The sequence below is a fragment of the Gemmata sp. SH-PL17 genome, assembly GCF_001610855.1.
GTDB lineage: Bacteria > Planctomycetota > Planctomycetia > Gemmatales > Gemmataceae > Gemmata > Gemmata massiliana.
In genome coordinates this window covers 7598015-7713357 of the sequence record NZ_CP011271.1, presented here as the reverse complement: position 1 = coordinate 7713357, position 115343 = coordinate 7598015, and the positions used below count along the sequence as shown (strand labels likewise).

101 protein-coding genes and 1 tRNA gene (1 of these 102 cut by a window edge) are annotated in these 115343 nt (G+C 64.8%); 41 read left to right on the top strand and 61 right to left on the bottom strand.

From position 1 onward, the window contains the following. Positions 1-55: 55 nt before the first annotated feature. Positions 56-1426 carry a sigma 54-interacting transcriptional regulator gene (locus VT84_RS31965; protein ID WP_162271910.1) on the top strand — a complete coding sequence of 457 codons (1371 nt, stop codon included), beginning with the start codon at positions 56-58 and terminating at the stop codon, positions 1424-1426. 222 nt (positions 1427-1648) lie between these two features. Here the strand turns inward: VT84_RS31965 and VT84_RS31960 are convergent, their stop codons facing one another. From VT84_RS31960 to VT84_RS31950, 3 genes are all read right to left on the bottom strand, one after another. After that, positions 1649-1990: a hypothetical protein gene (locus VT84_RS31960; RefSeq protein ID WP_052551668.1), complete on the bottom strand. Its 342-nt coding sequence runs from the start codon at positions 1988-1990 to the stop codon at positions 1649-1651. 15 nt (positions 1991-2005) lie between these two features. Further along, the gene (locus VT84_RS31955) at positions 2006-3037 is read right to left on the bottom strand and encodes a DUF1559 domain-containing protein (RefSeq protein ID WP_082842368.1); all 1032 of its coding nucleotides are present in this window, start codon (positions 3035-3037) and stop codon (positions 2006-2008) included. Positions 3038-3376: 339 nt separating this feature from the next. Next, the gene (locus tag VT84_RS31950; RefSeq protein WP_082842367.1) at positions 3377-5455 is read right to left on the bottom strand and encodes a thioredoxin domain-containing protein; all 2079 of its coding nucleotides are present in this window, start codon (positions 5453-5455) and stop codon (positions 3377-3379) included. A 68-nt stretch (positions 5456-5523) separates the two neighbouring features. Between VT84_RS31950 and VT84_RS31945 the strand changes: the two genes are divergently transcribed. Together VT84_RS31945 and VT84_RS31940 are read left to right on the top strand one after the other, a co-directional pair. Beyond that, complete coding sequence (locus tag VT84_RS31945; protein ID WP_082842366.1) at positions 5524-6342, top strand: phosphatidylinositol-specific phospholipase C/glycerophosphodiester phosphodiesterase family protein; 819 nt, start codon at positions 5524-5526, stop codon at positions 6340-6342. 226 nt (positions 6343-6568) lie between these two features. Further along, the gene (locus VT84_RS31940) at positions 6569-8140 is read left to right on the top strand and encodes an RNA polymerase sigma factor (RefSeq protein ID WP_162271909.1); all 1572 of its coding nucleotides are present in this window, start codon (positions 6569-6571) and stop codon (positions 8138-8140) included. 313 nt (positions 8141-8453) lie between these two features. On the opposite strand, the gene VT84_RS31935 is transcribed toward VT84_RS31940, so the two are convergent. Then, complete coding sequence (locus VT84_RS31935; RefSeq protein WP_239465521.1) at positions 8454-10241, bottom strand: DEAD/DEAH box helicase; 1788 nt, start codon at positions 10239-10241, stop codon at positions 8454-8456. Positions 10242-10509: 268 nt separating this feature from the next. Beyond that, positions 10510-11058, bottom strand: a complete 549-nt coding sequence (locus VT84_RS31930; RefSeq protein ID WP_052551677.1) for a hypothetical protein — start codon at positions 11056-11058, stop codon at positions 10510-10512. 415 nt (positions 11059-11473) lie between these two features. On the opposite strand from VT84_RS31930, the gene kbl reads away from it, so the two are divergent. The 6 genes from kbl (at position 11474) to VT84_RS41410 (ending at position 16470) form a co-directional block, all read left to right on the top strand. Beyond that, positions 11474-12664 carry a glycine C-acetyltransferase gene (kbl, locus tag VT84_RS31925; protein ID WP_082842364.1) on the top strand — a complete coding sequence of 397 codons (1191 nt, stop codon included), beginning with the start codon at positions 11474-11476 and terminating at the stop codon, positions 12662-12664. A gap of 296 nt (positions 12665-12960) precedes the next feature. After that, entirely contained in the window at positions 12961-13389 is a 429-nt protein-coding gene (gene tnpA / locus VT84_RS31920) for an IS66 family insertion sequence element accessory protein TnpA (protein WP_082842363.1), read from the top strand. Continuing rightward, on the top strand, positions 13383-13742 hold the full coding sequence (gene tnpB / locus VT84_RS40340) for an IS66 family insertion sequence element accessory protein TnpB (RefSeq protein ID WP_204249672.1): 360 nt from the start codon (positions 13383-13385) through the stop codon (positions 13740-13742). The genes tnpA and tnpB overlap by 7 nt, the downstream gene beginning before the upstream one ends. A 47-nt stretch (positions 13743-13789) precedes the next feature. Then, positions 13790-14935, top strand: a complete 1146-nt coding sequence (tnpC, locus tag VT84_RS31910; RefSeq protein ID WP_082842362.1) for an IS66 family transposase — start codon at positions 13790-13792, stop codon at positions 14933-14935. 24 nt (positions 14936-14959) lie between these two features. After that, a complete protein-coding gene (locus VT84_RS31905) occupies positions 14960-15748 on the top strand; it encodes a TIGR02996 domain-containing protein (RefSeq protein ID WP_082842361.1) in 789 nt (262 codons plus the stop codon). A 14-nt stretch (positions 15749-15762) separates the two neighbouring features. After that, the gene (locus tag VT84_RS41410) at positions 15763-16470 is read left to right on the top strand and encodes a hypothetical protein (protein ID WP_239465520.1); all 708 of its coding nucleotides are present in this window, start codon (positions 15763-15765) and stop codon (positions 16468-16470) included. A gap of 19 nt (positions 16471-16489) precedes the next feature. Here VT84_RS41410 and VT84_RS31895 read toward each other — a convergent pair whose 3' ends face one another. The 6 genes from VT84_RS31895 to VT84_RS31870 form a co-directional block, all read right to left on the bottom strand. Continuing rightward, on the bottom strand, positions 16490-18106 hold the full coding sequence (locus tag VT84_RS31895; RefSeq protein ID WP_082842360.1) for a PPC domain-containing protein: 1617 nt from the start codon (positions 18104-18106) through the stop codon (positions 16490-16492). 59 nt (positions 18107-18165) lie between these two features. Next, positions 18166-19494 carry a DUF1501 domain-containing protein gene (locus VT84_RS31890; RefSeq protein ID WP_082842359.1) on the bottom strand — a complete coding sequence of 443 codons (1329 nt, stop codon included), beginning with the start codon at positions 19492-19494 and terminating at the stop codon, positions 18166-18168. A gap of 15 nt (positions 19495-19509) precedes the next feature. Then, positions 19510-19974 (bottom strand): hypothetical protein, encoded by a 465-nt coding sequence (locus tag VT84_RS31885; protein ID WP_082842358.1) that lies wholly within the window; start codon positions 19972-19974, stop codon positions 19510-19512. Between the two features lie 6 nt (positions 19975-19980). Then, positions 19981-22440: a DUF1549 and DUF1553 domain-containing protein gene (locus VT84_RS31880; RefSeq protein WP_082842357.1), complete on the bottom strand. Its 2460-nt coding sequence runs from the start codon at positions 22438-22440 to the stop codon at positions 19981-19983. Positions 22441-23263: 823 nt separating this feature from the next. Then, the gene (locus tag VT84_RS31875) at positions 23264-25180 is read right to left on the bottom strand and encodes a primary-amine oxidase (RefSeq protein WP_082842356.1); all 1917 of its coding nucleotides are present in this window, start codon (positions 25178-25180) and stop codon (positions 23264-23266) included. A 151-nt stretch (positions 25181-25331) separates the two neighbouring features. Continuing rightward, on the bottom strand, positions 25332-30065 hold the full coding sequence (locus VT84_RS31870) for a hypothetical protein (RefSeq protein WP_082842355.1): 4734 nt from the start codon (positions 30063-30065) through the stop codon (positions 25332-25334). A gap of 137 nt (positions 30066-30202) precedes the next feature. On the opposite strand from VT84_RS31870, the gene VT84_RS31865 reads away from it, so the two are divergent. From VT84_RS31865 to VT84_RS31850, 4 genes are all read left to right on the top strand, one after another. Then, positions 30203-30862, top strand: a complete 660-nt coding sequence (locus VT84_RS31865; RefSeq protein WP_052557371.1) for a hypothetical protein — start codon at positions 30203-30205, stop codon at positions 30860-30862. A gap of 238 nt (positions 30863-31100) precedes the next feature. Then, positions 31101-33728: an ATP-dependent chaperone ClpB gene (gene clpB, locus VT84_RS31860; protein ID WP_082842354.1), complete on the top strand. Its 2628-nt coding sequence runs from the start codon at positions 31101-31103 to the stop codon at positions 33726-33728. Positions 33729-33843: 115 nt separating this feature from the next. After that, positions 33844-34059 (top strand): hypothetical protein, encoded by a 216-nt coding sequence (locus VT84_RS31855; RefSeq protein ID WP_052557367.1) that lies wholly within the window; start codon positions 33844-33846, stop codon positions 34057-34059. Further along, entirely contained in the window at positions 34056-34502 is a 447-nt protein-coding gene (locus tag VT84_RS31850; RefSeq protein ID WP_082842353.1) for a type II toxin-antitoxin system VapC family toxin, read from the top strand. The genes VT84_RS31855 and VT84_RS31850 overlap by 4 nt, the downstream gene beginning before the upstream one ends. A 10-nt stretch (positions 34503-34512) precedes the next feature. Here VT84_RS31850 and VT84_RS31845 read toward each other — a convergent pair whose 3' ends face one another. Continuing rightward, positions 34513-35001, bottom strand: a complete 489-nt coding sequence (locus VT84_RS31845; protein ID WP_162271907.1) for a DinB family protein — start codon at positions 34999-35001, stop codon at positions 34513-34515. Between the two features lie 137 nt (positions 35002-35138). Between VT84_RS31845 and VT84_RS31840 the strand changes: the two genes are divergently transcribed. Genes VT84_RS31840 through VT84_RS31830 form a run of 3 tightly spaced genes read left to right on the top strand, consistent with a single transcriptional unit; the run spans position 35139 to position 38003 of the window. Continuing rightward, on the top strand, positions 35139-36011 hold the full coding sequence (locus VT84_RS31840) for an NAD(P)H-hydrate dehydratase (RefSeq protein WP_082842351.1): 873 nt from the start codon (positions 35139-35141) through the stop codon (positions 36009-36011). Between the two features lie 8 nt (positions 36012-36019). Next, positions 36020-37027, top strand: a complete 1008-nt coding sequence (locus VT84_RS39780; protein ID WP_082842350.1) for a hypothetical protein — start codon at positions 36020-36022, stop codon at positions 37025-37027. A gap of 10 nt (positions 37028-37037) precedes the next feature. Then, a complete protein-coding gene (locus tag VT84_RS31830; protein WP_082842349.1) occupies positions 37038-38003 on the top strand; it encodes a hypothetical protein in 966 nt (321 codons plus the stop codon). Here the strand turns inward: VT84_RS31830 and VT84_RS31825 are convergent. The 5 genes from VT84_RS31825 to VT84_RS31805 form a co-directional block, all read right to left on the bottom strand. Then, on the bottom strand, positions 38000-38842 hold the full coding sequence (locus VT84_RS31825) for a dimethylarginine dimethylaminohydrolase family protein (RefSeq protein WP_082842348.1): 843 nt from the start codon (positions 38840-38842) through the stop codon (positions 38000-38002). The two genes, VT84_RS31830 and VT84_RS31825, sit on opposite strands and share 4 nt — an antisense overlap. 179 nt (positions 38843-39021) lie before the next feature. Next, entirely contained in the window at positions 39022-39300 is a 279-nt protein-coding gene (locus VT84_RS31820; protein ID WP_082842347.1) for an indolepyruvate ferredoxin oxidoreductase subunit alpha, read from the bottom strand. Between the two features lie 132 nt (positions 39301-39432). Then, a complete protein-coding gene (locus tag VT84_RS31815) occupies positions 39433-40359 on the bottom strand; it encodes a sigma-54 interaction domain-containing protein (RefSeq protein WP_082842346.1) in 927 nt (308 codons plus the stop codon). Continuing rightward, entirely contained in the window at positions 40356-40586 is a 231-nt protein-coding gene (locus tag VT84_RS31810) for a DUF1653 domain-containing protein (RefSeq protein ID WP_082842345.1), read from the bottom strand. The genes VT84_RS31815 and VT84_RS31810 overlap by 4 nt, the downstream gene beginning before the upstream one ends. 65 nt (positions 40587-40651) lie before the next feature. Continuing rightward, positions 40652-41194 (bottom strand): hypothetical protein, encoded by a 543-nt coding sequence (locus VT84_RS31805; protein ID WP_082842344.1) that lies wholly within the window; start codon positions 41192-41194, stop codon positions 40652-40654. Between the two features lie 137 nt (positions 41195-41331). On the opposite strand from VT84_RS31805, the gene VT84_RS31800 reads away from it, so the two are divergent. Then, positions 41332-42159 (top strand): hypothetical protein, encoded by an 828-nt coding sequence (locus VT84_RS31800; RefSeq protein ID WP_082842343.1) that lies wholly within the window; start codon positions 41332-41334, stop codon positions 42157-42159. 72 nt (positions 42160-42231) lie between these two features. Beyond that, complete coding sequence (locus VT84_RS31795) at positions 42232-44868, top strand: hypothetical protein (RefSeq protein ID WP_082842342.1); 2637 nt, start codon at positions 42232-42234, stop codon at positions 44866-44868. A gap of 28 nt (positions 44869-44896) precedes the next feature. Here the strand turns inward: VT84_RS31795 and VT84_RS31790 are convergent, their stop codons facing one another. Beyond that, complete coding sequence (locus VT84_RS31790; protein WP_082842341.1) at positions 44897-45730, bottom strand: helix-turn-helix transcriptional regulator; 834 nt, start codon at positions 45728-45730, stop codon at positions 44897-44899. A 242-nt stretch (positions 45731-45972) separates the two neighbouring features. On the opposite strand from VT84_RS31790, the gene VT84_RS31785 reads away from it, so the two are divergent. From VT84_RS31785 to VT84_RS31760, 6 genes are all read left to right on the top strand, one after another. Then, positions 45973-46410 carry a hypothetical protein gene (locus VT84_RS31785; RefSeq protein ID WP_052557339.1) on the top strand — a complete coding sequence of 146 codons (438 nt, stop codon included), beginning with the start codon at positions 45973-45975 and terminating at the stop codon, positions 46408-46410. A gap of 153 nt (positions 46411-46563) precedes the next feature. Next, positions 46564-47820 (top strand): bifunctional folylpolyglutamate synthase/dihydrofolate synthase, encoded by a 1257-nt coding sequence (locus tag VT84_RS31780; RefSeq protein WP_082842340.1) that lies wholly within the window; start codon positions 46564-46566, stop codon positions 47818-47820. A gap of 195 nt (positions 47821-48015) precedes the next feature. After that, positions 48016-49452 (top strand): nitrous oxide reductase family maturation protein NosD, encoded by a 1437-nt coding sequence (locus VT84_RS31775; protein ID WP_162271906.1) that lies wholly within the window; start codon positions 48016-48018, stop codon positions 49450-49452. Further along, positions 49362-50270: an FG-GAP repeat domain-containing protein gene (locus VT84_RS31770; protein ID WP_082842338.1), complete on the top strand. Its 909-nt coding sequence runs from the start codon at positions 49362-49364 to the stop codon at positions 50268-50270. The genes VT84_RS31775 and VT84_RS31770 overlap by 91 nt, the downstream gene beginning before the upstream one ends. 293 nt (positions 50271-50563) lie before the next feature. Next, positions 50564-52360: a hypothetical protein gene (locus VT84_RS31765; RefSeq protein WP_157470064.1), complete on the top strand. Its 1797-nt coding sequence runs from the start codon at positions 50564-50566 to the stop codon at positions 52358-52360. A gap of 123 nt (positions 52361-52483) precedes the next feature. Beyond that, positions 52484-53803, top strand: a complete 1320-nt coding sequence (locus VT84_RS31760) for an ATP-binding protein (RefSeq protein WP_052557332.1) — start codon at positions 52484-52486, stop codon at positions 53801-53803. 60 nt (positions 53804-53863) lie between these two features. On the opposite strand, the gene VT84_RS31755 is transcribed toward VT84_RS31760, so the two are convergent. Continuing rightward, positions 53864-55099, bottom strand: a complete 1236-nt coding sequence (locus tag VT84_RS31755) for a DNA polymerase (RefSeq protein WP_157470062.1) — start codon at positions 55097-55099, stop codon at positions 53864-53866. Between the two features lie 277 nt (positions 55100-55376). Here VT84_RS31755 and VT84_RS31750 point away from each other — a divergent pair, with 277 nt between their 5' ends. Then, positions 55377-57716, top strand: a complete 2340-nt coding sequence (locus VT84_RS31750) for a nicotinate-nucleotide--dimethylbenzimidazole phosphoribosyltransferase (RefSeq protein WP_162271905.1) — start codon at positions 55377-55379, stop codon at positions 57714-57716. An 88-nt stretch (positions 57717-57804) separates the two neighbouring features. Here the strand turns inward: VT84_RS31750 and VT84_RS31745 are convergent, their stop codons facing one another. Further along, positions 57805-58599 (bottom strand): hypothetical protein, encoded by a 795-nt coding sequence (locus tag VT84_RS31745; protein WP_082842334.1) that lies wholly within the window; start codon positions 58597-58599, stop codon positions 57805-57807. Next, positions 58583-58672 carry a TIGR02996 domain-containing protein gene (locus VT84_RS39130; RefSeq protein ID WP_157470060.1) on the bottom strand — a complete coding sequence of 30 codons (90 nt, stop codon included), beginning with the start codon at positions 58670-58672 and terminating at the stop codon, positions 58583-58585. Before VT84_RS39130 ends, VT84_RS31745 begins: the two co-directional genes overlap by 17 nt. Positions 58673-58951: 279 nt before the next feature. Between VT84_RS39130 and VT84_RS31740 the strand changes: the two genes are divergently transcribed. From VT84_RS31740 to VT84_RS31730, 3 genes are all read left to right on the top strand, one after another. Beyond that, a complete protein-coding gene (locus VT84_RS31740; RefSeq protein ID WP_052557318.1) occupies positions 58952-63541 on the top strand; it encodes a PAS domain S-box protein in 4590 nt (1529 codons plus the stop codon). A 95-nt stretch (positions 63542-63636) separates the two neighbouring features. After that, positions 63637-64479: a hypothetical protein gene (locus VT84_RS31735; protein ID WP_157470058.1), complete on the top strand. Its 843-nt coding sequence runs from the start codon at positions 63637-63639 to the stop codon at positions 64477-64479. Between the two features lie 120 nt (positions 64480-64599). Then, a complete protein-coding gene (locus VT84_RS31730) occupies positions 64600-65514 on the top strand; it encodes a prenyltransferase/squalene oxidase repeat-containing protein (RefSeq protein WP_157470056.1) in 915 nt (304 codons plus the stop codon). 53 nt (positions 65515-65567) lie between these two features. Here the strand turns inward: VT84_RS31730 and VT84_RS31725 are convergent, their stop codons facing one another. From VT84_RS31725 to VT84_RS31680, 10 genes are all read right to left on the bottom strand, one after another. Next, entirely contained in the window at positions 65568-65849 is a 282-nt protein-coding gene (locus tag VT84_RS31725; RefSeq protein WP_082842332.1) for a hypothetical protein, read from the bottom strand. 164 nt (positions 65850-66013) lie between these two features. Beyond that, positions 66014-66256: a hypothetical protein gene (locus VT84_RS31720; RefSeq protein ID WP_157470054.1), complete on the bottom strand. Its 243-nt coding sequence runs from the start codon at positions 66254-66256 to the stop codon at positions 66014-66016. Positions 66257-66293: 37 nt separating this feature from the next. Further along, positions 66294-67754, bottom strand: coding sequence for a caspase domain-containing protein (locus VT84_RS31715; RefSeq protein ID WP_082842330.1), 1461 nt, complete (start codon positions 67752-67754; stop codon positions 66294-66296). A gap of 79 nt (positions 67755-67833) precedes the next feature. Then, positions 67834-68349 carry a hypothetical protein gene (locus VT84_RS31710; protein WP_052557305.1) on the bottom strand — a complete coding sequence of 172 codons (516 nt, stop codon included), beginning with the start codon at positions 68347-68349 and terminating at the stop codon, positions 67834-67836. A gap of 14 nt (positions 68350-68363) precedes the next feature. Then, positions 68364-69533, bottom strand: a complete 1170-nt coding sequence (locus VT84_RS31705) for a homogentisate 1,2-dioxygenase (protein WP_082842329.1) — start codon at positions 69531-69533, stop codon at positions 68364-68366. 302 nt (positions 69534-69835) lie between these two features. Further along, positions 69836-70051: a hypothetical protein gene (locus VT84_RS31700; protein WP_052557301.1), complete on the bottom strand. Its 216-nt coding sequence runs from the start codon at positions 70049-70051 to the stop codon at positions 69836-69838. After that, entirely contained in the window at positions 70048-70761 is a 714-nt protein-coding gene (locus VT84_RS31695; RefSeq protein ID WP_082842328.1) for a fumarylacetoacetate hydrolase family protein, read from the bottom strand. Before VT84_RS31695 ends, VT84_RS31700 begins: the two co-directional genes overlap by 4 nt. A gap of 5 nt (positions 70762-70766) precedes the next feature. Beyond that, positions 70767-71339, bottom strand: a complete 573-nt coding sequence (locus tag VT84_RS31690) for a Uma2 family endonuclease (protein WP_082842327.1) — start codon at positions 71337-71339, stop codon at positions 70767-70769. A 16-nt stretch (positions 71340-71355) separates the two neighbouring features. Then, positions 71356-72456 (bottom strand): 4-hydroxyphenylpyruvate dioxygenase, encoded by a 1101-nt coding sequence (hppD, locus tag VT84_RS31685; RefSeq protein WP_052557297.1) that lies wholly within the window; start codon positions 72454-72456, stop codon positions 71356-71358. A 405-nt stretch (positions 72457-72861) separates the two neighbouring features. Further along, positions 72862-73761 carry a hypothetical protein gene (locus VT84_RS31680; RefSeq protein ID WP_052557295.1) on the bottom strand — a complete coding sequence of 300 codons (900 nt, stop codon included), beginning with the start codon at positions 73759-73761 and terminating at the stop codon, positions 72862-72864. A gap of 157 nt (positions 73762-73918) precedes the next feature. On the opposite strand from VT84_RS31680, the gene VT84_RS31675 reads away from it, so the two are divergent. The 7 genes from VT84_RS31675 to VT84_RS31645 all read left to right on the top strand — a co-directional run bounded on the left by VT84_RS31675 (position 73919) and on the right by VT84_RS31645 (position 81256). Next, positions 73919-74917 carry an NADPH:quinone reductase gene (locus tag VT84_RS31675; RefSeq protein WP_052557293.1) on the top strand — a complete coding sequence of 333 codons (999 nt, stop codon included), beginning with the start codon at positions 73919-73921 and terminating at the stop codon, positions 74915-74917. A 142-nt stretch (positions 74918-75059) separates the two neighbouring features. Further along, positions 75060-76172 carry a hypothetical protein gene (locus VT84_RS31670; protein ID WP_052557291.1) on the top strand — a complete coding sequence of 371 codons (1113 nt, stop codon included), beginning with the start codon at positions 75060-75062 and terminating at the stop codon, positions 76170-76172. A gap of 391 nt (positions 76173-76563) precedes the next feature. Next, the gene (gene gmd, locus VT84_RS31665; RefSeq protein ID WP_052557289.1) at positions 76564-77559 is read left to right on the top strand and encodes a GDP-mannose 4,6-dehydratase; all 996 of its coding nucleotides are present in this window, start codon (positions 76564-76566) and stop codon (positions 77557-77559) included. A gap of 76 nt (positions 77560-77635) precedes the next feature. Continuing rightward, positions 77636-78586, top strand: a complete 951-nt coding sequence (locus tag VT84_RS31660) for a GDP-mannose 4,6-dehydratase (RefSeq protein WP_082842326.1) — start codon at positions 77636-77638, stop codon at positions 78584-78586. 235 nt (positions 78587-78821) lie between these two features. Beyond that, complete coding sequence (locus VT84_RS41405; RefSeq protein ID WP_239465517.1) at positions 78822-79388, top strand: hypothetical protein; 567 nt, start codon at positions 78822-78824, stop codon at positions 79386-79388. A gap of 107 nt (positions 79389-79495) precedes the next feature. Next, positions 79496-80605, top strand: a complete 1110-nt coding sequence (locus VT84_RS31650; RefSeq protein WP_082842325.1) for an HD domain-containing protein — start codon at positions 79496-79498, stop codon at positions 80603-80605. A 207-nt stretch (positions 80606-80812) separates the two neighbouring features. Next, on the top strand, positions 80813-81256 hold the full coding sequence (locus VT84_RS31645) for an acyl-CoA thioesterase (RefSeq protein ID WP_052557285.1): 444 nt from the start codon (positions 80813-80815) through the stop codon (positions 81254-81256). 51 nt (positions 81257-81307) lie between these two features. On the opposite strand, the gene VT84_RS31640 is transcribed toward VT84_RS31645, so the two are convergent. Then, positions 81308-81712 carry a hypothetical protein gene (locus VT84_RS31640; RefSeq protein WP_052557283.1) on the bottom strand — a complete coding sequence of 135 codons (405 nt, stop codon included), beginning with the start codon at positions 81710-81712 and terminating at the stop codon, positions 81308-81310. A gap of 97 nt (positions 81713-81809) precedes the next feature. Then, a complete protein-coding gene (locus VT84_RS31635) occupies positions 81810-82508 on the bottom strand; it encodes a hypothetical protein (RefSeq protein WP_052557281.1) in 699 nt (232 codons plus the stop codon). Positions 82509-82682: 174 nt separating this feature from the next. Between VT84_RS31635 and VT84_RS31630 the strand changes: the two genes are divergently transcribed. Both VT84_RS31630 and VT84_RS31625 read left to right on the top strand, forming a co-directional pair. After that, a tRNA-Met gene (locus tag VT84_RS31630) sits at positions 82683-82757 on the top strand. 180 nt (positions 82758-82937) lie between these two features. After that, positions 82938-83651 (top strand): class I SAM-dependent methyltransferase, encoded by a 714-nt coding sequence (locus VT84_RS31625; RefSeq protein WP_082842323.1) that lies wholly within the window; start codon positions 82938-82940, stop codon positions 83649-83651. On the opposite strand, the gene VT84_RS31620 is transcribed toward VT84_RS31625, so the two are convergent. The 4 genes from VT84_RS31620 to VT84_RS31605 form a co-directional block, all read right to left on the bottom strand. Next, entirely contained in the window at positions 83648-84043 is a 396-nt protein-coding gene (locus VT84_RS31620) for a VOC family protein (RefSeq protein WP_082842322.1), read from the bottom strand. The two genes, VT84_RS31625 and VT84_RS31620, sit on opposite strands and share 4 nt — an antisense overlap. An 83-nt stretch (positions 84044-84126) precedes the next feature. Next, on the bottom strand, positions 84127-84486 hold the full coding sequence (locus VT84_RS31615; protein ID WP_082842321.1) for a cupin domain-containing protein: 360 nt from the start codon (positions 84484-84486) through the stop codon (positions 84127-84129). A 159-nt stretch (positions 84487-84645) separates the two neighbouring features. Beyond that, positions 84646-85200 carry a transposase gene (locus VT84_RS31610; protein WP_082839376.1) on the bottom strand — a complete coding sequence of 185 codons (555 nt, stop codon included), beginning with the start codon at positions 85198-85200 and terminating at the stop codon, positions 84646-84648. A 29-nt stretch (positions 85201-85229) separates the two neighbouring features. Next, a complete protein-coding gene (locus VT84_RS31605) occupies positions 85230-85751 on the bottom strand; it encodes a helix-turn-helix domain-containing protein (RefSeq protein WP_052554143.1) in 522 nt (173 codons plus the stop codon). A 271-nt stretch (positions 85752-86022) separates the two neighbouring features. Between VT84_RS31605 and VT84_RS31600 the strand changes: the two genes are divergently transcribed. Continuing rightward, positions 86023-88272: a S9 family peptidase gene (locus VT84_RS31600; RefSeq protein WP_082842320.1), complete on the top strand. Its 2250-nt coding sequence runs from the start codon at positions 86023-86025 to the stop codon at positions 88270-88272. A gap of 79 nt (positions 88273-88351) precedes the next feature. Here VT84_RS31600 and VT84_RS31595 read toward each other — a convergent pair whose 3' ends face one another. The 16 genes from VT84_RS31595 to VT84_RS31520 all read right to left on the bottom strand — a co-directional run bounded on the left by VT84_RS31595 (position 88352) and on the right by VT84_RS31520 (position 106503). After that, entirely contained in the window at positions 88352-89224 is an 873-nt protein-coding gene (locus VT84_RS31595) for a tetratricopeptide repeat protein (protein ID WP_052557269.1), read from the bottom strand. Between the two features lie 36 nt (positions 89225-89260). Continuing rightward, positions 89261-90607, bottom strand: coding sequence for an ATPase (locus tag VT84_RS31590; RefSeq protein WP_052557267.1), 1347 nt, complete (start codon positions 90605-90607; stop codon positions 89261-89263). 139 nt (positions 90608-90746) lie between these two features. Next, positions 90747-90971 (bottom strand): hypothetical protein, encoded by a 225-nt coding sequence (locus tag VT84_RS31585; protein ID WP_052557266.1) that lies wholly within the window; start codon positions 90969-90971, stop codon positions 90747-90749. A 114-nt stretch (positions 90972-91085) separates the two neighbouring features. Beyond that, entirely contained in the window at positions 91086-91766 is a 681-nt protein-coding gene (locus VT84_RS31580; RefSeq protein ID WP_052557264.1) for a hypothetical protein, read from the bottom strand. A gap of 53 nt (positions 91767-91819) precedes the next feature. Next, positions 91820-92782, bottom strand: coding sequence for a type II secretion system F family protein (locus tag VT84_RS31575; RefSeq protein WP_052557262.1), 963 nt, complete (start codon positions 92780-92782; stop codon positions 91820-91822). Between the two features lie 96 nt (positions 92783-92878). Further along, positions 92879-93838 carry a type II secretion system F family protein gene (locus VT84_RS31570; protein WP_082842319.1) on the bottom strand — a complete coding sequence of 320 codons (960 nt, stop codon included), beginning with the start codon at positions 93836-93838 and terminating at the stop codon, positions 92879-92881. Between the two features lie 228 nt (positions 93839-94066). Continuing rightward, entirely contained in the window at positions 94067-95365 is a 1299-nt protein-coding gene (locus VT84_RS31565; RefSeq protein WP_052557471.1) for a CpaF family protein, read from the bottom strand. 198 nt (positions 95366-95563) lie between these two features. After that, entirely contained in the window at positions 95564-96787 is a 1224-nt protein-coding gene (locus VT84_RS31560) for a response regulator (protein ID WP_052557260.1), read from the bottom strand. 111 nt (positions 96788-96898) lie between these two features. Further along, positions 96899-98629: a type II and III secretion system protein family protein gene (locus VT84_RS31555; protein WP_082842318.1), complete on the bottom strand. Its 1731-nt coding sequence runs from the start codon at positions 98627-98629 to the stop codon at positions 96899-96901. A 217-nt stretch (positions 98630-98846) separates the two neighbouring features. Beyond that, positions 98847-100196 carry a Flp pilus assembly protein CpaB gene (gene cpaB, locus VT84_RS31550; protein WP_052557256.1) on the bottom strand — a complete coding sequence of 450 codons (1350 nt, stop codon included), beginning with the start codon at positions 100194-100196 and terminating at the stop codon, positions 98847-98849. A 575-nt stretch (positions 100197-100771) separates the two neighbouring features. Continuing rightward, entirely contained in the window at positions 100772-101572 is an 801-nt protein-coding gene (locus VT84_RS31545) for a prepilin peptidase (protein ID WP_052557254.1), read from the bottom strand. Positions 101573-101720: 148 nt separating this feature from the next. After that, positions 101721-101909, bottom strand: coding sequence for a Flp family type IVb pilin (locus VT84_RS31540; protein WP_052557252.1), 189 nt, complete (start codon positions 101907-101909; stop codon positions 101721-101723). A gap of 83 nt (positions 101910-101992) precedes the next feature. Beyond that, positions 101993-102193, bottom strand: coding sequence for a Flp family type IVb pilin (locus VT84_RS31535; RefSeq protein WP_052557250.1), 201 nt, complete (start codon positions 102191-102193; stop codon positions 101993-101995). Between the two features lie 300 nt (positions 102194-102493). Beyond that, the gene (locus VT84_RS31530; protein ID WP_162271904.1) at positions 102494-103474 is read right to left on the bottom strand and encodes a phosphotransferase; all 981 of its coding nucleotides are present in this window, start codon (positions 103472-103474) and stop codon (positions 102494-102496) included. A 19-nt stretch (positions 103475-103493) separates the two neighbouring features. Further along, positions 103494-105284, bottom strand: coding sequence for a CRTAC1 family protein (locus VT84_RS31525; RefSeq protein ID WP_082842316.1), 1791 nt, complete (start codon positions 105282-105284; stop codon positions 103494-103496). 40 nt (positions 105285-105324) lie between these two features. Further along, positions 105325-106503, bottom strand: coding sequence for a tetratricopeptide repeat protein (locus VT84_RS31520; RefSeq protein WP_082842315.1), 1179 nt, complete (start codon positions 106501-106503; stop codon positions 105325-105327). A gap of 137 nt (positions 106504-106640) precedes the next feature. Here VT84_RS31520 and VT84_RS31515 point away from each other — a divergent pair, with 137 nt between their 5' ends. The 3 genes from VT84_RS31515 (at position 106641) to VT84_RS31505 (ending at position 109525) form a co-directional block, all read left to right on the top strand. After that, on the top strand, positions 106641-107789 hold the full coding sequence (locus VT84_RS31515; RefSeq protein ID WP_052557243.1) for a transglutaminase domain-containing protein: 1149 nt from the start codon (positions 106641-106643) through the stop codon (positions 107787-107789). Between the two features lie 126 nt (positions 107790-107915). Next, positions 107916-109163 carry a hypothetical protein gene (locus tag VT84_RS31510; RefSeq protein WP_082842314.1) on the top strand — a complete coding sequence of 416 codons (1248 nt, stop codon included), beginning with the start codon at positions 107916-107918 and terminating at the stop codon, positions 109161-109163. Positions 109164-109177: 14 nt separating this feature from the next. After that, positions 109178-109525: a hypothetical protein gene (locus tag VT84_RS31505; protein ID WP_157470052.1), complete on the top strand. Its 348-nt coding sequence runs from the start codon at positions 109178-109180 to the stop codon at positions 109523-109525. Between the two features lie 40 nt (positions 109526-109565). Here VT84_RS31505 and VT84_RS31500 read toward each other — a convergent pair whose 3' ends face one another. The 8 genes from VT84_RS31500 to aroF form a co-directional block, all read right to left on the bottom strand. After that, on the bottom strand, positions 109566-111332 hold the full coding sequence (locus VT84_RS31500) for a redoxin family protein (RefSeq protein WP_082842312.1): 1767 nt from the start codon (positions 111330-111332) through the stop codon (positions 109566-109568). 138 nt (positions 111333-111470) lie between these two features. Next, positions 111471-111782, bottom strand: a complete 312-nt coding sequence (locus VT84_RS31495) for a DNA-directed RNA polymerase subunit omega (RefSeq protein ID WP_197909466.1) — start codon at positions 111780-111782, stop codon at positions 111471-111473. Between the two features lie 10 nt (positions 111783-111792). Beyond that, positions 111793-112449 carry a guanylate kinase gene (gene gmk / locus VT84_RS31490; protein ID WP_082842311.1) on the bottom strand — a complete coding sequence of 219 codons (657 nt, stop codon included), beginning with the start codon at positions 112447-112449 and terminating at the stop codon, positions 111793-111795. Between the two features lie 19 nt (positions 112450-112468). Beyond that, on the bottom strand, positions 112469-113422 hold the full coding sequence (locus tag VT84_RS31485; protein ID WP_239465516.1) for a YicC/YloC family endoribonuclease: 954 nt from the start codon (positions 113420-113422) through the stop codon (positions 112469-112471). Positions 113423-113473: 51 nt separating this feature from the next. Continuing rightward, a complete protein-coding gene (gene secG, locus VT84_RS31480) occupies positions 113474-113770 on the bottom strand; it encodes a preprotein translocase subunit SecG (protein ID WP_052557467.1) in 297 nt (98 codons plus the stop codon). 90 nt (positions 113771-113860) lie between these two features. Further along, positions 113861-114625: a triose-phosphate isomerase gene (gene tpiA, locus VT84_RS31475; RefSeq protein ID WP_052557228.1), complete on the bottom strand. Its 765-nt coding sequence runs from the start codon at positions 114623-114625 to the stop codon at positions 113861-113863. Positions 114626-114661: 36 nt separating this feature from the next. Further along, on the bottom strand, positions 114662-115099 hold the full coding sequence (locus VT84_RS31470) for a hypothetical protein (RefSeq protein WP_082842310.1): 438 nt from the start codon (positions 115097-115099) through the stop codon (positions 114662-114664). Positions 115100-115123: 24 nt separating this feature from the next. Further along, positions 115124-115343: the 3' portion of a 3-deoxy-7-phosphoheptulonate synthase gene (gene aroF, locus VT84_RS31465; RefSeq protein WP_052557224.1), read on the bottom strand. The gene runs 812 nt beyond the window's last position; 220 of the gene's 1032 nt are visible here — the last part of the coding sequence; its start codon lies off the right edge, out of view — the gene reads right to left on this strand; its stop codon occupies positions 115124-115126.

The following is a 115343-nucleotide window of genomic DNA, read 5'->3' as shown; positions in this document are numbered from 1 at the left end:
TAAGAGCCAAATCCCTTCGCACTCCGAAATCAATTCACCCGCGCGTTCTTGCTCTATGTCCACCCCTCCGCCACCGTCCGGTAAGGGCCGCCCGGCCAATTCGAGCGGGTTCGCGTGGCGGGCCTTCTTCCACCAGTCCGCGACCCCCGTGTTCGTGCTCGGGAAGAGCCGGCGGTTGCGGTACGCGAACCCCGCCTGGGAGAAGCTCGCGGGCGTGAAGCTCGCGGAGGCGCTCGGAATGGTGTGCTCCCAGCGCCGGCACAGTACCCCGCTCGCCGCCGCGCTCGCGCCGACCCCGGAAGCCCTCGCGGGGCGCCCGGACCGCGCGCGCCGACCGGCCCCGCCCGGGCGTAACGGTCCGCCGTGGTGGGACGTGACCTTTGCCCCCCTTGCTGGCGACGGCAGCCCGCGTGAAGCGCCGGCCAAAGCGGGCGAAGCCCTGTTCGGGTTCGTGGGATTCATCGCGGTGGTCGGGGAACCGGTGCCCGCCGCCGCACGAAAGGTGCCGCCGAGCGTCGCCGCGCTTCGCGACCGGCGTGCGACGCACTTCAGCCCGGAACTGCTCGCGGGGGAATCGCTCGCGTCCGCGCGACTGGTAGCCCAAACGCGACTCGCGGCTCAAATTACCGCGCCGGTGTGGATCGTGGGGGAACCCGGGAGCGGAAAAGAAACGGTCGCGCGCGTCATTCACCACACGAGTGCGGTCCGGGACCGCGCGTTCGTCGCGATCGATTGCGCCGGGCTTCAGCCGTACCTGATCGAAAGTCTGTTGTTCGGTCACGGCGGGTTGAGTGCGTCGGACCGTATCGGGACGGTGTATTTGAAGGAACCCGGGGCACTTCCGCGCGACATGCAGCAGCGGCTCGCCGATCACTTCACCGAACCCACGTCCGCACGACTCATCTGCGGGTCCGATCGCACTGCCCAGGATGCGGTCGCAGGCGGTCGGCTCGTTCCCGTGTTTCAGACCGTCTTTTCCGCTTTTGAAACGCGAGTTCCGCCGCTCCGCGAGCGCCTCGACGACATTCCGCGACTCGCCACGCGGCTCGTGAACCGCGCGATCGATTCGGCCGCCCTCACCGTGTTGCGTGGGTACTCTTGGCCCTCGAATTTGCGCGAGTTCGTGGAAGTGCTACACGAATCCACCGGGGAGGGGAGAATCGGGCCGATTCTGCGCGAGCACCTGCCGCACGAGCTTCGCGTGAAGGCCGGACTCATGCGCTCGGGGCCACCGAAATCGCTGAACCTGGACGCGATCCTCGAAGCGGTCGAGAAGCGAATCATTCAGCTCGCGCTGCGAAAAGCGAACAACCACCAGACCGAGGCCGCGGAGCTGCTCGGCGTGTTCCGCGCCAAGTTGGGGCGCCGGCTCGACGCGCTCGGCATCCCGGTCCCGCCGCAACCGCCGAAACCGCGGAAGGAGTGAGGGCACCACCGGTAAGGGCACACGTGGTTTCCGCTCCGTGCTACGTCCGCGGTCCCTCCGGGGCGGAAAGGCATTGATTCGACATCGTACCAAGAACTAGATGGGCAGAATTGGTGCGGGAATTCTTGGCTCTCGGTCTTCGCCCGGGAGTGGTCAGACAAAAAACAGCGGGCGCGGCACCTGGTCGTGCCGCGCCCACAGAGATTATTAGCGCTCGTGCCGTTAACCGGCCGTTTGCTTCGGCTCCAATTGTTTGAGCATCTCCTTCGCCTTGGCCGCCGTTTTCGCCTTCGGCTTCTGCAACTCGGCGAACCCCTGCTCCAGGATCTTGGCCCGCGCCGGGTCGGTCTTGCGGACCTCTTCGACGATGTAGGTGAACGAGGTCACCTCGCTGCCCAGCGCCTGTCCCTTGGAGTAGTTGTTGAGGTACTGCTTGGCCTGCTCCAGGGCACTATTTTCCTTGACCTCAATGGTTTGCTCTTGCACCCGGCCGGACGGCCCGCACCCGATCGGGGCACAGGCCGCCACGAGGAGAGCGGCCACAGCGTAGCGGTAACGCACCATGTGTTTCCCTCCGGGTTAGAAGTTGCCCATCACCTTGCCATCGGACCGGTTGCCGAGGAGCTGGAACGTGACGAGGTCGATGCTGTTGTTGAGGAACCGGACGGACCCGTCGCCGAGGAGCCCGTTCACCCCGCCGGTGTGCATGCTGCGGGGCGGGACGATGCCGTACCCCCAGTCGTGCGCGCCGCCCGGGCAGCAGTCGCCGCCCGCGGTCGGGTACTGCCAGTTCGGGGGAGCTGCCGTGGTGAGGGTGGACTGACCGGCCGAGTACCACGCCCACATGGTGCCGTTGTTGGAGCGCATGCCGCTCGGGGACGACTGGGCCACGGTCCCGATCGAGGCCAGTTCCGCGGCCGTGGGGAAGTTCTTGTCCACGACGGAGTTGAACACGCCGTTGTTGGTGTAGAAGAAGTCGTAGGGGTACTTACCGGCGGACCCGCTCGCGTTCGAGCCGGACAGCAGCTCCGAAGCGAGCAGCGTGTTCGACAGCCCGTCGGTCACGTCCCCGAACTTCCGGTCGCTCTGGTAGGAGACGATACCGTTGAACCGGTCCCCGGCCCACACGGTCTCGACCGAGCTGCCGGTGGACCAGCCGTAGTTGGACCCGGGGCCGTCCCACCCCGCGGGGTTGGTGCCCCGCGCCGGCGCCTGCGGCGACGACGGGCACAGGAACACCGACAACTTGGTGTTCATGAGCGTGTTGTAAGTGGTGCCCCAGTCCGCCCGGGCCGCCTCGAACAGTTTGTACAGGTTGTCCTGCTCCACGTAGGGCAGGATCTCGACGTGGGCACTGGTCGCCTCCCACGCATTGCCCCCGACCTGGCGGTAGTTCCGCGGGAACTTGCCGTTGGCGTCGTGGTACGTGTGGATCGCCAGCCCGAGCTGCTTCAGGTTGTTCTGGCACTTCATCCGGGCCGCGGCCTCGCGGACCTTCTGCACCGCGGGGAGCAGGAGCCCGATCAGGATCGCGATGATCGCGATCACCACCAACAACTCAATGAGCGTGAACCCGCGCCGCGCGCGGGTGAGACGGAGGGAGAGGTACATGACCGATCCTTAACAGGAGGGAACCGACGAATGAATCCTCGGCTGAACGGAGTGTGGCAATTGAAACAGGAGATACACACTCGGTCCACATCGTATTTACACGATTGAATGTGTCAGTTCTACCTTAAATTCACCAGAAAAAATCAGGCACGAGTATTAATGGAATCTAATAAATATTGAGTTCCATTTGGTATTGACAGAATATTATGAGAATACCAATGGCGTGGCGCCCGCGCCGCGGACCGGGCGCTTGTGTGCCTTGGTCCGCGGCGCGGGCGCCGCAAGTGGTGAAACCGGGACAACTTACCGGCGGAGTTCAGCACTCGACCGGGACGAGAATCAGCCCAGTCGGGCGACCGCGTCGGCCCCCACGAGCGGGGACCGGCAGGCGAAGTTCTCACACACGAACACCGTGACCGTGCCGTTCACGGCCCCCCTACCCTCGAACAACGGGGCCAGTTCCGCGGGCGGCGCGCCGGTCGCCGGATCGTGGAACGCGACCACGCGGTTCGGCCCGAACCGCCCGCGAACCGCGACGATCGCGCGCTGCGTTTCCGCGTCCTGCGCCGGGCCGACGATCGCGATCTGCTGGACCGGCCCCAAGTAGAAGTTGAGCGCGGCGAGCATCTGCCCGGACGCGGCCGGGTGCTCGGCCATTGTCTCGCGGTAGCCGCGCAGCGCGCGCTCGGCCGGGTCCGCGAGGTCGCGCCGGCCGGTGAGCGCGGCGAGCCGCAGGAGCACCGTCACGGCCATCGCGTTGCCGCTCGGCGTCGAGCCGTCGTGCAGGTCTTTGGTGCGGGCAATGAGTTCCTCGTGGTCGTCCGCGGTGAAGAAGAACCCCGGCCCGCTGGGGTCGGCGAAGTGCTTCAGCATCGCCTCCGCGAGTTCGAGCGCCGACCGGAGGTACTTCGGGTCGAACGTCGCTTCGTAAACCGCAACGAGCGCGTCCGCGAAGAGTGCGTAATCTTCGAGGTAGCCGGTCAATTTCGGCGATTGTCCCACGCCGGTCGTGCGGTAGAGCCGGCCGTCGGGGGTACGCATGGTGCCCAGGACGAAGTCCGCAGCGCGCGCCGCCGAGCGCGTGTACTCAGAGGCGTTGAGCGCGGCCCCGGCCCGCGCGAGCGCCGCGATTATCAATCCGTTCCACGCGGTCAGGATCTTCTCGTCGCGCCCGGGCCACACGCGCTTCGCTCGCGCGTCGTAGAGCGCCCGCTTCACGCGCGCGAGTTTCGCCTGAAAATCCGCGAGCGCCAGACCGTGCGACTTCGCCTCGTCCTCGTCAGACAGCGTGCGGGACAGGATGTTGTGGCCCTCGAAGTTCCCCTGTCGGGTCGCGCCCCACACCTTGCACGCGAACTCTGCGTCTTCAACGCCGAGCGCCTCGCGCAGTTCGTCCGTGCTCCAGACGTAGAACTTGCCCTCTTCGCCCTCGCTGTCGGCGTCCTGCGTGCTGAAGAACGCGCCCGGCGCGCTGGTCATTTCGCGGTACACGTAGTCGAGCGTTTCGCGCGCGATCTGCTCGAAGAACGGGTCGCGGGTCTTCTGGAACGCTTCGGTGTACGCGGACGTGAGTAGCGCGTTGTCGTAGAGCATTTTCTCGAAGTGCGGTACGAGCCACTTCGCGTCCACGCTGTAGCGCGCGAACCCGCCCCCAATCTGATCGTACATCCCACCGCGGGCCATCATCGTGAGCGTGTGCGTCACCATCTCCAACGCGACGGGATCGTTGAAGCGCTCGGAGAGCCGCAGGAGTAATTTCAGCTCCAAAGCGTGCGGGAATTTGGGCTGCGCGCCGAACCCGCCGTATCGCGGGTCGTAGTTCCGGCGCAGCCCGGTCAGCGCGCCGGAGAGCAGGTCCGGCGACACGGCCGTGTCGCTCACTTCGAGGGCACCCATCTGTTGCAGGTCCGCGACGACGCTGGTTCCAATCTCGTGAACGCGGTCGCGCTGGGTGAGCCAGGCGTTGTGAATTCCCGCGAGCAGTTGCTTGAAACTCGGCCGTCCCTGCGCCGCGTACCGGTTATCGGGCGGGTAGTACGTGCCCGCGAAGAACGGTTTGAGGTCCGGGGACAGGAACACCGACAGCGGCCAGCCGCCGCCCTCGCGCGTGAGCACGTGGAGCGCGTTCATATAGATCGTGTCGAGGTCCGGGCGCTCCTCGCGGTCCACTTTGATGCACACGAAGTGCTCGTTCATGACGGCCGCGGTGGACTCGTCCTCGAAGCTCTCGTGCTCCATGACGTGGCACCAGTGGCACGCCGAGTAGCCGACCGACAGGAAGATGGGGCGGTCCAGCTCCTTCGCGCGGGCCAGCGCCTCCGGCCCCCAGGGGTACCAGTCCACCGGGTTATTGGCGTGCTGCTTCAGGTAGAGGCTCGTCTCGGCGGCGAGGCGGTTCGGCGTGCGCGCGGCTGACATGGCGTGTCTCGTGGTACATCGGGCGATAGGATTGTACGAAACCGCACTTCCCCAACCGTGAGTTCCGCATGACCTCGTTCTACGTTGCGCTCGGCGCGTGCCTGCTCGCCGCACCGGGCGCCGGCGCCGAGCCGCCGAAGAAAATGGCCGCTCCCCTACCCCGGGCACACGCGCACAACGACTACGAGCACGCGCGCCCGCTGTTCGACGCGCTCGATTGCGGCTTTTGCAGCGTGGAAGCCGACATCTGGCTCGTGAAGGGGGAACTGCTCGTCGGGCACACGCCGCTCCAACTCAAGGCGGGGCGCACGCTGGAGAAGCTGTACCTCGACCCGCTCCGGGAACTCGTGAAGGCCAACGGCGGCACGGTGTACCCCAAAGGCCCCGCGTTCCACCTCATGATCGACGTCAAAACGGACGCGAAAGAAACCTTCGCCGCGCTCACGAAGGTACTGGAAAGTTACGCGGACCTGCTCACCGTCACGCGCGACGGCAAAACCGAGGTGAAGGCTGTGACGGTTGTCATCAGCGGGAACCGCGACGCGAAGGCGGTCGCCGAACAGAAGACGCGGTTCGCGGCGCTCGACGGGCGCCCGGCCGACCTGGACGGCACCACACCGGCCGCGCTCGTTCCGTGGGTGAGCGAATCGTGGCGCACGCTGTTCAAGTGGGACGGCACCGGTCCGATCCCGGACGCCGAGCGCAAGAAGCTCCGCGAACTCGTCGCGAAGGCCCACAAACAGGGGCGCAAGGTCCGGTTCTGGGCCACACCCGATAAGGTCGAGGTGTGGAAAGAACTGCTCGACGCGGGGGTGGACTTTCTGAACACCGACAAGCTCGCGGACCTGGAGAAGTTCTTGAGGGAAGAGGAAAAACAGAAGAATTAGCCACGGATGAACACAGAAAGCACGGATCAAAGCAGAAGACAGAAGAGTTTTGGACAGGATTAACAGGATCGACCGGATTCAAAACGCGCCCGTGTACACAGGCTTCCGTCTCTGTGTACACGGGTATGCGCACTTCTGAAACCGCTCGTTATTTTCCACTCTGCTGAATAAATTCCCCCCGCTGCGGGAGAGTCATGGTGTTCGGGCAACCTGCCAGGAGAAGACCGTGGTGGACTCGGTGAACCGCGGGGGGGCCGGCTGGCTCTGGGGCGCGTTCACGGCCGCTCGCGAGCGGGCGGAATCCGACGCCGACCTGCTCGGCCGGTTCGTCCGCACGCGGGACGAGGCCGCGTTCCGTGAACTCGTCCGCCGGCTCGGGCCGACGGTGTTCGGGGTCTGTTGTCGCTACCTGGGCAACAGCGCCGACGCCGCCGACGCCTTCCAGAGCACCTTTCTCGTACTCGCGCGTAAAGCCGGAACGGTCCGCCCGCCCGGTCGGGTGGCCGCATGGGTATACGGGGTCGCTTGCCTCGCCGCCCGCAAGCTGCGCCAGACCCGGCAGCGGCGACGGCTCCGCGAGGTGGCCGTGCCTCACCCGCCCGACCGCCCCGCACCGGAGGGAGAGATGGACACCGAACTGCGGCCCGCGGTGGACGAGGAACTCGGCCGGCTGCCGGACAACTTCCGCCTGCCGATCGTGCTGTGCGGGCTGCGGGGGCTGACCATTGCCCAGGCCGCGGCCGAACTCGGTTGGCCGGTGGGGACGGTAGCCACAAGGCTGAGCCGCGGTCGGGCGGAGTTAGCGAAGCGACTGGCGAGGCGAGGAATCACCCTCGCTGCAATAGCCGCCGTGGGTGGGTGGTCCGAACTCGTGGCGGGTGTTCCGCCGCGATTGATCGAACAGACCGTGGCGACGGCCACCGGGGGCAGCGTTCCCCCGGCGGTAACCGCCCTCACTTCGGAAGTGGTGAACGCCATGACGTGGACTCCCTTGCGGCAGTTGGGCCTCGGCCTGCTGGTCGCGTCGGCGGTGGCACTGGCTGGTGGCGCGATTATCTCGAACGGGATTGCGGCCCCAGCGCCCACCGCCCCAATCTTCAGCGACACCCAACCGCCCCCGGGCGACACCAAGCCGGCCCTCGACCGCGTGGAATGGAACATGGTGGCCGGTCTGTTGCGTCAAGCGTCGGTGCGAAAGGAGATCGGGCTGAGTCCCGACGACTACAAAACCCTCGCGGAGTTCCGCAAAGAGCGCCGGGGCGCCTTAAAGAAGCGGTTGGAGGCCGGCTTCCAGGCCGGGGGCCAGCAGAACGGCGGGGGCGTCCAAAAGACTCGGGGCCAGCAAAATGGCGGACCGGGCGACCTGGCCGCGGCAGAAGCCCTCGATCAGTACCTAAAGGGCCAGCGCGAACTGGAAGTAGAAGTGGCGAAAAAAGCGGCCGAAGTTCTCACTCCGGCTGGGGTGAAGCGACTGAAACAAGCGGTCCTTCAGGCGGCCGGCCCGCGCGGGCTTTTGGACCGGGTCGCCATCCGCGAACTGCAACTAACCGCCGAACAGGAAGACCGGATCGCCGCAGCCCTCGGCCCCGTCCGATCGCCGCTGAACGTGATCCAGAACGCGCGATTAGAGCGGACGGCACAGGAGCAGGATGCTGTTATGGAGACCGCACTGAAGGGGCTCACAGCCGACCAACGAAAGCGGTGGGACGCACTGGTCGGCAAGGCGCTACCAACCGCGGATCTACTCAGAGCCAACCCGACGTCCGAGGAGTCGATGGCCGACTTGAACGGCGAGTAACCGGAACCGCTGCTACGCACGGCTGGAACATTGCAAGCGACGCGGCCCCGTTGGTGAACGGGGCCGTGTCGTTTCGATCCAGTTTAAATCCCGTCCAAAGCTCTTCTTCTGTTCTGATCCGTGTTCTCTGTGTTGATCCGTGGCTAATCTCGTTTCGGGATCGTCGTAGCAGCTTGTAACGAGCCGCGACCGCAAGGGAGCGGGGCTTCCCGTGTGTGGAACCGCGAAGATAAATGGGGTGCGCCTCCCGCTCCCTTGCGGTCGCGGCTCGTTACAAGGACACCGAAACCGGACGAATTCTTACTTCACCCGATCAGTGTTTGTCGCGCTTCGGGCGCGCCTTGATGTCGAAGAGGCCGAAGATTTCGTCCTCGTTGAGTCCGAGCGAGGCCGGTTTCTCGGCCTGAGAGAGCAGGTCGTTGAACACCTGGCGCTTCGCGTCGAGGATGTCCGCGATGCGCTGCTCGATGGTGCCGCCGCTGAGGAACCGCGTCACCGTGACCGGGTGCTTCTGGCCGAGCCGGTGGGCGCGGTTGATCGCCTGGTCCTCGACCGCGGGGTTCCACCAACGGTCGAACAGGAACACGTAGTTCGTGAACTGGAGGTTCAGCCCCACGCTCCCGGTGCCGTAGCTCATGAGCAGCACGTGCGCGTCCGGGTCGGCCTTGAACCGGTCCAGGATCGGCGTCCGCTGCTGTTGAGGGATCTTCCCGTGGTACTGGAGCGGGCCGTACCGAGCGAGCGCCTGGGCCAGCACCTCCAGTGGCTCGACCCACTGCGAGAAGATGATCGCCTTCCGCCCGCTCTCCGCCACCTCTTCCATGTCCGTGAGCAGTTGTTCCAGCTTCGCGCTCTCGCCGGTGAGCGGGTCGAAGTTGCAGATCTGCTTCAGCCGCATCACGAGTTGGAACACGTGCTGCACGGTGATCGTGTCGCCGAGTTCGTTCAGGTGGATGACGCCGTTGTCCTCGGCGCGTGCATACGCGGCGCGCTGGGCCGGTGTGAGTTCCACTTCGAGGTCGCGGATCACCTTGGGCGGCATGTCCGTGAGCACGTCGTCCTTCGTGCGCCGCAGGATCGAGTCGGACGTGTACTGCGGGATGCGGCGCGGCGGCGTGTCCGCCGGGATGCGGTTCGCGTCGACGAAGCTGAAGATATTCACCAGGTCGTCGGGGTGGTTCTCGATCGGCGTGCCGGTGAGCGCCCAACTGCGACCGCGGTTCAACGAGCACACCGCCTGCGCCGTTTTCGAGCCCTTGTTCTTGATGCGCTGGGCCTCGTCCAGCACCACCGCGTCGAAGTAGACGCGCTTGTCGGCCGCGAGGTCGCAGTCGCGCGTGAGGGTCTCGTAGTTGATGAGTTTCAGCGGGCAGTTGGAGACGAGCCACGTGCTGCGGCGCTGGTCCGGGTCGCCCTCGAACGTCTCGAACGGCACGTCCGGCGCCCACATCTTGAGTTCGCGCGCCCAGTTGTGTACGAGCGGCTTCGGGCACACCACCAGCGCCTGTTTGATTTCGCCCGAGTGGAACAGCAGGCGCAGCGTGAGGATCGCCTGGGCCGTTTTGCCGAGGCCCATCTCGTCCGCGAGCATGGCGTGGTGCCGGGGCATCAGGAACGCGATGCCCTCGAGCTGGTACGGGAACGGCGCGAACGGCACTTCGAGCTGGCGCCCGTCGAACAGCCCGTCGAGCGGCGGTTGCAGGAGGTAGAGCAAGCGGTCTTTGAACAGGACCGTGTCCGCCGTCGGCTTCGGACGGATGCGCGCCTTCGCGCCGTCCGGGTTGTCGGGCAGCGTGGGAAGGTTGACCGAATGGCGCCCCACTTTCGGTTCGGTCGCTGATCGCGGGGGCGGTTCGTACTCCACGGGCGGGGCCGGGAACTTCCAACCCTCGGTCGTGACGCTCAGATCGAGGCGCCCGAGCGAGCGCACCCACGGCGACTCGGTAAGCAAGCGCGCCTCGCGCACGTTCGGCTCGATCGCGTGGTCGAACTTCGGCAGGTCGCGCGTTTCTAGATCAAAGGTGATGGGGAGATCGAGGGAAAAACCTCCCCCCCCGTCCCCCCTCCCTGAAGGGAAGGGGGAGAAAGAATCAACGGACACGGATACAGTTTCAAGCACAGGGGTTTCGCGCACCAGCTCCCCCTTCCCTTCAGGGAGGGGGGACGGGGGGGTAGGTTGCGGCTCCAACCCCTCCCCAACCCCTACCCTAAACGGAGAGGGGCTTAAAACCGGGGCTTGTGGTGCGGTTGTCTGGGCATTTGGTTCTGTTCCCCCTTCCTTCCTAGGGAAGGGGGTTAGGGGGTTAGGTTGCCTTTCCTCCCCCTTCCCTTCAAAGGCGGCTGAGGATGTCGGTTCTGCGCCTGCCACATCAAGCCGCACGGTTCGTTACTCCCATCTTCCGGGCTTCGCTCACGGCCTCGCGAATGCGCGCGAACGGCTCCGCCAGATCGACCGCCGGGTCCACGCGCTCCAGCAACTGCGCCACGAGATCGCCGTCCGAAGCGAACCGCGCCGAGAGCAGAATCCCGCCCGGGGTGCGTGTGTGCGAACGCGCAACAGTTTCCGGCGCGGGCGGGGTGCCCGGGGTCGATAGTGCGATCACCGGAATCTCGATCCGCGCACGCAGTGCAAGCGCCGCCGGTGAATCTGTAACGATTAGATCGGGTTTTGTGCCGGTCTTCTCCACTAACGTCTTCCCGATCACGTCGGCATGGAGGTATTCCGTTAAAGTGGGGCCGTAAAGAGCGGTCTGGACCCGGTTCGGCTGCACGGCCGTTGTGAGGCGAAATTCGAGCGGGCGCCCCCAGCCGTTGGTGACCAAGTACCCGCCGAGCCAGCCGGTTTGGTCCTGGAACACCGCGAGGAAGCCGAGTGCCAGTGAGCCGGGCGGTTTAGGTGGTGCGGCCTGTTGTGTCACGGTAAGCGATCCTGACAGTGCGTGATAACCAAGAGGCACCCCCCACATCGGCCCGAAGCGCGGACGCGGTTGACGCTGGTTCGCCCCAACGACGCAAAATGGGCCGTTTCAGGCGCGGCAGCCGGAACCAGTTGCGCAACTTATCAGGCGCGTCCGGAAGAACGTCGAAATGTACGGCCCTGCGGAGTACAACGTGTCCCGCTTGAGTCATTTCTGTGGGCGGCCCCACGAACAATTTTGAGATGGGGCGGGGGTTTCACTCAAGCCGGGTGAGACATCATTTCGCGGTCCGGGAATAAATCTGGCAGCATTAGCAGGATCGACCGGATTTTGATGATTGCTCCCGCCGTTCGTCCGCACGCCCTTCGGCGGGTCCGTCGATACAATTCCGGCATTCCACACGAGGAGTTCGGATATGCCGGCTGACGACATCAATGCGTTCCTTCGCACTCAACTCGACGACCTCAAAACGAAGGGGCTGTATAAAGCCGAGCGCCGGATCTCCTCGCCGCAAATGTCCGGCATCACGGTGAACGGTGCCGAGGTCGTGAACTTCTGCGCGAACAACTACCTCGGCCTCGCGAACCACCCGGAGATCGTGAGCGCGGCGCAGGACGGACTCAAAGAGTGGGGCTACGGTCTCTCCAGCGTGCGGTTCATTTGCGGCACGCAGGACATCCACAAGCGCTGCGAGCAGCAGATCGCCCGGTTCTTCGGTAAGGGCGACAGCATCCTCTACATTTCGTGCTTCGACTCCAACGGCGGGCTGTTCGAGCCGCTCCTCACGGAACAGGACGCGATCCTCTCCGACGAACTCAACCACGCCTCGATCATCGACGGCGTCCGGCTCTGCAAGGCCCAGCGCTTCCGCTACAAGCACAACGACATGGCGGACCTGAAAGCGAAGCTGGAAGAGGCGAAGAACTGCCGGTTCAAGATGATCTTCACCGACAGCGTGTTTAGCATGGACGGTGACCTGGCGAAGCTGCCCGACATCTGCCAACTCGCCGACCAGTACAAGGCCGCGGTGGGGATCGACGACTGCCACGCGACCGGGCACCTGGGCGCCACCGGGCGCGGGGGCGCGGAGGAACTCGGCGTTCTGGACCGCATCGACGTCATCACGGGCACGCTCGGCAAGACGCTCGGCGGCGCGAGCGGCGGGTTCACCGCGGCGAGCGCCGAGATCGTGGACTGGCTGCGGAACCGGTCGCGCCCGTACCTGTTCTCGAACAGCGTGCCGCCGTCACTGGTCGCGGCCGGGATGAAGGCGCTGGAACTCGCCGAGAGCGCGACCGAACTGCGTGCGAAGCTCAAAGCGAACACGGCGCGCCTCCGCGGCGCGCTCGAAGCGGCCGGGTTCACGATCAAGCCCGGCCCGACGCCGATCCTCCCTGTGATGCTCGGCGACGCGGCCGTCGCAACGAACATGGCGAACGAACTGCTGAAGCGCGGCATTTACGTGATCGGGTTCAGCTACCCGGTGGTGCCGCACGGTCAGGCGCGCATCCGGATGCAAGTGTCCGCGGCGCACACGCCCGAGCAGATCGACCGCGCGATCGCCGCGTTCACGGAAGTCGGCAAGCAACTCGGCGTGCTGAAGTAAAGAGGATTGGCCACAAGGGGGTAGGGAAAGAGCCGCGGATCACGCAGATAACGCGGATCAAAACCAAAGACAGATTGGCCACATTGTTTTAAAGCCCCGTGAGGGGCGGAGGCGAGTAGCCAGGGGTGAAGCGGAGCGCAACCCCTGGCGCGCCCGTCGGTACCGCAACGGGCGAATCATTGCGACGAGAGAACTACCGAAGTACGCGCGAATCGGCAGAGGATTCGTAAGCGCTCGGTGAAGTACAGGTCTTGCGTCGTGAGGTACGATGGGGGATTTTCCCCGGAGTGCCCGTCGTGCCTCGACCTCACCTGCGTGATCCGAAGCTCGAACAGTTCTGGCGTGCGACCGTTGCCAAGTGGGCCACTTCGGGCCGGAACATTCGGGACTTCTGCCGCGAGAACAAGCTCCCCGAGCCGTCCTTCTACGCGTGGCGCCGCGAGATCGCCGCCCGTGACCGAACGCCGGTCGCCAAGTCCATTCGGCCCGTTACCGCCGCACCCGCTCGTCGTAACCCGAAGCCCGCGCGCCCAACGCGACCGGCGCGGCGCGGCACTTCGGCATCGGCGCCAACTCCGCGCCCGAGCTTCGTTGCGCTGCGCGTCGTACCCGGTACCCCGCTCGAACTGGTGCTCCGCTCGGGTCACGTCCTGCGCGTCCCGCCGGGGTACGACGCCAACCATCTGCGCGCCGTGGTGGCCGCGCTGGAGGGCGCCCCGTGCTGAGCCTGTCGCTCCCCGGGCGCGTGTTCCTGTGCGCCACGCCGACCGACATGCGCAAGAGCTTCGACGGGCTCGCGGCCGTGGTCCGCGAGCACCTCAAGCAAGACCCACTGGCCGGTGACCTGTTCGTGTTCCGCAACAAGCGCGGGGACCGGCTCAAGCTCCTGTACCGGGACGAGGACGGACTGGCGGTGTGGGCCAAGCGCCTCGAAGCCGGCACGTTCCAGTTCCCCACGCCCGGGTCCGATGGTGACGCAGTCGAGGTCAAGGCCACCGACCTGGCCCTGATCCTCGGGGGCATCGAACTGGACTCCGTCGAGCGCCGCAAGCGGTACCAGCGGCCCACACCGAGTTGATCCCACCTCACTTCGCAACTCTTCGGGCCGTCGCTCGTCGGAACGGTATGACGCTCCCGGGCCAGGACGACCCGCTCCCCGACGACCCACGCACGCTCCAGGCGCTGGCGCGCGAATTGCTCGACGCGCTGGCGGCCGAGCGCCGCGAGAGCACGGCCCTTGGTACCCGACTGGATCAGCTGCTGCGCCGGCTGTACGGGCCCAAGTCCGAGAAGGTTCCGTGTGCGGGTCCGACGGACCCGCACACGGCTGGTGACGACCCGTTGTCACTGGCTCCGGCGCCCGGGCCACGCGCCGAGAGCGGCACGACCCGGAAACGGGGTCACGGGCGCCGCCGGTTGCCCCGGGACCTGCCGCGCCGGCGCGTCGAACACGATCTGACCGACGCCCAGAAGGTGCGCCCGTGCTGCCGCGGCCCGCGGGTGCGGATCGGCGAGGAGGTGAGCGAGCGCCTCGATTATCAGCCGGCGGCGCTGTTCGTGGTCGAGCACGTGCGCCCCAAGTACACGTGCCGGGCGCAGGTCGCGCTCGCGCCGAAGCCGCCCGAGCCACTGCCGAAGGCGCTCGCGGCGCCGGGCCTGCTGGCCCAGATCATCACCGCCAAGTTCGCGGACCACCTGCCCCTGCACCGGCTCGAACGGATCCTCGCGCGGCACGGGTACGAGCTGTCGCGGGCCACCATGTGCGACTGGCTGGGCGGGCGCGCCGCCGTGCTGCGCCCGGTGTACGACGCGATGTGCGCGCGGGTGCGGGTGTCGATGGTGATCCACACCGACGACACGCCCGTACCCGTTCTGGACCGGACGCGGAACCGCACCCGCACGGGCCGGATCTGGGTGTACGTGGGCGACGCACGCAACCCGTACACGGTATACGACGCGACCCCGAGCCGGAGCCGCGACGGGCCGCAGACGTTCCTGAAGGGGTTCAAGGGACACGTGCAGGCCGATGCGTTCGGTGGGTACGACGGGCTGTACGCCACGGGCGCCACCGAGGTCGCGTGCTGGGCCCACGCGCGCCGCAAGTTCGTCGAGGCCCGTGACAGTGCCCCCCGGTTGTCACTCGAAGCGGTGGCGCACATCCGGCGCCTGTTGCGATATTTGCGCGTGAGCCGGAACAATTTCGGGGCGCAAGCGAAGGCGCAACTCTGCTCGCGGTTCGGGCGCGGGGGCATTGACATCTGGGGCTGGTGACTAGGCATCTGGTACGATGAGAGTATGACGAGCGACGAGCGTGCGTTCCTCAAAGCGATTTGCGACCAGCCGGCGGACGACACCGTCCGGCTCGTGTTCGCCGATTGGCTCGAAGAGCACGGCCAGGCCGCGCGCGCGAACTTCATCCGCACCCAGATCGAACTGGTTCACACGCCACCGGGCACCGACGAGGACGAGCGCCGGCGCGTGGTACTGTTCACCCGGCGCGACGCGGCCCTGAAAGCACACGGGGCCGCGTGGCTCCGCCCGTTCCACCCGTATGCGCGCGAGGACTCGTTCGTGCGCGGGTTCGTGCAGAAGATCGACGTGCCCGCGAACACGTTCCTCCAGCACGCGGAGTCGTGGTTCGAGTGTACGCCCCTCACGCGGGTGAAATTCACCACCTGCCGCATCTGGGACCAGATGTGTGGGATATATGCGTGGTGGACCGAGCCACTGTTCGCGTCCCCGTTCCTCTCGCGCCTGGAAAGCATCGACCTGGAAGGGTTGGAGCTGAACGCGCACGACATGGAGCTGCTCGCGGCCCACCCGGACCTGTCCCGGCTGCGCGAACTGGTGCTGGCCGACAACGACATCCGCACCGAGGGCGCCATTGCGCTCGCGAACATGCCGCAGTTGCGGGGACTCGAATCACTCGACGTGCGCGGGAACCGCATTACTGATCGCGGCGCGCGGGCACTGGCGCAGAGCGAGTACCTCGGCCAACTGAAGGAACTCTACATCACCAAGAACTCGATCCGCGACCGTAACTGGGCCGTGTTGGAGAGCCGGTTCGGGGACGCGCTGCATTGATTCGAGGGTGGTCGATGACCGAAGCGGAATGGCTGACGTGTACCGACGACGAAGCGATCGCCGCGGCGGTGTGTGAGTTCGCGAGCGACCGTAAGGCCCGTTTGATCGCGTGCGGGTGCTGTCGGCTCGTCTGGGACTGGCTCGTGAACGACAGGAGTCGAGGGGCAGTGGAGACAAGCGAACGGTTCGCCGACGGACTCGTGACGGACGACGAGTTGAGTCGCGCGGCGTACTTCGCCGAAGCAGCTGTGTTCGCGGTGGACGAAATGCAGGAGCGCTACTGGCGGGACCAGAAGGCCGTCCGGGACGGGTGGCTCGATGTTTGCGATGCGACTGAAAACGGCATACCGAGTCGTGATCGCACGCTCATCTCATTTGATATCGCTCGCGCCGCGGCGAATTGGGCCGAGCGATTGAACGCGGACGATCCGCGATTGTGTTTTCGAGAGTTACCTGATCCGATCTTCTCGCCAGTGGTTGCCCGCGATGTGATGGGCAATCCGTTTCGCTCCGTCGCTGTAGGTCCGTTTTGGCTTACGACGAACGTCCGGACGCTCGCAGCCCAGATGTACGCAGCGCGTGATTTCAGCGCGATGCCCATTCTGGCCGATGCGCTTCAAGATGCCGGTTGCGATAACCCCGATGTACTCAGCCACTGCCGCGTCCCGGGACCACACGTGCGCGGGTGCTGGGTGATTGATTTGCTCCTGGGAAAGACGTGAGGCGAGATCGATCACGAGGCTACTTCTTCGGCGGCGCGGTGGCCGTTAACCACAGGTCCGCCGTGGTATCGTCGGACTCGGTCTGTGCGAAGCGGGCCGTGCGCTGGTACTTCGGCTCGCCCTTGATCGTCCCGATTAGTCGGAACGAACCCGACCACGGTTTTTCCGCGGCGAGCGAAACTGTTACGACGCCCGCCTGGGCTTTCGCGGGCTTGGCGACTTCGAGCTTCACGCCTTCGGGCAACCCCTCCGCGCTGATCTCGACGTTCTTCGCGAACTCGTTCAGGCGGTTCACTTTCACTGGGATCGTAGTCGGTTGACCCGGCGTGATGGTGAAACGGTCCGCGGCAACGGTGAGGTTGTAGTCCGGTTCCGCAACGAGAACACGGAGCGTGAACACGTCGCGTGCGCTTCCTCCTCCGCCGTACAGGTCACTCACCGCGATCGAATACGCTCCGTCGGCCGGCGGATTAAAGGTCAGCACGCTGTCACCGTTTAGCTTGGCCGGCTCCGCCCGTGCGACGCGCTTGTCGTCCTTGTCGAACACCTCAATGACCGGATTCACCGCCAACCCGAGGGCTCGGCTCTCCGCTTGGATCGTGAGCGCCTGCCCCTTCTTGAGCGACAGAGGGAGGCGCCGCGCCGCGCCCTTCGCGAGCAACTGTGTAGTGAGCGAGAAGGGCACCACGTACTTGGGCGCGAGCCGATCGCGTTGATCCACGTCTACGAAGTGCGGGTGCGGCTCGATCCGCAGCGGAATGGTGTTGGCGATCTCCGGGTCCGACAGTGCGGCGAAGGCTTCTTCCGACGCGACCTTTGGCACGAGGAGCCGCTTCCCGGTTTTGGGAATGTTCCAGCCCAGAACATCGGCTCGCAGCGGGGCATCTGGTTCGCGCACGGGGAGCGCGAAGTCCGCGAACGCTCCCGTTGTCAGCGTGAGGCGGTACACGCAGGCGTCCGAGCCGAAGTAGCGGATGCTCGCGTCGGGTGTCGCGGGGAACGCATAGATGCGGGCGATGTAGGTGCCGTCCTTCTTGGCCGTGAACGCGAGTTGCGGGTCGAGTCCGTGAAAGTCGTTGTTCTCTTCGAGCACGAACCCGTCGGCGGAAAGGATCTGGAGCATCGCATCTATCGGAGAGTTGAGCACGCGGTTCGCCTGGAGCGAGGCCGCGAGCGTCTGCCCCTTCTTGAGCGGGACCGCGAAGCAATCGACGTCGCCGTTCTTTTCGAGCCGGCCGTTTACGGTCACCGTTGAGCTATCCAGGGTGTGCGGTTTCTTGAAGTCGTCGTTCGGCTCCTTCTCGGCCACCTCGGGCAGCACCCCGACCACGAACGGCCGCAGCGCGCTTGCCCCCTCCGCGTTGTGCGCACGCAGCCAGTACGTGCCCGGTGCCGCGTCCTTCGCGACCGTGACCGCGAACTTCCCCTTTGCGACTTCCGCCGATACCCCCGCGCCGCTAACCCACACTTTGGTGGTCGCGTCGAGCGTGCCTGCGGCGGTCACTTCGGTCGTGGTGCCGCGCGAGGCACCGGCGGGGTACAGGTGCGTGACGGCGGGCGGCGCCGCGAACGCGGGAGAAGAAAAGCCGCCACAGATGAACGCGGATAAACACAGATAAAGACAAAATCTGAGCATGAGATTTCTTCTGATCCGCGTTCTACCGGTGTTAATCCGCGGCGCATTTCTGGTCTTTATCACATCAGTTCTTTGATCGGTGTCGGGTCGCTGACGAGGTGTGCGGGGCGCCCCTGTTGGTTGAACAGGATCTTGTTCGGATCGATACCGAGTTTCGTGTAGACGGTGGAAACGAAGTTCTCGGGTGCCAACACGCGCTCGATCGCGGCGAAGCCCTTTTTGTCGGTGGCGCCGACGACCGTTCCGCCCGGAGTTCCACCGCCCGCGAACAGCACGCTCATCGCGTTGGCCCAGTGGTCGCGGCCGGCGTCCTTGTTGATTTGCGGCGTGCGCCCGAACTCGCCCAGCGCGATGACGAGCGTACTGTCGAGCAGCCCGCGCTGGTCCAGGTCTTCAATGAGCGCGGACACGCTGTTGTCCCACTCGGGCAGGCGCTTCTTCAGAGAGTCGAACAGTTTGGTGTGGTGATCCCAGCCGCCATCGTAGACCGTCACGAACGGCACGCCGGCTTCCACCAGGCGCCGGGCGAGCAGGCACCGCTGGCCGAAGGCGTTGCGCCCGTATCGCTCGCGGGTGCGCTCGGGTTCGCGGCCGATGTCGAACGCGGCCTGCGCCTCGCGCGAGTTCATCAGGTCGTAGGCCTGCTTGTAGTGCTCGTCGAGTGCGAGTGCCGGGTCGCCCGCGGCGCGGTCCATGAACCGCTTGAGGGTGTCGACTTCGTTCCGCGTGCCGGCGCGGTCGTCGAAGCGCTCGCCGGTCAGTCCCTCCGGCAGCGCCACGTCGCGCACCTTGAAATTCCGGCCGTTGGGGTCTTCCGCGACCACGAACGGCGCGAACTTCGCGCCGAGGAAGTTCGGCCCGCCGGACCGCGACATGCTCGGCATGCTGAAGTACGCGGGCAACCCCGCGGGCGCGCCCTTCTCGCACGCGACGACCGAACCCATACTCGGGTGGAAGCTCACGAACGCGCCGCACCCGACGGGGATTCGCGGCGGCGCGCCGGTCATCATGTAGTGGTTACCGGCACCGTGGTTGCCCTGCTCGTGCCGGATGGAGCGGATCATCGCGAACTTGCCGAAGCCCTTCGCGAGCTTCGTCATGTGTTCGGAGAACTGCACGCCGGGCGTTGCAGTCGGGATCGCTTTGAAGTCCCCGCGATACTCCGCGGGCGCATCCGGCTTGGGGTCGAACATCTCGTAGTGCGTCGGTCCGCCGTCCTGCCAGATGAGGACGCACGCCTTCGCTTTGGCTGCGGGTGCGTTTGCGATCTCCGCAGCGAACCCGCGCGCACGCAGTGCGGTGACCAACCCGCCTCCGAGCAGCGTACCGAGGCCGAGTTGGAGGGCGTCGCGGCGTGAGACGCCGTTGCAATTGGTGTATGTGGGCATCTCGAATATCCTCGTTCAGAGCTTCTTTTCCGAATCAGCAAACCGAGCGTTAACGTACTTCCAGGCGAAGTCCAAACGCCGAAAGTAGACGAACTCACCCCGATCGACATATTCGTCGGTCGCCAACAAGGAATACAGATGCGGCATCCCTGGCTCACAGTTCGGACCGAGCACTACCGCAACAGGAACTGGTGGTGGTTCAATGCCGACGTTGGGGAAGATTATGTTGATATTGTTGCCCCACGCGTAACTCAACTCGGACAGGTCGTAAATCACACACCACGGTTCAAATGCATCAAGGCCAGCTTTTGCCATAGCACGCATGTAGACTGCGTCGGGATATCCCTCGGAACCCCAGCGATACACGCCGACGTACTTGATGACTAGAATCGTCAAGCATGTCAGATCTGATGCATCATCGGTATAAAATCGCACATCGATTTTACTCCAGTCTCGTAGCTGCAGCTCGGTGAGATGCATGGTAACTCAATCGTTGAACACGAACTCCGGGGTGTTGATGAGCGCCCACATCAGGTCTTCGGTCGTGCTGCGCTTTGTTGATCCCTTTTTCTCGAAGCGCTTCACAGCCGCTGTGCGCTCAGTATCAGTTGGCATGCGGCAAAACGCGAGCAAGTAAAGCTCGTCAACGATTTCCGCGGGTGCCTTCGGGCCTTTTGCGATCTCCGCGCAACGTCCCCCATCCGAGGTCACTTTGCGGTAGAGGTTCGGGCTGTTCATCAGGTGCAGCGCCTGAACAACGGTCGTGTCCGAGGTGCGCTCACACGGTGGATCTTGGTTCGGGTCGGGTCGGCCGAAACTGTCGAGGAACACCGACTGCGAGCGCGCGGTCCAAACTTCAATGGCCCGCGACCCCGCCGGCATCGCTTCAAACTTCTCCGGCACGCCCGAAACGTCACTGACCATATCGAGCAGCACCTCCGCGCGGATGCGCTGCCGGTAGTGATGCGAGTAGTTCCGCAGGTCGGCCGTGTTGCGGTCGTTCGGCACGGTACTTAGCCCGTAAGCGTGGCTCAAGCAGATGGTGCGAATGAGCGCCTTCAGGTCGCACTTGTTCTTGCGGAAGTCCTTCGCGAGCGCGTCCAGTAGTTCCGGGTTGCTGGGCGGGTTCGTGGCGCGGAGGTCGTCCACCGGGTCGACGATCCCCCGACCCATGAGGTCGGCCCACACGCGGTTCGCAATCACCTTCGCGAAGTACGGGTTCTCGGGGGCGGTGACCCACGCGGCCAGTACCGCACGCGGATCTTTGTCCGGGTCGATGTCGAGCGGCTTCCCCAGAAGGGGTGTCGGTGTCATTTCCTTCCCGGTAACCGGGTGCCGGACCGAACTTCCGTTGCGCTTGCCGCCCGTACCAGTACCGAGGTGGATCACTTCCTCGCCGCCGCTAATGGGGGCCGAGATGCCGACGCCCTTGCGCCCGATGCGACCAAAGAACGCCGCGAAGCTGTAGAAATCGTCCTGGCCCCACACTTCAAACGGGTGGTGGTGGCACTTCGCGCAATCGAGCCGGACACCGAGAAAGAGCTGACTCACCATCGTGGTCAACTCGTCCGGTTCGCGCCGGTTGCGGTAGAACACCGCGGCGCCGTTGGTGAACGTGCTGCCGTTCGCGGTGATGATCTCGCGCACGAACTCGTCGTAGGGTTGGTTCGCGCGGAAGTTCTTGCGAATCCACTGGTCGAGGTTGTACGTCGCCTTCATGCCGACGTGGTACGGGTTCGGGCGCAGAAGGTCGGTCCATTTGTTCGCCCAGAAGTCCGCGTACTCGGGGCGGTCAAGTAGCGTATCGATCAGCTTCTCGCGCTTCTGCGGGTCTTTGTCCGCGAGGAATGCGCGCGTTTCGTCCGGTGTGGGGAGCCGGCCGATCACGTCGAGGTACGCGCGCCGGTGGAATTTGGCGGCCGGCGCGCGTTCAGACGGCGTGACGTTGAGTTGCTTCAACTTCGCCCACACGAGGCCGTCGATGAAGTTGTTTCGCGGGAGCTTTTCGTACACGCTCGCGTCCACGTCCGTGGGCAGCGGGATCAGCACGCTGGACACCGCGAACTTTTCGGCGAAGCGAGCCATGATCGTTGCTTCGCCGGGAATCGGCCCGGCCTTCACCACACCCGCGGCATCGACGGCGGCGTAAACGCTTTCGCTCGACGAGAACTGCGACAAACTGGTGACGTCGCGCGTGGTGCCATCGGAATAATGGGCCGTCACAGCGAGTTGTTGACTCGCTTTGAAGGTCATCAGTCGGCTATCGGGGAACAGCGTAATCTTTTCGAGCTTCGGCGCGTTCTCGGGTGTGCGCGGCGTCCCGAAGGCGATCCACTTTTCGAGGGCGCGGTATTCGGGGCTGCCTTCTGGGAGCTTCTTCCCGCCGCCGTGCGGCGTTTGGCCGCTCGCCTTGCGGAGTAGCAGGCTAAATGTCGGGTTTGCAGGGAAGATGCGCCGACCGCGTGCTTCGGTGGTGATCGCGTTGAAGTCGAAATCGTTGTCGTAAGCGAGCAGCGAGAGCTGGAAGCCGTTCTGCCCGCGTGCTTTGCCGTGACACGCCCCCGCGTTGCACCCGGATCGTGTGAGGATCGGCTGAATATCGCGCTCGAACGTGGCCGGACTCGCGCTCGTGGTGTTCTTCACACTCACTGTGACCTTCGCGGTCCGGCCGTTCGCGGTGATCGTAACGACCGCGGTGCCGTCACCTACCGGGACAACCACACCCGCCTTGACTACCGCGACGTTCGGGGCACTACTCGCATAGGTGGCGTCCGCGGTGCGGTCCGCGTGCTTGCCGTTCTTCGTTTCGGTTACCACTAACTGCTGCTTGGCGTCGGCGCTATCGAGTGCAACGATGGCGGGGAACGCGCTTAACTCGTCCGCGGCTCGTAGGGGAGTCGCAAAGGCGAACAAAGTCACAGCGAGAAGGAAGGCGTGTCGCCGCATGATGTCGGAGGAGAGTGCGGGAGGGCGGGCAACTTCTGGTGGGTGGAATCAGAATACCCCGGCGCCGGTTCCGACGCCAGTGAAACCGCGGGAATCCCGGTTCACGAACACCTGCTCCCGATTACATTGTCTCCCAAGTTACCCAGGGAACGAGAGCCAAGCCACAGCAGACACATTCGGTGCAGACCTCGAACCACCCGAACCCGTCCGGCCATCGCTCGATCGGAAACTGTATGGCATCCGCAGCAAATTCGGCGAAGTCATCTCGGCCCTCCGTACACACTCGGACGCTGCCTTGATGCACTTCACTTCCGCAGGACGGGCAGCGCCACGGGGTAAGCGAGGGGCGAGGGAGTGCCGCTTTTTCAGGACGGTGGCAAACCCACCCGTTCCACCCGTGAAAATCCTGATCGAATAGCAATTCGTCGCGGCCGCAACTAATGCACTTGAACCGAACAAGGAAGAAACAGTTCCCATCAACCATCACGCCCGCAGCGTATGGCCGCCCCTCGTATTCGACCGTTTTGCCCGGGTAATGAAACGCGAAATTGTTGGCGCCACAAGGGCACCGAATCCAAGCGTCCAGAGGTTCTTCATCGACTTGCGAGTCTTTCGGAACCACAAACCCGTTCAGATGCGAAGGGACTGGCATCATTCGTCTGTTTCCAACGATTGAATTCGTACTGCGGGTCGAAGCGCCACAACGCAACTGACCAATCCGGGATGCCCTTGATTCATTGTCTGGAGCCGATTTCTCCTGTTCGTTGGTACGCGCGACTCGCCCAACTCCTGGGAACCATCAGACGGTGCGCGGGTGATTCACTCAGTGGCAGCAGGTGCCCTTTGCGGCCACTTTGGTGGGCGGCGGGAGGTCGTTGGCCGGGTTCATCGCGAAGAAACCGTTCGGTTTCAGCAGGAAGCCGATGGTGGCCGTCGGCATGACCGGGTAGTCTTCCGGGCGCGGAATGTGAGTGTGCCCGAACGTGTACCAGAGCACCACGTCCGTGTTCGCGATGGGGCGGTCCCGCTCGGTCCACTTCACCAGTCCGTCGCCGCCCGTACTCTGGTTCGGGTAGTCACCGGCCGCGAACCGCTCGCTCGCGTCGAACGGCGTCACCCACACGTGGTAGTTCACGAACCCGGCCCGGCGCCGCCACCACGCATCCGTACTCGCCATCGGGAGCGAGTTGTCCATCGGGAGGAGCTTGTACCCCACCGGTTCGCCGACCGCGTTGAGGACGTTGGGGTTCACCACGCGCCAAGTCCGGGCGGTTTCCAGTTTGAGGTGATCGCGGGCCTGTTTTTCGGTTTCCAGTATCGTGGAGCGGGCGCGGAAGGCGTTGCCGTGCGGATTCGCGGGTCCGGGTTCGTCCGGCACCACGTCCACGCGCTGCACCGAGTTGTTGATCCCGTCGAGCGCGAAATCGAGCCGCACGTTGAAGAAGTGCTGGTGAACCGGGGCGTAGAGTTGCGGCGCGATCATCGTGCCATACGGTGGTTTTTCACCTGATTGCGTGGCACCGAGCGAGAGAATTCCGGTGAGGCGCACTTCCAGTTGAATGTTGCCATCCTGGTAAAGTGACCAGAAGAACCCGTACTCGTAGTTCTCGACGGTGGAGACGCTCGACACGATGAGGCGCCGCGAGCGCCGAACCTCGGGCCGGTCCGGGAGCCTGCGGTCGGTGTGCTTCCAGAGCGTGCCCGCGTCCTCTTCGTGCATGCAGATCGCGTTCGTGATCGTGAGCGGTTCTCCGCGGCTCGTCACCAGGTGCGCATCGAAGTACCGGATGTGGCCCACGCAGTCGCACCCCAACGTCAGGCTGTTCGTGCACATCCCCATGCCGTACTCGCCGACATCGAAGGCGTTCTTGCGGAACTGCGTGGGGGTCGGGTCGCCGTAGGGCACGACCATTTCCGTGAGTGAAGCGCGGTGCAAGATGGAGCGCTCTCGCCCGCCGTCGGTGTAACGCAGGTGGTGAAGCGTCAGCCCCTCGCGCGCGTTGAACCCGATGACGAAGTTCCAGTTCTGCCACTTCACCTGGAAGCCGTCCACCTGAAAGCTCGGGCCGTCCGGTTGCGTGATCTCCAAGCGTTTGATATCGGTCCGCGGGTTCGGCACGCGGTCAGCAGCATAATTGCCCGGGAGCGGCGGGAGCGGCCAGTGCCCGTATTCTTCGACGCGGATCACCTTCATCTCGTTGAGATCGACGACGGGCCGGATGCCCTCGATCGGGCGCGCGTACCCGTTGTCGGTCGGGTCCGAACGCAGAAAACACAGCGGCCGGGCGAGCCGGCGTGCGCTCTCCTCGGGTTCGCCGTAGTTCCCGGCGCTCCAGATGTCGACCATCACGAGCGACACGTCCTCCACACCGTACTGCTTCTTGAGTGCGGCCCGGAACTCGGGGCTGGCGAGCACGGCCTGCTCGCACTCGACCTGTTCGTCGATGGTCATCGTCGGTTGAGCGCCGGGGACGTGTTTCCAGGCGAGCACTTTGCGCTCGGCGAGCGCGAGTGCCGCTTCGTAGCAGGAATTCGTAGCGTTATCGAACAGCACCGCCAGTGCCTTGCGATCGAACGCGGCCCGGTCGCCGGTGTGAACGAGGGCCTTCGGCGGTTCCTCGAGGCCGATCGAAACGAACCGCGTGGTGGGCGTGACGCGCCCGGCGCCTTTGAGAACGGCAACCGCGGCGCGAACCTCTTCGGCCGTGAGGGGTTCGAGTGGGTGCGTGACGGTGGACATGGTGTCTCAGTGGGGTGTGGGCCGGAGAGGTGGCGCAAGTGTACCCGGCGCGCACGCGAGCACCAATCGATTTCGGACCGTGTGCGTGAATCGGCGCCGGACGTGATTTCCCGTGCGGATGGGTGAAAATGAGCCCGGGCGCGCCGCCGCCTCACTTCGAGAGGTTCACGCTCTTTGAGGCGGTCCCGAGCGCGTCCGCGGCGGCGTGCATTGCTTTCTCGGCCGAGGTCGGGGGAGTGGACGTGAGGTTGACGAGGGCGGAACGCATCGCGACTTCCGCCGCGCGCAGCGCGACGCCGAGATCGCTCGCGCTCGTTGGGCCTACCGGAGACGCTCCCGAGATGCGCGTGTACGCGGCCCGAATCCGCGCGTCGGCATCGGCCCGTAACTTCGCGGCCTCTCGGATCTCGCTCGCCTCGGCTTTTCGGACGGCCTCGATCAGCAATTTTTCCGCACGTGCCGCTTGTGTCACGGCCTCCAAGATCACGTTCGTCGTTTCGTCGAGCGGGTCCGATCCTTTCGCCGACAGTTCCAGCGCTTGGGCCAGTTCAGCGGCCCGAGCCGCGAGTTCTTTCGCACGCACGATCTGTTGCGCGGTCGCGGCGTTCGAGGCGCCGGCGAGCTTCGTTACGGCTCCGAGGACGGTTCCCTGGCGCGCGGCGAGGTCCGTTGCGCGCTGGCCCCACGGCTTCCCAGCACCGGACCGTTCCAGTTGCTTGAGAAGGTCGACGGCCGTTTCTGCGCTTTTGATCGCACCGCGTGCGTCGCCAACGTGGAGGCGATCGGCCACACTCGCCGCGGCCTTCCATTGCAGTTTCAGTTCCCCCGCCTCGGGCGCGAGCACGAGGAGCTCGGCCGCGATCGCGCGCTGGCTCGCTTCGAGACCGGGAAACGGGTTAATAGGCGCCGGTCGGAGCCGGTCCGCGAGTGCTTGTGCGAAACCTGTGAGCTGATCGTGGCGCGCGCGCTGCTGGCTCACAAGCCCGCGGAGCGCTTCGGCGAACGTTCGAGACGGCAAGTACGTGTCGATTTCTGGTGGGGCCGGCGGCGCGCTGGTGCCAGTAGATGTGGCGAGCGCGGCAACGTCGGCCATCTTCGCCGCGAGTTCGTCGAGGGCCTCCGCGAGCGCCTTTTGGTCGGAGGCGAGCCGGTCCGGTTCGGTCTTCGCGCGGAGTCGCGCGTACTGGTCTAACACGCGCTTCTTGTTTAGTTGACCCGCGACGCCGACGCGCGTGTGAACGAGTTCTTCCGCCTCGCGCACCAGTTGTCGCCCCGCCTCTTCCGAAGCCGGCGGGTTGAACGGTGCCTTGGCATCGGACAGTTCCCTGGCGCGTGCGACCGCGAGGCGCCGGTTGTAGGCGAGCCGCTGCACGCGCTCCAGGTCGGTTTCGGCACCACTGAGTCGGCCGCTGAGTTGTTCCAGCGCGTTGGCCGCGGCGCGAATGTGGCGCCGGGCTTCGTCCGGTTTTGTATCGTTGCGGAACCACGAATCGAAGCCCAGGAACGCGGCCCTTGCGTCGTTCAGAAGGGCGGGCGCTTCGGGGACCGTGAGGCGCTCCAGTTGCCTTTGCACGTCTTGCACGACCGGCCCAGCCGGTTCGAGGAGCTTGGTCGTAAGGTTCGCGCCGTGGGCGTCAAGGGCGTCGGCGAGGGCGGTGAGTTTGCGATACAGTTCGTCCGCTTTGGTGTCGGGCGGCACGAACCCTTCGAGGACGAGTTTGAGCCGGTCGAGTTCACGGCGGACCAGCAGTTGCGACGCCTGAATATCAAAGGGGGTGCCGATTTGCAGGTCGGCAACAGCGAGCGCCACGGCCGAAGTGACGCGCGCCTGGCGCTCGCCCAGCCCCGGGAGGTCGAGCGCGGAAATCATTGGCCCGAGCGACCGCTGGCGCTCGGCGAGCGACGCGAGCTTCTTCAAGAGCACGGGTGTGGCGGCTTGCCCCTCGGACCCGCGGAACGCTTGGTCGATCTCGTTCGCGAGCGTGTCCTGTGGGGGCCGGAGCTTCTCGAACGCGCGGAGCGTTTTCGCGAGCCGGTCCGCAACCGGCGGCGTTTTCTCCGCGAGCCGGTTGAGTGCGTCAACGGCGAGTTTCATCGCTGCCGGCGCCCCCGCGCCGGTCCCTGCGAGGCTCCTGTTCGCAGTGCCGGTGTGGACCGCGGCGCTGTCGCGCACGGACTTGATTGACGCATCCGGAGGGAGCGCGAGTTGGGCCAGACCGGTGTGAATCGCCTTCTGTTCGTTGCGGAAGGCTGTTCGCGTGCTCTCCGGGAGCTTGTCGAACGGGACCGTTTTGGTCGCCGTTTTGAGGCGCGTGAGGAGGTCGTCCTGCCACAGCGCGAGTTGCTTCGCGCCCTTCTGGGGATCGATCCGGTCCGCGGCCCACCTGTCGAATTCGAGCGCGATTCGTTCGAGCGCCTGGGTCTGGCGCTCCAGTTCAGTCAGTGCCTCGACCGTCTTCCCGCGCGCGGCGAGGTCCACGACGCGGCGGAAGTCGTCGATCTTGGGCGGTGCGGACCCGGTCAGTCGCGCCGCGGTGTCGATTTCCACGAACAATTGCGCGGCCCGCTTCGTGAGTAACTCTTGGTCGTGCGCGAGCCGTTCGAGGATCGTGGCTTGTGCGTCGATCGAGGTCTGGCGGGCCGCCGCGTCGAGGTCGCGTAACTGTGTCGAAAATTCAAACAGCGCCTGAGCGAGCCGGCGCGCTTCTGTACCCCTGGCGCCTTCGGCGGCGGTACGGAGGGGCGCGCTCTCGGCGAGAAGGGCTTTCAGCCGGGTAAACAGTTCTCGTTGACGGGCGAGTGCGTCTTTCGCGTCGGCTCGGGCAGCCGTGGCGAGAGTTAGTTGGTCCGCGGCAAGTGTACTGAGCTTCGCGCGATCGAGTCGGTCGCGGGCGAGATTGGTGTTCCGCGCGAGGAGCGCGTCCAACTTGGTGCCCGCGGCTCCCAAGTGGCCAAGCGCGGTCGCGAATGTGTCCGCCCGACCCGCTTCGTCGGACTCGATCTTGCGAGTCGCTTCTTCTGTGCTTTTAAGATCGTGGTCGGCGATTTCGTGCGCTGTTGAGGCGAGCGCCCGCAGCTCGGGCGCGAGAGCGGCTTCGCGCGCGAGATCGTTCAGCACTTCCGCGGCCCGAACGACTTTCTCGCGGACCGTGTTCAGCCGAATGGTGTGATCGGGGGCCAGTGTCGAGTGCCCGGCCGCGTCGGTTCGGACCGCCCGTGTGAGTTCCTCCGCCTCGCGTACTGTCCGGAGTGCGGCTTCGGCCGAAGTTCGGATCGCGTCGCGCTGACACAGAATGTCCTGTTCTTCGATCGGAGGCGCGTTCGCGGCGATCCGCAACTCGCTCCACCCGGTCGTGGGGTAGATCGTTTCTTGCGGGCCGAGTTTGTCCGTACCGAGGCGCCGATTGTCCGTCACGCGAACGCGGACGCGGATAGGGCCGCTTGTGTGGGCCATAGGCGCGAGGTCGAAATCGAGGTGCCCGGTCACTCGTGCGGGGCCGCAGGGGGTGAGTGGTATCGGCACCGTGGTCACCGGCGCGTCGGCGGGGCCGGTCGCGTACTCCAACACGGCGCTGGAGACGTTCATGTCGTCGCCGGCAACGAGGTCGATCGCGATGCGGGTGCCCGGGCGCGCGGTGCGCGGGTGAGGGGAGACACCGGACACCTGTTCGATCCACGGCGCTTTGTCGTGTGTGATGCGGGCGTGTATGGTGTGTGACGAACGGAGCCTCTTCCCATTTTCTTCGCGCAGCAGAACCAGCCGCAGTGTACTACTTTCGCGCCCGAGGACGGAGACCGTTGCGGTAGCGGAGAGGTGGTCCGGCGCGAGTTCCACGGAGATCGGTTCGGGCTTGTCTTCGCCGCGGCGCCACTCCACGTGCGCACTTGCGGCCGGGTGCGTGAACTTCAGTTGAAGGGTGACGGTGCTGTACCCGAGGGCGTCGAAGCTCACGAATCCCGCGACGGTTTGTTTGCGCCACGACGCGGCGTAAGCGGGCGGAGTAATTTCGATGCGCGTTCCTTCCGCCAGTTCTATCGCGTCGAGCGCGGTAACGCGGAGCCATTCGCTCGTCGCGTTACCGATCTGAACGCGGTACTCGAAGTCGCCGGGCACCTCCGCGCGCGTGACGTGGAACGCGCCCGTATCGTCCGCGATCATCGGGAGACGGTACTCGGACCCGCTGGGGTGATTGCGGAACAGCAGCGTCGCACCTTCCGGCGCGCGCACGAGTGCCCGGTTGTCGATTTTCTCCGCGAACGCGGTGAGCGTAACCGGTCCGCCGCGCCGCACGACCGGCTCACCGGACGTGACCACCACGCGGATGCCCGCGTCCGGCGGGCGGACCCAGGGCATCGCCACGCGCTTGATCCGGTCCGCACTGTTGGGGATCAGCCCCGCGATCATCAGAAAACTGAGCAGCGCCAGCAGCGCGCCACAAACGCGCAGGAGTACCGGGTGCGAAGGGATCGCGCGTTCAAAATCGACCGTGCGGGCGCGCCGGGCGGTGTCCTCCGTGAGTGCCGCGCGCACCGCGTCGGACGTTTCAACGTGCTCGTCTCCCACAAGGACGCGGAGGCGCTCGGACAACTCTGGCAGTCTCTTCGCCAGTTCGTCGGCCACGTCTGCGAGCGGGATCTCGGCCTGCCACGGTCGCACGATCAGGCGCCACACGAGTACGCCCAACCCCGTAATCCACACCGCGATGAACAACGCGCGAGCGTTCGCTGATAGCTCGAAGAGGGTATCGAGCAGCAGAACAAGGGCGGTCGCGGCGACGGCCGCCAGGAGGCACAAACTGGCGCCGCGCGCCAGGCGCAGCGCCCGCACGCGCGGAACTAGCGCGACGAGCCGCTGTTCGAGGGCGGGCGGCAGTGCGGCGACCATCAACGCTCCGACAGTGGCAGTGCCTTTGAGTCCGAACCGCGCCCGGACACGCGCGAAGTGTGTAACTAAACTATACCCGCGGCCGGACCGCCGCGGCAAGCACGAGCCGCGCCCCTCACCCGGAGTCACCAATCATTATGGTCTCGCCCGAACGACTGGCGTCGATGCAAAAGAGCTGGGTGCGGACGCTCGACCAGTACCGCGTGGCACCCACAGACGCATATCCCCCGTTCGACGTGCTCGTGGCCGCGTACTCGGCCCCGGAACGGCACTACCACAACCTCGAACACCTCAACGAGATGTTCCGGGTGGTCGAGCGCCTGGCGCCGACCGTCGAGAACCCGAACGCGCTGCAACTGGCGATCTGGTTCCACGACGCGGTATACGATTCGCGCGCGAAAGATAATGAGCAACGGAGCGGGGAACTCGCGGTCGATTTACTCGGCCCGATCGGGGTACCGGCTTCGGCCATCGAGCGCATCGTGCGTATGATCTGGGCAACCGCGCACGCGGCCGAGGCCCCCGGGGACCATGACACGCGCGTGCTGCTCGACGCCGATCTCGCGATTCTCGGGGCTTCCGAGGAACGCTACGCCCGGTACGCCCGCGATATTCGCCAGGAGTATTCCTGGGTGCCGGAGGCGGAGTACCGAGCGGGCCGGACGGCCGTGCTCGAACGGTTTCTCGCCGCACCGCGGTTGTACCACACGCCCATCATGTTCGAGGAGGGCGAGCAACGGGCACGGTCGAACTTGCGCAATGAATTGGCGGAACTGCAGAACGCGCGAGGGGCGTAGACCGGCTCGCGTTGGTCAGAGGTCGGAGGACAGACACCAGAGATCAGAAGACAACGGCAGAGGACAGAGGTATCAAGAGAAGCCGTCGTTTTCGTCGGCCTTCTGTCTTCTGATTTCTGTCCTCTGCCGTCTGTCCTCTGAAATTCCGGTTCACGAAGAACCCAATCCGCCGTTCGCCTCTCTAATGTGCGACGCCCGCCTCCAACCATTTCGAGAGGCCGGGAAGGAGGAACAACTTATGGACCTGAACCAGTTTACTGAGAAGGCACAGCAGGCCCTCGCCGGAGCACAGAAACTCGCGGCGAGGTTCAATCACCAGCAAATCGACGTCGAGCACGCACTCTTGTCGTTACTCGATCAAGAGAAGGGACTTACACCCGCCATTTTGGAGAAGGCTGGGGTTTCGGCCGACGCGGTCACAATCAAGATCCAGCGTGAATTGGAGAAACAGCCCAAGGTAACCGGCACGAACGCCGAACCGCGCCTCACGCAGCGCCTCATCAAACTCATCGACACGGCCGAGGGCGAGGCGAAGAAGCTCAAGGACGAGTACGTCTCGGTCGAGCACCTGCTGCTCGCCATGACTGATGACACCGGCGTTGCGGGGAAGACGCTCCGCGAGTTCGGTCTCACGCGCGACCGCTTGCTTACTGCGCTGAAGGAGGTGCGCGGGAGCCAGCGCGTCACGTCACAGAACCCGGAAGAGACCTACCAGTCGTTGGAGAAGTACGGGCGCGATCTCACGCAGTTCGCCCAGCGCGGCAAACTCGACCCGGTCATCGGGCGCGACGAAGAGATCCGCCGTGTCATGCAGGTGCTCTCGCGCCGGACGAAGAACAATCCGGTACTCATTGGCGAACCCGGCGTCGGTAAGACCGCCGTGGTCGAGGGCCTCGCGCAGCGGATCGTCCGAGGGGACGTACCCGAGGGGCTGAAAGACAAGATGATCGTGGCGCTCGACATGGGCGCGCTTATCGCGGGGGCGAAGTACCGCGGCGAGTTCGAGGAGCGCCTGAAAGCGGTTCTGAAGGAAGTCACGTCGTCCGACGGCCGGATCATCCTGTTCATCGACGAGATGCACACGATCGTCGGCGCGGGGAAGGCTGAAGGCGCGATGGACGCGGGCAATCTGCTGAAGCCGCTACTCGCGCGCGGTGAGTTGCACTGCATCGGCGCGACCACGCTGGACGAGTACCGGCAGCACATCGAAAAGGACGCGGCACTGGAACGCCGGTTCCAGCCGGTGTTCGTCGGCGAGCCGTCGGTGGAAGACACCATCAGCATCCTGCGCGGGCTGAAGGAGCGGTACGAGGTTCACCACGGGGTGCGCATCAAGGACTCTGCACTGGTTTCGGCCGCGGTGCTGTCCAACCGCTACATCTCGGACCGGTTCCTACCCGACAAGGCCATCGACTTGGTGGACGAATCGGCCGCGAAGTTACGGACCGAAATCGACAGTATGCCGACGGAGTTGGACGAGATCAGCCGGCGCGTGATGCAGTTGGAGATCGAGCGCGAAGCACTGAAAAAGGAAACGGACCGGGCTTCGCGCGACCGGCTCGAAAAGCTGGAACACGAACTCGGCAACCTGAAGGCCGATGCGGACGCACTCAAAGCCCGGTGGCAGGCCGAGAAGCAGGCCGTTCAGCAGGTGCAGGTGATTCGCGAACAGCTCGAACAGACGAAGCAGGAGGTCGAGCGCGCGGAGCGCCAGTACGACCTGAATCGGGCTGCGGAGCTGAAGTACGGCAAGCTCCCGGAACTCGAAAAGAAGCTCGCTGGGGCGGAAGTGGCGTTCGCACGCGATAAGGCGAACAAGCTCATCAAGGAGGAGGTCGGTGAGGAGGAAATCGCGGCCGTCGTGAGCCGGTGGACCGGGGTGCCTGTGTCGAAGCTCATGGAGGGCGAAAAAGAGAAGTTGCTTCACCTCGAGGATGAACTTCACAAGCGTGTTATCGGCCAGGACGAGGCGGTGCGGGCGGTGTCCGAAGCCGTCGTTCGCGCGCGGAGCGGGCTGAAAGACCCGAACCGGCCGATCGGGTCTTTCATCTTCCTCGGGCCGACCGGGGTGGGCAAGACGGAACTGGCCCGGGCACTCGCGGAGTTCCTGTTCGACGACGAAAAGGCGATGATCCGCATCGACATGAGCGAGTACCAGGAGAAGCACACGGTCTCGCGCCTGGTCGGTGCGCCCCCGGGGTACGTGGGGTACGACGAGGGAGGGCAGCTCACGGAAGCAGTGCGGCGCCGGCCGTACTCGGTGGTGCTGTTCGACGAGATCGAGAAGGCCCACCCGGACGTGTTCAACACGCTGCTCCAGGTGCTCGACGACGGGCGCCTCACCGACGGGCAGGGGCGCACGGTGGACTTCAAGAACACCATCGTCGTGATGACCTCGAACGTCGGGGGCCAGCGCATCCTACAGTACAAGGGATCGCACATCGGTGAGGTGTACGACCGCATGAAGGACGCGGTCATGGAGGAACTGCGGAAAGGCTTCCGGCCGGAGTTCCTGAACCGTGTGGACGAGATCATTGTGTTCCACGCGCTGACCGAAGCGGACCTCACGAAGATCGTGGAGATCCAACTCGGCAACCTGCGCAAGCGCCTGGCCGAGCGGAAGATCACGCTGGCGCTCACGGACGCAGCGAAGGTCCACATCGTCCGCGAGGGCCACGAGCCGGCCTACGGCGCGCGGCCGCTGAAGCGCTCGATCCAGCGGGGAGTGGAAACACCCCTCGCTCGCATGCTGCTGAAGGGCGAGATCGTCGACGGCGGTACGGTCACGGTCGACTGCGACGCTTCACGCGACGCTTCACGCGACGCGCTCACGTTCACCGCGACTAACCCCGAAGTGACTGCGTGACCGGTTGTCGCAAAACGGACGCGCCCGCGGTTGGTACCGCGGGCGCGTTCGTTTCCGCTGCTTTCGTTACTGTACTTGTGGTATTGTGAGGGCAGCTTATTTCGGAGGGATGTTCATGGCAGAGCTTTCGCTCGAAGCGCTCGCGAAGCGGATCGAGATGCTCGAAAAGAAAATGGCCGAACAGGAAGCGGAAAAGACGGGCCGAAAGAGAGACTGGCGGCGCGTAGTTGGGGTCTCGGGGGATAATGAGTTCACGCGCCAGATGGAAGCCGAAATCGAAGCCGCGCGAGAAGCGGATCGGCGTGCGGGGCGCGAGGGGAATTCGGAGTGATCCTACTCGACACCGACCACGTGACCGTTCTGCGGATGCCCCACGGTACTCGGCGCGATCACCTTGTTGCCCGGCTCTCAACTGCCGGGGATGAGGATATCGGTATTGCAGTTGTAACAGTTGAGGAACAAATGCGCGGGTGGATGGCTGCGATCGCGAAAGAACGACAGCCGCGCCGTCAAATCGGGCCGTACCGCGAATTGGCCGGACTGTTCGAGTTCTTCGCCGAGTTCGTAATTGCACCGTTCGATGACGCAGCGGTGTCACTATTCGAGCAGTTCGCGCGAATCCGAATTGGCACAATGGACAAGAAAATTGCGTCCATTGCACTCGCGAACAACGTGCTGTTACTGACCGCGAACCGGCGGGGCTACGAACAGATTCCCGGTTTGCGATTCGAGAACTGGATGGACCCGCCACCCACGACAGGCACCGCACCTTGACGCTGATGGCTTACACGGCCGGGGGTTTGCCCAAGCTGCGGCGAATGGTCGAGAGCTGACCGCAGTGCATCGTGAAGTGCATCGCACCGAACAGCACGGCCTCGCCGTAGTTGGTGGCGAAGCGACTGGGGTTCGCGGGCGGGTTCGAGAGCGCTTCCACGGGAAGTGTCCGCATTGCTTCGATGAGCTTGTCGACACACACATCGAGTAGTTTCAGCAGATCGTCCTTGCCGTCCAAATCGGTTTGTACCTCCGCTGCTTTCTTCGTCACGCTGTACCGGCCGACGAACTCTTCCGTCAACTCCGGCAGGTCGTTTGCACCGAGCCGCTCCGCCGTTCGGCGCGCGGTGACCGCGAGGTGCCCGACGATCCACGCGGCCGAGTTCGTACCCGGGACCGGTTGGTGAGTGAATTCGGGCGCGGTGAGATCGTCCGTCATCGTGTGAACCATCTGTCGGCCCATCCGGTAGCCGCTGGCGAGTAGGTCGTTGGGTGACATCGGCACCTCGTGCATTTGGGGAGCGCGATACGGAATGGGATACCGGATAGCATAGCCGTCTATTTTCGTCGGGTGCCAATTCAATGTCCGCGGGCCGGCCGGTGCGGTATAACCCTATGTGAGTGCGGAGGATGGCGATGAGCGTTACGGTGCGAAATGTCCCCCCGCTGCCGCGTCGCGCGCCCGACGGCCACAAGGGGACTTACGGCAAGGTGCTGGTTGTCGCCGGGAGCCGTGGTATGAGCGGCGCCGCGGTTCTGTGCGGGCGCGCCGCGCTTCGTAGTGGTGCCGGGGTGGTGCAGGTCGCGTGTCCGGCCGAGGTGCAGCCCGTCATAGCGACCGCATACCCGGGGTACACCACGTTCGCGATTCGCCAGCACGCAGACGGCACGTTCGGCGATAGCGCTTCGGGGGAAGTGGTCGAGCTGGCGCGGGCCGCGGACGTTGTGGCCATCGGTCCTGGGTTGGGGCGCGACGACGCGACCGTCATTTTCGTGCGCCGAGTGCTCGCGGACTTGCCCGGGGCCACAGTGGTGCTCGACGCAGACGGATTATTTGCATTGTCTCCGTTTCGAGACGATTTCACGAAACGAACCACGACACTCGTGTTGACCCCACACCCGGGAGAATTCGCACGACTGACCGGAAAACCGGTGCCCATAGGGGACCGCGAGCGCGAGGACCAAGCTGTTGATTTTGCGTCGCGGTTCGGCGGCGTGTTGCTGCTCAAGGGGGCCGGGACGGTCGTGACCGACGGCGTGAACGTGTATCGCAACACGACGGGCAACCCGGGTATGGCGACCGGCGGGAGCGGGGACGTACTCTCGGGAATCATCGCCGCGCTCATCGGCCAGGGACTCGGCGCGTTCGACTCGGCCGTTCTGAGCGCGTGGGTTCACGGTCGGGCCGGTGATCTCGGCGCGGCCGTATTGGGACAAACCGCGCTCAACGCGACCGATCTACTCGATTATCTCCCGGCGGTGTTCAAAGAGCTTGAAACTCACTGGTAGGAGCGGATATGCGGTTGATTTGCCCGCACTGCATGAGCGGCGTGACCGTGGCCGACGATACGGCCGGCAAAGAAGCAACGTGCCCGAACTGTGGTCGATCGTTCCCCACACCCGCGCGGTACTCTGCCGCGGTCGTGCCTGAAGCGGCTGCGGCGGTCGCGAGCGCCGCGGCAGCCCCTCCCACGGGGGCCGTTCCACCAACTCCCCCGCCGGTACCCGGGGCGGCTTCGGTCCCGACCCCACCTCCGGGGTACGTTCCGCCCGCACCGCCGGCTCCCGACGGCTTCCTCCCGTCTTCGCACGCTGCTAAGCCCGAACTCGCCGGCTACACGCACGCGCGCGGGATCACCATTTCGCCGAAGGTGGTCGCGTGGCTCCCGGCCGCGCTGCTGACAGTGGTGCTCGTGCTGTCGTTCTTCCCGTGGGTGGGGAGCTATGCGGGCGACTCGGCCGTGTATTCGCAGCGCCCGTGGGGGGCGATGTTCGGGCTCAGCCCGAATCGCAACTTCAAGTTTGAGCAGAATGCGGCAGCTCAGAGTGACTGGATTGACAAGATGAACGGGGACTGGTCGCTGTTGATTCCGTTCTTCTCTCTTTTATTTACTGCACTGGCCTTTGCTTGGGCCGAACGCGGACTGGGGACGCTCGACCCGAGAAAGGTGCCGCCGCTCGTGAAGTTGTGGCCGTGGCGCAACACGATTGTCTTGGGGGGCGCCGCGCTTGCTCTATTATTCCTGCTGTGGCAAATCGCGAACGGCTTTAGCATGGAGCGAGCCATTCAGAAACAGATTTCGGATAAGTTTGCCGAGCGCCGTGAGAAAGAACCCAGCCCCTCCAAATTGGACACGCTGAAGTACGAAGAAGGGCAGGCGTACAATGCCTACAACGTCGAACGGACGACATGGCTGTACCTCGCACTCTTGTGCAACGCGCTCGCGGTCGGAGCCACAGCCACGCGCATTGCACTCGACAAACGCGGCAACAAACCCGCCCCGAAGATCGTGCTCCACTATTGATGGGGAATTCGTGCGAGTTACACCCGAGGAACTTCGCGCATCCGTCACCGCGGTCGCGAAGGACGTGGCCGAAGTTTACGCGCGTCTCGGTCCGCCCTTCGACGATCAAGAGGTTGAGAGGCGCTTCTCGTCTCTTTCGGGCGCTCACGCCAGCGTTGCGAACTGCCTCGCGTCGGCGTATCGCTTCATGTACGACGAGTTCGGAGACGGTGGAAAAAACGCTGTGCTGATCGCCTGTCGTATCGTAGAGGCCGCCCTTGATCGACTGCCGGTAGAAGGGCTCTCGAACTTACCGGGCGCGATCGACGTCGCCACCGCGCGTCCGGCTGAGTGGGTAAACGGTTCGGCCCGTTTGCTGTATTCCGTGGATGAAGTGAGGCGCATCGCAGAGACCGCTGTTGGTGGAGATGTGGAGATCGGAGCCGCCGTCGTGGAAGCATTCGCTCGCGCCGGTCCCGACGGGATTATTCACGTCCACAATGGGGGCGCGAGCAATTCACCTAGTACCACGGTAAGTGACGGCGAAAGAACCGGTGCGAGGGGGCGGAACGAAACGATTATCGTTCGCGGAGAAACGGACGGCGATGCAAAGGTTCTTTGTCTTCGGGCGGTTCACGCCGTGCATGCGGTCCGTGCGGCCATTGCCGCAGGTTCGGTCCCGGGTGGTGGAGTCGCATACGCGCTGGCCGCAGAAACGCTCGTTGCGGACGTTGATAATGACACGATCAGCGGTCTCGCTGCTCGTGCAGTAGTTGCGGGATGCGAGGCCCCTCTGCGCACACGCGGGGACGTTGTTCGCGCGGATACAGTTGCACTGTTGACGGCGCTCCGCCATCAACCCGAACAAGCATTCGATCAGACCGTGCCGGGTTTGGTACGGGCCACAGACGGTCCTATCGACGCCGCGCGAATCGTTCAGGCCGCGATCGGGGAAGCCGGTCGAACAGCTTGTGACCTGCTCCGTATGTCACTTTAACTCTGCTGTTCACTGTATTTCCACCCTGCGGCTTCTTCGCCATCGAGCCGCAGGGTGAGGCATTTCGCGCTGCCGCCAGCTTTGAGAAATTCGTCCAACTCCACTTCGATTGCGCGGTAGCCGGCGCGGATCAGGTCTTCGGCCAAGCGCGGGCACCGGCTGTTGTGAACGACCGTCTTGCCGACTACCACCGCGTTGCACCCGAACCGGAACGCCTCTTCTTCTGCGACCGGGATGAGCTTGGGTACGTGCGTGTGCAGCACGCGCTTGCCATAGGTGTCGAACGCATCCGGGAAGTAGATCGCTTCGCCCGGCGCGATCGGGCAGAAACACGTATCGAGGTGGTAGAACCGCGGGTTCACCAGTTCGAGCGGGAGCACGCGCACCTCGAACGTCTTACCGACCCACTGGTGCGCGCTCGCGTCCGACCGCGTGCGGTACCCCGCGAACAGCGTGTCGCCACAGAACAGTGCGTCGCCCGCGCCTTCGTGGAACGAGGTTTCTGGTAGGTGAGTGACAGTGAACTCGTGCTCCGCGAACCACGCATCGAAGTGTGGCGACTCCTTAGCTCGAACTTCGTGGCGGAACCGACTGCTCAGGAACGTGTTGTGGAATATCAGTCCGGCGTTGGCGGTGAACACGAGGTCCGGCAACCCGGGTTGTGGGACCATCGTTTCGACCTTAACGCCGAGCGACACGAGCGTGTCGTGGAGCTGTTGCCACTGGCGGAACGCGAGCGCGCGCACGGCCCCGAGCGACCGGTTCATCCACGGGTTGATCTCGTACTCGATCCCGTAGTGGTCCGGCGGGCACATCAGAATTCGCGCTTGCGACGACATATCGGACTTCCGTGATTGCGTGAACGACGCGGCTGTGTTCCCATTTTACCAAACGTGGGAAGAGAGCTTTGAGATGCGCCTACTCGTGCTGCGGGCAGAGCTTGCGCTTGTTATTCAATGACCCGACCTCACGAAGTCTTGGTCCGTGAGGTCGAAAGCTTCGGATAACTTCGCAATACTTACCGGCTTATCTTTTCCGTGACGCGCGCACCGAGCGGTTTGAGCACCTCCACGCGGTCGGCGTTGAGTTGCACGAAACCCGACCACTTCGCGGGTACGTTGGCGTCGAGGAAGATCGCTTCAACCGGGCACTCCGGAAAACACGCTCCGCAATCGATACAGTCGTTCGGATCGATGTAAAGTTGTTGTTCGTCTCCGTAAAAGCATTCCATCGGGCACACCACCACGCAATCCGTGTACTTGCACCCCACGCAAGGGGCGGTTACAACGTGCGCCATCACAGCACTCCTGATTCAAATGAAAAGAACCGCCAGGCCGAATTGCATGTCGCGTGCCGGGCGAAATGTGCTGGAAAACCAGTGTTTCGACGTGAGACCCATGACGCGATTTGGTCGCGCGACGAAGTGCGGTCACGTGCCGCCACCGTCGCGCGTGAGGCCGTGTTTGCGCATCTTGCCGTAAAGCGTGGTGGGCTTCAGTCCGAGCCGCTGAGCGGCGCCGCCGGGACCGTAAATGCGCCCGTCCGCGGCTTTCAGGGCCGCGAGGATACGGGCCTTCTCTTGCTCGGCCCACGTGCGCGCGGTCTCCACCGGCGAAGTGGTCGCGAGCCACGCGGGATCGACCACGAGTTCGGTACCGTCACTCACGATCACCGCGCGCTCGATCACGTTCTGAAACTCGCGCACGTTGCCGGGCCAGTCGTGGGCGTCGAGCGTGCGTAGTGCTCGGGCCGAGATGGTTGTTGTGGGGCGGCGGTGTCGTTCCGCGAAGTGCGCGAGAAAGTGGGCCGCGAGCGCCGGAATATCGGTTTTGCGCTCGCGCAGCGGAGGAAGCGTGATCGGAAACACATTCAGCCGGTAGAAGAGATCAGCACGAAACGAGCCGGCGCGTACCTCGGCTGCGAGGTCGCGGTTTGTCGCAGCGACGAGCCTGACGCTGACGGGAATCGCGTCACCGCCTCCCAGCCGCTCAACGATGCCCTCTTGAAGCACACGGAGTAGCGCCACCTGGACATCGGCCGCGAGATCGCCCACCTCATCGAGAAAGAGCGTGCCGTTGTGCGCCTGCTCGAAGCGCCCGATACGGCGCTTTACCGCGCCCGTGAACGCGCCCGATTCGTGGCCGAACAATTCACTCGCGACGAGGGCCGGCACCAGCGCGGCGCCGTTGACCGGCACAAACGCTCCACGTACCCGGCGGCTCTGCTCGTGTAGTGCCCGCGCAACGAGTTCCTTGCCGGTGCCGGTTTCACCGAGGATGAGTACGGTCGCATCGGTCGCGGCCACCCGTTCGATGGCACGACGAACAGCGGCAAGTGCTCCGATGAGGGCGGTCATGACGGGTTCGGGCCGATATAAGCGAAGCGCGGAACGGTCGCGCCGTTGTGGTTCACCGTTTCGAGGAACATGGCGCGCGGGCGCACCCACAATCCGGTGGCGTTGTAAAGCGGCTTGTACACGACGAGTAGCTCGTCCGTTTCACTGTGTCGGGCGATACCGACGACCTCGTACTCGCCGCCCTTATAGTGACGATACCGGCCGGGAACGGGTTCGTTACTGGACATGGTGCCCTTATGTGAGATGCGCCGTACTATCGCGGGCCTGAATTTCATTCAGGCCCGCATCACACTTACTTCGGCTTCACTTCTTTTGGTGTGGGAGCGATGGGGCGGGGAGCGGGTTTCGACTCGTCGGCTTTCTTCGCCGGTTCTTCCACTTTCTTCATCGGCGGGTCGGTTTTCTTCGGCTCGTCAGGTGCTTTCTCTTCCGGTTTCTTCGTTGGCTGAATGGGTTTGGTGTCGCTGATCGCGGCCTTCAGGTTCTTGCGCACGCCCTCGATCGTGTCGTGGAGCAAGAACGCCTTGCGCGACACGTCGGCTTCCTTTTCCGCGTTGTCGAGTCCGGTGTCGATGATCTTCTGGGTATCCGGCCGGTGCGCGAGCAGCGGGCGCACGGTCATGAGCGCCCCCTGGTAGATCCGGTACGCGCCCGTGAAGTCTTTGCCCTCGTTGTAAAGGTCCGCGCCCTTGTTATGCACGGTGCGGAGCGTGTCGATCACGAGCTTGTCGAACGCCTTCACGTTCGGCAGTTTCGGTTCGTCCGCGCTCCGCGCGGGAACGCTCCAGCCCAGCACCGCGGCGAGCGCGAGTGCCGCCAGGCTTTTGGTGGTCATGTGCTTCCTCCTGCGTCAACTTATTTGAAAGCCTACGCGCCAATCATGACGCACCCGAGTCGGGGTTGCAACGCGACTCCGGTTCCGCGTAGCATCTAGCGCGAATCAGTTTTTTGCCCCCGCACGGAAGCGGAACCGTGGCCGATAAGCTCACGCAACAAATCCTGGACGCGCTCGGGCGCTGCGCCGCGGAGCCGATCGGCTTACCGCTGTTCGCGGGGAAGACCGAGCCGGGCCTGTTCCCAAACGCTTCCAGTGCCAAACCCGCGGCCCAGAAGTGCCTCGCGGACGATCTCGTGCGAATCGTCGGCACCGACGCGAAAAATAAAACTCCGCGCGACCTCTACGGCCTGACCGAAAAGGGCTGGGAATTCCTGCTCGCGGCCGTGAACCCGAAACAGGTACTCGAAGACTTTGTCCGCGTGCTCGAAGCCCGGCAGGGTGAGATCGGCGAATTGCTCTCTACCGCGCGCCGGATGGCGGACAGTTTGCAGGGGCTGAAAGATGCCGTCGCCCGTGTTCTGCCGAGTGTGACAGCGGCGAAGATCCAAGAACCTAACTCCCCAGCCCCCTTCCCTAAAAAGGAAGGGGGAGCAGAGCCAGAGCCAAGCGCCCCCTCAGCGCTGGATTTCAGCCCCTCTCCGTTTAGGGGAGGGGTTGGGGAGGGATTGCTGCCCGAGGCCACCGCCGTTCTCGAAATGCCCGCCACCCTCGCGCCGGCGGTACTCGCGTACCTCGCGGACCGCTCCGGTCCCACAGACTGCCCGCTGCCGGAACTGTTTCGTGCTCTCGCGCTGACGGACTCGCTCACGATCGGGGCGTTCCACGACTGCCTGCGTCAACTCCACGCGGATGGAGCCGTGTCGTTCACCGCGTGGGCCGGCCCGCTTTACGCCCTCCCGGAACCGCAATACGCCCTGCTCATCGGCCACGGGATCGCTTATTACGCTTCGCTTCGTTCGTAGGATTCGGACAGGAATGGGATCGGGTGAGTTGCGGCCGTGCCCGCTTCTCTTCCTACTACCGGAGGTTCAAGGATGAACGCTACAGCTCTCGCGCCCGAACCGACACTCACCGGCCGCACCCGCGACGTCCTGAAGCGCGCGGGGAACCCGTTCCGCAATTACTTCGCTCGTAACCCGGACGACGAAGTGTGCGCACGGTTCCACGTGCCGGAACTGTTTGCGGCCGAGCGCGACCTGCTGCACGCGATCATCGACCTGTACCGCTACGACCCGCAGACGCACAGCGAGGTCGTGCCCATCCTGGGGAACAAGGGGGCGGGTAAGACGCACCTGCTCCACAGCATTAAGCACGGCGTGGGCGGTCAGTGGCAACTGCTCGTCACGCCGGGCGTGTACCAGCGCGACTCGGATTTCCTCGAATACCTGCTGTTCCAGATCATCGATACGCTCCTCGGTGGCGGGAAGCAGAAGGGCGTGCGGCCCCTCGATTTCATTGGTGACCAACTCGTCCGGCGCCAGCTCGGGGTCGCCCTGCGCGAACTGTCCGATGAGGAGAAGGTCGAACTGTTCCCGCCCCCGGGCCTCGGCCGGTGGGCGCGCCGGCTCGGTTTGGGAACGCAACAGGCCCGCGAACGGGCCGAGTGGCTCGCGGAGAACCTGAGCGGGTACTCGAACTTCGCCCGGATGCCCACGCCGGTCGCGCAGGCGCTCACGGACGCGGGGCTGACGCCGCAGAAGGCGTTCGACCTCGTTTGCACGCACATTCAGAAGAACGAGGCGCACAACACCGCCGGGCTCATGCGCCGGCACATCTTCCAGGGGTTCGCGAAGGCGGCCCTCCTGCGCGACGAGAGCGAACTCGCGAACTTCCTCACTTACGGGTTCGCGGAACTGGAGTTCCACGTCCGCCCCACGCGGCAGGATCTCGTGCTCGCGCTCTTCAAGGTGCTGACGGAAGTGTTCCGCAGCCTGAAGACGCCGGTGGTGGTCGCGTTCGACCAGCTCGAAGACCTGCTCCTGGCGCGCCGGACGGACGACGCCCACCGCACCGCGGAGGCGTTCTTCGCGGGCATCGTTCAGGTGATGCACCAGATCGACGGGCTGTGTTTCCTGATCTTCGCCGAGCGCGGGTTGTGGAACCGCTTCGTGCCCTCACTCGATGGCTACATTCAGGACCGGTTGAACAACCCGGTTCACGTGCCGAAGCACGGCACCGTGAAGGCCATTCGGCTCGAAGCGCCGCCCGCGGACCTCGTGCGCCGGGTGGTCGAAGCGCGCCTGCGGCCCTGCCTGGGCGAACTCCCCGCCGGCGAGCTGGTTTCGGAAATCTTCCCGTTCGTGGACGAGCAGATCACGCGCATCGCGCGCACCGAGCCGACGCTCCGCGATATGCTCCAGCAGTTCCGCCACCTGTTCGATCACGTGGTGTACGGCCCGGACGATGCCCAGGTGCCAGTGGCCCGGGTTTCGGAACCGACTCCAGCGAAGGCTGTTGAGGTCGAGCCGAGTCAACTGGATACGGAGCCGGAACTGCCCGCGGGGCGATTCGATGTGGCCGCGGAGATCACCGCAATGCCGGCGGCGCTGCCCGCGCCGGTCATCGAACCCAAGTTGCCGGAATTGCCCGTTTCGTATGACCCCGTGAGCCGGATCGCGGCACTGCTCGGGCGCGACGAAGACGATGTTCCCCCACCGCTCTCGACACTGACGATCAAGCACGTGGAGGTGATCGAAACGCCGGCCGACACCCCCGCGGACGAGCCGCCTGTGGCGGAAATTGTATCGCCCGCGCCGCTTCTCATGCTCCCGCCGGCAGTCACCGACGACGTACCAATGGCCGTCGCCGTGGATCTGGAAGAAAACGTCGAAGAAAGCGTCACGGTCAGTGGGCCGGTTGTTGAAGTGCCGGAACCGCCCGCACCGCCCGTCGTTCAAGCTGAAGCCCCCACGGTTGTGGCAGCCGCCCCGGAGGTGCCGGCCGCGGCTCCCTTTCCGTCAGCGGTACCCGCAAACTTATCGCCCGCCACTGTGGTGAAGCCGGCCGTTTCGGTCGCGGCCACGGGACCGGCGGTGGCGCGTGACAGCCACGCGGCGCTGGTCGAGTTGTGGGAACAGGAGCAGCGCGCGGCCCGGCGGAAGCTCGAACCGGAAGGCGCCCTCACGGGCGCGACGCGCGAGCTTCAGGCGGGGCTGGGGGCGTTCCTGAGTGTGTGCCACGAGCACGGGGTGAAGGTCGGCCCGTGGCGCCTCCAGCACGTCGTCAACGAATGGTCGTATGGCGAGCACCCGACTTACGGTGTTGTCACGATCGCGCACTGGGCCTGCAAAGACGCCCAGCCGTGGCGGATGGGGCTGGGCCTGTTCCTTGCACGCGGGGCCGGGAAGCCGAAAGACCTGGAAGTGAAGCTCGCGGTACTGGATACGGAGCCGGCGGTGGTGGATCTGCTCGTGTTGCTCCGCCCCGAGGACGACATCGCGACGACCGGTAAGAGCAAGACGCTGCTCCAGGACGCGGAGCGCCGTGGAAAGCACACGCGCCTGGAACCGGTGTCGCTCGACGGGTTCGCGCAGATGTACGCCTTCCCGCGCTGGCTCGCGGCCGTGCGCGAGTCGCTCCCCGAAGGCGCACCGCTGCCCAATCTCGCGGACATCATTCAGGAGAAGGGCGAGAAGCTGCTCGAACAGGTGTGCATGCCGGTCCAGGGCTGAGACCCGGTGATGGAACGACGGCCACGCACTACTTTGGTGCGTGGCCGTTGTCATTGACCCACGCGCACCCGTTGCCCCATCCGCGGCGAATCCACCGGGCGAGCAATTCGGCCCGTGTCGTCACTCCGAAATGGCTGAAAATCACTTTGACGTACTGATTAACGGTGTACTTGCTGATTCCCAGTCGCGCTGCAATTTGCTTATCCGAGTCACCCTCCAACAGACACCGGAGCACCTCCCGGACCCGCGGTGCGAGGTCAGAAGGCGAGGGTTCCGTGAACCGAGCCAGTGCGTTGCCAACGAGCGGCGCCAGCACCGCATGAGCTTCCTGAACGAGCGCCTTGTGCCTCGCGGTGAAGTCCTTTTCTCCGGCCGCGCGCCCGAGTGTGACAGAATTAAACTCGGTCGGCGCCCCGGGAAGTGACCGGTAGCACTGCAAAGTGTGGTCGACCCCGATTCCGAGGTGGATCACTTCATAGTACCGGGACCGGTACCAGTTTGCGTCCTGTAACAGTTCCGTGCGACTCGCGCAGAGGCCGTCGTCGCGCTGGAGGCGAGCAAAGTAGGCGACCAGCATTTCCGAAAAGCTCGGGTCTTCACCGAATTCGATGAGCGCCCGCATCCACGCCCCTCGATCGAACCCGTTGGTCCACCCCCACTCGGTCGTGCCGAGGGCGCGGGGGCGCGGCCCCAGGCACTCTGCGAACTCCCCTCCGACGATGATATCGGCGCCCGTGAGCGCCCCGAGTCGCGCGAACCAGTGCCGGCGCCACGTGCCGGGTTCGTCGCCGAGGGCGCGGCACTCGTGAACGAGTTCGTAGATGGAGCGTAGGTCGCGGAGCCGAAGTGCGGAAGACGGCATGACTTACTCGGGCGCCCGTGAAAGGAATGACACTCCCTAGTTTAAGTGGCTCGTGCAAATGGGAGAAGGAGAATAACTTTCCATCAGCCTAACGCAACCGGCAGACACTTCGAGAAATTCAAGTGACTCGAGTCGGTCTGAGTGGGCGGAGCCAGACCTATTCGGGTCGGCTGATTGCAAGTTGGGCCGCTTGGCGCCGCAACGAACCCCAACTGAAACCGAACCTGCGGCGGGAGATCGAGATGGACACCAAAGCAAAGCAACAATCACCGCAAGATCTGCCCAAGCAGGCTCGTCGGGTCGATATCCAGGGAACTAGGCGGTATCTGCACCTGAACAATCAAACTGACCGGTACCTGCATACAATTTGGACCGGACACACGCACCAGCAACCGCACTACGAAGACATACCCATTGGTGAGTCGCGCTCCTGGAAATCCGAAAGACGTCCCCTCGATCAGAACGCGGACTTTGAAGTCGAGTTCCATCGAGATCGAGACGGAAGCGAGCGGCTGTATGTGGGCAAAACCACCTTCAGCGTTACAGCCGCTTCGTCGAGTCGAACCGAGGGGATCGACATCGAAGACCACGGTGATCACATCCAACTAGGGTATTACTTCACTTTCGACGGTGACCTCTACTGGTGGGAGATCGGCAGGGTGAGCAAGGCCGACTGGTAGACGAGGCTGGCTTAACCAACCACTGTACCTGACCCAGCGCGAAACAGGCTGATCGGTAAGCTTGACTAGAGATCGCCCCCGATTATCGTCCAAGTTCCTATCTTGTCCCCGACCCGGTTCGGCATTCTGCCGCGCCGGGATCGGGGTAACAGGATGACCTACGACGAGGCCATTTCATTCTGGTACGGGCGCATCAACTACGAGGTACGGTCGGCCGGGCCGCTCGACCTCAAGTTGGAGCGCATGCACGCACTTCTTCGGCGCCTGGGTGACCCGCAAGACCGGCTGCGCCTGGTTCACGTCACCGGGACGAAGGGGAAGGGCTCGACGTGCGCGATGCTCGCGTCCGTGCTGCGCGCGGCGGGGTACCGGGTCGGACTGTTCACGTCGCCGCACCTTGAACACGTCGAAGAGCGGATGCAGGTGGACGGCGTACCCATTTTGCACGCGGAAATGATCGCCCGCATGGAAGAGGTCGCGCCCGCCGTGCGCGCGATGGAAGAGGAAACACCGCTCCCTTCGCCCACGTTTTTTGAGATCGGCACGGCCCTCGGGTTCTTACACTTCGTGCGCCGGCGGGTCGATATTGCGATCCTCGAAGTCGGACTCGGCGGGCGGTTCGACAGTACGAACGTGTGTCACCCCCTCGTATCGGTCATTACGAACATTGGGTTCGACCACACGGCTCAACTCGGTAACACGCTCGAAGCGATTGCGTATCAGAAGGCCGGGATCATCAAGCGCCGGGTGCCAGTGGTGAGCGGTGTGTCGCAACCCGGTCCGCGCGCGGTGATTCGCGAAGTAGCCGCTGAATTGGGCGCGCCGCTGTGGGAGGTGGAGGCGACCGATGTGCTCCCCCCTCTCAACCTCCTCGGTGCGCACCAGGTGCAGAACGCGGCTACCGCGCTCGCGGTCGTCGAGCGCCTGCGTGAAACCGGGATGCCCATCCCGGACGGGGCCGTGGCTCGCGGCCTCGCAAACGTGAAATGGCCTGCGCGCATCGAAGTGGTTCGCGAGCGGCCCATCGTTATTCTCGATACCGCGCACAATGTACCGAGCGCCGAAGCTCTGGTTAACACCCTGCGCGCCTCGTTCCCGCAGAGCGCCACGAAGCGCGTGGTGTTCGCGGTCTCGTCTGACAAACAGTTCGCGGATATTTTGCGCATCCTGGCCGGATACTTCAACCACTTCTACTTAACGAAGTACGGCAACAACCCGCGGTGCGTGCCCCCGGAAAAACTGGCCGCGACCCTCGCGGCGGTTGCTCCCGGCACATCGTTCACCGTCCACGCGACCGCTCTCGATGCGTGGCGCGAGGCCCGTTTCGCTACGGCCGCGGGTGATTTGGTGTGCGTGACCGGGTCCGTCTTTTTAGCCGGCGAGTTACGCTCGGTACTTTCGGAAATTTAGGGCGCTATATGCTGTCGGAGTTACCGGCGCGCAACTCGTCCTCGTTGCGCGCTGCACGTTGATTCGTAGCCGTTCCCACTCTAAAGTTCCCTCGGCTCGCAGCCCGCGGTACGCCCCTTCGTTTCTCATCTGGGATTCGCCGCCGCGTTCGTCCGTCAAGTTCGCCTATTCTATCTCCAAAGAAGAGGTTCGCTTTTGCGCACGAAAGCTCGTCTGTCCACCCGTCTCGGGGTGGAGTGGCTCGAGGAACGCGCCGTTCCGGCCGCGTACTACGTCGCGACCACCGGATCGGATTCGGCCGCCGGAACCGCGGCCAGCCCGTGGAAGACCCTTCAGCACGCAGCTGATGTCGTTCGGGCCGGGGACACCGTGACGGTTCGGGCGGGGAGCTACACCGGGTTCTACCTGAGCACCGACGGCACGGCCGCGTCTCGGATCACGTTCACCGGTGAGGCCGGCGCGAAAATCACGAGTCGGAACGCCAGGACCGCAGACGGGATCAACCTCGAAGGGGCCGATTACGTCACCATTCAGGGGTTCAGTGTCACCGGCGCGGGGCGTGCGGGGATTCGCTCGGTCCTGAACCGCGACGTCATTGTTCGCAACAACAATTGCGACAGTAACGCAGTATGGGGCATCTTCAGCGGGTTCAGCGAGAACCTAACGATCGAGAACAACGTTACGTCGCGCTCGGCCCAGCAGCACGGCATCTACGTGTCCAACAGTGGCGACAACCCGGTCATCCGCGGGAACGTGTCCTGGGGGAATCGCGGGTGCGGGATCCACATGAACGGGGACGTTAGCCAGGGCGGGGACGGGATCATCTCGAACGCCTTGGTCGAGAACAACATCTTGTACAGCAACGGGGCCGGGGGCGGGTCGGCGATCAACGCCGACGGGGTGCAGAACTCGGTGTTCCGCAACAACCTGATCTACAACACCCTCGCCGCCGGTATCACTCTTTTTCGGCAGGACGGTGCCGCGGGTTCCAGTAGGAACCTGGTGGAGAACAACACTGTTCTCGTTGCGTCGGCCGGGCGGTGGGCGCTCAACATCATGAACGGGAGCACGACCAACACCGTTCGGAACAATATTCTCTATAGCGCCCACTCGTTCCGCGGGGCGATCTCGATTTCTGCGGACAGCCTGTCTGGGTTCGTGAGCGATTACAACCTCACCGAGAATGTGTTCTCGGTTGACGGTGGTAACACTGCGATCTCTCTAACCCAGTGGCGCACCGCCACCGGCCGGGACGCGCACTCGTTCACCACGGCGGACCCGAATTCGCTGTTCGTGAGCCCCTCGACCGGTGACTACCACCTCAAACCGACGAGCGCCGCAGTCGACAAGGGCACTACGACCGGCGCCCCCCGACGGACGCCGAAGGCACGCCGCGGCCGAGCGGTAACGGCGTGGACATCGGACACGACGAACTCGCGACCAGCCCGCCCCCATCTTCCCCGCCTCCTCCCCCACCACCGCCCGTTACCGGGCAATCGTTCGCGGTCGGGACGAGCGGGGGAACGGTGGCCAAGGTCACGATGTACAACGCGAACCGCACGGTGCGGTTCACCGCGACCCCGTTCGGGAGCACGTACACCGGCGAAGTTCGGGTCGCGGTCGGTGACGTGACCGGCGACGGGATCGCGGATGTGGTCGCGGTGACGAACGGGAGCGGGACCACCGCGGCGCGCGTGGCCGTTCTCAACGGGGCGACCGGGGCCGTCGTGCCCACACCGGCGCTCGTCCCGTCCACGTATACGGGTCTGCTGTCGGTCGCGGTCGGTGACGTGAACGGCGACGGGAAGGCCGACATCGCTCTGGGATCGAACGAGGGCGGTGCGCGGGTGCGCGTGTACCGGGGGGGCGATTACGCCAAGTTGACGGACTTCGCGGCACTGACCGGCACCGGTTTCCAGGGCCGCACCGCGGTGGCCTTGGGGGACATGACCGGGGACGGCAAGGCCGAACTGATCGTGTCCGCGTGGTACACCGACGGGTCGCGGGTGGCCGGGTTCCTCGGGACGTCGCTCGCCCCGAGTGCCACGCCCGTCTCCGCGTTCAAGTCGTTCACCACGACCGGGGCGTTCGGCGGCGGGCTGCACATGGCGGCCGGGGATCTCAACGGCGACGGCGCGGCCGATCTCGTGCTCGGTTCGACCGTGGGGGTGACGCCGTTTGTGTTTGTATACTCGGGTAAGCCCCTGGTACAGAGCGGCACGCTCACGCGGATCGGGTACTTCTCCCCGCCTTCGACCTCGGGCGCGACGCCCGGTACGCGGGTAGCGGTGCGCGACGTCAACGGGGACGGGAAGCTCGACATTATTACGTCATCGGGGGAACGGGTGACGACCTTTAATGGGAGCAACCTACCCCTGACCGGGTCGCCGCCGAGCCTCTTTACTTTTGACCCGGACGCGACCGTCAACGGCGGCGTTTGGATCGGGTGATTGAACGTTTCACGAGTACCGGGCGCCGATGCATCGAGCGCCCGGTACTCGTGAAACGGGTACATCTCAATCGACGCGCCCGTTCTGAGGTGCCGCGCGCGGTGATACACCCGGTGAGGTCAGTCGCCCGGGCTGCGTTCCGCGGCGCGACCTGAACCCGGTCGCCGACATTTCCACTTTCCACCCATAATCGGTTCGGCCCGGAGTGCTAGAATGGCTAGCGCCTCTCCGGCCGGTCGCGCGGATCGGGCGAACCGGTTGGCGCTCGCCCCGTGGCGTGGTGAAATAACTTCATGAAGCTGCTCACCTCAGTTTTCCCACGAAACGGACGGGTGCTGCCGGGCGGGTGGTGGTTCACGCTCGCGGTCGTTGCGTTCCTCGTCGGGCTCGAAGTTGCCGGGCGCTACGCCACGTCCGACCTCCACGACGCGCTGGGGGCGTTTGCACTCATTGGGGCCGGGGGGCTCGTGGCCGCGCGGCACCGGCGCGAGCCGCTCCCGTGGGTCGTCCGGCTCGCGGGTGTCGGGCGCAAGTTGACCGGGTCCGCGGCGTGGCTCCGCTACGATCACGGCATCGACCTGCGCGGCGTCCCCCCGCTCCCGCGGCGCACCCCACCCGTCGTGTTCGCGGTCATCGCGCTACTTTTCGGATGGGGTCTTGTCGCCGCCGGCGCGTGGGTCGCGTTCCCGTTGGGTTGGCGCGTCGTCGGGTTCTATTCCTCCTACACGCTTTATCTCGGGTTCATGATCGCCCTCTGGGGCGCACTGGCCGCGGTCACGTTCGTGGGCGTGTTCGTTCCGATCGCGGTACTCGACAAGCGCTTGAAGGAGTGGGTCGGCGACACGGACCGGCGCGGGGCCGAACTCGCGGCCATTGTGGGGTACGCGGTGTTCGTCGCGACGATCGCCTGGGTCGTCCCGCCGGCCCCGGTGCTGGCCCTGTGCCTCGTCGTGGCGGTAGTCGCGTGGCTCGCGTACCTGCCGCGCACCACCGACGGGGCCGCGCTATTGTGGCGCTCGGCGACCGACCAGCCGGTGTTCGCGGTGCCGCTGCGCCGGGCGCTGGCGGTGATCGTGGGGCTGACCGCGTTGCTCGCGTTCGACGTGCTCCTCACCGCGTGCGGCGGGCGCCTGTTCGACGTGCCGCGCCACGACGACGCCATGCCCCTCACGGCCCTCCTCGGCACCGTGACCGCGTGGCTCCTTCCGGGCGTGCTGGGCGTGCTGGGCGTTAAACTCGTCAGCGCGCGAAGTAGCGACCCGGCTCGGCGCACGCCACCCACGCTTCACGTCTCAGGTGCAGACGAAGGGGTGATCCGGCAAGCCGTGCGGATCGCGCGGAGGTGGGCCTGGTTCGTGCGCGCGACACCGGCGCCGCGTGCCGCGGGACAGGTGGGCATCGAGATCGTCGGGCCGGAAGCCTCCGAAGCAACGGAGTTCAACCCGCGCTGGCCGCTCAAAGTGTGTCTCACGGACCTCGGACTGCGGGCCGTGAAGGAGCGCCTCGACCGGCGCGACGAGATCAAGGTCCGGCGCCAGTTGTTCCGCGGGTTGCAGAAACTGTTCAAGCGCGCGAGCGCGTTCAAGGGGCCGGCGGGCGGCGGGTTCTGGCTCGCGCCGCACTGGTGGTTCGTTGAGGGCGTCGGGCGCGAGGACGCGGACTCGGCCAGTGAAGAGGCCCCGCCCCTCGTGGGACCGGCGTACCACCGCGTGCTACCGGCACGCGCACGCCAGCACGCGCACGCGGTCCTGCGGGCCACGCAAGTGGACATGATCTTCGTGGAAGACGGCGTGACGTTCCGCAACCTCGAGCGCGCGCTCCGCGTGCTGACCGAGTTGTACGACGTTCACGGCGGGAAGCGGCGCGCGGAGGAGATGCACTTCCGCGGCATCCCGAAAGTGAAAGCGATGATCCACGAGTACGAGCCGGGGAACCCGTTCCGCTCGGACCTGTACCCGGAGCCGAAGTTCGATGATCTGTCGCGGGTCCGGGTGCTACACATCTTCCGCGACCGCGGCGCCCACGAGGAGTTGACGGACCAGCCGTTCGATTTCTCCTCGACGCCCGCGCCGGTGGGGATGTGGGGCTAGGGTGTGTCTCACGGGCGCTAGTCCCACCGCTCCCCGAATGTGAACAGAAATTACTGTCGGATTGTTGCCGGGTGAAGTACAGTAACAAACCAGTTTGTACGCTGATTACGCACCGTGCCTCCAATGACGACACCGCTCATTCCGGAGCCGAGTCGGGCCACCGAAGTCGCCCGCCTCGAACTCGCCCGCCTCTCGCAGAGCGAACCGCTCGACGCCGTGTTCCGGCGGGCGTGCGAACTGTCCGCGGGGGCGCTCACGGTCGAGCGCGTCGGGGTGTGGCTGTTCATCGACGACCGCACCGCGCTGCGTTGCGCGAACCTGTTCGAGCGGGGCAAGAACGAGCACTCGGCCGGAGCGATCCTGCGGGTCGAGGACTTCCCCAACTACTTCGCTTCGCTCTCAATTCGTAAGGCCGTTCCCGTTGAGGTCGTCGGGAACGAGCCGTGGACGGCCGACCTTGCCGCAAAGTACCTTCAGCCGCTCGGTATCGGCTCGATCCTCGATGCCGGTATCTTCCTGGGCGGTGAACTAACTGGCGTGGTGTGCCACGAACACGTCGGGCGCCCGCGCGAGTGGACGACCGAGGCCCGTGACTTCGTTGGTTCGATCAGCGATCTGCTCGCGCTCCGGATTCAGTCGGCCGAGGTGCGCGAATTGCGCGCGGCGTTCCTGACACAGGACGAGCGCGCGGCGGCGCAAGACAAGGCTGCGGCTCTGGAGCAACTCGCGGCGGGTGTGGCACACGACTTCCGCAACCTGTTGTCGGTGTTTCTCGGGTACGGCGGGCTACTTAGCCGGCGCACCGACATTCCGCAAGACGCGCGGAAACAGGCGCAAGACATCGTAACGGCCGCGGAACAAGGGGCCGCACTCGCCAAGGGGCTGATGGATTTCGCGCGCCCGAAGGTCGCACCGCCGACTGTGCTCGACCTGAGCCTCGTCACCGCCGAGTTCTTACCGGTTCTCAAAGCGGCGGTCGGTTCCAGGCACGAGTTGCGGTACTCGCAGCCCGCCGAACTCGGTCAGGTGTTCGTTGAAAAGGACCAGTTCACGCGCCTGTTGTTGAACCTCGCGCTCAACGCGAGCGAGGCCATGCCCGAGGGCGGGACGATCAAGATCCGCCTCGCGCCCGTGAAGTTGACCGGGAACCCCAGCTACCTCGGCCGCTTTGTGCTGCTCGAAGTGTCAGACACCGGAGGGGGCATCGACGACGAGACGCGCCGCCGGATGTTCGAGCCGTTCTTCACCACCAAGAAGCAAGGCACGGGGCTGGGGTTGGCGATCGTGCGCCAGGTCGTGGATCGCGTGGGCGGGCTGATTCGCGTCGAGAGCGTTGCGGGAAAGGGCACCACGTTCCGCGTGTTCTTCCCGCGCGTGGGGGCGAGCACCGGTGGTACTTCACTGTTCCCCATCTTGCCGGGATCGGAAGAAGACTTGAAGTAACCGCGCAAAAATAAAACCGGCTTCCGCCGGTCCGCACGTGTTCGGGTTGTTGCGCTCGGTTCAGTTCACGCGGCGATCGAAGTCCGGGATTTGGGTGAACGCGACCCGTGACGGGGCCGCGTCTCGCATCCCGAACATTGAGCCCAAATAGACCACACTCGCACCGAATTCCGCGTTCACTTCGTCCATCGCGTGCGACAAATCTTCCGCCTGGTGATCGTCGTCGAACAGGGATGGCGTCGCGCTCCGGGCCGGCACCAGTTCACTCAGCACCATACTCACCTTGAACGGCGTGCGCCCGCGCGGGCGGTGCTCCCACATCTTCGCTGCCGCCGCAACGAACGCCTGCGTGTCGCGGCACCGCGGCACGCGCACGCTCTCTTCCCACCGTACCGCGTCGCCCCGGTCGGCGTCCAGAAAGCGCACGCCGACCGATATCGAACCGGCCCAGTAGTTGATCTTCCGCAACCGCGCCGCGGCCTTGTGAACGAGGCGTATGAGCACCCCATACGCGCCCGCGTCGGTGCGCAATTCCGGAGGCAGAACGTGCGAGTGGCTCACGGTCTGGCGCCGGGTCGGGGTGTCGGCCACTTCCTCACCGCGGAGCAATCGGTACCAGCGCTCGCCGTGAATCTTGCTGCCCCACACTTTCGCGAGCGCTTGTGCGGGCGCGGCGCAGAACTGAGCGGCCGTGAAAATACCGTGCCGATTCAGCCGACGTTCCATGCGCGGGCCGACACCGGGAAAGTCGTTCAGCCGGAGCTTGTGGAGCTTGTACGGCAGGTCCGCGTCCGTGAGGACGGTCAGACCATCCGGTTTCTCCATGTCGGCCGCGACTTTCGCCAGCAGTGTGCTCGGGCCGGCGCCGATCGAGCACGCCATGTAGTCGCCCGCGAGGGTGCGGATGGCACTTTTGATCTTCTGTGCGAGGAGCGCGATTTTCTCCGGCTCGCGCTCGGCACTGGTCAGTCGGCACGACATTTCGTCGATGGATACAACTTTCTCGATCGGAATGACGCTCCGCACGGCCGCGAGAATGCGGTTGTGCATGGTGACGTAGCGGCGGTGTTCCCCGGTCACGAACACAATTCCCGGGCACAACTTGCGCGCTTCCCACACCGGTGTACCCGTCTTGACGCCGCCCGCTTTTGCTTCGTAGCTCGCCGCGATGCACGAGGTCGTTTCGGCCTTTGTGGGGATGACCGCGACCGGGCGGTATCGCAGTTTGTGATCGTACTGTTGTTCGACGGACGCGAAGAACGAGTTCATGTCGATGAACAGGTGTCGGAGCGGCACGGTACGCCCTCATGGATTCATCCGTTCACTACGAGCGGATATGGTGAATATAAGTGCGCTATATTTGGCGAAACGCAACCGCGCGGCGGGTAAAAATGACAAAAAAACTGTTACCCGACATCGCAAAAGCAGGCGCACGGGGGGGGGAGAAACTTCGTTTACACTGGTGCGCGCTCGCGCAGTGTTGCTTCGGTTTCTTGGTAAGCGGACGAGAAACAACCCTGCCTCGCGCCAGTACAATCAACACGTTCCGTTCACGGCCCGCGGATGTCGTTTCATGGCCCACCCCACTCACGCCGAAATACTCGCGCACCTCGCCAACCTCGCTTCACCCCCCGGTGGGTTGGGCACACTTCATTACTTGGCCGAGCGATTGTGCGTTGTTCAGCAGGCGCTCAAACCGGTCACGACCCCGCGCCGGCTCGTGCTGTTCGCGGCCGACCACGGGCCGGACGCGGAAAGTCGGGTCGGGACCACGATCCACCACATCGCGGACGGTGGAGCCGCGACCGCAGTCGTTGCGAAGTCCACGCACACGGAATTGGTGCTGGTCGACGTCGGTTCGCGGGCTGATGCGCTGCCGGAATCGCCGCGCTACCGGAGTCGCAAGGTGCGCCCGGGTTCGCGCGATTTCACGAAGCAACCGGCGCTAACGGTCGACGAATTCCGCACCGCGTTCGTAGTCGGGCAGAAGGAAGCGGAACAGTCGCACGCGGACGGGATGAGGTTGGTGGCGGTTGATGCGCTCGGTGCGGAAAGTGCGCACGTCGCGGGTCGGGTTCGGGCCGTTGACGCGGACCGAACCGATGACCTCATGGGCGCGTGGGGCGCGGTCGGAGGGGCAGACGTCGCGGCCGTCGCGGGGTTTATTGCAAGAGCCGTTGAACTCGGGTTAACCGTGCTGATTGAGGGCGATGTGGCGCGAGCAGGGTTGCACGTCACGGAGCGACTCTATCCCGGCACTGCGGCGAAGGTTGTAGAGGCGGAACCTCCCCCCCCGTCCCCCCTCCCTGAAGGGGGAACAGAACCAAATACAACCAGCGCGAAGCAATCGGCGACGGTTTTAAGCCCCTCTCCGTTTAGGGGAGGGGTTGGGGAGGGGTTTCAGACAGAGCCTCTCCCCACCGAAGGGCTTTCCGCACTGCTTGTGTTTCCGCTCCTCGACGCGGCTGTTGCTGTCGTGGTGCGAGCGGCGCGGCGCGAAGAACCGGAGCGTGATACTCGCGCGAAGCCCGCGCGCAAAGTGGCCGTGTTTACGGGAAGTTTCGACCCACCCACGACCTACCACCGCCGGGTCGCGACGCTCCTGCGCGGGTGCGGGTTCGACGAGGTCGTCGTGCGGCCCACCGGTCCGCGGTGCGACACACCGGAAACCGAGCACGCGAAGCCGGTCCACCGCGCGGTAATGGCGGATCTTGCATTTCGCGACCTCCCCGGGGTTACGGTCGACCTGTCCGACCTCGACGACGCGGTATTCACACCCCACTACTCGTTCAACGATCTGCTCGCGGACCGCGGCGAGGTGTGGCACGTGATCCCCGCGGAGTTCGTTGTGGGCGGGCGCACGGGAGAATCCGCCATTCACACGAAATGGGAACTGGGGTTGGACGCCTGGACCAGTCACCGGTTCGTCGTGCTGCACTCGCCCGAGGCGCCGCCCGACCCGGCCGACCTGCCGCCGGTGTGCCGGCTCGTCGCGGTCGACGGGCACGTCGCTACGGAAGACATTCGGCTCCGCGTGTTCCAGGGCGGTTCGCCGCGCCCCGACGTGACCGACGATGTGGAGGAGTACATCCGGCGCTACCGCCTGTTCACCGGCATGTCCGCCCCGCGCGAAACCCGCGTGCGGCTCGGGGCGCCGCGGTTGAAGATCGTCACGGCTGATAAGAGCGAAAAAGCGCTGCGGGCCGCGGAGCCGTTCCGCAAGCTCGAATCGAGCGACCCGACGCACATTCTCGTGCTCGGGGGCGACGGCACGATGCTCCAGGCGATCCGCGACTACTGGCGGTTGCGGCTCCCATTCCTGGGACTGAACGCGGGGACGCTCGGGTTCCTGATGAACGAGTCGCTCCCGCCGGACCCGGACGGTACCGAGATCGTGCTGTACCGGATGCCGATGATCCGCGTGGACGCCGAGCTGCCGGACGGCAAGCGCGTGCAGTCGCTCGCGTTCGCCGATGCCTGGGTGGAGCGCGACAGCGGGCAAGCCGCGTGGCTGAAGATCGAAGTGGACGGCAAAACGCAGGTGCCGCGTGTGGTCGGCGACGGGTTGCTCGTGGCGACGCCCGCCGGGTCGAGCGCTTACGCTCGAGCGATGGGCGCGACCTCGGTTCCACTGACCGCACCGGTGTTCACACTGGCCGGGTCGAACGTGTTCCGCCCGCGCTTCTGGAAGCCGGTCGCGCTCCCGGAAACGACGTCGGTCGGATTCACGAGCTTGGACCACAACGGTAAGCGCCCGATCCGCGGGTTCATTGACGGGCACCTGATCGGTGCCGTGAAATCGATGCACGTCCGCGTGAGTACGGTTGCGATGGTGGAGTTGGGCTTTACGCCCGAGTTTGACCTCTCTGCCCGCTTACTGCGCTCGATGTTCCCGCCTTCGGACCCTTTGTGAACGTGCGGGTTGCCCGTATTTCGGGTTGACGCACCGTTAATAATCGCGCCTGAAAATCGAAACGATCGGCCCATGCGCAGCCGATCGCTCACGCTTTAAGTCCGCTTCCGAACCGGGCGACGAGCGTCGCGAGACCGTCCCCGCCGATACGATTGCTGGTCAAATCGATGCGTGTCACGTTCCGCAAGTGCGGTGATTGTGCCAGGGCCTGGGCGCCCGCGTTGCCGATGCGGTTGTGCGCGAGTGACAGGCGCTCGACCTGCGTGAGTCGCGGATTTTGAGCCAGATCACACGCTTCCGGGTCACCGAACCCGTTGTGCGACAGATTCAGTGCGCGCACCTTGCCTAGAAACGGTGATCGCGCCAACCAGGGCACGAGCGGCGTCCCCGCGCGACCGGGGGATAGGCCCGCAAGCGTCACCTCCGATGCAGAAGCCATAACGGGCGCCGAGAGCAGCGCCGCAAGGAAGGCATCCTGGCTCGCGCGATTGGGGCCCCACAAGCGCGTAACTTTCACAGCTATCGGGCGCGAGAACGGGAGCAGCGTCCGCGCGTCTACCGCGCGTTCCGGGCCGGCCACGCCGATCTCGAACAGCACTTCGGCGATTGGTTCGCACACGAACAATTGCCGGAGCGGAACCACGCCGGCCAAACTCTGGGAGTTGAGGCGGAGTTGCGTGACGAACCCGCGCTCGAAGCTCGGGATCGCGACCGCAGCGCCCCACTTCCACGCATCGGGCGGCGCGCTCAACCCGGCCCATTGCCACGCATACGCGGTGAACAATCCGAGCGCCTCCGGGTGCGCACCGGCGCATTGAGCGCGAATGAATTCGGCCCGGGTCGCGTCGAGGTAACTGCCGGATTCGTTAAAGGCAATCGGCAAGCGCGAGGCGCGGGAGATCGTCCGCCGGGTTCGTGAGCACGGCGCGGAGTAACAGGTCGCGATCGGTCAGCATCGGTACGTCTCCGCGGTTGAGTTGTTCATTCCAGAGATGCCCCGGCTCAGGCGGAAGGTTCGCTGGCATTTTCTTGTTTCGCACGAATTTGTTTGTTGCCCTTCAATTCGGAGAATTGATCCGTGCTTAGCTGTTGTGACAGAACTCGCCACAGTTGGCAGGAGACGAATCGAGCGCCATAATTTGGCTGCTGTATATCTTTCCCATAGTTCCACTATCGCAACCCGTGACTAGACGGGTGGGGAGCTAACGCCCGATTTACTGTCGCTTGTACCAAACTTGAACGCCCCTCTCTCTCCTTCCCTGGTCGCTCACGCGCTCGCCGACCCGTACCGGCTGTTGGTCGAGGCGGCTACGGACGTCGCTTTGTGCGCTCTCGATTCAGCGGGCCGCGTCGTCACCTGGAACACCGGGGCCGAGCGCCTCACCGGGTACCCGCGTGGGGACGCGGTCGGGCGCTCGTTGACCTTCCTTTACCCCACCGGTGCTGGCGCCGAACAGTTGGAACAAGTGCTCCGGGGCGCACTCGAGCGCGGGCGGGTCGAAGAGTTCGGGGAGTGGGCGGGACGGGGCGGCGCGCTTTTCACGGCGCGCTGGGTGACCACGGCACTGTTCGAGGGCGGGCACCACGTCGGATTCGCGGTCGCGCTCCGAGCCGAGAGCCCGGTGCCCGCACCGGCGGACCGGACCGGCTCCGACGCCGAGCTTCGCCGCCTGCGTGCGATCGTGGACCACACAGTCGACGGCGTCGTGGTCGCGGACACGGACGGCAACCTTCTGGAGTGGAACCCGGCCGCCCTCCGAATGCACGGGTTCGCGGATCTCGATTCGGTGCGCTGCCACTTTTCGACGTTCACTGACATGTTCGTGCTTTCTCCGCTCGGCGGGGAACCGTTGCCGTGTACCGAATGGCCGGTGTCCCGACTGATTCGCGGGGAGAGCGTCGGCTGCGAGCTTCACGTTCGACGGACGGACGTCGGGCGCGAGTGGATCATCCGGTACGACGGGACCGTGGTTCCGGACCCCGCCGGGGGATCCAGGCTCGTCGTCCTCACGCTCCACGACGTGACCGAACAGCGCCGGGCCGAAGCGGACTCGCGCCGGTCCGCGGACCTGCTCCGGGCGGTGGCCGACGGGACGACCGACGCGGTGTTCGTGAAGGACCGGGACGGCAAGTACCTGCTGTGCAATGAGGCCGGTGCGCGCTGCGTCGGCCGACCGGTTTCGGAGGTGCTCGGAACGGACGATGCCGCTCTGTTCGATGCCGAGAGCGCGCGGCTGATTGCGGAACGCGACCAGCGGGTCATGGAGTCGGGGCGCGCTGAAACGAGCGAGGAAGTTCTGACGGCGGTTGGCGTGACCCGCGCGTATCAGGCGACGAAGGCCCCGTACCGGGACGCGGCCGGGGCCGTTATCGGCGTCGTCGGCATTTCCCGCGACGTCACGGAGCGGAAACGGGCCGAAGAATCGCTCGTCCTCTTCCGCGCGCTCGTCGACCGGACGACGGACGGGATCGAGGTGATCGACCCGGAAACGGGGCGGTACCTCGACGTGAACGAAAAGGCGTGTTTGATCCACGGGTACACTCGAGAGGAGTACCTGGGGCTCACCGTGACCGATGTTGAACCGGGTGCGGCGTGGCGCTCGTGGGCGGAGGGCGCGGGCGACACCGGAACGTTCGAGGGCCGGCGCCGGCGGAAGGGCGGTGCGACGTTCCCCGTCGAGGTCCGCGCCAACCGGGTCCGGTTGGACCGCGAGTACCTGGTCGCCGTGGTCCGTGACCTGACCCGGCGGAAGATGGCCGAGGAGTCACTGGAACAGGCGCACGCGCTCCTGCGGACCCTGATCGACACGCTGCCCGATGCGATCTGGACCAAGGACACGAACGGTCAGTTCGTCACCAGTAATCGGGCACACAACGAGATGGTCGGGGCGCGGGCCGAATCGGACGTCATCGGGAAGACGGGGTTCGACTTCCACCCGCTGAAACTGGCCCGCCGGTACCACGAAGACGATATGCGGGTGCTGCACTACGGCGAGACGGTGTTCAACAAAGAGGATCTCGTTCACACCCAAGGGCGGGAGCGGTGGCACCTGGTCTCCAAGGTACCCCTGCGCGACCGGTCCGGGGCCGTCACCGGGTTGGTCGGAATCAGCCGGAACATTCAAGCCCTCAAGGAAGCCGAGAACACGCTCCGGGCGAGCGAGGCCCGGACCAAGGCCGTCATCCAGACGGCCCTGGACTGCATCATCGTGATCGACGCACAGGGGCGCGTTCTGGAGTTCAATCCCGCGGCGGAACGGGTCTTCGGGTGCACCCGGGGGGAGGTGCTGGGGACCGAGATGGCGGACCTGTTCATCCCACCCGAGCACCGGGACGCGCACCGGGCCGGGATGCTCCGCTACCTGGCTACCGGGGAGGGACCGGTCCTCGGGCGCCGGCTCGAACTACCCGCGCTCCGCAAGGGTGGCGAGCGGTTCGTTGCGGAACTGAGCATCGGCCGCAACCCGGGCGATCCACCGACCTTTACCGGCTTCCTCCGGGACATCACGGACCGGAAACGGGACGAAGAGGCCCTGCGCCAGGAGCGGGACCGGTTCGCGCGCCTCGCGGCCGTTTCTCCCGGGGTGATCCACTCGTTCCGCCTCCGGCCAGACGGTACCCGCTGTTTCCCTTACGCCAGCCCCCGGATCGCGGACATTTACGGGGTTCCGCCCGAGGCTCTAGCCGAGAACACTTTGGCCGTTCGCGCGCTGGTGCACCCGGACGACATGACCCGGTTGCAGGCGGACCTGGCCGAGTCCGCTCGGACCATGTCGGTCTGGCACAGCGAGCACCGGGTCCAGCACCCGGTGCGCGGGGAGATCTGGGTCGAGTACCGGTCGGCCCCGGCGCGCGAGCCGGACGGGAGCATCCTGTGGCACGGGGTGCTCACCGACGTCACCGAGCGCAAGCGCGCCCAGGTCGAACTGGACCGGCGCCGCGCGGAACTGGAACTGATCCTCGACACGGTACCGGCCCTCATTTTCTTCAAGGACCGTGCCCACCGATTGGTCCGCGTGAACCGGGAACTGGCCCGGCTCGTCGGGCGCCCCCGGGGCGAACTGGAGGGGCGCACCGACGAGGAACTCGGTTCCCCGCACGCCGCCCGGTACCACCGGGACGAGGACGCGATTATGGCCAGCGGGCGGCCGCTGTTGGGCGTGATCGAGCCGCTGCACACCGCGACCGGGACGCGGTGGCTGCAAACGGACAAGGTGCCGTACCGCGACGGAACCGGGACCGTCGCCGGGGTCGTCGGGTTCGCCATCGACGTCACCGACCGGCGCGTCGCGGAGGAGGCGCTGCGGCGCACCCAGGAGCGGCTCCGCTCCGTGATCTCGTCCAGCCCCGCGGTGCTCTACACTCATACGGTGGAAAGTGGGCGGATCGGCGGCATCGCGTGGATGAGTGAGAACGTTCGCGGGATGCTGGGGTTCGCCCCGGAGGACGTGGCCGATCGCGCCTGGTGGGGCGTGAACGCGCACCCGGAGGACCGGGACCGTGTAACGGTGGCCGCGGGCAAGGATCTGTTCGCCAACGGGCGCGTAACCGAGGAGTACCGGGTCCGGCACCGGAGCGGCCAGTACCGCTGGGTCCGGGCCGAACTGCGCCTCGTGCGGGCCTCGACCGGGGAGCCGGTCGAGGTGGTCGGGTCGTGGTCGGACGTCACCGAGCGCAAACAGGTCGAGGAGCAGTTCCGCCAGGCCCAGAAAATGGAAGCGGTGGGGCGCTTGGCGGGCGGGGTGGCCCACGACTTCAACAACCTGCTCACCATCATCAACGGGTACGCCGACCTCCTGATCGGGAGCACGCCCGCGGCCGACCCGACCTACAAGGCGATAACGGCGATCGCGGCGGCCGGGGAACGCGCGGCGGGGCTGACGGCCCAACTGCTGGCGTTCAGCCGTAAGGCGATCATCGAGCCGAAGGTGCTCGACCTGAACGAGCTCGTGTCCCAGTCCGCCCGGTTACTCGCGCGGTTGATCGGGGAGGACGTCACCCTGTCCACCGTGCTCGACCCGGGGCTGGCGCGGGTGAAAGTGGACCCCGGCCAGATCGAACAAGTGGTCATGAACCTGGTGGTGAACGCGCGGGACGCCATGCCGACGGGCGGGCGCCTTACGATCGAAACACGGGCGCTGACGGTCGTCCCGGGCGACGCCGCGTGCCCGGATGTGGAACCGGGCGGTTACGCTCAATTGAACGTTTCGGACACCGGGTCCGGGATGACGGACGAAGTGAAGGCCCGGATCTTCGAGCCGTTCTTCACCACAAAAGAACAGGGCAAGGGCACCGGACTGGGGCTGGCCACGGTGTACGGCATCGTCAAGACGTATGGGGGGCACATCGACGTCCACAGCGAGGTCGGCGCGGGGACGACGTTCAAGCTCCTCTTCCCGGTTGTGACCCAAGAGGCGCCGCGGTCGGCCGCCGCCGAGACTGCGTCCGCGCCGCGGGGGGCCGAGACGGTCCTACTGGTGGAGGACGACGCCGGGGTGCGCGGGGTCGCGAAAATTGCCCTCCGGACGCACGGGTACGAGGTTCTGGAAGCGGACTGTGGAGCGGACGCGGTCCGCGTTATCGCGCGGCACCCGGGCGTGATTCACCTCCTGATTACCGATGTCGTGATGCCCGGGGTGGGGGGACGAGAGGTCGCGGAAGCGGTACGGGCGCGGTACCCCGGGGTTAAAGTCGTGTACATGAGCGGCTACACGGACGACGCGGTGGTGCGCCACGGGATCGGCGCCGCGACCGATGCGTTTCTCCAGAAACCGTTCACGCCCTTCTCTCTCGCGCGGAAGGTGCGAGAGGTGCTTGACGGGTGACCGGCCGCGGCCCCGATTTCGTTCTAGGATTCGACGATTAGGACGGAATCGCTGGGACAAGGCAGGATTCGCGCCTCAAATGAATGGGGTGGGGCGTGGGGGCGGAAGAATCGGTCGATCGCGTGCGGTTCACGGGTGAATTCGAGTCGGCAGAACTGGAAGGGGCCTACCGGCGCCGGCACCTCGCGCACGATCTGGCCCTCGGGCGCGTCATATTGTGTGTGTCCCCCGTTGCGGCTGTGGGGCTCGGGGCGATCGACTATCGTTTGTTCCCCGGCGGCCCGGAACTGATCGGGTTGTGGGGCGCCCGCGCCGCGTTCGCTTTCGGGTCCGCGCTGGCACTTTTTCTCCTGCGCGGCGCGAGCACCCCGGGCGCGTTCGCCCGTGTTGTAGGCGGCTGGTGCGTACTCTCCGTTGCCCTACACGTGTACGTTGGCTCGGTGTGGCCCGCCGGTCACACCGAGATGCGGATGACGGCCCTGCTCGCGGTCCTCATGTCTTACTGCGTACTGCCGCTCCCGCTCCCGATGCAGGCCGCGGGAGCGCTGCTGCACACCTTCGGTGCGGTTCTGGTCGCCGGGTGGCTGAACCCATCGGGGGATGTTACCTCGGTCGTCGGCGACGTGTGCTGGTTGTCCATCGTGAACGTTTTCGGTTTCGTTCTCGCGTTCCGCCTGCACGCCCGGCAGCGCCTGCTGTTCGCGGCCCTGCTCCGACAATCCGAACTGTCGTCGAGTTTGGGGCAGGCGCTGGCCGAAGTACGGACCCTGCGCGGGCTGATCCGGGTGTGCGCGTGGTGTCACAAGGTTCACGCCGAGAGCGGGTGGCAGCAGCTCGAAGCCTATGTCCGGGACCACAGTCACGCCGAGTTCACCCACGGTATGTGTCCGGTGTGCTTCGCCGCCGCGCAAGCCGAGGCCGTGAGCGAAGTCGGGTGAGCGTCGATCGGTAATCGGGACGGGCCATTTCCTTTGTTCGCTGTTCGTTTCGTCCTTTGGTGGCGGTATTCTGGGAGCGCGTTTGGCTCACCAGAGCGGACCGCCAAGAGGAGAAATTTCGTGAGAACGTCATTCGCAATAGTGTTTTTGCTCCCTTCCATTGCGTTCGCGCAGCCGACCGCGGCGCAAAAGAAGGAGACGGTGAACTGGGTGACGGACCTGCAAGACCCCAACGGCGGGTTCTACCCCAATCCGCAAGATCCCAATACCGATGCGGCCCCGCGCCCCAGCCTGCGGGCGACGAGTAGCGCCGCTCGGGTGCTGAAGTACCTCGGGGCAGATGTTCCCAACAAAGATAAACATGCGGCGTTCGTGCTGAAGTGTTACGACCCGAAGACGGGCGGGTTCGCGGAGCCGGGCGGCAAGCCGGACGTGGTGCTCACTAGCATCGGTGTCATGGCCGCCGCCGAGTTCGGCATCCCGCACGAGAAGTACGCGAAGGCGATGGACTACTTGAAGGAGAACGCGAAGACGTTCGAGGACGTGCGTATCGGGGCCGCGGGTGTCGAAGCGTGGGGCGTAAAGGACTGCCCGTTCAAACTGGACTCGTGGTTCGAGATCGCGGCAACCTACGGGCGTGACACGTTCAAAGGGGCGCCCGGGGCGGAGCAGGCGCGCGAGGCCGGCTCGCTGCTCGCGTTCAATCTGCGCCTGAAGCCCGATGAGAAACTCGAACCGGGGAACCAAGCGGCTGTTGCGGCCCCGTTGCTAACTGGTCAGCGGGCTGATGGTGGGTGGGGCAAAAAGGGCGAAAAAGCATCGGATATCGAAACGACGTACCGCGTAATGCGGGCCTTGATGCTGCTCAAAGAGAAGCCGAAGGACGTGAAAGAGCTGCGTGCGTTCATCAACGCGCACCGCAACAAGGACGGTGGGTTCGCGACCAAGCCCGGGGACAAATCGAGTATGGGCGGTGTGTACTACTGCACCGTGATCTCGAAGTGGCTCGACGAGATGGACGCGGCGAAGAAATGACAGGCACCAACGAAACGGCCCCAGTCCACGGACTGGGGCCGTTTCGTTTCGCGTTACACCGCGCTCGTGCTGGTGGCTGCGCTTGCTTCTTTGGCTTTGCGGGCCTTACGTGCCTGAATGAACGAATTCACGCACAGTCCCACGAACACCACACACACCACGATCATCAACTCGCCCGAGATCGCAGACTTCTTGGTCGGATCGAATTCCCCGGTTTTGCTGATCTGGCGAATCAGCGGCATGAACCCGCCGAGCGCGCCGAGCAGCCCGACCATCGCCGCGAGGTGCATGACGTGCTTGCGGAGCTTGTCGTTGAACGCGAGCGCGCCGCACACGATAAGCGTCGCACCGAAGAACGCGGGAATCAGTGCGGTGACGGGGGCGGTTGAACTTCTGAGGTGCCGTAGCCCACGATCCCGACCAGAACCAACAGGGCGCCGCAAATGAGCGTCGGCCAAGCCATCATCGGTGCGTCTCCGGTAGTAAGTGAATGCGCGGTTTAACCGTGATCTCGTCCGGAGATTAACTGTAGGACTTGCTGCACCAGTTGGTCCGGTCCCGCGATGTCCACGAGCCACGCATCGACGAACACGGACAGTTCGCCCTCCGGGAAATGGAAGCGGTGCAGGCCCACGCCGAGCGATTCCCATTCGCTTTCGTGTACCCCACCAAGCGTGCGAATCGCAGCGGCGAGGCGGTCGCGCGTGTCGTAATCATCGGACGAGCAGATGTCGGCGCGCATAGCTTGGCCCAACCCCAGCATTCTGGAGATTTGTCGCTTATCCCCCACTCGGTAGCGCCTTGGGTTCTCCCAGGGCGCCGAACTTGCGCAGGAACACGAGGAACTGTTCCATCAGGCTCGACGGGTTTCCGGCTTGGCCCTCGATCGTGACCGCGTCGCGGGTGACGTTCACTCGACCCGCGAACCCTGTCAGTGCGATCACCGCGGCGCCCGAGTCGCTCGCCACGCTCACCTTTACGCCTTCCGGCGGGGCGTCTTCGATGCGGTCCACGAAGTCGGCCACGTCCACCGGCACCGCGAACTCGAACACGAGCTTGTCGAACATCGTGCCGAAGACGTTGCGGAAGCCCTCGCCGCGCACGAAATCGGGGCCGGACAGTCGGCTCACCTCGCGCCGCCAAATCACCTCGGACGGATCGTCCTCGTTCACGCTCAGCGCCACCGTGTACTCGAAGTCCGGCGTGCGAATGAACCCCAGCCCGTCGCGTTCGGCCGAGACGTCCAAGTCCTTGCGCTTGTAGCCGAACGTCTCGCGCACCATGTCGAACGTGTTGTCGAGATCGGCCTTGATGTCGGCCGTCGCGATGCGGTTGACGTACTTCCGCGCCCACTCGTTGGCGCGGTCCGGGATCGGCTGCCCCTTGCGGTACCCGGTGAGGTTCTTGACCTCCCCGCGGCTCTCGGACCGGAACACGACGCGCTTCATGCGGGTCGGGTCGAGCAGGTCACCGCCCGGCCCGAGCAGCTTCTCCAGTTCCGCGACCACCGCCGCGCCGCTCGCTTCGCCGTAAAGGGTCGGGGTCTGTTCCTGGGCCGTTTCGTAGGTGCGGCGGAGCGTGCGCGGGACCGCGTCGGCGAGGAAGTCGTGGAGGGCCGCGGCGGTCAGCGCGCCGTCCTTGCCGACGCCGCTCCGCGTCTTGCCGGTGAACGCTTCGATGAGGTGGTGCCGCCAGATCCCGTGCCGGAGCTGGGCCGACTCGAACGAGCGCTCGCCCTCCGCACACGCGAGCAACCCCACGCATTTTGGCGACTTGTCGAGCAGCGCCGCGAGTTCCGCGTCGTCGAGGCCCGGGTGAAGCAGCTTGCTTTCTGCGATAGTAAGCGGGTCGATGTCGAGGAGAACCGTGATTTCCTTCGCCTTCACTTTGCTGAGTTGCGCGAAGAGGTCGGCGACGGAAAGGGCCGTTTCGAGCGGATCGGGCACGATCGTGTCCGCGCACGCGATGTACCCGCGCCCCTTCACGTTGAACCCGCGTGACGCGACCAGCACGAGCAACGATTCCGCGTCGCCCACAATCTTGGGCAGGCGCTTCAGCGTAGCTTCGATGACGGCCTTGGTCGTGCGGTGTGCGGCCAGGAGCGTGCAGCGCTCTTGAGCGTAACCGACGGCGGGCAGCGCGCGGAACAGTTCGGCGCAATCGGCCGCTGCGTACTGCACGATCGGCCCGGCCTCGAAAAACGTTTCCACCGCGATCAGCAGAGCGGCACGGTCGGGCACATCAACCCCCTTTGGAGAGTGAACGAACGGGGAGATTCTACGCCAAAGGGAGCACCTGATACGAGGTGAGTGGGGCGGGTCAGATGTCGATTTTCACCAGCGAGCAACTCTTCGCGTGGCCCAGCCCGCGCTTCAGGATGGGGAACGTCTGGCACAGCGTGATTGCGAGCGCGAGTTCCACCATTGCCTCTTCGCCGAACACCGAGCGGAGCCGGTCGCGGTACTCGGTTTCGTTACCGTCGTTCACCGCGATCGCTTCGGCGAACCGGTACACGTCGCGCAGCGACTCCGGCAGTGCGTCCACGTTCCCGAGGTACGCGGCCTTCAGGATCGCGGGTTCGACGCCGTCAGCTTTGGCAAGGTTGATAACCGTTTGTACGCACGGACCGCAATCCTGGTGTCGCACCGCGACCACGCGCGCGACGTGGAACGGAGCCGCCGGGAGCTTGTTGCGGTACGCGGAGGCCTGTGCGACCTTCGCGAACTTCCAGAACGCGCCCGGCGAGTGGTCGAACATCTGCCGTAGGTAGTCGAGCGGCTCGCCGAGTTTCTTCTCAGCGGAGCGGATCTTCCAGCGCACCAGGAAACCGAGCATGCGGGCGCCTCCGTTCAGTCCAGCCACGAGTACGGGTACTTCGGGTCATCGAGTTCCAGCGACTGTTTCGTTACGAACAGCGGGCGGAACGTGTCCACCATCACCGCGAGCTCGTCGGTCCACTTGACGTCGCGGCTGGCGACGATGGTGCCCGGGTGCGGGCCGTGCGGGATACCGTGCGGGTGCAGCGTGAACGACGCCTCTTCGACCCCGCGCCGGCTCCCGAACTTCCCGCGCACGTAGTACAGCACTTCGTCGCTTTCCACGTTGCTGTGCGCGTAGGGCACCTTGATCGCGTCCGGGTGCGTGTCGAGCATCCGCGGTGCGAACGTGCAGAGCACGAACCCGGGCGTCTCGAACGTGAGGTGGATCGGCGGGGGCTGGTGGATTGTGCCCGTGATCGGCTCGAAGTCGTCCGCGTTGAACGTGAACGGGTACACCTGGCCGTCCCACCCGATCACGTCGAACGGGTGATTCGCGAGCACGTACCGCGACAGTTTGGCGCCGTCCTTGATGACCACGGACGTGTCTTTCTCTTCGTCCAAGACGAACAGGTCCGTGGGGCCGTGGAGGTCGCGTTCCGCATAGGGCGCGCCGAGCCGGAGTTGGCCGTCGTGATTGAGGTACTTCGCAGGAACGCTTACCTGGCCGGCCGATTCGATCACGAGGAGGTCGGGCTGCGTGCCCGGATCGAAATCCAGTTTGTACGTCGTGCAGCGCGGGATCACGACGTAATCGAAGGGCTTGAATGGCAGCACGCCGAACGCAGTGAGTAACCGGCCCGCCCCTTTGTGAACGAAGATCACTTCGTCCGCGAGTGCGTTGCGGTACAGTTCCGCTTGCGGTTGTGCGGGTCGGCACCGCCACAACGTGACGTCCGCGTTCGTGAACATCGGGACGCGGCCCGTCACGGGATCGCCCTTCGTGGGCATCGTGCCGCTCTTGAGGTGGTGGTGCCGCAGAACCGCTTGTTCGGCGACGTCCACGGCGATCGTGCCGGCCGGCTCGATGTGCTTCACGCGCGTCGGGGGCCGGAGGTGGTACGCGATCGAGTACGCACGCGAGAAGCCCTGCGTGGTTATCACTTCTTCGTAGTAGATGCCCTCGTCTTTGAAGCCCGGCGACGTGCGGTGCGCGGTATGGCGTTTCTTGGGAACGCTGCCGCGGGAGAGGTAGTGTGGCATGGTCCGTTCGCCTAACAACGAGGGCGAAGAAAAAGAGCCACGGATGAACACCGATAACACGGATCAGACACAAAGCAGAAGGCAGATCTGATTTGGTTTTAATCCGTGTTATCGGTGCTCATTCGTGGTGGCTTTGTTTTGTCCGTTCAGGTCTTTGCCAGTGTTGTTGCGTGGCCCAGAATCGTCGGCCCCGCTTTGAGCAACGAGCACGTCGGCTTCCAGCCCAGCTCGACGCGCCGGGCGAGCAGTTCGTCCGCGCTCGGACGGTGATCCCAGACGGCGACCGCCGCCAGTTCACCGAATCACGACACGCCGAAGACGAGCCAGCGCGAATCCGGGAGCGGGAGGTACAGGTCGTAGCTGTACTCGTCCTGCTGTACGAGATCGATACCCGCGAACGGGATGCCGGCACCGGGTGCCCACTTCAGAATCGCTTCGAGGTTCCGGAGTGACGCGACCTGCTCGCCTAGCGCCGAATTGCGACTCACGAGCGCGGCGAGTTGTTCGGGGTACGTCATGCCGGGCGCTCCACAACGGGGTTCCGCAAGGTGCCGAGGCGCTCGATCGTGAGTTCGACCACGTCGCTGGGCTTTAGCCACCCGCCCACCGCTTCGGGCGTCAGTTCCAGAATGCACCCGGTGCCGACGGTACCGCTGCCGATCACGTCACCGGGCTTCAGCTCGGTGTCGCGGCTCGCGTGGGCGAGGATCTGCGGCCACGTCCAGTACATGCTACCGCCGTTGCCGCGCGAATACTCCTTACCGTTAACGGTCGCGGTCATCTCGACGTGGAGCCGGCCGTCGCGGTAGACGTCGCGTAGTTCGGCAACTGGAACGATGCGCGGACCGAGCGACGTCGCGAAGTCCTTGCTCTTGGACGGCCCGAGGCCGACGGCCATCTCCGCGCGCTGAATGTCCCGTGCGCTCCAGTCGTTCATGATGGTGAACCCGTCCAGACACTCCAACGCGGAGTCATCGGCCGGCAGGTCGCGTGCCGGCTTCCCGACGACGCACGCGAGTTCCAGTTCGTAATCGAGCGCTGTGCTGCCCTTTGGCGCCCAGACCGGGTCGCCGTTGCTGATGATCGCGACCGGGTTCGAGAAGTAGAAGACGGGCACCTGATACCACTGCGGCACCATGTCCAGTCCGCGGTGCCCGCGGCACGTCTTCACGTGCTGCTCGAAAGCGTAAAAGTCTCTCAGTGACGCGACGGGGAAGGGGGCCGGCATGGGTGTTACTCGAAGATTTCGGCGACTCGGCACGCGAAACCGGGAAGGTCGGCCCCGCCGGGTAGTTCCTGGGAGCGTGTGTACATAACGGGTTCAACGTTCGCTCGGTGAACGGTCACTGTCTCCGTAGCGGTATCCACGATCCAAACTTGTTTGACACCGCAGTCGAGATACTCTTCGATCGCGTCCGTGATGTCTTGTTGTTTGTCGTTCGGGGAGAGTACCTCGACCGCGAGAATCGGAGCACCGTCCACAAAGGTGGTCTTTTTCTTGACCGCGGCTGCCTGCTCCGCGGTTGCGAGCGCGACATCGATACCGACATTCGTTTCGGGGTCTTTCCGGAGGCGGAAATAGGCTTCACCCCCGTAAAGTTTCCCACGCGGTTTCGGCTGCTTGGCGAGCCAAATACCGAGCAGGATGCCGATGGTCATTACCGCGCCCGCGTGATTCGGGTTGCGTTTGGTCACTTTGCTCTCCCGAAGCTCACCCCGAAACAGCCAACGGTCCACTTTCTTGCTCGGCGGTAGCGCGAACAAATCATCGTTTGTTAGCAGTTTGATGGCCGCTGTGTCGCTCATGGATCGCACCTCAAAATCACAGAGTGCCACGCAACTCCTGTTCGCGCTCGATCGCCTCGAACAGCGCCTTGAAGTTGCCCTTACCGAAGCTCTTCGATCCGCGGCGCTGGATCACCTCGAAGAACAGCGTGGGGCGGTCCGCTACCGGCTTCGTGAAGATTTGCAGCATGTAGCCCTCGTCGTCCTTGTCTACGAGGATGCCGAGTTCCGCCAGTTCGTCCAGGTCTTCTTTGATGTTGCCGATGCGGGTGGTGAGGTCGTCGTAGTACGTGCGCGGGACGCGGAGGAACGACACGTCGTTTGCTCGCATCGCGCGGACCGTCTTCACGATGTCGCCCGTGATGAGCGCGATGTGCTGCACCCCGGGGCCGCCGTAATACTGGAGGTACTCGTCGATCTGACTGCGGCGCTTCGCCTGGGCTGGTTCGTTGATCGGGAACTTCACGCGGCCCGTACCGTTCTGGACCACCTTCGACATGAGCGCCGAGTACTCCGTGCTGATGTCCTTGTCGTCGAACGACACGAGCTGGTTGAAGCCGAGCACCTTGCGGTAGAACTCGACCCACTCGTTCATCTTCCCTTCTTCGACGTTCGCGACGATGTGGTCGATGGCCGCGAACCCGACCGGGCGCGCGGTGCTCGGGCTGTAGCGCTCCGGGGCGATCGGGTGGAAGCCGGGCGCGAACACACCGCGGTACCGGTCGCGGTTGATGAACGTGTGCGTGGTGTCGCCGTAAGCCTTGATCGTCGCGGTCTCGAAAACGCCGTGCTCGTCTTCGAGTGCCGCCGGCGGTGCCACACCTGCCGCGCCGCGCTTCAGAGCTTCCTCGTAGGCGCTGCGCACGTCGGGCACGTCGAGCGCGATGTCCATCACGCCGTCGCCGTGCTTGACGAGCCGGGCGCTCTCGGGGTGCTTGTCTGAGAGCGGCGAGGTCAGTACGAACGTGATTTCGCCCTGTTTCAGTACGTACCCCGCTTCGTGCTTCACTTTCGTTTCGAGGCCCGCGTAGGCGAGCACGTCGAACCCGAATGCGTTGCGGTAGAAGAACGCGCTCTGGCGCGCGTTGCCGACGAAGAACCGCACGTGGTCGATCTTGCGAAGTGGGATGTCTGTCATGGGTGCTCTTCGTGTTGGGGGCGAACGGCCGGCGCGAATCGGCTGAATAGCGTTAGAACGATAGACGCGGACCCGGGCTCAATTTCAACCGTTTTGGGCGACCGGACGGCTAACATTTGTTAACGTTTTGATCCGTTTCGCAGTCGTTTTCCCGGTTCACTGCGCCAAAATATCCTTGTTTTCACGCTAAATGACGCGGTTGCTCACAATTGCTGACATTTCGGGGACACACGACCGCCGGGGCGGGGAGAATTGTGGGCGATCTCCGGTCGTTCGTGCGTTCCTCGTGCGCTCTCTGAATTGGTCTCCGGTATCGGAAGCACCACTTCGCCACCAACTGTCTCATTATACGGGAATGGTGTACGAAAAATCAGTAAAATATCTGGAACGCGCGTTTTGAGCGCCTCACAGTACGGGGATATTGAACCGCCGCACGAGCGACTCTAGTTCCCGGCGCAGAAACGGGAGCGACGGGGCGATGAAGAAGTCTTTCTGCATCTGCGACGGATCGTAGTCCGTGGAAATTACGGTTTCCGTGACGAACGGGCGCCGGGTCGCGTTCGGGGAGAACAGCGCGTGCGGGATCTCGCCCGTGCTCGAAAGGATACCGGCTCCGAATACCTTCGTTTCACCGCGCTCCTCGATCAGCCCGAATTCGATGCTGAACCAACTAAAGCGCTTCAGTGCGAGTACCTGATCGCCGTGCGGCGTGCTGGCCGCGGCCTTGCCGATGAGCGTGAGCAGCTCTGCGTAGTCCTGGTTCATGAGCGGCGGGACGTGCCCCAAGCAGTCGTGGATCATGTCCGGTTCCGGCGTGAACTCGGGGTGCGACCCGTGCCGGATGAACTGCGTGACCGGGAACCCGCGCTGGGCGATGTACTCGTAGAACGTCCGGTACGGTAACGCCCCCTCTGCGGGGACGAGGTGCATGTTCGTTTCGCGCTGCACGCGCTCGCTCAGCGTCCGGAGTTGCGGGATTTCGGTCTGCGTGATCGCCAGATCGTCCTTCGCACGCAAATAGATTTCGCAAGCGTACTTGCGGTGCAACTCGTCGAGCTTCGGCGATACCTCGCGCCAGATCCGCGTTTCTTCGGGCGTGTACGTCACGAACGGCGGTCCCAGCTTTTCGAGCCGGTGCTTGCGGGTGAGCGCGAACAGTCCCTTACGCCGGGCGATGTACTCCGCGTCGTGTTCGCCGGGGTGCCCGGGTTCGAGTTCCAGTTCGGTGGTATCGGGTGGTTCGACCATCTGGTGCGCGTCGATGACCGAGCCGTACTCGACGAGCGTGTTCGGTGATTCGTTCATTGCTACACCTTACAGAGCGACGGGCCGAGTGGACGTGAAAGGGGCACCCGTGACCGGAGTGCCCCCCGGTTTTATGCTATCGGAGCGCGCGGTCTTCCGCGCCCCCAGCTTCTGCCAACGCCGGTACGCTTCTTCTCCCAAACAGACGGGCCGAACTATGAAAGCCGCGTTCTTTGAAACGACCGGAACGCCCGACGTGATTCGCGTGGGCGATCTGCCGACCCCGCAACCCAAAGAGGGCGAGATCCTGGTGCGGGTGACGGTCGCGGCGATCAATCCCCTCGACGCTTACATCCGCGGCGGGCTGGCACCGATGCCGTTCCCGAAGCCCGCGATCACCGGCACCGACTTCGCCGGAGTCGTTGAGGCCGTGGGATCGGGTGTCACGCGATTTAAACCGGGCGCCCGTGTGTGGGGGAGCAATCAAGGAGTGTTGGGACGCCAGGGGACTTGCGCGGAGTTCGTGTGTATGGACGAGAAGTGGGCCTATCCCACAGCGGAAGGTGTTTCGGACGAACAAGCTGCGGCCGCCGCGCTCACGGGAATCACCGCGCATCTGGGATTGTTTCACCGCACGAAGTTGCAAGCTAAGGAATTCGTTTTCGTCAACGGCGGGACCGGTGGCGTCGGGTCAATGGTCATCCAGATGGCCAAAGCGGTGGGTGCACGGGTAATCTGCACCGTCGGAAGTGATGAGAAAATGGCGCTCGCGCGTGAACTCGGTGCCGACTGGGTCGTCAATTACAAGACGGAAGACGTGGGCGCACGTGTCAAGGACGCGACAGGGGGTGCCGGAGTCGACGTGTGGTTTGAGACAGTTCCGCCCACGGACCTCGACAAAACGGTCGATCTCATGGCCCCACGCGGGCGCGTCGTGGTGATGGCCGGGCGCGCCGCGCGTCCGGTCTTTCCGAACGGCCCGTTTTATGTGAAGGGGCTTTCTCTGTTCGGGTTCGCGATGTTCAACATGACCGCGGTGGAGCAGCAGGTGTGCGCGGACGATATGGGGCGCTGGATGGCGAAAGGGGCCATAAAAGCTCTGGTCGGGGCTCGGTTCCCGCTCGCCGAAACCGCTCAGGCACACCAGTTGCAAGAGGACAACACGATTCGCAAGGCCGGGACTCTTTCGGGGAAAATTGTCATCTCGCCAACGTAACTCGAGATTGAATTGTTGTTGTGGCATCGCGAAAATAAAACCAAAACACGAAGATTGTGTAAGGGTCGCCCAACTAAAACGAATTACCGATAGCGTGCGACGGAGCCGCCGCCTTACTCTCGGCTCAACGAATGGTGTTACCATGACTCGGCTTACGGCTGTTATCATCCTCGGCGGCGCGGGTTTCCTTCTCAGCCCCGCCAGTGCTTCCGCACAGTTCGGCCCCCGGGCCGGTTTAGGTGGTCCGGCGCCGATCATCGTGCCGTCGTTCAACCCGTTCTTCTACGTGCCGCAGTACCGGTATCAGAGCAATATGTTCTTGCCGGGGCCGTTCCCGAACACGACCATTTGGACCACCCGCTACTACTACAGCACGAACCCGATCTGGTCGGTGTCGCCCGCGTACCCGGCCATTTACTCTCAGTCTCTGGGCTCCTCGTACAGCTCGATGGGTGTGCGTCCGAACCTCGCACTGGAAGCTCAACGCGACCTGATGCGTGCCCAACGCAGCATGTCCACCCCGCCGGCTTCGACCAATGCGGTCGGGAGCAAGCCGGCCGGAGCCGTGATCGAGAGCGTCCCCAATTCGCCGATGCCCGAAGGGTTCGGCACCGCGCTCGCTCCGGCGGATCGGGCGAAAGTGCTGTCCGGTGAGTCGCTCAACGAGCTGCTCGCAGCGATCGTGAAGGCAGAGCCGAATGGTGGGTTGCGGGCGTCCGCGTTCGTGCCGAACATGCTGCTCAACGAAGTGCGCTTCGGTGGGTCCGATGCGGCCGACGCTCTGAACCTCGCCCGGCGTGCGGGCAACCTGGAGTTCCCGGCCGCGTTCGATAACGCCGCTCTGAAGGACGACCGCCTCGCACTGGCCCGCGATTTCGCCGCAGTCGCCGAACGGTTGCAAGCGGGCAAGGCCGTGGATGCCAACAAGCGGGCACAGTTTGAAGTGACGCTCCAAAAGGCGGAAACCGCGTTCGCTTCGATCAAGAAGGATCTGCCGGCCGACGACGCGACCGCTGCAAAGCGGTTCCTGAACCAAATGGCGACCGCCCTGAAGGTGATGAAGACGGACACCGCCACTGGCCTGATCGACCCGAAGTGGTCCTCAGAAGGGACGACGGTCGCGGACCTCGTGAAGCACATGACGCGGTACAAGCTGCAGTTCGCCGACGCCCCGGCCGGGAACGAGGAATCGTACCTGACACTGCACCGTAACTTCGCGGGCTACCTGTTCCTTCTCACACAGCCGAAGAAGTAACACCCGCGAATGTGAAACGCCACCCGCTCGTTAACACTCGCGGTTCGCCTTGAACTTCTTGGCGAACCGCGAGTGTTAACGAGCGGGTGGCGTTTCGCAATTACGAGAACTACGGCTTTGCGGATCGGGTAAGAAGGCATTGAAATCGGTGCTCGGGCGCAGGTAGTATGGACCCCGCACCCGAGCCGTACTGTTGACCCAACTTATCTTCACCGATCTGTGTCTTCTGGGTTTGTCCGTGGCGCCCCTCTTTTCGGCGGGTTGTGCCACTCCACCCACGTTTCCCACTTGTGCCCAGCCGCCGGGCCGCTATACAACAACCCCGACGCCCCCGTCCGTGTTCGCCCGAGCGCGGTGCGCGGGTATTCCATTCGTGTACAGGGCGGTTCGCATGAAGCGCGCGCTTATCACCGGCATTACCGGTCAGGACGGCAGTTACCTCGCGGAATTGCTACTCGAAAAGGGGTACGAGGTTCACGGGATCGTCCGCCGGGCGAGCACGGAATCCTTTGAGCGGATCGAACACCTCGCGGGCAAGATCCACCTCCACCAGGCCGACCTGCTCGACCAACTCTCGCTCATCGACGTCATCAAAGAAGCGAACCCGCAAGAAGTGTACAACCTCGCGGCGCAGAGCTTCGTCCCCACCAGTTGGAAACAGCCGGTCCTCACGGGCGAGTTCACCGCGATCGGCGTAACGCGGATGCTCGAAGCGATCAAGCTCCTGGGGCGCGACACGATCAAGTTCTACCAGGCCTCGTCGAGCGAAATGTTCGGCAAGGTCCAGGCGGTCCCGCAGATCGAGACCACACCGTTTTACCCCCGCAGCCCTTACGGGGTGGCGAAGGTTTACGGCCACTGGATCACGGTGAACTACCGCGAATCGTTCAACATGTTCTGCACCAGCGGTATCCTCTTCAACCACGAGAGCGAGCGCCGCGGAAAAGAGTTCGTCACCCGGAAGGTGACCGACGGCGTGGCCCGTATTAAACTGGGTCTGGCGACCGAACTACGCCTCGGGAACCTCGACTCCAAGCGCGACTGGGGTTTCGCGGGTGACTACGTCCGCGCGATGTGGCTGATGCTCCAGCAGGACAAGCCCGACGACTTCGTCGTGGCCACGAACAAGACGCACACGGTCCAGCGGCTCGTCGAGGTGGCGTTCGAGGCCGCGGGGCTGGACTGGAAGAAGTATGTGAAGATCGATCAGTCGCTCGTGCGCCCGGCGGAAGTCGACCTCCTGATCGGCGACCCGGCGAAGGCGAAGAAGCACCTCGGTTGGGAACCGGAGGTGAGCTTCGAGCAACTGATCGAGCGGATGGTGAAGGCCGACCTCGCGCGCCTTCAGGGGCAACCGGTGCCGGACTTCAAGGCCCGGGGCATCTGAGAACGCGGGGCGTGGAGCGAGTGCCGTCGACCGTTTTTCGGCCCCGGCACTGTGTTTTGCACCCCGCGGTTGTGACATGAGAATTCTTATCACCGGCATCACCGGGTTCGTCGGCGGGCATCTGGTGGATCACCTGATGTCGGCGGGCGGGCACGCCCTGTTCGGGGTGAGCCGGACCGCGACGTGGCCGAAGGTGCTCTCGCACCTCGCACCGCACGCGAAGTTGTTTGCGTGCGACTTGTGCGACCGGGCCGGTGTTGAGGCCGTGCTCCGCGAAGTGCGCCCGGAGTGGGTGTTTCACCTCGCGGGTTATGCCAACACCGGCGGCTCGTTCCGCGACCCGGACCGGGCGTGGCGCGAGAACCTTGCTGCGACGCGATCACTGTACGATGCGATCGCCGCGTCGGGCGTGCCGACCCGCGTGCTGTTCGTTTCAACGGGCCTAATCTACGGCGAACCAGACCGGCCCGGCGAGCCGTGCAATGAGTTCACAACTCTTAAACCCGCAAGCCCTTACGCCGCGAGTAAGGCTGCCGCGGACCTCATCAGCTACCAGTACACACGCAGCCCGGGCCTAGATATCGTCCGCGTGCGGTTGTTCAACCAGATCGGCCCCCGGCAGAGTGCCGATTTCGCGGTGCCGAACTTCGCGCGACAAATCGCCGCGGCCGAAGCGGGCACTCAGCCGCCCGAAGTGCGAACCGGTGACCTCTCTGCGTGGCGCGACATCGCCGACGTGCGGGACATCGTGGCCGCGTTCCCGCTCCTGCTGGAGAAGGGCACGTGCGGCGAAGCGTACAACGCGGCGCGCGGGGACTCGTACCAGATCCAGGACGTGCTCAACCGGCTCGTGGCGATGTCGCGTTTGCCGATCAAGGTGGTCCAAACCATTGAACCCGGGCGCAAGGCCGACACCGCGGTCACGAGCGCGGACGCCCGTAAGCTCCGGACCGCGACCGGTTGGGTGCCGCAAATCCCCCTAGAGCGCACTTTGGCCGATGTGCTCAACTACTGGCGGTCGATTTAAGGGCTAAGCCGAAGGTCGTAAGGTCGCAAGTCAAAAGTCGTAAGGTCGAAATCACCGCTCCGGTGCTTCGACACCAAGTTGTATCGCGCCATCGCGTTTGAAGCCGCTCGGCTGATGTACGAGCGCGTCGAGTCCAATTATTCTCACACACTCCCAAGTTCATTTCTAGTGCATCAACTAAACGCAGACTGTTAAGTTGGCTATCTTCGGAGACGAGATATTCCGAGGGCTAGCGATGACGGAAGCGGAATGGTTGGCGAGTACAGACCCAACGCCAATGCTTGAGTTTCTCCGAGGAAAGGTAAGTGACCGAAAGTTGTGTCGGGTATCGCTGGCGATTCTTACGGCAGACATGGCACTCGACACAAATCGAGAATACCGCACCCGGATGGAAATCGCATCCCGCTTCGCTGATGGCAAAGCGTCTTTGGAAGCTCTTCGGGAATCATGGGGCGTTGAAGGCAACACTTGGCCCGAACGTGCCTATGAGTGGGCTTCGGAAGTTACGGCTGGTGAAGTTACAGACAACCCAGCGGCGGCAGTGACGATAGTCAAAATTTTGCATGATATTCTCGGCAACCCCTTCCACCCCATTGCCGTTGACCCCTCTTGGCTCGCGTCGGATGTTCGCATTCTTGCCGAGGGCATCTACCAAGAGCGTGCCTTCGACCGGATGCCGATTCTGGCCGACGCCCTTCAAGACGCCGGTTGCGACAACGACGACATCCTCAACCACTGCGGGGGCGACGGGCCGCATGTCCGGGGTTGCTGGGTGGTGGACTTGGTGTTGGGTAAAAGTTAGCTGCCCAGCAAAAGCGCTGAACCTGCTTCCCGCTTCGTGTATCATTCCCTTTGAGCCTCGCGGTGGCACTGGATAGGCTCGTTAAACTCAACCACCGCATGTCAAGCATGTCCGACGCCAAGTTGCGTCACGCGATCGCGTTTGAAGCCGCTCGACTGATGTACGAGCGCGTCGAATCCGAATACTTCACCGCCAAGCGCAAGGCCGCGAAGCGCCTGTGTCGCGGCACTGTCAAACCGAGCGACCTGCCCAGCAACGCGGAGATCCGCGATCAGGTACAGGCATTCGCCCGTGTCCACGAGGGCGAGGCGCGCACCGCGAACCTGCGAGACATGCGGGTTCACGCGCTGCGCCTCATGCGCGTGCTGTGCCGGTTCCGGCCGCGACTCATCGGCAGCGTGATGACCGGGCACACCCGCAAGGGCTCGGACATTGACCTGCACCTCTTCAGCGACCACCTCGAACCGGTCACCGCGGCGCTCGACGAAGAGGGGCTACAGTACGACGTGGAGCACAAGCAGATCACTAAGCACGGCGAGACCCGCGTGTTCACCCACGTTCACGTCTTCGATGTGTTCAACTTCGAGCTGACGATCTACGCGGAGAACCTCGCGCACTACGTGTTCAAGTCGTCGATTACGGGCAAAGCCATCGAACGCGCCAGTACGCGCGAACTCGAAGAGCTGATCGCCCGCGAGCACCCGGAAATCTCGATCGAGGACGCGATCGCGGAGCAGGAAGAAGCGATCGACCCGTATCAACTGTTCCGGCTGCTGCTATTGCCGCTGGAGAACGTGAAGCAGAACCCGAAGTACCACCCTGAAGGCGACGTGCAGTTCCACTCGCTCCAGGTGTTCGAGCTGGCACGCGACGAGCGCCCGTGGGACGAGGAGTTCCTACAGGCGGCGCTGCTGCACGACGTGGGGAAGGGCATCGACCCTTACGACCACGTCGCCGCCGGGCTCCAGGCGCTCGAAGGGCTCATCACCCCGCGAACCGCGTGGCTGATCGAGAACCACATGCTCGCGCTGGAGTACAAGGCCGGAACGCTCGGCCACCGGGCGCGGAAGAAGCTGGAGGAGTCCGACGAGTTCGAGGACTTGATGATTCTCCGCGACCTCGACACCCGCGGTCGCGTACCCGGGGCGCAGGTTTGCACCGTAGACGAAGCGCTCGACTACCTCAAGGAGTTGGACCGGCAGAGCAAGTGGAAATAGGCCGGCCCCAACACCCGGGGTTGAAACCCCGGGCTATTCCCGGTGGCCCCGTTGGGGCCGCAATCGCACCCCGGTTTGTGTTTTTTGGACCCCGAATGGGGTCACCGGTAATAGCCCGGGGTTTCAACCCCGGGTATTTTTTGCGTGCCACCGATACACCCGGGCGTGCCAGGTGCGTCGACCTCGTGTTTCGATACGTATACGGTTATGACGCACACGCACCCCGCCCTCGCCCCGTTCCCCGTCGTGATCGAGTTCGACATCGGTTGGAGCGACATGGACTCGTTCGACCACGTGAGCAACCTGGAGTATTTCCGCTACTTCCAGGACGCGCGGCTGAACTACATCGCGCGCACCGGCTGGCTCGACACGAAGCGCGAACTCGGGCTCGGCCCCATTTTAAAGAGCACGTCCGCGACCTACCGCAAACCGCTGAAATATCCGGACCACGTGTGGGTCGGCGTGCGCGCCGCGGACGTGCAAGTGGACCGCGTGACGTTCGAGCACAAGCTCGTGAGTCGGTCGTGGGACGCGGTCGCGTGCGAGGGACTGGCGACCGTGGTGAGCTACGACTACCGCAGCGAGTGCAAAACCGCGCTGCCGGAGCGCGTGAGGAAGGTGATCGAAGAACTGGAAGCGTCAATCAAATAACCCCGGGCGCGGTGAGCACCCGGGGCAAGAAGTCGATCGAATTTCCGTGACTTAGCGGTTCAGATCGAGCATGAAGAAGTCGCGCGGGCTGCGGCTGTACGTGTGGTGCGGGAACACGAGCGTGCCCTGAGCCGGGCCGTAAGCGCCGGCCGGGTATCCGTTCGGGTTGTACGCGGGGCCGTTCTGGGTGTAGCCCATTTGCGGGTATTGCGGTGCCGCGGGCGCGCTGCTCGAACGCGATCCGAGGTGGAACAGCTTCCGGAGCCGCGGGTTCAGCCCGTACTTGTCCGGGGACACGCCGTTGTACGGCCCGCCCGCGCCCAGCAGGGTGTTCGGGTCGGCTTGGACCGGAGCGCCCGCTTGCTGCCCGGTGGCCGAACGGGGGCCGCCCCAATCTGAGCGTGCCGCACTGGTGGTCAGTCCGACCGCCACAATCGCCAACAATAAACGCTTCATGCGCGTGTCCTCGCGACCCCGGCCCGAACTCGGTCCGGTCGATACCACTTGTATCGGCGATTTAACTGGTTCGACGCGAATGTTCTTCGCGGATTGTTCAGCGGAGAAGGGACAGGCCGTAGAGGAGCAGCCCGAAACAGCAAAGTACGACGGTCCCGCTCCCGATCGCGGCGGACATCAGCCATCGAGAAACCGGGTTCTCGTCACTCGGTTGGGTCGCGAGTGCGGTGCGGAGCAGCCGGGTGGTGTCCTCGAAGAGGCGCTGATCGTTCGACACCCAGCGCAGCGTGACCGTGTGCCCCCCCTCGAACGCATCGAGTTCAAACAGGGGCGCTTCGGAGAGCCACAGGTTTCCGCGCCGTTCGATGGGGCGCCCGAGCTGCTCAAACACTTCAGTAACCAGCACTTCAAACACGGCCGGTTCGACGTTGTAAACGACCAGGGACCGGCGCCGCGCCAGGAGCGCGAGACCGATCCCGCTGAGCACGACCATGAGGTAGAAGAACACGAGCAGCGACCACGTGACTTTCTCTTGAATCCACACGGCGCGGAGTTGCTCGAAGTTGCCGCGCATCCAGAAACGGACGTTGGACTGGAGGAGCGACAGGACCATCACGCCGCCGAACATGATGAACCCGGACAGTCCGATCGCGACGCCGGTGAAGTCCCACGCCCCCGCGATCGGGGTGGGGCGCTCGCGCCGCGTTACTTGGGAGAGCCAGAGCAGGTACAGTGCCAGCGGAATGAAGCACACGACACCCGCGAAGCAGATGACGAGGATGAACGGAACTATCAAGTGACCGGTCCCCGTCGTGTATCGTCGGCGTGTGACGAAGTGTGTTCGGTTCATATTAGGTGGGGCCGGCAAGGGGGTCAATTCAGTGGCCCGCGCCGGAACCGCGCACTCGATCCAAAAACTCCCCTTTCCTTTTGCCTCCTTCGTGCATAAACTTCCCTCACGAAGATAAGACGCGGCGTGGAGCAGCCCGGTCAGCTCGCCAGGCTCATAACCTGGAGGTCGTAGGTTCAAATCCTACCGCCGCAACTTCTTTCAACGAAACGCCCCGGTTTGATACCGGGGCGTTTCGCATTTTCCCCTCCCATATTTCCGGCCAACTTTCGCTGCCTGCGTTGCAACACGTTTGTGGCACTCGTACAGCACCGCTCGGCCCAATCCGGCGGTACGGTGTTTCACGTCATCAAAGCTGATTTCCACGAGGGAACGATGAAATCGTCAGTCGATGACATCCGGCGGCGGTTCGACGCCGATGTGGAGCGGTTCAGTAATCTCGAAACCGGGCAGTCGGCGACCATTGACGCGCCGCTGGCGATGACGCTCGTTGCTCAAACCGCAGCCGCAACCACCCCGCACGCTCGACACGTCCTCGACGTGGGGTGCGGGGCCGGGAACTACACCCTCAAACTGCTTCAGCACATCCCCAACTTGGACGTAACGCTCATTGACCTGAGCCGTCCCATGCTCGACCGGGCGACCGAGCGGGTGAGCCGGGCCACGAGCGGAACGGTCACCGCGCTCCAGGGCGACATCCGGGAGGTGGAGCTTGGAGAGGGGCGGTTCGATATCGTGGTCGCCGCTGCGGTGTTGCACCACCTGCGCACCGACGGCGAGTGGCGGTCGGTGTTCACCGCGATCTACCGGGCGCTGCGTCCGGGCGGGTCGGTGTGGGTGTTCGATCTGGTCGAGAGCTCGATCCCGGCGGTTCAGCGTTTGATGTGGAACCGGTACGGTGAGTACCTGTCGGCGTTGAAGGACGAGGTGTACCGGGATCACGTCTTTGCCTACGTCGAGCAAGAGGACACGCCGCGCCCCCTCACGTTCCAACTCGACTTGCTCCGGGACGTCGGGTTCGCCCAGGTCGACGTGCTCCACAAGAACGTTTGCTTTGCGGCGTTTGGGGCGGTGAAGGCGGTTGTCTAACCGGGGAGTCGGGGTGACACCAGATCCCAACGATTGCCGTAGAGGTCGAGGAACACGGCGACCGTCCCGTATTCCTCTTCCCGCGGTTCTTCGGCGAACCGCACCCCTCGCTCCCGCATGTCGCGATAGTCACTCCAGAAATCGTCCGTCTGGAGGAACAGGAACACTCGCCCACCGGTCTGGTCCCCGACCCGCGCTCGCTGCTCCGGCGTGACCGCCTTTGCCAGCAGGAGTGCTGTACCTCCACCCGGCGGGCGCACCACGACCCACCGCTTGTCGTGCGTGAGGGCCGTATCCTCGGCGAGCGTGAATCGCAGGCACTCGGTAAAGAAGCGGATCGCATCGTCGTAGTCGTGAACGACTAGAGCAACGGCAGAGATCGATTGTGACACGTTTGCTTCCCGAATTGCGTCTCCGTCTCGTTCGTTACTCCGCGGTAAACGGCTTCTCGAACGGCGTCACGATGTTTTCGTCGTCAGATGCGGTCGAGGCGCTCGACCGTTCGCTCGTTGCGCACGTTGCCGGTGTTCAGTGTCGTCGCCGGTTCAAACAGCAGGACGCTGACTTCCTCCTCGGCGACCGGGCGGTGTTCGACGCCACGAGGTACTACCAGGAATTCGCCCTCGCTCACGAGCACCGTGCGGTCCCGGAACTCCATCGTGAACCGCCCGTTCACGACGAGAAACAGTTCGTCTTCGTGGTCGTGCTTGTGCCACACGAACTCACCCCGGAACTTGACCAGTTTGACGTGCTGGCCGTTCAACTCACCGACCACTCTTGGATTCCAGTGGTCGGAAATCAGCGCCAGCTTCTCGGCCAGGTTTACCTTCTCCAAGCCACTACCTCCCCGAACACGATCAATCCCGCACGGGTAACATAGCGGGCGACTGTTGAGCGATGTTTCGGCGAGGTGGATAGGAATTCAGAGATGAGCACCCAGAACGACTGGAGAAACGTCCAACCAATTAAGGGGTGAATGGTTGTTAATGCAGGATCATGGCTGAGGTTTTGGCAATGTGGGGTGGAGCGTGCAGCCGTAGTAGTCGCACGCTCGTTGCCGTACCTCAGCGGCGGTAAGTTTCCGGTCGGGCTCGACGATGGCCCGCTTGCCGTGGACCCACTTGGGTTCGATCGGATTGAGCCACGGGGCCTTCACGGGAAGTCCGCACACCCGGATCCGGCACCCGGTCTTCGCTCGCCGGACCCGCCGGTTGTGGGCCTCGATCCACCGCCGCACGCGCCGGCTCACGTGCCACGCGGCGTTGTCCCACACCAGGGCCAACACCGCCTTCCCCTCGGTCGCCAGCACCTCGCACACCCACCCCAGGAACGCCTCGGTGGTGGCACTTACCGGGCGCCCGTCGCAGAACCGCAGCATCATCCCGCCCGTGTCGGCCCGCAGCACCCCATAGCACGCCACCGGCTCGGGCCCGCCGCCCTTCGGATCCCGGGCGTTGCCCCCGAGCCGGAGCGGGCCGGAGGTCGTCCAGGCGAACAGATCGGGCTGGGCCAGTCGCGTCCACCAGCACTCGTCTTGAAAGCCCAGCACCCAGTCCGAATGCTTCGCCGCCTCAGCGATCAGCCGGTCCCGACGCCTTTTTTCTTGACGTATTCGGGGTCCGGGCTGGTGATCCAGTGCTTGGCCCGCTTCCACCCGACCCCGAGACGCTTCAACGCCTGTCGGATCGGCTCGACCGACAGCACCCGGGGCGTCCATCCCTTCTGGTGGCACACCTCGGCCACCAACGCCAGGGTCCACAGGCTCGTCGGCTTGCCGAATTCTCGGGGCCGGCGGTGGAGTAGATCCTTGAGGTCCTCGTCCCGCCCCCGGTCCCATACCCGGCCGGGATCCTTGCGGGCATGCGACTTGGCGCCCAAGCATCCCAGGCCGTCGGTCTCGAACGCCCGGACGGCGTTGCGGACCGCTTGGGCGGTACACCCGACCACCCGCCCGACTTCGGCCGGCCCCATCCGCCCGGCACTCGCCAACAGGATCTGCGACCGGCGGACGGTGAACGCATCGGCCGACTTACGGCCTCGCTCCAACGCCCGCCGCTCGGCGGCCGTGAGCGTGCGGACGAATTTACGGGGCTTGTTCATCCCGACAACATACGACCCCGACCGGATTCGCAAACGGTCAGCAATTAGGCTGCATTAAGAACAAGGCGACGCTCAAAACCAAGGGCTCGCTGCAAGCAAGTAAACTGTGCAAATCGGCTCCCCAATCTCCTCGTTCGTTCGCCCCGCTTGCCGGGTGTCGGGTTGTATCGGTGGTCAATTCGGCAAATTTACCCCATCTTGCCCAATCGTGCTTGTCGGGCACGAACCGCGATTGCACGCTGAACAGCGTCCCATATTGCGGAGCGCGTTCATGTACCGCCGTTCGTTGCTGCTTGTTGCGCTGTTCGCGGCCCCGGTCGTCGCGCAACCGCAACAATCCGATCCGACCAAACTAACACTCGACCGGATCTTCGCTTCCGACGACTTCAAAGGGGAAGACGTCCCGTCGGTGAAGTGGCTCGAAGGCGGGGCGCACACGACCCTTCAGCCGTCGAAGACGCAGAAGGGCGCGAGCGACCTCGTCCGGGTCGATTCGACCGGGAAGAGCGAGGTGCTCGTTGCCGCCGAGAAGCTCGTTCCGCCCGGGGCGAAAGAACCGATCGCGGTTCACGGGTACGAGCTGTCGAAGGATCTCGATTTGGTGCTGATCTTCACCAACTCCGTGAAGGTGTGGCGCCAGAACACGCGCGGCGACTACTGGGTCTTCCGCCGATCAACGAACACGCTGACCAAACTCGGTGGCGACGCCAAACCCTCGACGCTCATGTTCGCGAAGGTCTCCCCAGACGGCACTCGTGTCGGGTACGTGCGTGAGAACAACCTTTTCGTCGAACCGATTGCCGGCGGACCAGCAACGCAGGTCACCGCGGACGGGTCGGAACAAATCATCAACGGTACTTTCGACTGGGTGTACGAGGAGGAATTCTTCTGTCGCGACGGGTGGCGGTGGAGCCCCGACGGGAAACAGATCGCGTACTGGCAACTCGACACCCGGGGCGTGAAGACGTTCACACTCGTGGACAACACGAGCGGAACCTACCAGGCCCTCAAGACGTTCGCGTATCCCAAAACCGGGGAGCGGAACTCCGCGTGCCGCGTGGGTGTCGTGGCCGCGACCGGTGGAACAACGAAATGGATCGACGTTCCCGGTGACACCCGCACGGACTTCTACATCCCGCGGATGGCATGGGCCGGGAACTCGAACGAACTGGTGCTCCAGCGCGTCAACCGGCTCCAGAACGCGGTAGACGTGATGCTCGCCGACGTCACGAGCGGGCGGACGCGAACGGCCCTCACCGAGCGCGACGGAGCGTGGGTGGACGTCCACGACGACGCGGTCGAATGGGTCGAGAAGGGCGCCGCCTTCACGTGGGTGAGCGAGCGCGACGGGTGGCGGCACCTGTACCTCGCGACCCGCGACGGAACGGCCGTGCGCCGCGTAACGTTTGGGGCCTTCGATGTGATTCGAGTCGCGCACGTCAACGAGAAATCAGGGCACGTGTACTATCTGGCGGCCCCGGACAACCCGACTCAGCACTACCTCTATCGCGCGACCCTAAACGGGACTGGTACACCCACGCGACTGACGCCGGCGGACCAACCGGGGTGGCACGACTACGACGTTTCGCCCGACGGCGCGTTCGCGGTCCACACGTACTCGTCGTTCGGCCGGCCCCCGCGAGTGGAACTGGTCGCGTTGCCCGAGCACAAGGTCGTCCGCACCTTCGCGACCAACGACGCGCTCCGCGCAACTGTCGCGAAACTGGCCCAAACGCCAGTCGAGTTCTTCCAGGCCGATGCCGGCGACGGCGTGAAGTTGGACGGGTGGCTGATGAAGCCGGCAAACTTTGACCCGACGAAGAAATACCCGCTCGTGTTTCACGTGTACGGCGAACCCGCGGGGCAACTGGTGGTCGATCGCTGGGGCGGGCGTCAACACTTGTGGCACCTGATGCTGACGCAGCAGGGGTACGCAGTGGCGTGCGTGGACAACCGCGGGACGCCGGCCCCGCGCGGGCGCGACTGGCGCAAGTCGGTGTACCGGAAGATCGGCGTAGTCGCTTCGGCGGATCAGGCCGCCGCCGCACGCGACCTGCTGAAACAGCGCCCGTACCTGGACGCGAATCGCGTCGGCGTGTGGGGCTGGAGCGGCGGCGGGTCGATGACACTAAACCTGCTGTTCCGCCATCCGGAACTGTACCGCACGGGGATGTCGGTGGCCCCGGTACCGGACATGCGCCTGTACGACACGATCTACCAGGAGCGGTACATGGGGCTGCCGCAAGATAACTCCGAGGACTACGCACGCGGGTCGCCCATCACCCACGCGGCCGGGCTGAAGGGGAACTTGCTCGTGGTTCACGGCACCGGTGACGACAACGTCCACTATCAGGGCGCGGAGAAGCTTGCGAACAAGCTGATCGAGTTGAACAAGCCGTTCACGCTAATGGCGTACCCGAACCGCAGTCACTCGATCAACGAGGGGAAAAACACGAGCCGTCACCTGTACTCGCTGCTGACGCGGTACCTCAACGACAATCTCCCCGCCGGTCCGAAGTGATTTGAAATTCCACTCAAACGCGACGACACCGCCCGGCGTTTCTCGCCGGGCGGTGTCGTTTGGTGAATCGTTCGTGCGATCATGGCGCGGGCTGGAGGTCGCCGGTTTGCCGCACGCTCGGGTCCGTGGTGCCGAGTCGCGGTTGGTCGAGTTCGGCGAGGAAATCGCGGGCCGGGGCGTAGTTCGGGTCGGCCTTCACCGCGAGCTGCAACTGCGACTTGCTCGCGTCCGCGTGGCCCATGTGGTCGAGCAGTCCCGCGAGGTTGTGGCGGGCCTGGGCTTCCGGCATGATCTGGCACAGCATCGTGAACGCCTCGTCCCACTTCCCGGCACGGGCCATGCAGAACCCGAGCGTTTTCTTGACGTTGCGGTTCTCCGGGTCGATCTTCAGCGTGAACTCGCACCACGAGCACGCACCGGCCCAGTCCTTCCAGCGGGCGTGGGTGACGGCGACCTCGTGGGCCGCGCTCGCATCGTTCGGGTACATCGTCAGGTACTTCTTGTACGCCTCGATCGCCTTTTCCTTCTCACCAACCCGGCCGTAGAACCGGGCGATCCCGAGCAGCGCGCTCTTGTTCTTCGGCTCCTGTTTCAGGGCCTTTTGGTACCCCTCGCGGGCCAGGTCGAGCAGTGACTCCTTGCTCCCGGGCACGGTCTTCTCGTCGAACGCGGCGTCGAGGCGCACGTCCGAAATCGCGACCAGCGCGTCCGCTGAGGCCGGCTTGTTAGAAGCGGCGGGAGTGAATTCGACCGGAACGGAGGGGGGCGGCGCGTTGGACCCGCTCCCGCCCCACATGGATTTGCCGCCGGTGGGCGTCAGCGGGTTCGGGGCGCCGTTGGTGTTCGGCATCTGACCGAACGGACCCGGTTGTACGTTGTTCCGGTTGCACCCGACCGCGCCGGCGAGCGCGAAGCCGAGCGCGAACCACTTGAGACAAAATCGGCCGTCCATTGGCCTTCCTCGGATATATGTTCGCGCCCCGGCCGATCAGGTGAATTCGGCGATGAAGCTCGCCGACGCCTCCGCCATCAGGTCGCGCGTAAGATGCACGGGTTGCCGTCTGTATCGGCAAATCGACTGGACCGTTTCCAGCAAATCGCGACAGTCGGACGCGCGCGGCACGCGCCCGCGGGAGTAGTAGCGCTCGTACAGGAAGTCCACCGCGGCCCCGTCGTAGTTCATCCCGAGGCGCTTGCAGTTCGCGGAGAAGATGCGCTCGTACACGTCCCGCTGCGGGGCCTGGATGCCCACCTTGTGCCGGATGCGGCGGAGGAAGGCGTCGTCCACCAGGGCCTTCGGGTCCAGGTTCGTGCTGAAAATGATGAGCTGCTCGAACGGCACCTGGAACTTCTTCCCGCTCGCCACGGTGAGGAAGTCGTGCCGGTCCTCGAGGGGCAGAATCCACCGGTTCAGCAAGTCCTTCGGGCTGACGAGCTGGCGCCCGAAGTCGTCGATCAGGAACACGCCCCCGTTGGCCTTGAAGTGGATCGGGGCTTGGTAGAATTTCGCCTCGGAGTTGTACCGGAGGTCGAGCATCTGCAAGTTCAGTTCACCACCGGTCACGATCACCGGGCGCCGCACGCGGACCCAGCGCTGGTCCACCGCGCCGGTCGAGAGCAGCTTGCGCACGGTGGCGTCGGCGTCGTCGCCGTACTCGGTCGCGGTGTCGTCGATGACGTGGAGCGACGGGTCGAATACCGTAATAATGTTGTTGTCGGCGACGAACGCATAGGGAATGTAGATCGACCCGCCGGCGGTGTTCATGAAGTCGCCGATGGCCCGGGCCATCGCGGTCTTCCCGTTACCCGGGGGACCGTAGATGAACACGCTCCGGCCGCTGATGATCGCCGGCCCGATGTTGTTGAACATCTCCTCTTTGAGCACCAGGTGCCCGAACGGGGCCTTCAGCGCCTCCGGGTAGCACTGCAACCCGGTGACGGTCTGGCGGTAGCACTGCTCGACGTAGTCCTCGAGCGGCACCGGGGCCGGGCCGATGTACGCGCACTGCTCCATCGCGGCCTTCGCGCGCTCGCGCCCGAGGTCCGTGAGGCTGAACCGGTAGCTCACCTCGCCGACGAGATCACCCCCGTCCACCTGAATTAACTTCTCGTCCTTCAAGAACTTGAGCGGTTCGCGGATCACCTTGAACGGCAGGCACAGGTACTGGCCCAGGTCGCGCCCGACCATCACCCCGCGGGTGTAGATCGTGCGGAGCAGCATGTCGCAGATGAACCCGAGCGTCAGCCCGGATTCCTTGAGCGACTCCGGCAACAGTGGGGCCTCGGGTGCCGGGTTGCCGTCCCAGTCCGCCATCGCTTGCCGGCTCAGTGACATGGTTCCCTCGCGTTCGGTGCGTGTTTCGCTTTAGGGCCGACCGGGCGCGCGCCCGTTAAACTGAACCAGAGCGGGCGGTACCCAACTCTATGGCCCGTAATTTCTTGCGGCTTTGGTATGCCGGGCGACGTGTGGCGCGCTACTTCCGCCACTTCCCGCGCGTGATGATGAAGAGGCACACGCCCCCGAACACCAGCGCGCCCATGACGACGCCGTTCTGTTGCTGGAAGACGCCGGCCCAGTGGTCGTAAAAATCGGTCCAGTAGCCCGCGATGAGTGGGGTATCGGACGCCCCGGCGGGGCGCGCGAAGAGGGCCGCGGTGCAGAGCGCGAGGGCGAAGAGCGCGGGTGATCGGAGCGTCATCGGTGCGGGTCTCGGCTACGAGCGGGCGCACCGTAGTGTAGGACACGAAATCGGGGCCGGGCGCCGACAAACGGCTCCCGACCCCGTGCGTCGTTCGGGCGTTACGAGTGCGGTTTAGCGCGGGACGACGGCCCCGGTGCCGCCCCCGGCGCCCGCGGGCGAACTCAGGCTCGTGCCCTGAGTGGCGCCGGTGCTGACGGCCCCGCCGGTCCCCGTCATGCCCGTGATGCCGCCGCGGTAGCCCAGGCCGGAAGACCGGAACGGGTTGGCGCTGAACTCGGCGTTGATGCCCGGGGTCGCCGGGTTGTGGACGAAGATTTCGTAGCTGACCGGCGCGAACGACGGGACCGTGGCCAGGTACTTCTGGACGGCCGCGGCGCGCTTCGCGTCCAGATCGGCTCGCAGCTCGGTGATCTTGCCCGCGGTCGCGTCGGTCACCGGGACGTCCATCGCCGTTTGCAGGTACAGCTTCGGGTCCGGTGCCGGGCGCGTCCGGGCGATCGAGTCCAGTTTCTCCACCCCGGCGGACGTGAGCTTGTCGGAGCCGGTCTCGAAGTAGTAGGTGAAGATGGTCTGGTTCAGCACCTGCCCGTTGTGGACCTGTTGGGCGAAGGGCGCGAGCACCGCTTGCCGGGCCGCGTGGTTGTACCGCTCGGGGTAGCACGGGTCGTAAACGTTCCGGGCGCGGTCGTCGAGGGTCGGGCGCCCGCTGGCCCCGGCGCCCACGCACCCGACGGACCCCATCCCGCTCGTCAGAATCGCGACCGCCGCGGCCGCGCGCATCATCTTGGTCATCGCACTCTCCTCCTTGAGAACCGAACCGGGCGTCCTGCCCGGGATCGGGCTAATTAACCACCCTTACTCAACAAATTCTTCTGGATCTGGATGGCCGCGGGGCCGACCAGAACCACGAAGATCGCCGGGAAGATGAACAGCACCAGCGGGAAGATCAGTTGCACCGCCGTCTTCGCCGCCTTTTCCTCGGCCAGTTGGCGCCGCCGGGTCCGCATCGAATCGGACTGGACCCGGAGCGCCTGGGCGATACTCGAACCGAACCGGTCGGCCTGGATCAGGATCGCCGCCAGGCTCCGCACGTCGTCCACCCCGGTCCGCACGCCGAGGTCGTGGAGCACCTCGCGCCGGGGGCGCCCCATCTGCAACTGCAGGTTCGCGAGCGAGAACTCCTCGCAGATGGTCTTCGCGTGCCCCTTCATCTCGTCGGTCACCTTCCGCAGGGCCGCGTCCAGGCCGAGCCCGGACTCGACGCACACCACCAAGAGGTCGAGCGCGTCCGGCAGGGTGAGGAAGATCTCCTTCTGCCGGCTCGTCCGCAGGTGCCAGAGCGCGAGCTGCGGGAAGTAGAACCCCATGCCCGCGAGCCCCACAGTCCATTCAATCGACTTCACGGTGAACCCGTCTTTGAGCAAGAAAAAGAAAAGGGCCGGAAGAAGGAACGCGACTAGGCAAACTACGCGGATGCCCTGGTACACGCCGGCCGCGTTCTCGCTCCGGAACCCGGCGTTGGCCAGCTTGATCCGGAGCGAGTTCTTTTCCAGCTCGGTCCCGGGCTCCATTACCCCGCCGAGGTTGCTGAAGGCGTCCTTGAGCCCCTTGAACCGGCCGCGCGACTCGGCCTGCGACATTTCGATCTCGACCAGCGACTTGGGCCGGCCGATGCGCTCGAGCCGCTCCTCCGCCTGGCTGTTGCGGTTGGAGATCAGCGAGAGCACCCAGAACGTGCCCGCCATGATCGCGACGAACACGAGGAGCGGGGCCAGTTCGGAGGCGGACAGGAGCGCGAACAGTTCCACAGGTGTGTCTCCGGTGCGAAGCAGTGTGAGTATGGGTGCGCGTGACTCGTGCGGGGCGTGCGGGGAACCGGGCCGGTTCCGCCGACTCACACTTCGTCAGACCTTGATGTCCACGATCTTCTTGATGGCGAACGAGCCGATCAGCATGAGCACGATGGCCCCGATCGACATCTTGATCCCCATCGGGTCCTTCCAGAGCGTCTGCACGTAGTCCGGCTTCATCCACAGCATCATGATGAACAGGCCGATCGGCAGGGCGATGAGCACGATGCCCGAGAGCCGCCCTTCCGCGGTCAGGGCCTTCACCTGGCCCAAAATCTTGAACCGCTCGCGGATCACGTGCCCGATGCGGTCGAGGATCTCGGCCAGGTCGCCACCGGTCTGGCGCTGGATCGCGACGCTGGTCACGAAGAACCGGAGGTCCAGGTTCGGCACCCGGTCGCACATCCCCTTGAGGGCCTCTTCCAGCGGGATGCCCAGGTTCTGCTCCTCGTACACCCGGCCGAACTCCTTGGAGATCGGGGCCGGCATTTCCTCGGCCACCACGTGCATCCCGGCGGCCAGCGAGTGCCCGGCCCGTAGCGCGCGGGCGACGAGTTCCATCGCGTCGGGCAACTGGGCCGCGAACTTCTTCAGGCGCCCGGCGCGCTTGGTGTACAGCCACACCCAGGGGAGCGCGAAGAACAGCACCGCGCCGAGCGGCAGCACGTACATGTTCACGAGCCAGATGCTCAGGGCCGCGCCCAGCACGCCCAGCCCGAGCGAGATCCCGAACAGGGCGCTGGGCTTGATGTTGCAGTCCGCCTGCTCGAAGGTCTTCGTGAGGTTGAAGGCCTCCGGCATCAGCTTGTCCATGAGCGTCTTGCGGTCCACCTCCTGGAGCGCCTGCTTCAGCAGCATGTCGGCCGAGGAGTCCTTGCGCGAGTTCCGCCCGACCAGCTGGTCGAGCCGGTCCGCGGCCGCGCCCTCGTCGCCCCGCCGGAGCGCGAGGTACATCATGGCGACCATCGCGATCACCAAGCCGCCGATCAGGATCGGGAGGAGAATCGGGTTCATCGGAGTCCACCTGGCGCGGGCGCCCTGGCCGGGCGCGGGCGCCCGGTGCGTGTGTACGAGTCCCGCCGTCCGTGGCCGCGTCGAGCAAACCCAGTCCCTTCGGGTCCGCGTGTGTATCGGGCGAGTCGGCACCGGGCGCCGCGCGAACGATTCCCGTTCGCGCACTTTCCACCCGTTCTTCCGTTCTTCGTAGCCGCGCCCGGCGCTCCGCGCCCCGCGGCCGCCGGATCAGTCGCGCATCAGGACGCGCTCGGCGAACATGTTCGAGGGCAGTTTCACGCCCTTCGACTCCAGCCGGTTGATGAACGAGGGCCGGACCCCGGTCGCCTCGAACTGGCCGTAGGCGCGGCCGTTCTGGTCGATGCCGAGCTGCTTGTACCGGAACACTTCCTGCATGATGATGATGTCCTGCTCCATGTTCATCACTTCCGTGATGTGGGTGATCTTCCGGGGGCCGCCCTGGAGCCGGTTCGCCTGGATGATGACGTCGATGGCGGAGCTGACCTGCTGCCGCATCGCCTTCACCGGGAGCTCGAACCCGCCCATCATAATCATCGTTTCCAGCCGCGTGAGGGCCTCGCGCGGGGTGTTCGCGTGGAGCGTGGCCAGCGACCCGCCGTGGCCCGTGTTCATGGCCTGGAGCATGTCCAGGGCCTCGGACCCGCGGACCTCACCGATGATGATCCGCTCGGGCCGCATGCGCAGGGCGTTCCGCACGCAGTCGCGGGTGCTCACCGCGCCCTTGCCCTCGATGTTCGGCGGGCGCGTTTCGAGGCGCACCACGTGGTCCTGTTGGAGCTGCAGTTCGGCCGCGTCCTCGATCGTCACCACCCGCTCGTCGCCGGGGATGAAGCTCGAGAGCGTGTTCAGGAGCGTCGTCTTACCGCACCCGGTCCCGCCGCTGATGAGCACGTTGAGCCGGGCCTTGATGCACGCCTCCATGAGCATCGCCATTTCGGGCGTGAACGCCTTGTAGTTCAGCAGATCCTCGAGCTTCAGCGGGTTGGCCCCGAAGCGCCGGATGCTGAGGCTCGGCCCGTCCAGTGAGATCGGCGGGATCACCGCGTTCACGCGGGAGCCGTCCGGGAGGCGCGCGTCCACCATCGGGCTCGTCTCGTCCACGCGGCGCCCGACCTTCGACACGATCCGGTCGATGATCTGCATCAGGTGGTCGTTGTCGCGGAACTTCACTTCCGTCTTCTCGAGCTTCCCGCGGCGCTCGACGTAGCACTTGTGCGGGCCGTTCACCAGGATGTCGCTGACCGTCGGGTCCTTGAGCAGGATCTCCAGCGGCCCGAACCCGAGCGTCTCGTCGAGCACCTCCTCGATCAGCTTCTCGCGCTCGATCCGGTTGAGGAGCGGGTTCTCGGTGTCGCACAGGTGCTCGATCACGCGGCGGATGTCGCGCCGCATGGCCTCGCTGGACAGGTCCTTCACGCGCGTGAAGTCGAGCCGCTCCACCAGTTTCGAGTGGATCTGGCGCTTCAGCTCGTCGAAGTTCTTCCCGCCCCCCGGCCCGCCGCCCATGCTCGGGCTGGACAGGCGCGAGATGCTGCTCGCGCCGCCGCTCGGCCCGTTGAGGCTGTTGAGCTTCGAGATCCCTTGCTGAAGTCGGCTCATGGTGTATCAGTCCTTGGATCGGTCCCAGGGTCGGTGGCGCGCCGGTCCGGCGCGGTGAGTATCGGGTGCCCCGGGGACGACGGACCGCGGGCTCCGGGCGAACACTTAGCGCTTTCCGAAGAACCCCCAGCCGCCCTTGCTGCCCTTCTGCTCGCCCGGGGCGCCGACCGGCTTGCCGTAGAGCGCCTGGGTGAGGCCGTAGATGCTCTGCTGGACGCGGCTCTTGGGCGCGTGCTTCACGAGCGGGTGCCCCGCGACGCGGGCGCCGATCACGGCCTTCGTGTCGTTGGGCACCTGCCAGAAGATCGGCTTGCCGATGACCTCCTCGGCCTTCTTCGGGCTGATCCCCTCCTCGACCGAGTCCGAGCCCTGGCGGTTGATGACCACGCGGATCTTGTCCGCGAGGCCCTCTTCGCCGCTCATGCAGTGGATCAGGCGCACCACGTTCCGCAGGCTGCTCAGCTCCAGTTGCGCGACCAGCATGATGACGTCCGCCATGCGGAGCGCCATGAGGTCCGTCGGGAGCAGGCACTTGCTCAGGTCCAGAACCAGGTGCGTGTAGCTGATCTTCAACAGGTTGAGGATGCGCTCCACGTGCTGTTCGTGGATCGCGCCGACCTCGGCGATCTCGAGCGGGTGGCGCAGGATCGCGAGCCCGGTCGGTTCGTGCTTGGCCATCGCGCGGCGCAGGAAGTTCATGTCCAGGCGCTCGATGTTCCGGGCCAGGTCCGCGATGCTGATGTTCTCGAACCCGTTCACTTCCAGTGCGATGTCCGCGTCCCCGAGCGTCAGGTCGAGGTCGATGAGGGCGGCCTGGTGGGTCGGGTCGGCGGCCAGCGTCGCGGCCATGTTGACCGCGAGGGTCGTGGTGCCGACGCCGCCCCGGGACCCGAGGACCGCGATCATCGAGGACGAGCCGGTCTGCCGGGCCGAGGCGCTCCCGCCCGCGGTGGGGGCGTCGGAGCCGCCGCTCTCGCCCAGCGCCCGCCGCAGGGCGGCGAGCATGTCTTCCAGTCCGACCGGGTGCGTCAGGAAGTACTTCGCGCCCTTTTGGAGCGACTGGAGCAGGGCCTGGTGGTCGTGACTGATGGTCAGGATCGGCAGCTTCGGGTGCTCCACCGAGAGCTGCCCGATCATCTGAAGGGCCTTGTTCTTGTCCGCGTCGAGGGTGACGATCACGAGGTCCGGCGTGGACGCCTGGATCACTTCAAAAAAGTACTCGTACCGGGCGCACTCGGCCTCGAGCCACACGAAGTCGACCCCGAGCAACAGCGTGCGGAGCGACTCGCGGGTCGATTCGTTCGGGTCTACGATCGCGACGCGTTGCATAGCCACCACCGAGTCTGTTGTGTCGCGTAGGGGTCGTTCGTGTCGGGTGCCCCGCCGCGGAACCCGTGAGTTCCGCGGCAGAGGAAAACTAGCACACCTTTTGCCGCCGTGTTATTGCGGTACCGGAAGTCCGCCGACGGGCGGGAGCGGCACCGGGGCCGGCTCCGTGGTCCCGCCGCCGGTCACCGGGGGCAGGGACGCGGGAACTTCTGTCGTCGGCGCGACCGGGGGCACGGGCGTTGGCACCGTTGCCGCCGCGCCCCCGAGGGCCGGAGCGGTCGGCACCGTCGAGCTGCCCTGCGAGCTGGACAGCGGGTTGATCAGGGCGCCGGCCGCGTTACCGGGCAGGCACGTTCCGTTCGGGCCGTTGCAGACGCCGCCGATGCACGGGTACTTGCCGAGGGTCGGGTCGCACTTGTACGGGGCGTTGTAGCACTTCCCGTTCCACACCTTCCGCTGGCCGCGGGGCGCTTCGAGAACGTTTTCCAAGAATAGTTCATAATCGTCGGGCGTGCGGGTTTCTTGTCCCGGGAGCCGCTTCGGGGCCTGGCACGGGTCCATCGGGTGGACCAGGCGCGGGGTCACCAGGATCACGAGTTCGCTCTCGCGGACCGTGTAGTCCACCCGGCTGAAGAGCGTGCCCGAGAACGGCAGGTCGCCCAGAAACGGAACCTTTTGCGTGGTGGCACCCACGCTGTTCTGGATCAGCCCGCCGATGGCGAACGTCTGGCCCGACTCGAGCAGCACCGTGGATCGGACGCTCTGTTCCGTGAAGCCCGGGCTGCTGGCCCCGGCGACCGTGATCCCGAGGGCCTGGCTCACCGCGGTGATGCGCGGGTTGATGTCCAGCCAGATCGACCCGTTGCCGTACACGATCGGCACCACCTCGAGTTCGGTCCCGAACGGCACCAGGGTCACGCCGGGGCCGGTGATGCCGGAGGTGCTGCTGAGGATCGCCTGTTGACCGCCGGCCCGGAAGAACGCGGGGCGCCCGGTCTGGGTCACGACCCGGGGCTCGGCCAGGAACTTTGCGACCCCTTCGGTCCGCAGGGCGCGGAGGGCACCGAAGAACCGGTTGGGTACGACGGCCGCCTGAAAGTTCGCGTCGGTGCCGAACGTCGGGATCGCGCCGGACCCGGTTTGCACGCCGATGAGCCCGCTCACGAGGCTGCTGAACCCGAAGCTCCCGCGGCCCGGGGCGGAGAAGTCGAACCCGCGGCTGCGGAGCTGGTTGCGGTCCACCGAGGCGACCACGACGTCGATTTCCACCTGCTGGACGCCGCCGATCTGGACCGCGTTGATTACGTTGGCGTTGGCCCCGCCGACCGCGCTGTTCGCGAGCCGGGCCACGGTGTCCGCGTCCTGCGGGCTGGTCACGTACCCGCTCAGCACGATCGAGTTGTTGAGGCCCGGTTGCACGTCCACGCTGGCCGTCGGGACGGTCCGCTTGATGATCGTGCGGAGCAGGGCGAAATCGGTCTGCACGATCACATCGAACTTGAGCGGGGGCAGGTCCTTGCGGACGATGGTCAGTTGGCTCACGCCCGAGGAGCGCCCGGTCAGGAGCAGCCGCTTCGGGTCCGCCGGGTCGAGGCGCACCCCGAGGGCGGCGTCGTTGCTCACGAGGATGTCGGTCGGCGGGTCTTTCAGATCGGCGGGGGAGAACGTCACCAGGCCGCCGAGCGGGACGATGATCGCGCCGGTCCGGTCGATCGTGGCCGGGAGCGGGTTCTTGGTGTCGGCCGGTTGTTGGGCCCGGGACGTCGTGGTGGTGACCGCGAGTCCGAGCGTTAAAATGCAAGCCCACGGCAGCAGCCGTCGGGTGGTACGGTTACGGTGCATCCTGTCACCTCTCCTTAAAGCGGGCGGGGTCACCCCGGCCCGGCTGCACGTTTTCACCGACCGGCCGGTTCGGGCCACCGGCCGGGTCCATAGTCGCGGCGGCCGTTGAGGGCCGCCGGGGCGTCCGCGGTCGCCGTTGGTCCTCGTGACCGCCGGTGCCCCGCGGGGTTCGGTCCGCGGGCGGCCTTCGCCTCCGCCCGTGGACCGGGTTGCTTCGTCAATCGCGGAACTTGTTGTCCGGTTCCGCTTTCTTCTCGTCCTGGGGCGCCGGGGCGGCCTGGTCCCCCTTCGCGGCCTGTTCCGGGGTCAGTTCGGCGATCTTCTTCCACTTGCCCGGCGCCGTTTCTTCGTACCGGTGGATCATCGACCCGCCGGCGGTGTGGACCGCGACGTCGAGCGTCTTCTTCTTCACCACCGGCGCCACCGGTTGCGGTTCCACCGGCGCCTTCGGCCCCTCGACGGGCGGCTTCGACGGCTGGAAGAACTCCTGCGGGGGTGTCTTCGGGGTCTGAATGCCGACCATGCCCGGCGTCACCCACTGGCCCTTCGAGACCCCCGTTTTCAGAGCCTGCCCGAGCGCCTCGCTCAGGTCGCCCAGCGCGCTCCCGGCGAACTCCTTCGGCAGCGCCTTTTCCTCGAACGCCTCGGCGATCAGGTCCTTCGTGATCTCGGTGTTCGGGGCGATGTCCTGCTTGGCCACGAGCACCTTCACCATCGCGACGGACGGCGCCGGGGCGACGGGCGTCACGGGCTTCTCGACCACCTTCTCGACCACCTTTTCGGGGGTCTTCTCGCCCACCTTCGGTTCGGTCGGTTCCGGCTTCTTCTCGCTGGTGTCGCCGCCGACCGCGCCGGCGATGTTGGACTTCTCCTTGTCGTCGGACAGCAGTTTGATGACCTCGTCGATGTTGTACTTCTTGTCCGAGTCCAGGGTCTTGTTCTGGTTGCGCAGGAGCAACTCGATGGTGCACCCGCGGCTCTTGGCGAGCGACAGCAGCAGCGCTTCCTTTTCCTTCACCGCGAACGACACCGTGTTCATGCTCGGGAACGTGCCGTTGCTGTCCTTGGCGTAGGCGATGTTCGTGTCCACCGCGACCACGAGCATGTTCACCAGCAGCGGGAACGCTTCCAGTTTGGTGCCCAGCTTCAGGGTCGCGTTCACGTTCACGCGGCTCCCCGGCCCGACGAACCCGGCCGCGGCCTGGGCCGCGTTGACCTGGAGGGACATCATGTGGTACCCCTCGGGCAGCGTGACCACCGGCCCCTTGCCCAGGTCCTGGGTGGTGATCGGTTCGTCGGCCCGCAGCGGGCGCGAGAGCCGCTTCTCCACCAGGTCTTCCGGGTTGAGGACGACCGTGACGGGCAACCCGTCCTTCGGCCGCTTGACGATCTTCACCAGATCCTTCAGTTCGTCGCGGGTCAGGGTCGTGCCGACCGCGAGATCCTTGGCAGCGACCACCACGTCCACCTGGTCGACCTGTTTGGCGCTCATCTGGGAGGTGAGGAACGCGGCCACGAGGCCGCACCCCACCGCCACCACCATCAAAACGATGTTTTTCTGCTTCATGGGTGCTAACCCCTCGGAGACAAAGGAGACAAAATGGTCCAACTGCCAGCGGCGGTCAGCCCGTACCTCGTCCCCAAGGGGAAAGAGACGACCGGGTTCCCGGGCGGCACCGCGTCTAACGGTGCGGCCCCTGCGTCGGCCTCACGCGGCCGCGCCTCGGTTCGGTCGTCCCGGGGTGGGTGGGACCGGGGCCGTAAAGCCCGCTGTTGGTCGCGACCCGCAGCGCCACCACCAAGTCTGCCCCCGGCCCCGGGACCGTTGCACCTTCGGAGGTGCCGATCGCTCGAAGTTTGCCGAGTTTGCCAGCGTGGTGTTGTGTGACGCCTTTTCTCCCCGCCCTCTGAATCGGTCGGGCGGGTCGGGTTCCTTCAATGTTTCGGAATTTCCGGAGCGTGCGGAGAACTCGCAGCTTGCCAGTTCTATAGCTCACCCCAGATGGCCCGGTTGTTGCGAGTTACCGGATTTTTCTGATTGAGGCGAAAATTCGAGGGGCGGAAATCGTCGGGCGGGCCTTGAGGTGCGAGCCCCCAGGCCCGCGCCCGCTCCGTGGGCGCGGGATCTTTTTGGGACCGGTCTCAGCCCACCAGGATCAGCATGTAGGCCAGGTACAGGAGGAACCCGACGCACAGCGGGATCCCGTAGGGCAACTTGGTCCACCGGCTGCGGCGGTCGTGCGCCCGCTTGCTCGCGGCGCTCACCTGGCCGGTGCCGAACATCTGCAAGTCGCTCATGATTTCGCGGACGATTCCGGCGTTCTGACCGAACTGGCGGCGGATCAGGATGATGACGAGGCCGAACGCCCCGCCCGCGATCGCACCGAAGCAGAAGGCCCAGAACACGACGCCCATCCCGTGCAGGGCCGCGCCACCGGCGTCGGCCGTGGTCGCGCCGGTCCCGAAGTACGCGCCGGCCCACGCCCCGAAGCCCATTTGCATCTTCACGTCGCCGGCGCCGACGCCGCCGATCGCGAGCATCGGGAGGAGCAGGACGAACCCGAACACGGTGCCCAGGACCGCGAGCGCGAAGCCGCCGGTGCCCGCGTCCACGTGGACGTTGAAGTCGTGCAGCGCGCCGAGCGCCCAGCCGCTCAGGACCAGGGGGAAGGTGATCCAGTTGGGAACTTTCAGGGCCCAGCCGTCGATGAACGCGGCCAGGATCATACCGAAGCTGATGACGACCAGCGGACCGGCGTTCAGGCCCTCGGGCCAGAGCGCGGCCCAGATCTGGTGCGCCGCGATCGCGGCCCCGAGCCACAGGAGCGCGAGGAGCGGCATCCGGGCCATCTGGAGCACGAACGCGCGGTCGATGCCGAGCGAGTCGTCGGTCGCGGGGGCGGTAACAGGGGGTTGGGGGAGCACAGGGGCTGCGTTGCTCATCGGGGGAGTCACCTCGTTCGCGGGTTCGGGTACGGGTCGGAATCCGTGTCGGGGTCCGTGGGCGGGCGCGGCTCCGGCGCGACGCGGGCCGGGCCGCAGTGCGGCTCGGCCCGTATCGCTGTTCGTGTCAGACACGAACGGAGGGTACTCAGCTCGAGGACGTCGGCTTGATGGACGAGCCGACGAAGCTGAAGGTGCTGTTGGCGTTGGAGCCGAGGGTCGTGATGGCGGCGATGCACACCACGACGATCAGGGCCAACATCACCGCGTACTCGACGGCCGTCGGGCCGTCTTCCGCCTTCAGGAACGACACCAAACTCTTGGTCAGACTGCGCATGATCCGATCTCCCGTTGTGAAGGAACTGAAAAAGAGAGCACTTCGCGCGGGGCCGGGTTTCCCCGCCCGGCCCCGCGCCGTCGTCACGAACCCGAGCCGCCGGGCGGCTTCACGCCCTGGAGACTCAAATTGTTATACATACCATTAGTCGTTGCGCCGATGTTTCCAATCGCTGCGACGATCACCACGATGATGAGCGCGAGCATAACGGCGTACTCGACTGCGGTCGGGCCGTCTTCCGCTTTCAGGAAGTTCACGACCCCTCGTGTGAACCGGCCGAGCATGGCTTCTCTCCGTGTGCTGCGCGGGTCAACTGGGTGCCGCCCCCGTTCACGCGGACGTCGCCACTGGCGCTTCTCGTTTTCCCGGTCCGTTGGGCGCTCGGAACAAGAACTCGTTCTCGTAGCCCCCGAACCGGTTTAACTCGAACCACCGGGCCGTCTTTAGAACCGAGCCTGCGTTACCAGACGACCCGTTCACAACGGAACAGTAGAACGCGCGCGGAGGGTGTCAAATGACCGGTTCGGCTATTTTCGAGGCCTTTGCCGAGAAATCCGACGGTGTGCGGAGCGTTGGAAAATGGCTTAAAAGTGCGTAATTTGCTCGGCGCATTCAAGCAGATGAGTCAGCCGCGCCGCGATCGCCGTCGCCCGAACTGTCGGCTCGTGACGCACTACGAGGCGGACGAGCCAGCCGAGGAGCGAACAGACGAACCCGGTGCGCGCGAGGAGCCGAACGAACTCGTCGGGTACGTCAAGTGCACCTCCAGCCGCCCGGTACGCATTGAGGCCCTCGCTGAATACTGATTCCCGGAGCGCAGAAAAATCGCCGAGAAATCGCGCCAGATCAATAGCCAGGTGATCGATTATCATCGCGCCAAAATCGATGATCCCGGTAATCTCGCTGGCGTGAAAGAGAACGTGTTCGCCGCGCAGATCACGCAGACAAGGGCGCGACGGGAGCGGGCGACTCGCCCACGGGCGCAGCGCTACGATTGCGGCATCCGTGTTGCGGGCAACGACGGAGACGGCTCGGCGCAGGAGCGGATCGAGTTCCGGCGCGACGGGCGGGATGTCGCGATTCCAGTCACTAAGTTGCCGTCGGTACGCGGTAAGTACATCGATACGATTTGAGACGCCGCGGCACGGTTGGCGGTCCAGAGCGAGGGGCCAGCACAGGTGCAATTGCGCGATTGCTTCGCACGCCGCCCGTATTTCTGCTTCCGTGGGCTGAATAAGTGCGGTGCCCGGCACCCAGCGGCAAGCGTCCCAGAGTCGTCCGTCCGCGAATACTGTGGTGCGCCCGTGCGTTCCCGCAAATATGGACGGCACAAAAGGTAAACGCGCGGCTTGCGACATCCGGTGGTGAATCTGCTGAACGCGCTCCGCGCTCACATCGACCGGCCAGCCCTTTAGCGCGACGAGCGGCGCACCAGTGGCATCGTCCCCGCGCCACACCACGGCGCCGCTAAAACCCTCGGGTACCGGGTGCCAGGTGAGTTCCGCGGTGAGCGGGCCGAAGTGCTCGGTAACGGCCCGGGGCGGGCGCACAAGGAATTGGTTCACGCGAATAGTTCTTTGTGCTTCACGAGGCGGGTAGGCGCTTCGCGGTCGGCTGGCCCTCGGTCAGTTCCCAGTACGCGCCCGGGTCAACGTTCTCCCAGGATTGCGACTCGCCCCACGACCATCGTACCGTCACGCGCTTGATTGTGGCACCGCCCAGGCCGAAGTGCAGGCGCGGGTCGTTGGCCGAAAGGTAACTGCCGCCGCCCTTCACGAACCGGGTGAGCTTGCGGCCGTCCAACTCGACCGTAACCGTCGAGCCAACGACGTCGCGGTTCCCCTTACCAACGAGTTTGATGCCGACCCACGGGTGCGGCGCGGGCGCTTCGTTGCGGAGGATCACGACCGGGCCGTTGTTTTGCGTCACCACGAGGTCCGGGTGCCCGTCGTTGTCGAGGTCGCCGAGAGCGAGCCCGCGGGCCATATTTTGTGCCTGGAAGTACGGGCCGCCGCGGTTACTGATGTCGCGGAAGAACCGCCGGCCCTCTTTATCGGTGTTGTGGAACAGTACGGGTTGCTGCTTCGGCGAACTCCCGGCGGGGTTGCGCAGAACGTGCCCGTTCGCCACGACCACGTCTTCCCAGCCGTCGTGATCGAGGTCCGTGAACGCGGTGCCGAACCCGACACGGTGGACGCCGATCGAGCCGACCCCCAGGAGCCGCGACCGGTGGTCGAACATTTCCGCCCCGAGGTTGTGGTAGAGCGCGTGTAACTCGCCCTGGTAGTTCGTGACCCAGAGGGCCGCGCGCCCGCTCCCGTCGTAGTCGACGACGTCCACGCCCATGCTGCCGTTGAACTGGCCCCCGTCATCGACCGCGGTGCCCGACGCCACTCCCTTCTCTTCGAGCGCCCCCCCCCGGTTGAAAAGGAGGAAGTTGCGGGCGGCGTCGTTCGCAACGTACACGTCGGGGCGCCCGTCGGCGTTCAGGTCCGCGATCACGACCCCCAACCCGTACCCGTCGGGTTTGAAGTGCTGCTCGGATGCGGTGTCGCGGAATTTCTGGCCCCGATCGTTCTTGAACAGCGAGTGGACGAGCGGTTTGAACCTCTGCGGCACGCACACGTCGCGCGGAACGCTGGCTGATGTGCCCTTACAGATGGGATTGTTTGTGAAGGACCAATCGGTGTAGTGGCACACGTAGAGTTCGGGGTACCCGTCGCCGTCGAGGTCGCCCCACGCGGCGCTCGTGCCCCACAAGGAATCGCGCAGACCGAGTTTTTCGCTCACATCCACGAACCGGCGCCCGCCTCTATCGTTGGGTTCGTTGTGGAACAGCCCGATGCGGCCGTAACCCGTGACGACGAAATCCGGGAACCCGTCACGGTCGTAGTCCGCGACCGCGACCCCGTGCGTGTACCACCAGTCGCCCGCGAGCCCGGCCGCGCTCGTCACGTCCTCGAACTTCATGTTCCCGAGGTTCCGGTACAGTTTGCAGGGGTGGCCCTTCAGATCGGTCTTCGTCGGTCCGTCAAAGTACCCGCCGCCGACCACGAAGATGTCGAGTCGCCCGTCCCCGTCGAAGTCGAACAGCGCCACCCCCGTTCCGAGTGACTCGAGGATGGTGAATTGGTCCGCTTCTTCGCCGTTGCGACACGTAGCGCGGACCCCGGACGCCTCGGTCACGTCGCGGAACCACGGCGCGCCGGTGTAAGCTTCAGTTGGTTCGGTGATGGGTGAGAGGTCGGTCGGCTTGGTGTCGGGTACGCGCGATCCGCAGGCGCTGGTAGCGAGGATGAGCGCGACCGTGCCGACGAGCGCACCCGCTCCGGTCAGGGCTGCCGTGATGCGCGAAGGGGAGAGAGGCGCTCGCATATTGGGTGCCACTGCCAGTAGAAGTGACTGACTGCTGGAATTACGATTTCGGCGCCGGGGGCGTTCGGGGGCGGTTCCGCTCGGCCGTGATCTCCTCGAACCGCTTCCGGTACTGGGCGGCTTCGGCGGGGTGACCCAGGAGCGCCTCGCACCGGCTCATCGCGCTGTTGGTTTCGGGGATGTTCGGCGCCAGTTTCAGCGCCTTGCGGAGCATCGGTTCAGCGTCCGCGAGTTTGCTCTCGTCGAGATTCAGGAGCCCGAGTTCGACCAGCGCGGAGAGGCTGTTCGGATCGTCCGCGAGCATCTGGTCTAGGAGCTTGCGCGATTCGGCGAAATTCCCGAGCGTGCGCTGACCGGTGGCCACGAGGTACCGCAGTCGGCGGTCGTCGGGCTTCTTCTCGCGCAAAATTTCGAGGTGCCGAACGCATTCCTGGGGTTGTACCTGGCTGATCCCCAGTGCCAGGTACAACCGGGCATCGAAGTGATCCGGATCGAGCGCGAGTGCTTCGCGGAGCGCTGTGACACTCTGCGCCTGGTCGCGTGCATAAGCGTAGATGCGCCCCTTCCACGTCAACCCTTGTACCTGATCGGCACGTCCGGGGCGCTGGGCCAACCACGTGTCCGCGGCCTTGTGGAGCCGCGTTACGACGGCAGGATCGTCGCGTTCGGTGTCGATCGTGGCCGTGTGGTTCGGCGCGAGTACCCGGAGCTTGCCTTCCAGGTACGCTTCCATGACGAACGGCGTTTCGGGCGCGTCCGGGCGCCCCACGAACGACTCGAACAATCGGTCCGCGTTGGTGAGGTTGCCGGACTGCACCGCCAACAGGTTCGATTCGAGTTCGTAAGCTTCGTTCGCCGGGTTCTTCCGCAAGTAGGCGGCCAGGTGCTCTTTCGCCCGCGCGAATTCGCCCGCGCGCCGCGCCGCGCGTGCGGCCAGGAGCAATCCTTGAGGGGAATCGGGGTTCTTGGACAGGTACTTCGTCAGGATCTCATCGGCCGCGTGGAAATCGCGCTGATCGAGCGCGGTCCGCGCGTCACGAAGCGCGTTCGGGCCGAGCACTTCCCACGCGCCCCACGCGACTCCAACGAGGAACCCCACCAGCGCGAGGCCGAACACGAGTTTGCGCTGCCGTTTTGACTTCGCGGGCGGTTGAGGCGCTTTGGGAACGGGCGCAGCCTTTTTTGACGGCGGGAGGGTGGTCGGCTTCCGTCGAGGCATGGTGCGGGTCTCAGAACGTGGTGCCCGTCATTGTAGCGGCCCGGCCCGGGAATGTGTGCTTCTGCGCGGGCCGCTTTCGTTAGAATGATCCACTCCTCCCGACTCGGTTCACTCCTCATCTATTAAGGGTCGCTGCCGTGCTACTCCGTGCCCCCATTGTCGCGGTCGCGTTGCTGGCCGCGTGTGTTCCCGGTGCTGCTGCCGAACCCGCCGCGTGGTGGGACGCAGACGTCGAACAGGCGCTCAAGAGCGCGAAAGAGAACCGCCCGGAACTGGAACGCGCCCTAACCGATGTACCGAAGGACCAGCGCAAGGGGATGGCGTTCCTGGTGGCGAACATGCCGGACGGGGATTTGAAAGCGCTGAAGGCCGAGTTCCTTCTGGCCAACGTGGAACTGGCGTACAAGGCGCGCAAGGAGATGCTGTGGGGGAAGGACGTTCCCGAGGAAATCTTCCTGAACGACGTGCTGCCTTACGCGAACGTGGACGAGAAGCGCGATGCGTGGCGCAAGGAGTTCTACGAGCTGTGCGTGCCGATGGTGAAGAACTGCAAGACGCCGATCGAGGCCGTGCAGGTGCTCAACGCCGAACTGTTCAAGAAGCTCAAACTCGGCTACTCGACGCAGCGCAAGGCGCCGAATCAAAGCCCGAAGGAGTCCATCGAGCAGGGGAAGGCGTCCTGCACGGGGCTGTCGATCGTGCTGAGCGACGCGGCGCGGTCCGTGGGAATCCCGGCGCGACTCGTCGGCACGCCGCTGTGGTCTGATAAGCGCGGGAACCACACCTGGGTAGAGATCTGGGATAAGGGGTGGCACTTCACCGGGGCGTGTGAACCCGACCCGAGTGGTCTCGACCGCGGGTGGTTCGTCGGTGCCGCAGCGCAGGCCAAGAAAGATGTTTTCGAGCACGCGATCTACGCCGCGAGTTTCAAGAAGAGCCAACAGCACTTCCCGCTCGTGTGGGCGATGAAGAACAAGAACGTGCCCGCCGAGAACGTCACCGATCACTACGCGAAACCCGCTCCCAAAGCGGAGGCGTTCCGCCTCGAAGTGAAGGTGATTGATGCGAACAAGAAGCGTGTCGCCGAGAAGGTCACCGTGACCGCCACCGCCGACGCGAAGAAGGCGTTCGACGGCACCTCACGCGGCGAAACAGCCGACACGAACGACTTCCTTACATTTGAGCTTCCGCCGAACGCGGAATTCGTGGTGAAAGTCGGTACCGCGACGAAGACCGTGAAGACCGGTGCGGCCGGCGAGAAAACGCTGGTCGAGATCCAAAAGTAATTGCTTCCTCTGGGAGTGCGGGTGGCCCGCTCGCATTTCCATCCCCTGATAATTCACCACCACAAACAATAACCACACTTCGGACGTGCGGGCGAGCTGCCCGCGTCCCGGGATTGAGGAGCTTCAATGCGCGTTTTCGCTCCCGTACTTTTCCTCGTCGCGTTCACGGCGCCCGCATTTGCGGCACCGGACGCGGCCAAGTCTGCGGCTGCTCTCAAGGAACTGCAATCAGCACTCGACGCGAAACCGGCCGCGCTCGCGGATCTCGCGGACAAGGATTTCGCAAAAGTCCCGCTGACGAAGGCAGACGCCGCGACCGCACGCGAGTTGCTGTGGAAGGCCCACGCGGCCACCATCAAGAAGGATCGCGCGGTCGAGGTGAAGGATCTGGTCATCAAGGACGGCAAACTGGAAATGCCGTTCTTCATGAAGACGTTCGGCGAGAAGCCCAAGGGCGGCCGGAGTCTATGGATCTCGCTCCACGGCGGGGGTGGGGCGCCGAAGCAGGTGAACGATCAGCAGTGGGAGAACCAGAAGAAACTTTACACAGTGGAAGAGGGGATCTACCTCGCGCCGCGTGCGCCCACCAACACGTGGAACTTGTGGCACGAGGGGCACATCGACCGCATGTTCGGCCGGCTCATCGAAGACCTCATTGTGCTCGAAGACGTGAACCCGAATCGGGTGTACGTGCTCGGGTATTCGGCGGGCGGCGACGGCGTGTACCAGATGGGGCCGCGCATGGCCGATTACTGGGCCGGCGCCGCGATGATGGCGGGGCACCCCAACGGCGTGTCGCTGCTCTCACTGCGGAACGTGCCGTTCGCGCTGCAAGTGGGCGGCAACGACACGGCGTACAACCGCCACAAGGTCGGGAAGGAGTACGGCGAGCAACTCGACAAGCTCCAGAAGGACGACCCGAAGGGCTACGAGCACTTCGTGAAGATCCACGAGGGCAAGGGCCACTGGATGAACCTGGAGGACAAGGCCGCGCTGCCGTGGATGGCGAAGTTCACGCGCAACCCGGTCCCCGATCGCGTGGTGTGGAAGCAGACCGGCGCTCCGCACGATCGCTCGTACTGGCTCGCGGTGCCGGCGGCCGAAGCGAAGGGCGATTCCCTCGTGATCGCGAAGCACGCGGGGCAGGTGGTCGAGATCACGGACGCGGAGAAGGTGTCGAAGCTCTTGGTGCGGTTCGACGACCGGATGGCCGATCTCGACAAGCCCGTGGAAGTGAAGCACGCGGGCAAAACGCTTTTCACCGGCCCCGCCCCGCGCACTGTGGGTACGCTGGTGAAGACGCTCAACGGCCGCGGCGACCTCGGGCTGATCTTCGACGCGGAAGTGGAAGTAACCGTCGGCGCGGGGAAGTAAGTGAGGAGGTTTGCGTGAACGAAGCCGACTTCTGGTTACGTTTAGAGTTCCGCCTTTGCAGCGAGTTCGCTGGAATGGCGGACCGGCACCTCCGGTACTTGTGGTGCGACGGCTTCGGCCCAGAGCGGTACCACCTGGGCGATTTCGAGCCGCGCATCACCGGGCACGTATGGATTTGTAACGGCGATAAACAGGACAAATGGGAGTTCACGCTCTTTTTGCCGCATCCGATCGGTTCACGGGACGAGATCGATTGGGCGTCGTTGCTTCCGCCGGGGAACGTGACCCGCTGGCTCGCGTTCGATTCGCGCGGTAAGCGGATTCAGATTGAACCCGCGGCGGCCGTGCCCGATCTCGCTTGAAGCTAGCAATCGAAGTTGCGCGCTCGTGTAGCGCTGTTCGCTACCGCGTCTTTTCCTTCACCTCGATACCGGTTTTCGGGTCGATACGCAGGTTCAGTTTCTCGTTCGCGTTGGTGTAGAAGAAGAACCCGAACATCATTTCGTGGTGCGTCTGTGGGCCGTTGCGCACGGTCGCTTGCGGGTCCGGGTTGTACGGGTTGAACGCCGAGTTGTCGTACCGGGCCACGCACTCCAGGCGCGTGCCCTTGGGGAGTATCTTTTTGCCCGGCTCCCAGCGGTACGGCACCTGCCACGAGAAGTTGTAGTTCGCGACGACGAGGAGCGGGTCGCGCGTGCCGTCGGGCGCGTGCGCGGTGAACGTCATGTCCTTCCCGCGAAGGTGCATGTGAGCGAACAGACCGATTCCCACCACGTCGGTATCGAGCGCGCGGCGCGCAGTCACCTTGTGCGCCGGCGCGCCGGGCGGGATCGTGAACTTGCTGTCCGTGAGTTGGATGTTGCGGAGCTGCTGCTGCACGACCGCACGCGGGTAACGCAGCCCGACCGACAAACGGCATTTCTCCTCTTTGCCGGTCGAAACGAAGTGAATTTGCAGCGCGAGAACCGATCCCTTCGGGATGCGGAACGCGGTGCCGTCGTCGAGGACCATCGGCTCGCCGCCGGGCACGTACCCAGTGATGAAATTCTCTTCCTTGAAGCCCGAAACGAGACTACCGAACGCGAGGTTGGCGTGGTGCAGCACGCGCGGGTTGTCGGACGTGATTTGCACCCCCTGCACCCACGTGTCTTCGGTGAAGTTGTGCAGCAGAACCGCGTACTTGTACGGGATGTCGCCTTTGGCGGGCAGCTCGAAGTTCGTTGACTCCAGAACCAGATCCGGCTTCCCAATTAGCCACTTTTCCTTCACCTCGTTCGGCGGCGCGGGCACTTTCGTGAGGTCGCCCGGTGCGGCGTCGGTGCGAGCCCAGTCGGTAAGGACGGCACGCTCATCGTCCGACAATCCGCGGCGGTTTACGAACGGCCCGAAGTCGTGGCTCGCGAACCACGGCGGCATTCGTTGGTCCCGGACGACTTCCGCGATCGCAGCGGCTCGTGCGGACGCTTGCTTGTAGGTGTTGAGCGCGAACGGCGCCGACCCGCCGGTCTTGTGACACTCCGCGCAGTGCTTCCGGAGAATCGGCGCCACGTGCTCGGCGAAGTTCACATCCTTTGGTTTCGTCGACCGGGGGAACGTGATCGAGCAGCCGTCGACCTCGGTTTCGGGCGTTGCGACCTTTTGGCCCGCGAGTATCGCGTCGAGCGCGTCTTTGAGTTCGTGGGTCGTGGGTTTCGGGCGGTTCCCGCGGAGCCGGTACTGGTCGTCGATGCGCCCGCGGTAGCGGATCGTGTGTTCGGCATCGAGCACGACCACCTCCGGCGTGCGCTTCACCCCGAGTGCGCGGGCGACCGAGCCGTCGAAGTCCTTCACGAAGGGGAACTCGACGTCGTACTTCACCGATTGCGTGGCGATCGCGATGAGCGTGTCTTCGTCGGCCGCGTTGACCGCGACGAACTGGACCCCTTTGGGGCGGTACTCCGTTTCGAGCGCCTGGAGCGTGGGTAAGTACCGCTGAACGACCGGGCACGTCGTATTGGTGAACACGAATACGATCGCCTTCTTCGTCCCGAAGTCGGACGAGGTGCGCGGGAGTGATCGCGTGTCCGTGAATTTGAGCTTGTCGACGCGGGCGCCGATCTTCACTGCGTCTTCTGAGCGCGCTGCGTGAACCGAGAGGAGTGCGAACACGAGTGCGAAGAGGGGGCGCATATCAAACCTCGCAGAAGGAGCGTGCGGGGTATGAAAAAGCATACCCCCTCCCTGAAGGGAAGGGGAAGAAAGAACAGTAGACTGCTCTTCCTCCCCTTCCCTTCAGGGAGGGGGTGGGGGGGGTAGGTTCTTCCGCGCCTACTCGTCGGACGGCTTCGCGGTGGAACCGGGCGCGGGCGGGGTGGAGCCGGGCATACCGGGGTACGCGCCGGGCAGGTTCGCCATCACGGTCTGGTTCTTCGACTGCACTTCGCCAGAGGCGTCGAGGAAGATCTTGTCTTGCAGGATCTCCTGGATCACGATCGCCATGCGGTCCGAGATGCCGCGCGCGTCCACTTGCGGCTTGGCGCCCGTGTTCAGCGCCACCATGCGCTTCTGGATGAGCGTGGACAGTTTGAACCGCCCGCCCACCTTGTTCACGATCCCTTCTTCTTTCAGTTCGTCGAGCATGCGGTTCTCCCTAGGTGTTGAAGCGCTCGCGGATGACTCGTTCGAGTTCGCGGACGGCTTCGGAAAGTTCTCTGTTTACGATCCGGTGCTGAAACTCGTTGGCCCGTGCTAATTCTTCTTGGGCCGTAGCCAAGCGCCGCTTGATCCGTTCTTCGCTCGTGTCGTTCCGACCGCGGAGTCGGGCTTCCAGTTCCGGGAAATTCGGCGGTTCGATGAACACCGACAGGTGATCGTTCGGGAGCTTCTCGCGGACGCGCGCCGCGCCCTGCACGTCGATCACCAAAATCACGCCGGTGCCCCGCGCCCGGTGTGGGTCCACTTCGCTCTTGGGCGTGCCGTAGAAGTCGCGCCCGAATACCACCGCGTGTTCCAGCAACCGGTCGTCGTCAATGGCCCGGCGGAACTCGTCCTCGCTCCAAAAGTGGTAGTCGGTGCCATCCACTTCGCCCGGACGTTCTCCCCGGGTCGTCGCGGTCACCGCGCGTCTGAGGGGCAAGCTCGCCTTCGTTTCCGCGAGCAGCCGGTCCACGACGGTCGTCTTCCCAACCCCGCTAGGACCGGAAACGACAATCAAAGGAGCGCGGAGCGTGGAGTGTGGAGCGCGGAGTTCGGAACCGGTAGGCAGTCCGCTGGCCACGCACTCGGCTGTCGAGGGATCGTTCCGCATTCCGCGCTCCGCGTTTCGGCTACTCCACGTTTTGGACCTGCTCGCGCAGTTTCTCCAGCGTCGATTTCATCTCAACGACGTGCCGGCTGATAGCCACGTCGCCGGCCTTCGAGCCGATCGTGTTCGTCTCGCGACCCATTTCTTGGATGACGAACTCGAGCTTGCGCCCGGCCTCGTCGCCCTTGCGGATCAGTTCCGCGAACTGATCGAGGTGGCTCGTCAGTCGCATCACCTCTTCGGACACATCGGTACGGTCGGCGAACAGCGCGACCTCGCGGATGACGGTTTCCGCGTTCAGCACGAGTCCGGCGTCCGCGACCGCCTGTCGCACGCGGTCCAGGATGCGCTGGCGGTACTCGGTCACGACCCCGGGCAACAAAGTGCGAATGGCCGCGAGTTGCTCCGCGATAACAGCGTGGTGAGCGAGCAGTTCCGCCGCGACCGCTTTGCCCTCTTCGCGCCGCATCTGGTTGAGCTTCACCAGCGCGGCATCAAGAGCCTTTTCGACCACCGGCCATTCGTCGTCGGGCGGCGTACCGCCGTTTCGCGTTTCTGGCGCCACTCCCGGTAGGCTCAATGCGCCTGCTGAGAGCGGCGCAACCAGTTCCGGGGTACCGGCTTCGGCACACGAGGTCCGAATCTGCTTCAGGTAATCGGCCAGGACTTTGGTGTTCAGTGCGGGGGCCGCTGCGTGGCCCTGGCGCTCGACCCGAATGTGAACGTGGAGCGTGCCGCGCCGGACGTGTCGGCGGACGACCTTCTCCAGTTCACTCTCGTAGAGCGGGTACGGGTCCGAGCCGCGGACGGTCAGTTTCAGGTGCCGGTTGTTGACCGCTCGCACTTCGACGGACACACCGAGGGCGTCGGTCTCGATGCGGGCCGCGCCGAACCCGGTCATGCTGAGCAACACGCCGGTGGCCTCGCGGAAAAGGGACACGGTAACGGGCGGGACGGTTCGGGAGAGGGAACGCACGAACCGCTCCGTCGTTGGGAGCGGTTCGCGTAAAGTCGGTTTTCGCCTAACTCAGCTCGTGATCGTCGTTTGCGAACTGTTCTTGTCGGCTTCCACGTTGTACTTGACGACCTTGACGTGGATCATGATGACCAGCACCCACACGCCCGCGAGCCACAGGGTGATCTTCACGAACTGGTCCGCGGCGCGCGACCCGAACGGGCTGGACCCGCCCGCCCCACCGAACGCACCGGCCAGCCCGCCGCCCTTACCGCGCTGGATCAGCACGAGCAGCATCAGCAGGAAGCCGATCGCGAGAACGATGACGTTGAGTGCGTGCGAGTACCAAGCGGCGGCGAAAAGATCCACGACCAACCTCCCTACTCCGAACGGTGCTACGGCCACCGTGCCTGACCGGTTGAACTGTTACTCTAGTAACGATCGTACCCGTCGAAAAGGCTACCCGCCCGCGGCCTTCACGATCGCGACGAAGGAGTCGGCCTTGAGACTCGCCCCGCCGACGAGTGCGCCGTCCACGTCCGGCTTGCTCATCAGCCCGGCGGTGGTTTCGGGGGTGACGGAGCCGCCGTAGAGGATTGGAGTCGTATCGGCGATTTTATCGCCGTAAAGTTGGCGGAGTTTCGTGCGAACGAAGGCGTGGGCCTCCTGCGCCTGCTCCGGCGTCGCGACTTTACCGGTCCCGATGGCCCAAACCGGCTCGTATGCGATCACCAACCGCTGGAACTGCTCGTCGGTCAGACCGGCGCAGGCCGCGAACACCTGGCGCTGGAACACGCGCTCTTGCAGGTTGCGCTCGCGCTCCGCGAGGGTTTCGCCCATGCACAGGATCACGCTCAGCCCCTCTTCGAGGGCGGTGTGGACCTTGTGATTGATGGCCGTTTCGCTCTCGCCGAGGATGTGCCGGCGCTCGCTGTGGCCGACGATGGCGTACTTGCACCCGGCTTCGAGGAGCATCGCGGGGCTGACCTCGCCGGTGAACGCCCCCTTCTTCTCGTAGTGGACGTCCTGGGCGCCGAGGGCGACGGCCGATCCCTTAATCGCCTCGCCGACGGGAACCAGCCACGGGAACGGCGGGCACACCGCGACCGTCACGTTCGTGTCGGTGCCGACGCCCTTCGCCACCGCCGCGCCGAGCGCCTTGGCCTCGGCGAGCGTGGTGTTCATCTTCCAGTTCCCGGCAACGAACTTCTTGCGCGTCGGCATTGCGTTAATTCCCGTAGCAAGCAGAATTTCGATTGGTCAGCGGGGACCGATCAGGATCGCGATCCAAATAAACGCACTGAGCACCGCGACGATTGCCGTGCAAATGTCGAGTCCGACCACCAGCAAACGTCCGCGTTCCGCCCGCGTCCCAAAACGCTCTCGGATTCGGACCGCGATGTAAACAATCAGCCCGAACCAGGCCAGCACGATTGCCAGGCTTTGCGATAGCAGCAATTCGCCCGCGGTTCCCGGTGAAATCCGCCGCACCCAGTACAGCCAACTCGTGACGCCCGTGAGGGCGTGCAAGCCGAGCATCTGGAGCACACGCGGCCCCCACCGGTTCCAGGTGTCCGGTGGGGGAGGGGGCGGCCACCATTCGGACTCTTCATGAACAACGTCGGGGCCGAACGAATAATCCGGCGCGGCCTCGGCGGGCCACCACTCGGAATCATCGGGCGCGTTGGGATCTTCCATCGCCGCACCGGTCCGGGATCGGGCTTACTTTTCCGGCGGCGCCCAGAACTCGCGACCCAGGGCAACGGCGAGCCTGCGGAGATCGCCCATCAGGTCGAGGAACTGGTGCGGCAGCAGCGCTTGCGGTCCGTCTGAGAGCGCCTTTTCCGGGCAGTTGTGGACCTCGACGTGGATGCCGTCGGAACCTGCGGCGACACTCGCCCGGCACATGCTCGGGATGAGGTCCGGGCGCCCGGTCGCGTGC

Excerpts from the sequence above, each read along its gene's own strand:
- VT84_RS31965 (WP_162271910.1), top strand. The coding sequence starts at position 56 with ATGTCCACCCCTCCGCCACCGTCCGGTAAGGGCCGCCCGGCCAATTCG.
- VT84_RS31960 (WP_052551668.1), bottom strand. The coding sequence starts at position 1,990 with ATGGTGCGTTACCGCTACGCTGTGGCCGCTCTCCTCGTGGCGGCCTGT.
- VT84_RS31955 (WP_082842368.1), bottom strand. The coding sequence starts at position 3,037 with ATGTACCTCTCCCTCCGTCTCACCCGCGCGCGGCGCGGGTTCACGCTC.
- VT84_RS31950 (WP_082842367.1), bottom strand. The coding sequence starts at position 5,455 with ATGTCAGCCGCGCGCACGCCGAACCGCCTCGCCGCCGAGACGAGCCTC.
- VT84_RS31945 (WP_082842366.1), top strand. The coding sequence starts at position 5,524 with ATGACCTCGTTCTACGTTGCGCTCGGCGCGTGCCTGCTCGCCGCACCG.
- kbl (WP_082842364.1), top strand. The coding sequence starts at position 11,474 with ATGCCGGCTGACGACATCAATGCGTTCCTTCGCACTCAACTCGACGAC.
- tnpC (WP_082842362.1), top strand. The coding sequence starts at position 13,790 with ATGACGCTCCCGGGCCAGGACGACCCGCTCCCCGACGACCCACGCACG.
- VT84_RS31905 (WP_082842361.1), top strand. The coding sequence starts at position 14,960 with ATGACGAGCGACGAGCGTGCGTTCCTCAAAGCGATTTGCGACCAGCCG.
- VT84_RS41410 (WP_239465520.1), top strand. The coding sequence starts at position 15,763 with ATGACCGAAGCGGAATGGCTGACGTGTACCGACGACGAAGCGATCGCC.
- VT84_RS31895 (WP_082842360.1), bottom strand. The coding sequence starts at position 18,106 with ATGCTCAGATTTTGTCTTTATCTGTGTTTATCCGCGTTCATCTGTGGC.
- VT84_RS31890 (WP_082842359.1), bottom strand. The coding sequence starts at position 19,494 with ATGCCCACATACACCAATTGCAACGGCGTCTCACGCCGCGACGCCCTC.
- VT84_RS31885 (WP_082842358.1), bottom strand. The coding sequence starts at position 19,974 with ATGCATCTCACCGAGCTGCAGCTACGAGACTGGAGTAAAATCGATGTG.
- VT84_RS31880 (WP_082842357.1), bottom strand. The coding sequence starts at position 22,440 with ATGCGGCGACACGCCTTCCTTCTCGCTGTGACTTTGTTCGCCTTTGCG.
- VT84_RS31875 (WP_082842356.1), bottom strand. The coding sequence starts at position 25,180 with ATGTCCACCGTCACGCACCCACTCGAACCCCTCACGGCCGAAGAGGTT.
- VT84_RS31870 (WP_082842355.1), bottom strand. The coding sequence starts at position 30,065 with ATGGTCGCCGCACTGCCGCCCGCCCTCGAACAGCGGCTCGTCGCGCTA.
- VT84_RS31865 (WP_052557371.1), top strand. The coding sequence starts at position 30,203 with ATGGTCTCGCCCGAACGACTGGCGTCGATGCAAAAGAGCTGGGTGCGG.
- clpB (WP_082842354.1), top strand. The coding sequence starts at position 31,101 with ATGGACCTGAACCAGTTTACTGAGAAGGCACAGCAGGCCCTCGCCGGA.
- VT84_RS31855 (WP_052557367.1), top strand. The coding sequence starts at position 33,844 with ATGGCAGAGCTTTCGCTCGAAGCGCTCGCGAAGCGGATCGAGATGCTC.
- VT84_RS31845 (WP_162271907.1), bottom strand. The coding sequence starts at position 35,001 with ATGTCACCCAACGACCTACTCGCCAGCGGCTACCGGATGGGCCGACAG.
- VT84_RS31840 (WP_082842351.1), top strand. The coding sequence starts at position 35,139 with ATGAGCGTTACGGTGCGAAATGTCCCCCCGCTGCCGCGTCGCGCGCCC.
- VT84_RS39780 (WP_082842350.1), top strand. The coding sequence starts at position 36,020 with ATGCGGTTGATTTGCCCGCACTGCATGAGCGGCGTGACCGTGGCCGAC.
- VT84_RS31825 (WP_082842348.1), bottom strand. The coding sequence starts at position 38,842 with ATGTCGTCGCAAGCGCGAATTCTGATGTGCCCGCCGGACCACTACGGG.
- VT84_RS31820 (WP_082842347.1), bottom strand. The coding sequence starts at position 39,300 with ATGGCGCACGTTGTAACCGCCCCTTGCGTGGGGTGCAAGTACACGGAT.
- VT84_RS31815 (WP_082842346.1), bottom strand. The coding sequence starts at position 40,359 with ATGACCGCCCTCATCGGAGCACTTGCCGCTGTTCGTCGTGCCATCGAA.
- VT84_RS31810 (WP_082842345.1), bottom strand. The coding sequence starts at position 40,586 with ATGTCCAGTAACGAACCCGTTCCCGGCCGGTATCGTCACTATAAGGGC.
- VT84_RS31805 (WP_082842344.1), bottom strand. The coding sequence starts at position 41,194 with ATGACCACCAAAAGCCTGGCGGCACTCGCGCTCGCCGCGGTGCTGGGC.
- VT84_RS31795 (WP_082842342.1), top strand. The coding sequence starts at position 42,232 with ATGAACGCTACAGCTCTCGCGCCCGAACCGACACTCACCGGCCGCACC.
- VT84_RS31790 (WP_082842341.1), bottom strand. The coding sequence starts at position 45,730 with ATGCCGTCTTCCGCACTTCGGCTCCGCGACCTACGCTCCATCTACGAA.
- VT84_RS31785 (WP_052557339.1), top strand. The coding sequence starts at position 45,973 with ATGGACACCAAAGCAAAGCAACAATCACCGCAAGATCTGCCCAAGCAG.
- VT84_RS31780 (WP_082842340.1), top strand. The coding sequence starts at position 46,564 with ATGACCTACGACGAGGCCATTTCATTCTGGTACGGGCGCATCAACTAC.
- VT84_RS31770 (WP_082842338.1), top strand. The coding sequence starts at position 49,362 with ATGTACAACGCGAACCGCACGGTGCGGTTCACCGCGACCCCGTTCGGG.
- VT84_RS31765 (WP_157470064.1), top strand. The coding sequence starts at position 50,564 with ATGAAGCTGCTCACCTCAGTTTTCCCACGAAACGGACGGGTGCTGCCG.
- VT84_RS31760 (WP_052557332.1), top strand. The coding sequence starts at position 52,484 with ATGACGACACCGCTCATTCCGGAGCCGAGTCGGGCCACCGAAGTCGCC.
- VT84_RS31750 (WP_162271905.1), top strand. The coding sequence starts at position 55,377 with ATGGCCCACCCCACTCACGCCGAAATACTCGCGCACCTCGCCAACCTC.
- VT84_RS39130 (WP_157470060.1), bottom strand. The coding sequence starts at position 58,672 with ATGCTGACCGATCGCGACCTGTTACTCCGCGCCGTGCTCACGAACCCG.
- VT84_RS31720 (WP_157470054.1), bottom strand. The coding sequence starts at position 66,256 with ATGCGCGCCGACATCTGCTCGTCCGATGATTACGACACGCGCGACCGC.
- VT84_RS31710 (WP_052557305.1), bottom strand. The coding sequence starts at position 68,349 with ATGCTCGGTTTCCTGGTGCGCTGGAAGATCCGCTCCGCTGAGAAGAAA.
- VT84_RS31705 (WP_082842329.1), bottom strand. The coding sequence starts at position 69,533 with ATGCCACACTACCTCTCCCGCGGCAGCGTTCCCAAGAAACGCCATACC.
- VT84_RS31700 (WP_052557301.1), bottom strand. The coding sequence starts at position 70,051 with ATGACGTACCCCGAACAACTCGCCGCGCTCGTGAGTCGCAATTCGGCG.
- VT84_RS31695 (WP_082842328.1), bottom strand. The coding sequence starts at position 70,761 with ATGCCGGCCCCCTTCCCCGTCGCGTCACTGAGAGACTTTTACGCTTTC.
- VT84_RS31690 (WP_082842327.1), bottom strand. The coding sequence starts at position 71,339 with ATGAGCGACACAGCGGCCATCAAACTGCTAACAAACGATGATTTGTTC.
- hppD (WP_052557297.1), bottom strand. The coding sequence starts at position 72,456 with ATGACAGACATCCCACTTCGCAAGATCGACCACGTGCGGTTCTTCGTC.
- VT84_RS31680 (WP_052557295.1), bottom strand. The coding sequence starts at position 73,761 with ATGAACGAATCACCGAACACGCTCGTCGAGTACGGCTCGGTCATCGAC.
- VT84_RS31675 (WP_052557293.1), top strand. The coding sequence starts at position 73,919 with ATGAAAGCCGCGTTCTTTGAAACGACCGGAACGCCCGACGTGATTCGC.
- VT84_RS31670 (WP_052557291.1), top strand. The coding sequence starts at position 75,060 with ATGACTCGGCTTACGGCTGTTATCATCCTCGGCGGCGCGGGTTTCCTT.
- gmd (WP_052557289.1), top strand. The coding sequence starts at position 76,564 with ATGAAGCGCGCGCTTATCACCGGCATTACCGGTCAGGACGGCAGTTAC.
- VT84_RS31660 (WP_082842326.1), top strand. The coding sequence starts at position 77,636 with ATGAGAATTCTTATCACCGGCATCACCGGGTTCGTCGGCGGGCATCTG.
- VT84_RS41405 (WP_239465517.1), top strand. The coding sequence starts at position 78,822 with ATGACGGAAGCGGAATGGTTGGCGAGTACAGACCCAACGCCAATGCTT.
- VT84_RS31650 (WP_082842325.1), top strand. The coding sequence starts at position 79,496 with ATGTCCGACGCCAAGTTGCGTCACGCGATCGCGTTTGAAGCCGCTCGA.
- VT84_RS31645 (WP_052557285.1), top strand. The coding sequence starts at position 80,813 with ATGACGCACACGCACCCCGCCCTCGCCCCGTTCCCCGTCGTGATCGAG.
- VT84_RS31640 (WP_052557283.1), bottom strand. The coding sequence starts at position 81,712 with ATGAAGCGTTTATTGTTGGCGATTGTGGCGGTCGGACTGACCACCAGT.
- VT84_RS31625 (WP_082842323.1), top strand. The coding sequence starts at position 82,938 with ATGAAATCGTCAGTCGATGACATCCGGCGGCGGTTCGACGCCGATGTG.
- VT84_RS31605 (WP_052554143.1), bottom strand. The coding sequence starts at position 85,751 with ATGAACAAGCCCCGTAAATTCGTCCGCACGCTCACGGCCGCCGAGCGG.
- VT84_RS31600 (WP_082842320.1), top strand. The coding sequence starts at position 86,023 with ATGTACCGCCGTTCGTTGCTGCTTGTTGCGCTGTTCGCGGCCCCGGTC.
- VT84_RS31595 (WP_052557269.1), bottom strand. The coding sequence starts at position 89,224 with ATGGACGGCCGATTTTGTCTCAAGTGGTTCGCGCTCGGCTTCGCGCTC.
- VT84_RS31590 (WP_052557267.1), bottom strand. The coding sequence starts at position 90,607 with ATGTCACTGAGCCGGCAAGCGATGGCGGACTGGGACGGCAACCCGGCA.
- VT84_RS31585 (WP_052557266.1), bottom strand. The coding sequence starts at position 90,971 with ATGACGCTCCGATCACCCGCGCTCTTCGCCCTCGCGCTCTGCACCGCG.
- VT84_RS31580 (WP_052557264.1), bottom strand. The coding sequence starts at position 91,766 with ATGACCAAGATGATGCGCGCGGCCGCGGCGGTCGCGATTCTGACGAGC.
- VT84_RS31570 (WP_082842319.1), bottom strand. The coding sequence starts at position 93,838 with ATGAACCCGATTCTCCTCCCGATCCTGATCGGCGGCTTGGTGATCGCG.
- VT84_RS31565 (WP_052557471.1), bottom strand. The coding sequence starts at position 95,365 with ATGGGCGGCGGGCCGGGGGGCGGGAAGAACTTCGACGAGCTGAAGCGC.
- VT84_RS31560 (WP_052557260.1), bottom strand. The coding sequence starts at position 96,787 with ATGCAACGCGTCGCGATCGTAGACCCGAACGAATCGACCCGCGAGTCG.
- VT84_RS31555 (WP_082842318.1), bottom strand. The coding sequence starts at position 98,629 with ATGCACCGTAACCGTACCACCCGACGGCTGCTGCCGTGGGCTTGCATT.
- cpaB (WP_052557256.1), bottom strand. The coding sequence starts at position 100,196 with ATGAAGCAGAAAAACATCGTTTTGATGGTGGTGGCGGTGGGGTGCGGC.
- VT84_RS31545 (WP_052557254.1), bottom strand. The coding sequence starts at position 101,572 with ATGAGCAACGCAGCCCCTGTGCTCCCCCAACCCCCTGTTACCGCCCCC.
- VT84_RS31540 (WP_052557252.1), bottom strand. The coding sequence starts at position 101,909 with ATGCGCAGTCTGACCAAGAGTTTGGTGTCGTTCCTGAAGGCGGAAGAC.
- VT84_RS31535 (WP_052557250.1), bottom strand. The coding sequence starts at position 102,193 with ATGCTCGGCCGGTTCACACGAGGGGTCGTGAACTTCCTGAAAGCGGAA.
- VT84_RS31525 (WP_082842316.1), bottom strand. The coding sequence starts at position 105,284 with ATGCGAGCGCCTCTCTCCCCTTCGCGCATCACGGCAGCCCTGACCGGA.
- VT84_RS31520 (WP_082842315.1), bottom strand. The coding sequence starts at position 106,503 with ATGCCTCGACGGAAGCCGACCACCCTCCCGCCGTCAAAAAAGGCTGCG.
- VT84_RS31510 (WP_082842314.1), top strand. The coding sequence starts at position 107,916 with ATGCGCGTTTTCGCTCCCGTACTTTTCCTCGTCGCGTTCACGGCGCCC.
- VT84_RS31500 (WP_082842312.1), bottom strand. The coding sequence starts at position 111,332 with ATGCGCCCCCTCTTCGCACTCGTGTTCGCACTCCTCTCGGTTCACGCA.
- VT84_RS31495 (WP_197909466.1), bottom strand. The coding sequence starts at position 111,782 with ATGCTCGACGAACTGAAAGAAGAAGGGATCGTGAACAAGGTGGGCGGG.
- gmk (WP_082842311.1), bottom strand. The coding sequence starts at position 112,449 with ATGCGGAACGATCCCTCGACAGCCGAGTGCGTGGCCAGCGGACTGCCT.
- tpiA (WP_052557228.1), bottom strand. The coding sequence starts at position 114,625 with ATGCCGACGCGCAAGAAGTTCGTTGCCGGGAACTGGAAGATGAACACC.
- VT84_RS31470 (WP_082842310.1), bottom strand. The coding sequence starts at position 115,099 with ATGGAAGATCCCAACGCGCCCGATGATTCCGAGTGGTGGCCCGCCGAG.